We start from the raw sequence: 115343 nt of genomic DNA, 5'->3' as shown, positions 1-115343 counted from the left end.
TGCTTTATAACCTACGCATATTGATTGCGCTCACCGGCACGGCGGCCGTGCCATGGTGGCTGGGCATGGAAAAACTCACCATTCCACTGACGCTCGGCGTGGTGGCCGCCGCCTTGACCGACCTGGACGATCGGCTGGCCGGCAGGCTGCGCAACTTGCTGATTACCTTGGTGTGTTTTTTCGTCGCCTCGGCGTCAATTGAACTGTTGTTTCCCCACCCCTGGCTGTTCGCCCTTGGGCTGACCAGCTCAACCTGCGCATTCATTCTGCTGGGCGCTCTGGGGCAACGCTACGCCACCATCGCCTTTGGCGCATTGCTGATTGCGGTATACACCATGCTCGGCGCCTCGATGTATGAAGCCTGGTATCAACAACCCATGCTGCTGATTTTCGGCGCGCTATGGTACAACCTGCTGACGCTGATCGGTCATCTGGTGTTCCCGATCCGCCCGTTACAGGAAAACCTGGCGCGTTGCTATCAACAGTTGGCGAATTATCTCGATGCCAAGGCCAATCTGTTCGACCCCGACGCCGAACAGGACGCCGATCTGCCGTGGATGGATGTGGCGATGGCCAACAGCGCACTGGTCAGCACCCTGAATCAAACCAAGGTTTCTCTACTTACCCGTCTGAAAGGCGACCGCGGCCAGCGTGGTACCCGCCGTACTCTGCACTATTACTTCGTCGCGCAAGATATTCACGAGCGCGCCAGCTCGTCCCATGTGCAATATCAGGCGCTGAGCAAGCAGTTTCGCCACAGCGATATTCTGTTCCGCTTCCAACGTTTGCTCAGCATGCAGGCGCGTGCCTGCCAGCAACTGGCGCAGTCGATCCTGCTACGGCAGAAATATCAGCACAATAATCGCTTCGAACCGGCGTTTCACCGCATTGAAGAGGCCCTCTCGCACCTGACGCTCGTCACGGAGAACCGCGAACTGACTAAAGCACTGTCGCATCTGTTGACCAATTTGCGCGCCATTGATGCCCAATTGGCCAATATCGAATCGGAACAGGCACTCGCCAATGGCCAGGCGGAAGAAAACAGCCTGTCAGACGATCGTCTTACCGGTTGGAGTGACATCCGCCTGCGCATCAGTCGCCACTTGACCCCGCAGTCGGCGCTGTTCCGCCATGCAATCCGCATGTCTGTAGTGCTGTGCGTCGGCTATGCGTTTATCCAGTTGACCGGCATGCAGCACGGCTACTGGATCCTGCTCACCAGCCTGTTTGTCTGCCAGCCCAACTATAATGCTACCCGCCGCCGCCTGGCATTACGCATCGTTGGTACGCTGGCCGGGATTCTGGTCGGCCTGCCGATTCTGTATTTTGTACCGTCGGTTGAAGGGCAACTGATTCTGATCGTGATCAGCGGCGTGCTGTTTTTTGCCTTCCGTACCGTGCAGTACGCCCACGCAACGATGTTTATCACCCTGCTGGTATTGCTGTGCTTTAATCTGCTCGGCGAAGGGTTTGAAGTGGCCGCGCCACGCGTCTACGACACGCTACTGGGCTGTGCCATTGCCTGGGCGGCGGTAACCTTTATCTGGCCAGACTGGCAGTTCCGCCAACTGCCGGCCATCGTCAGCAAAACGCTGAATGCCGATTGCCGTTATCTGGACGCCATTATGGTGCAATACCACCAGGGCAAAGATAACGGCCTGCAGTACCGGATCGCACGGCGAGATGCCCATAACAGCGATGCAGAGCTGGCATCGGTCATCTCCAATATGTCGGCCGATCCCAAAGCAGATAAAACCACCCAGGAAGCCGCCTTCCGGCTGCTGTGCCTCAATCATACCTTATTAAGCTATATCTCCGCGCTGGGCGCTCACCGGGAACGACTCGCCAGTGCCGAAGTACTGCAACTGCTTAATGATGCGGTGTGTTACGTCGACGGTGCGCTACAGCAGGAAGCACAGGATGGCAAACGCATCACGCAGGCGCTGGAGTCGCTGTCCGTGCGTATCACTCAGTTAACACCCGAGCCGGAAAGCAAAGAACAACTGGTATTGCAACAGATTGGCTTGGTGCTTGCCCTGCTGCCGGAACTGACCGCGCTCAATGCGCAGATCGGCGGCAGCCACTGATGGATACGCTTATGTGTAACGCTACGGGCAAAGACTGTCCTGACGCGGCGGTATGATGACAGCGTTAAACCATGTCAGCAGTTCGCTGCGCAGCTCTGTCGGCAAGGCGGCGTGATGGTAGCCGGCCAGCGCGCCGGCCAGTGATAACAGCACCTTCAGCCCCAGGCGGCGTTGTTCTCGCTGCAATCTGAGGAACGTTTCTTTCGCCCCTTGCAGGCGCAGCTCGTAGACGCCGCAGATCCCGCTACGCCAGAGCAGACGCTCCAGCGCGGCGTCGATATTCGGCAAATCCTTCAACCGTTCATGGCTCTGCTTTTTTACCTGAACCTCTTTGCGCGCCTCACGCATCGCCTGCCACGCCAGGGCAAACAGTTCTTGTCGCTGTTGCCATAACGCCTCGTCGACGTAGTAATAACGCATGACGATCGGTGTACCGCGCTTCGAATACACCATATTTGCCATGCCGCGCGCACGGAACACGCTTTCGAGGCTGCTGGTCGCACGCAGATACATTTCGCCTTCGGCGACCACGGCAAACATGATGCCGTCGACCAGCAACCCGTAGCCGCCAAACTGTGAGCGGGTGGTTATTCTCCCCAGGGCGGAAAAACAGGCTTTAGCCTGGACTACTCTGGCGTTCGTTGTTCCTTGCATAAGGTTATCCCTCGGTCATTTGCGGCAAACCATTGCCTGTGTCAATAGAATAAAAGTAACGGGAACAAGTAATTAGAAAAAATACGCATTAAACCCGACGGTGCCAATGAGAAAAGCCTCCAGCTCAAAAAATAATCGCAAATCTGCGAGGTGTTACTAAAAATTGGGTTGATCTTCTGACTGACCGCATGTACTGTATATGCATACAGTAACACTACGGCGGGATACTTTATGCGTACTCAATCACTCTACCAACCCCATTTCAGCCACAGCGCGCGTGCAATGAATCACTCGGCCCCGGTTTCCGGCGCGAACAACGAAAATGGTCTTATCAGTGAACTTGTTTACAACGAGCATCAACCCGCAGTAGCGCAACTGTTACTGCCTTTATTGCAGCAACTGGGCATGCAATCGCGTTGGCTATTATGGCTGACGCCACAGCAGAAATTGAGCAAACGCTGGCTACAGCAGTCGGGCTTGCCGATCGATAAAGTGGTGCAGCTGAGCCAAATCAGCCCGCTAAATACGGTCGAAGCCATGGAAAAAGCGTTGTTGACGGGAAATTACAGCGTGGTTTTAGGTTGGTTACCCGACCTGACGGATGAAGATAGGCTAAAATTACGTCGTGCGGCCGAGTTGGGAAATGCCTACGGCTTTATCATGCGTCCTCAACCCGTCACAAACTCGAACCAAGGACAGTGTTCGACCTTAAAAATTCACTCTTCTTTGTATCATTGAGTGAATTTAGGAGTTTTCTCATTATTTTTCTTCTTCAGCAGCGGAACCTTCTAGAGATCAGTCACAAAACGAGAGCGGCTGCGGTTCCGCACTGCATTTTGCAGCAAGGCATGGCTAAAAAATGACCAGAAAATGTTAGCAAATATGTACAATTCTGCGTTTTTTTTTAGAGCTTTATCACATCACACTTGTAACTTTCGCGCCACGTTGTAGACTTTACATCGCCAAGGTTGCTCTATAACGCCAGAAAAACTGGCAGAGTAACAAACGAGGGCATAAACCTTGGCGAAGGAATTTAACCAAGGGCTTAAAAATTAGCTTTAAAGCTCATTGCCTATTTGGATGATAACGAGGCGCAAAATGAAAAAGACAGCTATCGCATTAGCAGTGGCACTGGCTGGTTTCGCTACCGTAGCGCAAGCCGCCCCAAAAGATAACACCTGGTACACCGGTGCCAAACTGGGCTGGTCCCAGTATCACGACGTAGGTTTCTACGGCAACGGTTATGAGAAAGGCATCGGCAACGGTCCTACTCATGAAAGCCAACTGGGTGCTGGTGCGTTCTTGGGTTACCAAGCGAACCAATACCTGGGCTTCGAGCTGGGCTATGACTGGCTTGGCCGTATGCCTTACAAAGGCAGCGTGAACAACGGTGCTTTCAAAGCGCAGGGCGTTCAATTGGCAGCTAAACTGAGCTACCCAATTGCTGACGACCTGGACATCTACACCCGTCTGGGTGGCATGATCTGGCGTGCAGACTCTAAAGCTAACTACGGCCGTACTGGCGAGCGTCTGAGCAACCACGACACCGGCGTTTCTCCGCTGGCTGCTGTTGGTGTTGAATACGCACTGACCAAAAACTGGGCTACTCGCCTGGATTACCAGTTCGTTAGCAACATCGGCGACGCAGGTACCGTTGGCGCGCGTCCAGACAACACCATGCTGAGCCTGGGCGTTTCTTACCGCTTCGGCCAGGACGATGTTGTTGCTCCAGCACCAGCACCAGCTCCGGCTCCAGTGGTTGAAACCAAGCGTTTCACTCTGAAGTCTGACGTTCTGTTCAACTTCGGTAAATCCTCTCTGAAACCAGAAGGCCAGCAGGCTCTGGATCAGCTGTACACCCAACTGAGCTCTATGGATCCTAAAGACGGTTCCGTAGTTGTTCTGGGCTACACTGACCCAGTTGGTAAAGATGCAGCGAACCAGAAACTGTCTGAAGCTCGTGCTCGCAGCGTAGTAGATTACCTGGTATCTAAAGGTATCCCTGCTGACAAAATCTCTGCACGTGGCATGGGCGAAGCTGACCAGGTTACCGACAGCTGTGGCTACAAAAACGGTCGTGCTACCAAAGCACAGATCGAATGCCTGGCGCCTAACCGTCGCGTAGAAATCGAAGTTAAAGGTATCAAAGACGTTGTAACTCAGCCACAGGCTTAAGTTACCGCTTCTTAATAAAAAACCCCGCTCTGCGGGGTTTTTTTTCGCTTTGACGCGTCTGACCGGCAGTAAAAAACCCGGCCATTCGCCGGGTTGATTTATCAAACACAATCTTGTGATTATTCTTCGTCCTTGCCCAGGATCGCTTTCAAATCCTGCTTCAACAATGACATTTGGCTGGCGTATTTTTCTTTGCGTTCAGCATCTTCAATCAGCTGCACCACGGTTTCGGACAGCGTTACGCCACGCCGACGAGCCAATGCCGCCAGTCGCTGCCAAACTAAAAATTCCAAATCGATAGATTTTTTACGCGTATGCTGATGTTCTGCGTTAAAATGACGTTTACGCCGGGCGCGGATGGTTTGCTTCATCCGATTGTCCAGCGCCGGATTCATATGAGCATTGATCCAGGCCAGCACCTTGACCGGTTCATTTTCCAGCTTCAGCAGCTCGTCAACGGCTTCCTGCGCAGCGCTGTTTTCAAGGTAGCGGGTAATTGCTTCCCCTTCCCGGTGCTTTTTCACCAGGTACTTCCATTTCCAGCCGCTCTCTAGATTTTCCAGTTGCTGATATTTCATCGTGAGCTCTTCAGTGACCGCGTAACGTTAATAAGCATAACAGCTTTGCGCCAAATTTCCCCGCCAATTACGTCTCCGTTTAGTGTGTTTTTTGCACAGTCGTCGCGCGATGTCAAACTCCCTGACCGCAACTGACACTCTGCTTGTATCAAGCTGGCGTTATTCTTGTATAATCGCCCTTTCCCTTTTTGACGATTGCATCTAACACTTTGACCAATAACCGACTTGAATGGCAATCCTTGTTGCCTGCCGTTACGCCTTATCAGGCGATATTCGATTCCGCCGCTCAGTTGGCACCCGTCGCCTTTGCCGCTATTCAACCCCGGTTGGAAAACGCGCTGACGGTATTTTGCCACCCGCGTTCTCAACCACGCTTCATGCTGTTGAAAGCCCAGGAAACACGCGAATATCTGGCGTTGATTGCCGATGCGGTAAAACAGCTGCAGCCGCAACCTGGTAGCCCTGGTAGCAACTATATCGTACAAAGCGGCCAGGTTCGCGTGGAGCCGGCAACCAGCGGCGATGAGCCCTTTGCCGCCAGCGGTGCCTGCCTGTTTGCCGAATGGGTGGAACCAGAGCAACTGTTCGGTTGCGTACGCCTTTATCAGAACGATGTCTCCCTCGAACCCGGCCTGGTGCACCAGGCTAACGGCGGTGTACTGATCCTGTCTGCCCGCACGTTATTGGCACAACCGCTGTTGTGGCTGCGCTTAAAGCAGATGGTCACCCAGCGCCAATTCCATTGGGTTTCGCCGGATGAAACACGACCGTTGCCAGTCAGTATCCCGCCGATGCCGCTGGATCTGCGGCTGATTGTCGTTGGCGATCGTCACGGGCTGGCGGATTTCCACGATATGGAGCCGGAAGTCTGCGAACAGGCGGTGTATGGCGAATACGAAGACGACCTGCAGCTGACCGATACCGATGACATGGCGCAATGGTGTGGCTACGTCAATACGCTGGTTAGCGAGCAGCAATTGCCGCAACTGGCGGCTGACGCCTGGCCGCCGTTAATGATGCAGGCGGTGCGTTACAGCGGCGATCAGGGCTGCCTGCCGTTATCGCCTACCTGGCTGAGCCAACAGCTGTCGGAAGCGGCACTGTATGCCGAACAGGGCCAGATCACCGCCAAAGCGCTGGAAGCGGCGTTGACCGCCCGTGAATGGCGCGAAAGCTATCTGGCAGAACGCATGCAGGACGAAATTGAACTCGGCCAGATCCTGATTCAAACCGAAGGGGAGGTCATTGGTCAGATTAATGGGTTGTCAGTTTTAGACTATCCAGGCCACCCACGCGGTTTCGGCGAACCGTCGCGTATCAGCTGTGTCGTCCACCTTGGCGACGGTGAATTTACCGACGTTGAACGAAAAGCTGAACTTGGCGGCAATCTGCATGCCAAAGGCATGATGATTATGCAGGCGTTCCTGATTTCCGAATTGGAACTGGATCAACAACTGCCCTTCTCCGCCTCGATTGTGTTTGAACAATCCTACGGCGAAGTCGATGGCGACAGCGCCTCGCTGGCCGAGCTGTGTGCCTTGATCAGCGCACTGTCGATGCAACCGATTAGCCAGCAGATTGCCGTTACCGGCTCGGTCGACCAATTCGGCAACGTGCAGCCCATCGGCGGCGTTAACGAAAAGATCGAAGGTTTCTTTGAGGTCTGTCTGCGCCGTGGCCTGACAGGCAAGCAGGGCGTGATTCTGCCAACCACCAACGTGCGGCACCTGTGTCTGCGTCAGGATGTGGTAGATGCGGTTCGCGACGGACAGTTCCATCTGTGGGCGGTGGACAGCGCGGCGGAAGCCCTGCCATTATTGACAGGTTACCCCTACTCCGATGAACAGCAGCCGAATTTGCTGGCTGCAATTCAGGAACGGATTGCGCAGGTGAACGCACCTGAACGCCGCCGCCCCTGGCTTTTCCGCTGGCTCAACTGGTTCAACCAGGGCTGATCGGACTTGTTCAGCGTACACGTGTTAGCTAATCTGCGTCCTTCATTAAAATAAGGCTTACTGAGAACATGGTAGATAAACGCGACTCCTATACGAAAGAAGACCTCGAAGCATCCGGCCGTGGCGAGCTGTTTGGCGCCGGCGGCCCGCCGTTGCCAGCAGGTAACATGTTGATGATGGACCGCGTGGTCAAAATGTCAGAAGACGGTGGTACCCACGGCAAAGGCTACGTGGAAGCAGAACTGGATATCAATCCCGACCTGTGGTTCTTCGCCTGCCATTTCATCGGCGATCCGGTGATGCCTGGCTGTCTGGGCCTGGATGCCATGTGGCAGCTGGTCGGGTTCTACCTGGGCTGGCTGGGCGGCGAAGGCAAAGGCCGTGCGCTGGGCGTGGGCGAAGTCAAGTTCACCGGGCAGGTGCTGCCAACCGCCAAAAAAGTCACCTATCGTATTAACTTCAAGCGCGTTATTACCCGTAAACTGATTATGGGTGTGGCCGACGGTGAAGTACTGGTCGATGGCGAAGTGATCTACACCGCCAGCGATCTGAAAGTGGGCCTGTTCAAGGACACTACTGCCTTCTAACGGCAGTCACGACGGTCGGTCACGGCCGTCGTGAGTTTTCTCCCTGATTACCGTTACCGGCGTACTGCATGCGCTGATGTGTGCTACCTAGTGACTACAATTATTGTAGTAATTGAGGATGGTAATGAAAAAGACGCGTTTCGATACTCAACAGTGCCCAATCGCCCGATCGCTGGATCGCATTGGCGAATGGTGGAGCATGTTAATTATTCGTGATGCCTTTCATGGGCTGTCGAAGTTTGACGAATTCCAGCAGAGCCTCGGGTTGTCGCCGACCATCCTCACCCGCCGGCTCAAATTTCTGGTTGAGAGCGGCATTCTTTGCAAACAGGCTTATCAGCAGCGGCCGTTGCGCTATCAGTACCTGTTGACCGAACGCGGCGCTGAGCTGTTCCCGGTCTTGGCAACGCTGCTGCAATGGGGTAACAGCCATCTGGCGCCAGAAGGCATCGCCGCCCAGTTGGTCGATCGGCGCAGCGGTTTGCCTGTCACTATGCAGTTAATCGACAGCGTTAGCCAACAACCGATAACCCATCAGAATATCACGCTGGCTGCAGGCCCCGCTGCCGGTGCCGCCATGCGCCAGCGCGCCGCGCGAATGCAGCAATCATCATCAGCTACACTTATTGAATCACCCCAGGAGAATATATGAACAGTCGTCGTATCGTTATTACCGGCATGGGCGCAGTCTCCCCTCTGGGCAGTGGCGTCGAAGCCATATGGCAACGTTTGCTAGCCGGGCAGAGCGGCATCCGCCCACTGCCCGAAGCGATTGTGGCCGAGCTGCCGGTGAAGGTCGGCGGTCAGGTGCCAACCCTGCAACAGGATAGCGAGGCCGGATTTGATGCCGATGCCTCGGTCGCGCCCAAGGATCAAAAGAAAATGGATCGCTTTATCCTGTTTGCCATGGCCGCGGCCGACGAAGCCATTCGCCAGGCCGGTTGGGTCGCCGACACTGATGAAAAACAGGAGCGTACCGCCACCGTCGTAGCCTCCGGCATCGGTGGCTTCCCGGCCATTGCCAATGCGGTGCGCACCACCGACAGTCGCGGTGCAAAACGGCTGTCGCCGTTCACCATCCCGTCGTTCCTGGTGAATCTGGCCGCTGGCCATATCTCGATCAAGCACCACTTCAAAGGACCTATCGGCGCCCCGGTCACCGCCTGCGCCGCCGGGGTACAAGCCATTGGCGATGCGGTGCGCATGATTCGCAACGACGAGGCCGATATCGCCCTGTGTGGCGGTACTGAAGCGGCCATCGATACCGTCAGTCTGGGTGGATTTGCCGCAGCACGCGCCATGTCCAGCGCGCCAGCCGAAGATGCCGCCATCGCTTCTCGGCCATTCGACAGCGCACGTAGCGGTTTCGTGATGGGTGAAGGCGCGGGCATGCTGGTGATTGAAACGCTGGAACACGCACTGGCGCGCGGTGCCACGCCGCTGGCAGAGATCGTCGGTTATGGTACCAGCGCCGACGCCTATCATATGACCTCCGGCGCGGAAGACGGCGACGGCGCCTACCGTGCGATGAAAATCGCGCTCCGCCAGGCTGGCGTACAACCGGAACAGATCCAGCACCTGAATGCGCATGCCACCTCTACGCCGGTCGGCGACCTGGGTGAAATCAACGCCATCCGTCACCTGTTTGGCGATCATCCGGTGGCGGTAACCTCGACCAAATCAGCCACCGGGCACCTGCTGGGGGCCGCTGGCGGTCTGGAAACCATCTTTACCGCGCTGGCGTTACGCGATCAGATAGCGCCGGCCACCCTGAACCTGGATCAGCCGGATCCGGCCGCGGCAGGTTTGCACCTGGTTGCCAAACAGGCAGAGCCAATGCCGATGACCTATGCATTGTCTAATGGTTTTGGCTTTGGCGGGGTGAATGCCAGCATTCTGCTCAAGCGCTGGCAAGCGTAATCGACGGGATAAAAACGAAAACCTCCGCGCATTGGCGGAGGTCATTCCTCTTGATGACAGAGAGCCGCTTAAGCGGTCACAGCCCTGTCTTCCATGGCTTGTCGCCAACCTCCCAGCCAATTGGCCCGGGCATCCAATGATTGATAGGGACAAAGTTCCCTGGAACGCCCTGAAAGACCTGCTTGGTAACCACGGGATTGTGCCCGTTCCAGACGATCTCGCTTCTGTCTCTTCATGCCTCGTTTCCCTCATTTCTTGGTCTGCTGGAAAGAAAACAATGGCCGCTTTTTTGTGCAGCCACGCATAAGCAATAGCGCTAATCGCAGGGAAGATCAATGCGCAAAATTCACGCCAATGTCATATTTGTGAGCTACGCACGCAGAAAATGCTAAGTGGCTGATAACGCGAAGAACAGATTAAATAGTTGAAAAATAGCGATAAAAAAGCCGGTGAGACGACGTCAATCTTTCTCACCGGCATGCCGTTAGACTGTTTTAGAACAGGTTATACGCCCCGTACGGCACCAGGCGGGAATGCCCGGCCTCGGGGATACCCACTACAGGCGTCCGGCCTGAGCGGCTATCGCCTGCGCTTCTTGCTGCCAGCCGGTAGCCAAGGCGCGCACCAACGCATCGTAGCCGTCTTCCTGCTGCGTCAGCTCCAGATTGAACGGCCGCTTGACCACCCGATCCTGATGTTTCAGCACCCATTCGCCACGGATAATGGCCTTGCCGTCATAACGCCCGTGGAAACCGGTGATGGTGACGTTCAGCACATCCTGATCGCTGTTCATCGGTTGTGAAGACACCAGCCAACCCGGCAATGCGTTGCTGAGATTGGTGACCAGCGACTGCTGCAATTGCTGATCCAGCGGGCTGGCCCACAGGTTGTTCTGGCCAATGACGTACTGTACGTCATTGGTCTGATACACCACGCCATTCTGCGCCAGATAATCCGCCACGCTAACGTGCTCCAGCCACAGCTGGCGCGATGCGGTAGTGGCGCTGACCTGCGCCGGCGCCGCCAGAGCCGGCAGTTGATAGTAGGTTTTCTGTGGCGTACTGCTACAGGCGCCGAGTAACAGCGCCAGGGCTACGGGAATCCATTTCATCATTTTTTGGCCTTCTTCGGCTGAGGATCGTCGCTCGTCGCGGCTTCAAATACCAACGCGTTGCTCTTTTCATTCAAGGTACGCAGCACCGGCTGCAGCTCACGCAATACCTGATCCAGACGTTGCATGTCGCCAACCATCTTATTGTAGGCTGGCGAGCCCGGTTGGAAACCTTTCATGCTGCGATTCAGTTCCTGCAATGTTTTTTGCATATCCTGCGGCAGCTCTTTCATCGCCTTACTGGCAATGATGTCATTGAGCGACTTCATGGTCTGCTGCGTCTCGCGCATGGTGCGTTGACTTTCCGACAGCGTTTTGGTCGCTTCATTAATCATTGGGTTCAACGGCATCGCATTGATCTTGTCCAGCGTCTGCATCAGTTTTTGCTGTATCTGCGCCAGTCCACCGCTGGTAGTTGGCAGCAGCGGATAACCGAACAGTTCACGCGGCCCTTTCCAGGCACTTTGCTGTGGATAGAAGTCCAGATCGATATACAGCGAGCCGGTCAGCAGGTTGGCGGATTTCAACGCGGCACGCAAACCACGCGCTTCGGCGTCTTTCAGGTGTTTTTCCATGTCGAAGTTGTTACCGAGCTGCTTCTGGAAGCGATCCGGTTCGATACGGATCAGCACCGGTATGCGGTAATCGCTGTCAAGACGCTGCTCCATCCCCGGTTTATAGAACGGTACCTGCGCCACGGTGCCCAGACGGATGCCGCGGAATTCGACCGGCGCGCCCGGTTGCAGGCCACGAACCGAATCAGAGAAGAACAACAGGTAATCTTTGTGCACGGTGTACAGCGAATCCTGGATGCTGCGCTGGCTGTCGTACAGCTGATATTCCGCCTTTTCCTGTGCCTTGGCGCCACGTTCCCAGCCATCCGGTACGTCAAAGCTGACGCCACCGCTGAACAGCGTCGCCAGCGAGCCCATTTCAACCCGCATGCCCTGCGCCGACATGTCGAACGCCACGCCGCTGTCCTTCCAGAAGCGCACGTTGCTGGTCACCAGCTGATCGTAAGGCGCGGTAATAAACAGCTGATAGCGCATGGCGCGCAGTTTGGGATCGAAATAGCTGGTTTCTACCGAGCCGACGCGATAACCGCGGAACAGTACCGGATCGCCAGCGTTCAACTGACCGGACTTGTCGCTGTCCAGTACGATACGCAGCCCTTTAGCGTCAGGCGACGCCAACGGCGGTGCGTCCAGCAGTTGGTATTCCTCTTTACCTTCTTTGCCTTTGCTACCCGGTTGCAACTCGATATAGGCGCCGGATAACAAAGTGCCAAGGCCGGAAACCCCTTCCCGGCCTATTTGCGGCTTCACCACCCAGAAGGCGGAATCCTGTCGCAACAGTTTTTCCATGCCGGAGTTCAAGCGAGCCTGAATCAGCACCTTGCTCAAATCCTCGCTCAACGTCACGCTTTCTACCGTACCGACGTCGACGCTGCGGCTTTTGATTCGGGTTTTACCGGCTTCCAGCCCCTCTGCGGTAGTGGTGTATAACGTTACCACCGGTCCCTGGTGGCTAAAGTGGTAAAACAGGATCCATGCACCGATCAGCGCCGTGACGATGGGAATAATCCACACCGGCGACCAGCGTTTGATCTTTTCAATATCCGCGACGCTATGATTATTTTCCGTCACCTTGCGGCTCCTTCTTTATTGTTTCATTTACGCGATCCCAGGTCAGACGGGGATCAAACGTCATGGCAGCAAACATAGTGAGGATCACCACCATGGCGAACAGCAGCGCGCCAGTAGCAGGATAAATACTCATCAATTGTCCCATACGTACCAATGCCGACAACACGGCAATGACAAACACGTCGATCATTGACCAGCGGCCAACAAACTCAACCACTTCATAAATCAGATGCATCCGTTCGCTGTCAGCCCGCGGTTTACCCTGGCGATTGGCATCCCAGCACAGCCAGCCGATAGCAACCATTTTCAGCGTCGGTACCATGATACTGGCGATGAAGATCACCATCGCCACCGGGTAGGAACCTTCGCCCCACAGCAGGATCACCCCAGCCATCACCGTCGACGGCATTTTGTTGCCCAGCGCCTCGGTCACCATGATCGGTAACAGCATCGCCGGTACGTAGAGGATAAGCGAGGTAAATAGCAGCGCCAACGTCCATTGCAGACTGTGTTGCCGACGGACGTGACCATGGGTATGGCAACGTGGGCATTGCAGCTGTTCAGCCGGCAAAATCGCGGTGCAGCAGGAACAGGAGCGTAATCCCTGGCCAATGCCTGCCTGACCGACGGTCACCGGTCGCGTTATCTGCGGTGCCGGCTCGATATCCTGCCACAGCCAGCGGCGATCGACGCACTGGAAGGCGCGCACCTGCAACAGACAGAATAGGCAATAAGGCACAAAACTGGTGCCAACGCCGATATCGCCGTACGCCATCAGTTTGACGAAACTCACCAGCACGCCGGCGAGGAAAATTTCCACCATGCACCAGGTTTTGAACTGGAATAGCACCTTGGCCATCCAGATTTTGAGGCGCGACGGCATCCGCACTCTGGCGCACAGCAAGATAATCGCCAGCATGCAAAACGCCGGGATCAGTTGGACAAACACCATAAACAGCGTGGCCATGCTGGCGTAATCTTCGGCCACCATCACCTGCGGGATCTGGATCAGTTTGATTTCGTTGCCGATACCGGCAACGCGCATATTCACGAAAGGAAATATATTGGCTAACAGCAGCATAAACAGGGCGCTGAGGGCGTAGCCGATAGGTCGTTTGCGCGGCTCTTCCCAACGGGCACTGAGCGTCGTTTTGCAACGCGGGCACACCGCCTTGCTGCCATAGGTCAACGGCGGCAAGGCCACCAGCATGTCGCACTGCGGGCATAACATCAGGCCCTCTTGCGGCGGCTCGCCGTTGCTCGCATGGCTATGCTGCATATGATTCTGCTGGGAACACACCCTATTCCTCCCCCGACCTCAGGCCGATAGCACAAAAATAGCCCGCAGCAGCGTGCGGGCGCATTTATTTGTCAGGCGTTTTTCATCGCTTCCAGCTCTTCCCAGCGCGCGAAGGCCTCTTCCAGGCGCCCTTCCGCCGCCGCCAAATCGGTCAATACCTGCTGCGTCTCGGCGTGTGGTCGCGAGAAGAAGTTCGCATCGCCAACCTGCGCCTGCAATGCTTCAATCTCGGCTTCCAACTGTTCCAGGCGCTGTGGCAATTGTTCCAGCTCACGTAACAGGTTATAGCTCAGTTTGGCAGCCGGCTTCTTCGGTTGCTCGGTTTTTTTCTCTACCGGTTTGTTCTGACTCACCGGGGCGGCCTGACGAATCGGCTTGGCGGTCGCTCGCTGATGATGCGCATCGTAATAACCGCCGACGAAGGTGCTGATCGTGCCGTTACCTTCGAAGATCCAGCACTCGGTAACCGAGTTATCGACGAACTGACGATCGTGGCTGACCAGCAGCACCGTCCCCTGATAGCCGTCAATCAGCTCTTCCAACAGTTCCAGCGTTTCGACGTCCAAATCGTTGGTTGGTTCATCGAGGATCAGCAGATTGCTTGGTTTGAGGAACAGGCGGGCCAGCAGCAGGCGATTGCGCTCGCCGCCGGACAGCGCCTTCACCGGCGTCATTGCGCGTTTCGGGTGGAACAGGAAGTCTTGCAGATAGCCCAGCACGTGACGCGAGCGACCATTGACCATTACCTCCTGCTTGCCTTCGGCCAGGTTGTCCATCACCGTACGCTCCGGATCCAGTTCGGCGCGGTGTTGATCGAAGTAGGCCACTTCCAGTTTGGTGCCGCAGTGCACGCGGCCGCTGTCGGCTTTCAGCTGACCGAGCATCAGTTTCAGCAAGGTAGTTTTACCGCAGCCGTTCGGGCCAACCAGGGCAATTTTGTCGCCGCGCTGCACCTGCGCAGAAAAATTGCGCACCAGCACTTTGCCGCCAACCTGATAATTGACGTCTTCCATTTCAAACACAATCTTGCCGGAACGCACCGCTTCTTCCACCTGCATTTTGGCGGTACCCATCACTTCACGGCGTGCAGAGCGTTCGTTGCGCAGCGCCTTCAGTGCGCGCACGCGCCCTTCGTTGCGGGTACGACGCGCCTTGATCCCCTGACGGATCCACACTTCTTCCTGCGCCAGCTTGCGGTCGAATTCGGCGTTTTGCAGCTCTTCTACCCGCAGCGCTTCTTCTTTACTGGTCAGATAGAGGTCATAGTCGCCCGGCCAGGAAACCAGTTTGCCGCGATCCAGATCGACAATCCGCGTTGCCATGTTGCGAATAAAAGAGCGGTCGTGCGAAATGAACACGATGCTGCCCTGGAATTCCTTCAGGAAGCCTTCCAGCCAGTCGATGGTTTCAATGTCCAGGTGGTTGGTCGGCTCATCCAGCAACAGCACGCGTGGGGAACTCACCAGCGCCCGGCCCAGCGCCGCCTTGCGCAGCCAGCCGCCGGACAGCGAGGAAAGCTGCGCGTCGCCATTCAGGCCCAGTTGGGCCAGCACTTCGCTGATGCGGCTATCGAGCTGCCACAGCCCCTGATGATCGAGAATTTCCATAATCTGCGCCATACGCGTCAGGTTTTTCTCGCTCGGATCGGTTTCCACCAGGTGTGAAATGGCATGATAGGCTTTCAGATGTTCAGCCTGCTCCGCCACCCCTTCGGCGACGAAATCAAACACCGTACCACCAATGTTGCGCGGCGGATCCTGTTGCAGACGCGCCACGATCAGATCCTGCTCGTAAATCACCCGGCCGTCATCCAGCGGGATTTCCTTGCCAAGGATCTTCAGCAAGGTTGATTTGCCGGCGCCGTTGCGCCCGACCAGACAAACGCGTTCGTTGTCTTCAATGTGAATTTCGGTGTTATCCAAAAGCGGCGCATCGCTGAAAGACAGCCAGGCGCCGGACATGCTAATTAACGACATAGTAATTATTTTCCTTCGCCGGCATGGGTTACCAGCCAGCAGTTGTGAATCTGACGGTTGCGGGCAAAGTCCTGCGACAGCGTCTGGGCGGTAATTTCTTTCGCTACCAGTCCCAACGCCTGCAAGCCGGCCTGATCCATCTGGAAACCGCGCTTGTTGTTCGAGAACATGATGGTCCCGTTGCGACGCAGTAACCGTTTCAAATCTTTCATCAGCGCCAGGTGATCGCGCTGAACGTCAAAAGTGTTCTCCATCCGCTTGGAGTTGGAGAACGTCGGCGGATCGATAAAGATCACGTCGAACTGTTCGTCGGCATTATGTAACCAGGACAGGCAATCGGCCTGTATCAAACGGTGCTGTCGCCCGGTCAGACCGTTGGCGCGCAGGTTTTTCTCTGCCCACTCCAGATAGGTGCGCGACATATCCACCGTGGTGGTGCTGCGCGCGCCGCCCAGGCCGGCGTGCACGCTGGCGGTGCCGGTATAGGCGAACAGGTTGAGGAAGTCTTTGCCCTGGCTCATCTCGCCAAGCATGCGGCGGGCAATACGGTGATCGAGGAACAGACCGGTATCAAGATAGTCGGTCAGGTTGACCCATAGCTTGGCGTTGTACTCTTCCACCAGCAGGAACTCACCTTTCTGCGCCAGTTTTTCATACTGGCTTTTGCCCTTCTGCCGCTCGCGGGTTTTCAGCACCAGTTGGTTGGACGGCAAATCGAGCACCGCCAGCGTGGCGTTAATCACATCGAACAGACGCTGACGCGCCTTCTGCGCATCGACGGTTTTTGGCGGCGCGTACTCCTGCACCACCACTTTGCTGCCGTAGCGATCTACCGCCACGTTGTATTCCGGCAAATCGGCGTCATACAGGCGATAGCATTCAATGCCCTGCTGTCGCGCCCATTTGTCCAGTTTCTTGAGATTTTTGCGCAAGCGGTTGGCGAAGTCTTCCGCCACCTGTACGCCGCCGCTGCCCTGCGGATTGGCCGCCAGCTGGTAGTTCTTCTGCACGCAGTCCAACGGGCCGTTTTTGGCCTTGAACTGGCGTTCGGCACGCAATTGCAGGCAGCTCAACAGCTCTGGCGACGCGCTAAACAGCGACAGTTGCCAACCGCCAAAGGCGCTTTTCATAATGCGACCCAGCATGTTGTGCAAGGCAATCAGCGCCGGTTCGCTTTCCAGACGCTCACCGTAAGGCGGGTTGCTGACCACGGTGCCACACGGGCCTTCCGGCAGCGGATTGGTTACTTTGCTGACGTCGTTAACGTTAAAGGCGATCAATTCAGCGACACCGGCGCGTCGCGCGTTGGCGCGCGCCATCTCGATCACCCGGCGGTCAATATCCGAGCCGAAGAAGCGTGAGGTGGTTTCTTGCAGACCACGGCGCGCACGTACCTGGGCTTCGCTTACCGCTTCGCGCCACAGATCCGGGTTGTGGCCATGCCAGGCGCTGAATCCCCAATGTTGGCGGTGCAGACCCGGAGCGCGATCCGCCGCGATCATCGCCGCTTCGATCAGCAAGGTACCGGAGCCACACATCGGATCGAGCATCGGCGTTCCCGGCTGCCAACCGGAGCGCTGCACAATGGCAGCGGCGAGATTTTCCTTCAGCGGCGCCTGACCGGTGAGATCGCGGTAACCGCGCTGATGCAGGCCTTCGCCACTTAGATCGAGCGCCACGCTGGCCATATCGCGCTGCAGGAACACGTTAATGCGGATATCCGGCTGTTGTTTCGCCACCGTCGGACGACGATCGATTTTGCGCGTGAAGCTGTCAACAATGGCATCTTTCACTTTTAATGCGCCGTACTGGCTATTGCGGATCTCTTCGTTGACGCCGCTAAAATGCACGGCGAAGGTGCTTTCAACGTCAAAGATTTCCGTCCAGTCGATCGCCTGAACGCCAAGGTAAAGATCCAGATCGCTGTGCACGCGGAATTCATTTAGCGGCAACAGAATGCGCGAAGCCAGGCGGCTCCACAGTAAGCTTTGGTACAGAAGACGATCGTCACCCTGAAAATGTACCCCACCCTGCACCACTTTGCAGCCGTGAGCGCCAAGCCGTTCGAGTTCGCTTTTTAACAGTTCTTCCAGTCCACGCGCCGTGCTGGCAAACAGAGAGTTCATATCGTACTTATCACCAAAAAGAAAATTGTCGCGCATTATACCCTAAATAATCCGCGTTGCATTGAGGCGGCAGGGATGGGGGCGCCTATTACGCCAGCGTTTAGCCGCTCCCAGGGAGGAATGCGCCGGGAGGCGCCGGCGCTTCAGCGCTCGCCAAGGTGCCGCTTGTTGCACAATGGCTATGGCTAAACCCCATCGCTTGTCATAAAGTTGCCTTTTTCCCTAATTAACAATAGGCAGATTAGGATGATCACGCTATCCAGGCTTTATGTACATCCGGTTAAATCCATGCGCGGCTTGCAGCTGTCGCATGCGCAGGTTGCCAGTCATGGCCTGGCGTTTGACCGCAGTTTTATGATCACCACTCCCGATGGCACCTTTATTACCGCTCGCCAATATCCGCAGATGGTGTTGTTCACGCCGGCCTTGTTAGCCGACGGTCTTTACCTGGCTGCGCCGGACGGCGCAAGCGCCACCGTTCGTTTCAGCGATTTCAGTGACGATGGGCAACCGACCGAAGTCTGGGGCAACCACTTTACCGCGTCCATCGCACCGCCTGCGATCAACCAGTGGCTCAGCGGCTATTTTCAACGCGACGTGCAGCTGCGCTGGCTGGGGCCGCAACTTAGCCGTCGGGTTAAAAAGCACCCGGAAATCCCGCTGTCATTCGCCGACGGCTATCCGTTTCTGCTGGTTAATGAAGCCTCATTCCACGATCTGCAGCAACGCTGCCCCGGCAGCATCAAACTGGAGCAGTTCCGCCCCAACCTGGTGGTCAGCGGCGCCAGCCCGTGGGCCGAAGACGGCTGGCAGGTGATCCGCGTTGGCGAGGTGATGTTTGATCTGGTCAAACCGTGCAGTCGCTGCGTATTGACCACCATCAGCATCGAGCGTGGTCGCAAGCACCCCAGCGGCGAACCCTTGAATACGCTGCAACAATTCCGCACGGCGGATAACGGTGATGTCGATTTCGGTCAAAATATGATTGCGCGCAACAGCGGCGTAATTCGCGTCGGCGATGCGGTAGAGGTGTTATCAAGCAAGCCGCCACGCCCGTATGGCGCAGGCGCCGTTGTCGAAAGCGTGCAGGCGCCGCAGGACAACGCGCAGCAGGTGACCATTGACTACCAGGGCACGGTGTTCACCGGGAATAATCAGCAAATTCTGTTAGAACAGCTGGAACAGCAAGGGTTGCACATACCCTATTCTTGCCGAGCAGGTATCTGCGGCAGCTGCCGGTTGACGCTGATCGGTGGCGAAGTGGCACCGCTGAAGAAAAGCGCGGTGGCGAATAACGGCACCATACTGTCGTGCAGTTGTATTCCTAAAACCGATATCCAGCTGGCGTAATCATACCGCCCGATCGTAGGCCGGCGCCGCTGCATTATCCTGCGAGCAGGGTTTGAGACGATCGTGCATCACCTTGATGGCATCGCCAAGCACCATGGTGCGGCCGGCCACTGACAGCTGATATTGCGCCAGCAGACACAGGCTGGCGTTGTCACCGGCCTCCACCACCAACAGGCGAGCGTCTTCGCCGCTTTCCATCACCTTGACCGCCGCCAGTTCGCCATTCTTCGGCTGTAACGGGAAATGCTGCTGGGCGAAATGCCAGCTCTTTGGCATCAGGGGTTTTAGAAAACGGTAAGCCACCAACGCATTTAATACCAGTTCAGCCCGTTGCTCATGGCTGAGCTTGATTTGCTTGCACTGTTCTTCATAGGTGAAATAAAGCGCGGCGTCGTCAACGCAAAAAGCGCATTCGGCGAATGCGTCCGGGGTAAGCATTTTGGCCGGGAAACGTGAACGGAAGATCATCCCATTGGCCAAATCGAGCATCAGCCGATCGTGTTCGGCGTCAAAATACCAACGCCAATTATCGTCAGGTTTTATCTTCATTGTTTATCCCTTCTCGCCACAAGCCAACGCCGTATTTACCCCAATAAGGTGATTTTATCACCATAAAAGCCGCTTAAACATCGGATAAATCTGCGAACGATATTTATGCTAACGAACAAAATATAGACGAGCCGGGGGAAGAAATAAACCCCCGGCAACAAATGAAAGGAAAAATATTAGATATGCGTAACGATATCTTTAATCAAACGTGGGCCATGAAAGATAAATCCGGAATAAATTTGCACCAGCGTTGCCCCGGCCGCTATTTTTTCTCGTGCCGCGGTCAGAGAATCAATCCCACCGACGCCGATAATAGGCAGCCTGCCTTGCAACTCCTGTGACAGTCGGCGGATCACTTCGGTACTGCGCGACTGTAAAGGACGGCCACTCAAGCCCCCCATTTGCTCACAGTAATTCAAGCCCTGCACCAGTTTGCGATCCAGCGTAGTATTGGTGGCAATAACGCCGTCTATATTATGGCGCAGCAAACTGTCCGCTATTTGGATCAATTCTTCTTCAGAAAGATCCGGCGCGATCTTTACCGCCACCGGCACATATTTGTGATGGCGCGCATGTAATTCTGCCTGTTTATTTTTAACTGCGGCTAAAAGATCGTCCAGCGCTTCACCATACTGCAAGGATCGTAGTCCTGGCGTATTTGGCGAAGAAATGTTGATCGCAATATAACCGGCATACGGATAAACTTTATCCATGCAGATCAGATAATCGTCTTTGCCCTGTTCAACCGGCGTATCTTTATTCTTGCCGATATTAATCCCCAGGATGCCGCCAAAGTGCGAACGTTTGACGTTTTCAACCAGGTTATCCACGCCGCGGTTGTTAAACCCCATGCGGTTGATCAACCCTTCGGCCTCAACGATGCGGAACAGGCGTGGCTTGTCATTGCCTGACTGTGGGCGCGGCGTTACGGTGCCGACTTCGATAAAGCCAAATCCCATCGCGCCCAAGGCGTCTATACATTCGCCGTCTTTATCCAGACCGGCAGCCAAACCTAACGGATTTTTAAACGACAACCCCATACAGCTCACCGGCTTGGTCGGCACCGACTGGCGGACCAGAAACGCCAATGGACTGCCGGTTACACGACGCAGCTGGCGAAAGGTCAATTCATGCGCTCGCTCTGGATCGAGCTGGAACAACGCTTTCCTGATGAGGGGGTAGTACATGTACGCTCCTGATTTCCCGGTGATGACCAGCATGCTTCACGCTGTGTATTTGTTGCTCGCCCACCCTACCCACGTCGCCTGCCTGCGGTTGGGGAACGTTGCAAACCGGGGGCGTATTATCCGGGATCCCCTGGGTAATTGGAATTGATTAAACGCAAAAAAGGTCTTTTTTACGCAACCGTTTTCCTTGCCGCCGTAGGTTGTGCCGTCAATTCACATTTGCGCATAACAAAATCAAAAAATGAGATTTAAACAACGCGCGTCTTTGCTGTTAGTTTTAGAACTCTTACCAAGCATTTATTAATTAAACCTAACTTTTAGTTATAAGGAGTGATCATGCGCGTTATATCACTGGCCGGCAGCCCACGCATTCCATCACGTTCAGCGGCGTTGCTGGCGCTCAGCCAGCATTGGTTACAACAACAGGGCGTGGACGTCGTCGCGTATAACCTGCATGACTTTAACGCCGACGATCTGCTGTACGCCAACTTCGCCAGCCCGGCAGTAAAAGCTTTTGCCGAACAGCTGGCGCAGGCTGACGGCCTGTTGATCGCCACGCCGGTGTACAAAGCCTCATTCTCCGGCGCGTTGAAAACCCTGCTGGATCTGCTGCCTGAACGTGCGCTTGAGCACAAGGTGGTGTTGCCACTGGCTACCGGCGGCTCGGTTGGTCACATGCTGGCGGTGGACTATGCGCTCAAGCCGGTACTGGCGGCGCTGAAAGCACAGGAAGTGCTGCACGGAGTGTTCGCCGATGACAGCCAGATCGCACTGAACGGCAGTGAAGCAACGCTGGCGGAAAGCGTTTCCCTGCGGCTGGAAGAAGCGCTGGAGAGTTTTTATCTGGCGCTAGGCCGCCGCAAGCCGCCAACGGTCAAGGCCAAGTCGACGTTGCTGACCGGGCAAACCGCATAACGCCGATACAATAATCAGGAGTAATAATGAAGCGATTTTCTTCCTTACGCCGCTGGTTTGGCGGCACCCTGGCCGGACTGCTGGCGCTGGCGACAACCGGCGTCGCGGCCGCACCGCATCATGAACCACAGCAGTTGCGTATCGGCTACCAAAAGGGTTCGGTGAGTCTGGTATTGGCCAAGACCCACCGGATGCTTGAGCAGCGTTTCCCCAAGGTCAACATCAGTTGGGTAGAATTCCCCGCTGGCCCACAAATGCTTGAAGCGCTGAACGTCGGCAGCATCGATTTGGGCAGCACCGGCGATATACCGCCGATCTTTGCCCAGGCCGCCGGCGCCGATCTGCTGTACGTCGGCGTCGAGCCGGCAAAACCGAAGGCAGAAGTGATCCTGGTGCCGGAAAACAGTCCAATCAAAGACGTCGCCGAACTGAAGGGTCGCAAGGTTGCCTTTCAAAAAGGCTCCAGCTCGCACAATCTCCTGCTGCGGGCGTTACAGCGCGCCGGCCTGAAGTTCACTGATATTCAGCCGGTGTATCTGACGCCGGCCGATGCCCGCGCAGCCTTCCAGCAAGGCAACGTGGACGCCTGGGCGATTTGGGATCCTTATTATTCTGCCGCGTTGTTGCAAGGCGGCGTGAAGGTACTGACCGACGGCAGTAATCTCAACCAGACCGGTTCGTTCTATCTGGCAGCGCGCCCCTATGCCGAAGCCCATGGCGCCTTCATTCAACAGATATTGAACGTGCTGACGCAGGCCGATGCTCTCACCCGTAGCGATCGGGCGCAAAGCGTCACATTGCTGTCCAAGGCGATGGGACTGCCGGAACCGGTGATCGCCACCTACCTGGATCATCGCCCGCCAACGTCGATCGCCCCGCTCAGCCCGCAAATCATCAAAGCACAACAGCAAACCGCCGATCTGTTCTATGCCAACCATCTGGTTCCGGTCAAGGTCGATATTTCACAACGCGTCTGGCAGCCCAGCGCCCAGTGATACAGGAGAATAAATCATGAGTCTGAATGTTTTCTGGTTCTTGCCCACCCACGGAGACGGCCATTATCTGGGGACGTCCGAAGGTGCCCGCAGCGTCGATTACGGTTACCTGCAGCAGATCGCCCAAGCGGCGGACCGACTGGGCTTTGGCGGGGTGCTGATCCCCACCGGGCGTTCCTGCGAGGATTCGTGGCTGGTGGCCGCTTCGCTGATCCCGGTCACCCAGCGCCTGAAGTTTCTGGTGGCGCTGCGCCCCGGTATTATTTCGCCGACCCTGGCGGCACGGCAGGCCGCCACGCTGGACAGGCTTTCCCATGGTCGCGCGCTGTTCAATCTGGTGACCGGCGGCGATCCCGATGAGCTGGCAGCAGAAGGACTGCACCTCGACCACGAGCAGCGTTACGAAGCCTCGGCGGAATTCACCCATATCTGGCGCAAGGTGCTGGAAGGTGAAACCGTTGATTACCAGGGCAAGCATATTCAGGTCAAAGGCGCCAAACTGCTGTTCCCACCGGTGCAGCAACCGCGACCACCGCTGTATTTCGGCGGATCCTCTGAGGCGGCGCAGGATCTGGCAGCCGATCAGGTCGAACTGTATCTGACCTGGGGCGAACCGCCGGCACAGGTCAGGGAAAAGCTGGAGCAGGTGCGCGCCAAAGCGGCGGCGAAAGGACGCAAGGTGCGTTTCGGCATTCGGCTGCACGTCATCGTGCGTGAAACCACCGATGAGGCCTGGCGCGCTGCCGATCGACTGATCGCCAATTTGGACGATCAGACCATTGCCGATGCGCAACAAGCCTTTGCCCGCTTTGACTCGGTTGGCCAACGCCGCATGGCAGAACTGCACGGCGGCAAAAAAGACAATCTGGAAATCAGCCCCAATCTGTGGGCCGGTGTCGGTCTGGTGCGCGGAGGGGCTGGCACTGCACTGGTTGGCGACGGCCCGACGGTCGCAGCGCGCATACAGGAGTATGCCGATCTGGGTATCGATACTTTTATTCTGTCCGGCTATCCGCACCTGGAAGAGGCCTACCGCGTCGGTGAACTGCTGTTCCCGCATCTGGATTTGGCCAACAACGCAGCCCCAGCGCCATTGCGCGCGGTCAAGGCGCAGGGTGAAGTGGTCGCTAATATTTACGTGCCGCAGAAGACGGCCCAGAGCTGAGGAGCGTCCCATGGCAAACAACGTACAACGTCTGCTATACCGCCTGGCCCCGTGGGCGCTGCCGGTAGCGTTAGTGGCATTGTGGCAATTTTCGGTCGACGTCGGCTGGCTGTCGAACCGCATTCTGCCGGCGCCCAGCGCCGTGATCGGCGCCTTCTGGTCGCTGACCAAAAGTGGCGAACTGTGGCAACACCTGACCATCAGCAGCTGGCGCGCGTTTATCGGTTTTAGCATCGGTGGCAGTCTCGGTCTGCTGCTGGGCTTTATTACCGGTCTGTCGCGCTGGGGAGAGCGGCTATTGGACAGTTCGGTGCAAATGATCCGTAACGTGCCGCATCTGGCCTTGATCCCGCTGGTGATCCTGTGGTTCGGCATTGACGAGTCCGCCAAGATTTTTCTGGTCGCGTTGGGCACCCTGTTCCCGATCTACCTGAATACCTATCACGGCATTAAAAATATCGATCGCGGCCTGCTGGAAATGGCGCGCAGCTACGGCCTCAGCGGTTTTCGGCTGTTCACCCAGGTGGTACTGCCCGGTGCCTTGCCGTCAATCATGGTTGGCGTGCGTTTTGCGCTCGGCTTTATGTGGTTGACGCTGATCGTCGCCGAAACCATCTCCGCCAATTCAGGTATTGGCTATCTGGCGATGAACGCCCGCGAGTTTCTGCAAACCGACATCGTGGTGGTGGCGATCGTGCTGTACGCCGTGCTCGGCAAACTGGCGGACCTCAGCGCCCAGTTGCTTGAACGCGTCTGGTTGCGCTGGCACCCGGCCTATCAACTGAAACACGGAGAAGCATTATGACGATGACGCCCACCCGCATTCCACAAGGTACGCCGGTCACTCTGCAATCCATCGAGAAGCGTTACGGCAAGCGCACCGTATTGGAAAATGTGCAACTGCGCATCACCGCCGGGCAGTTCGTCGCGGTGGTAGGACGCAGCGGCTGCGGTAAAAGCACGCTGCTACGCTTGCTGGCCGGGCTGGAAAAAGCCAGCAGCGGCGAGCTGCTGACCGGCAACAACGCCCCACTCAGCAGCGCCAAGGATGATACCCGCTTGATGTTCCAGGACGCCCGGCTACTGCCGTGGAAAAAGGTCATCGATAACGTCGGGCTCGGTTTGCACGGTAACTGGCGCGCAGATGCGCAGCAGGCGTTGGCAACGGTAGGCCTGGCCGATCGCGCTCATGAATGGCCGGCCGCGCTGTCCGGCGGACAGAAACAACGCGTCGCGCTGGCACGCGCGCTGATCCACCGCCCGCGTCTGCTGCTGCTGGATGAACCGCTGGGCGCACTTGATGCATTAACGCGTATTGAAATGCAGGGATTGATCGAAAGTCTGTGGCAACAGCATGGCTTTACCGTGCTGCTGGTGACCCACGACGTCAGCGAGGCGATCGCCCTGGCCGACCGGGTACTGTTGATTGAGGAAGGCCGCATTGGGCTGGATCTGACCATCGATCTGCCACGTCCACGCCGCAAAGGATCGGCAAAGTTGGCGGAGCTTGAAGCGCAGCTACTGGAGCGGGTACTGTCGCCGCCAGCGGCGCAGCAGCTCCCGCGGCACGCAGCGAATTGAAATATTGGCCATAGCCATCAATAAAAAATGCCGTTCAGGGTTAACCGAACGGCATTTTTACGCTCAATCAGGCCGTTTGATGGCGTCGATTAGGCGTCCAGCGCCTTGCTGATCTTCTCAAACAGATCGCCAGACAGATTTGGCAGCGCCTTCAACTGCTCCAACGCCTGGCGCATCAGCGCCTCGCGCCCGGCATCGTAACGCTTGAGACGAATCAGTGGTTCGATCAAACGCGCTGCCACCTGCGGATTGCGGGTGTTCAGATCGCTGAGGATTTCTACCAGGAACTGATAACCGCTACCGTCTGCGGCGTGGAACGCTGATGGATTGGCTGCGGCAAAGGCGCCCACCAGCGAACGGGTACGGTTCGGGTTGCTCAGGCTGAATGAACGGTGTTGCAGCAGGCTGCGCACCGTGGCGAGTACGTCGGCGGCCGGGCTGGTAGCCTGCAGCGCAAACCATTTGTCCATCACCAGACCATCCTGATGCCAACGCTGGTCGAACGCGGCCATCAGCGCATCACGACACGGTAACTGCGCCGCCACCGCCGCTGCCAGCGCCGCCAGCGAGTCGGTCATGTTATCGGCATGCTTGAACTGTTCGGCCACCAGACGGTCAGCCTGTTGCTCATCGGCAAAGGCCAGATAGTGCAGACAGGTATTGCGCAACGCGCGTTTGGCAATGTCGCCATGTTCAACGCGATAGCCGTCGGTCTTGTTGTGGTGATAGACCGCTAGCCATTCGTCGGTCATTTCTTGCGCCAGACAACGGGTAATCGCCTCATGCACCGCCGCGATCGCACTCGGATCGATGACCGTAAACAGCTCGGCAATTTCACTTTCTGACGGCAGGGTCAGGATCTGCGCCGCCAGCGCCGGATCCAGTTTTTCATCCAGCAATACCGCGCGGAACGCGTCGGCCACATGCAACGGCAAGGTGAGCGGCTGCTTCTGCTGATATTTGGCGACGTTCAGTTTGATGTAGGTGGCCAGCAGGCTCTGCGCGGCATCCCAACGGGCAAAATCGTTACGCGCATGCTGCATCAGGAAGGTCAGCTGCTTGTCGCTGTAGGTATAATCCAGCTTCACCGGCGCCGAAAACTCACGCAGCAGCGACGGCACTGGCGGATGCTCGACGCCATCAAAGACAAAAGTCTGTTCCGCTTCGGTCACGTTCAACACATTGTTAACCGGCAGGCCATCTTTTTGCAGCGCAATCACCTGCCCTTGGGCGTCATACAGTTCGATGTTCAACGGAATATGCAGCGGCAGCTTCTCAGGTTGATCGGCGGTCGGTGCCGTGTGCTGGCTGACGTGCAAACGATACTGCTGATGCTCGGCGTTATATTCGTCGCGCACCGTCAGCGTTGGCGTGCCTGATTGGCTGTACCAACGACGGAACAGCGACAGATCGACGTTGGAGGCGTCTTCCATCGCCTGCACAAAATCATCGCAGGTGGCCGCGCTGCCATCGTGACGTTCAAAATACAGCTGCATGCCCTTTTGGAAATTCTGCTCCCCCAACAGGGTATGCATCATGCGGATCACTTCCGATCCTTTCTCATACACCGTCAGGGTGTAGAAGTTGTTCATTTCGATCACTTTGTCCGGGCGAATGGCATGTGCCATCGGGCTGGCGTCTTCGGCAAACTGCGCGCCGCGCATCACCCGCACGTTGTCGATACGGTTTACCGCGCGTGACCCCAGATCCGAACTGAACTCCTGATCGCGGAACACCGTCAGCCCCTCTTTCAGACTGAGCTGGAACCAGTCGCGACAGGTTACCCGGTTGCCGGTCCAGTTATGGAAATACTCGTGGCCAATCACCGCTTCAATGTTCAAATAGTCTTTATCGGTGGCCGTTTCGGCCTTGGCCAGCACATATTTAGAGTTAAAAATATTTAACCCTTTGTTTTCCATCGCACCCATATTAAAGAAATCCACCGCGACGATCATATAGATGTCGAGGTCGTATTCCAGCCCGAAACGGGTTTCGTCCCATTTCATGGCGTTTTTCAGCGAGGTCATCGCCCAGTCGGCGCGATCCAGATTACCGCGATCGACAAACAGTTCCAGCGCCACCTGACGGCCGGAACGGGTAATGAAATTGTCCTGCAGCACGTCGAAATCACCGGCCACCAGCGCAAACAGGTAGCACGGTTTGGGGAACGGATCCTGCCATTTTACCCAGTGGCGGCCGTCAGCCAGTTCGCCCTGATCGATACGGTTGCCGTTGGACAACAGGAAAGGATAACGCTGTTTGTCCGCCACGATACGGGTGGTAAAACGCGCCAACACGTCGGGGCGATCGAGATAATAGGTAATGTGTCGGAAGCCTTCGGCTTCACACTGGGTACACAAGGCCTCACCAGACAGGTACAACCCTTCCAGCGCGCTGTTTTTTGCCGGATGAATATCGTTGACGATAGCCATGGTGAATTGCTCTGGAAGCTCGTCAATATGCAGTTGGTTATCCTGAATACGGTAGGCGCTCCACGGCTGCCCATCGATCTGCAGGCTCACCAGCGTCAGATCTTCCCCGTCCAGTACCAGTGACGCACCGACCGCCCCCTGGCGCTTGAGCTGACTAACGGCGGTCACGCGCGTGGTTTCCGCATGCAGTTCAAAGTCCAGATCAATGTCGGTAATGGTGTAATCCGGCGCGCGATAATCGTGGCGATACTTCGCCTGTGGCTGTTGTGTCATACAAACCCTTTGACGTCTCAGTGAGTTACAGGTGGCGGGCCGACGCCTGGTCGCTCGGCGTGACGGCAGCGACGTACGGGAACCCCGCAGGCCCGATTGTGAATAAACTGTATCACAGCCACAAAAAAAACCCAGAGACGACCCGCGATGGCAAGCAGAAATTAGAAGCGGATCATCATTCATCATCCCCCTGCTAGCGGTGTCATCGGCACTTTGCGCAATATGCAGCATTTAATGTCGCAGCGATGGCGCTACCAGAGCCCCCTGCAACAGCATTACAGCGATGTTGCGTCTTGGCACAAAAAATGCCGCGCCAGTACGGCGGATAAAATCAGTTGTTTAAAATAATTAACCTTATAATTTCTATCGCTAATTCGACTAAGTTACTCACTTTATTGGTTTATCTGGCTTTTACTTTTGCTGCCGCGTCGTGGTGCCCGGCAAGCGCACGTTTAATCCTCGACCCTGTGCGGTAATTTATGGTGTGATGGCGCTTCAATAACAGGATAATCCGGGTATACTCCTCGCTCTTTTGTGAGCATACCCCATGGCGTCAAGCAGCATCGCAATAGCGAGCGGGCGGATCCTCAAGGGCACGGCACGGGCTGTGACCAGGGTAAACGCAACGATCGCCGCTCTCCTCTATATAGAGAGAAAACGCTTGAGACATGATGGGTATATCCAGATTTGGACACGCGCCTGACGAGGATGCTGTAACGCGCTATGACTCAATACGCCTCCCCGATTTTGACATCACTGCTTGATACTGATGCCTACAAGCTTCATATGCAGCAAGCAGTGTTCCATCGCTATCCCGCGATCACCGTCGCGGCGGAGTTCCGCTGCCGCGGAGACGAGCTGCTGGGTGAATATGCCGACGAGATCCGTGCGCAAGTCGCGCTGATGAGTCAGTTGGCGCTAACGGATGCCGAATACCAGTATCTGTCCGGTTTGCCGTTTTTCCGCCAGGATTACCTTAACTGGCTGCGCAACTTCCGCTATGACCCGCAGCAGGTCAGCATTGATGACCACGATGGGCACCTGCAGATCCGCATTGCCGGACCATGGCGTGAAGTGATCATGTGGGAAGTCCCCTTGCTGGCGGTGATCAGCGAAGTGGTGCACCGTCACCGCTCCCCGCAGGTGACGCCGGACGATGCGGTCGCACAATTGCGCGCCAAGTTGATACAGTTCAAGCAGTTGGCAGGCGATCTGGATATTTCCCGCTTCCGACTGATGGACTTTGGTAGCCGCCGGCGCTTCTCGCAAGGGGTACAGCAGGCAATCGTCAGCACGCTAAAACAGGAATTTCCTTATCTCGTCGGCACCAGCAACTACGACTTGGCGCACCGGCTCGGCCTGACGCCGGTCGGTACCCAGGCACACGAATGGTTCCAGGCGCATCAGCAGATCAGTCCGGTGCTGGCCAATAGTCAACGCGCCGCGCTGCAAGCCTGGCTGGATGAATATCCGGATCAGTTGGGCGTTGCGCTCACCGACTGCATCACCATGGATGCCTTCCTGCGCGATTTCGGCCCGCAGTTTGCCGAACGCTATCAGGGGCTGCGTCACGACTCGGGCGATCCGTTCGAATGGGGCGAAAAAGCCATCGCCCATTACCAGAAACTCGGCATCGATCCGATGAGTAAAACGCTGGTGTTTTCCGATAATCTGGATTTGAACAAAGCGCTGGCGTTGTATCGCCACTTTTATCAGCGCATCAATCTGGTGTTCGGCATCGGCACCCGCCTCACCTGCGATATTCCTGACGTCAAACCGCTGAATATCGTTATCAAACTGGTGGAGTGCAAAGGCAAACCGGTCGCCAAGCTGTCCGACAGCCCGGGCAAGACCATTTGCCAGGACCAGGCGTTTGTCAAGGCGCTGCGCAAGGCCTTTGACTTGCCGCTGGTGAAAAAGGCCAGTTGAACTACAGCCGGCAGCCCCTCAGGCCGGCTTTTTCCTGCTTCTTTATTCCCTGCAACGACACCCATGCCGCGATGCAAGAAATGTTGCACCAATCCGGTGATTTCTGCTTGTGCTCTGCACCGCGGCAAGTAACATAGTCTCATCCCCATTTTCTTGGGTGGTAAGCTATTTCTTCATCAAATCAATTAAAGAGAGAAATCTATGAGCGTAGTGCCTGTATGCGACGTGCTGCAAGGTCGTGCTGCGGTTGACAGTGAAGTCACCGTGCGCGGCTGGGTACGTACCCGGAGAGATTCTAAAGCTGGTATCTCCTTCCTCGCCGTTTATGACGGCTCCTGCTTTGATCCGTTACAGGCCGTCGTTAATAATTCTCTGCCGAATTATCAGGATGAAGTGCTGCACCTGACGACAGGCTGTTCGGTTGAAGTGACCGGCAAGGTGGTGGCCTCCCCTGGCGAAGGCCAGAGCTTTGAGCTGCAAGCGACCGCCATCAAGGTGGTTGGTTGGGTGGACGATCCGGATACCTATCCAATGGCTGCCAAACGTCACAGCATTGAGTATCTGCGCGAAGTGGCCCACCTGCGCCCACGCACCAACCTGATCGGCGCAGTCGCACGCGTCCGTCATACGCTGGCACAGGCGATCCATCGTTTCTTACATGAAAACGGCTATTTCTGGGTATCCACGCCGCTGATCACCGCGTCCGATACCGAAGGTGCCGGCGAAATGTTCCGCGTCTCCACGCTGGATCTGGAAAACCTGCCGCGCGACGATAAGGGCGCTGTCGACTTCAGCCAGGACTTCTTCGGTAAAGAGGCCTTCCTGACCGTTTCCGGCCAGTTGAACGGCGAAACCTACGCCTGCGCGTTATCAAAAGTTTACACCTTCGGCCCGACTTTCCGTGCGGAAAATTCCAACACCAGCCGTCACCTGGCCGAGTTCTGGATGGTCGAGCCGGAAGTGGCCTTCGCCTCGCTGGATGACGTTGCCGGCTTGGCGGAAAGCATGCTGAAGTATGTCTTCCAGGCCGTGCTTGATGAACGTGCCGATGACATGCAGTTCTTTGCCGAGCGGGTAGATAAAGAGGCGGTTGAACGTCTGAAACGCTTTGTTACCTCTGATTTTGCCCAGGTTGACTATACCGACGCCGTCGAGATCCTGCTGGCGTCCGGTCAAACCTTTGAAAACCCGGTATCCTGGGGCATTGACCTGTCGTCTGAACACGAGCGTTATCTGGCCGAGAAACACTTTAAGGCCCCGGTAGTGGTCAAGAATTATCCGAAGGACATCAAAGCCTTCTATATGCGTATGAACGAAGATGGCAAAACCGTCGCGGCGATGGATGTTCTGGCGCCGGGAATTGGCGAAATCATCGGCGGATCGCAGCGTGAAGAGCGACTTGATGTGCTCGATCAGCGTCTGGAAGAGATGGGTCTGAACAAGGAAGACTACTGGTGGTATCGCGATCTGCGCCGTTACGGCACCGTTCCGCACTCCGGTTTCGGCCTCGGATTTGAACGTTTAATCGCCTATGTGACCGGCGTGCAGAACGTTCGTGATGTGATTCCATTCCCACGCACGCCACGAAACGCCAGCTTCTAATTAACGACGCTAAACAGTTTCGACACCATTTTGTTACAAAACAAAGGCCAGCCTCGCTGGCCTTTCGCATTTTTTATTATTGACCTGCGTCACAAAGTTCCCTTTCATTAATATCTTGTTACACATTGTTTCCTATTGAAACCTGATTGCGATATTAGTAGCATTTTCGCTCTAGATTAACCCGACGGTGAATGGAACACTGCGTGCAGACACAGGACGACACCAATCTATCAACAATAGTTCCAAAAGAATTATTGGCGGCAGTGGCAAGGTGTCCGAATAACACCAATGAGGGTAATAATGATGAAGCGCAACATTCTTGCAGTGGTAATTCCAGCTCTGTTGGCTGCTGGTGCAGCAAACGCAGCTGAGATCTATAACAAAGACGGCAACAAGCTGGATCTGTACGGTAAAGTTGACGGCCTGCACTACTTCTCTGACAGCAAAGGCGACGACGGCGACCAATCTTACGTTCGTTTCGGCTTCAAAGGTGAAACTCAGATTACTGACCAACTGACCGGTTACGGCCAGTGGGAATACAACGTTCAGGCTAACCACGCTGAATCTCAAGGCACCGAAGGCACCAAGACTCGTCTGGGCTTCGCGGGTCTGAAATTTGCTGACTACGGTTCATTCGATTACGGCCGTAACTACGGCGTTCTGTACGACGTGGAAGGCTGGACCGATATGCTGCCAGAGTTCGGCGGCGACACCTACACCATTACCGACAACTACATGACCGGCCGTACCAACGGCGTTGCGACTTATCGTAACAACAACTTCTTCGGTCTGGTTGACGGCTGGAACTTTGCCGTTCAGTACCAGGGCAAAAACGAAAACGACGGTCGCGAGCTGAAAAAACAAAACGGCGACGGTTGGGGCCTGTCTACTACTTATGACATCCTGGATTCCGGCGTGAGCGTGGGTGCGGCATACGCATCTTCCGACCGTACCGATGCCCAGACCCGTGAGTCTACCGCACGTGGTGACAAGGCTGATGCATGGACCGTGGGCGCGAAATACGACGCTAACAACGTGTACCTGGCAGCCATGTACTCAGAAACCCGTAACATGACTCCTTACGGCGAAGCGTACAACACCATCGCTGACAAAACCCAGAACTTCGAAGTCACCGCACAGTACCAGTTCGACTTCGGTCTGCGTCCAGAAGTGTCTTACCTGCAGTCCAAAGGCAAGCAACTGGCTGGCCGTTCTGCTAACAACGCAACCTTCAATGGCGGCGATGCAGATCTGGTTAAATACGTTTCTGTAGGTACCACTTACTACTTCAACAAAAACATGTCTACCTACGTTGATTACAAAATCAACCTGCTGGACGAAAACGAATTCACCAAAGCCAACGCCATCTCTACCGACGACGTTGTTGCTGTTGGTCTGGTTTACCAGTTCTAATTCGTTACTCGCTTAACGGCGGTTCGCTGCCGGACAAGTTAATCAAACAGGGCTTCGGCCCTGTTTTTGTTTGTTGCCACCGTTTAAATTTTTATCCTGCCTGAAGGCCTTTTTCCGTCATTTTTTGTGCTGAATATGCGCCCATCACAAGATCGAGGTGTTTTTCTCGCAAACGGTTGGCAAAGCGCATAACTGGCGCTACCCTGATGCCTCTGACTGCTTAACTCTAAGCCATGGAAGCATCTGACATGTTTGAAAAGATCACCGCTGCACCAGCCGATCCCATTCTGGGTTTGACCGATATTTTCCGCGCGGACGCCCGTCCGAACAAAATCAACCTGGGTATCGGCGTCTATAAAGACGAAACTGGCAAAACGCCAGTGCTGACCAGCGTGAAAAAAGCCGAGCAGTACCTGCTGGAAAACGAAACCACCAAAAATTATCTCGGTATTGAAGGCATCCCGGCGTTCGCCACCTGCACGCAGGAACTGCTGTTCGGCAAAGACAGCGCCATCATCAGCGACAAGCGAGCCCGCACCGCGCAAACGCCAGGCGGCACCGGTGGTCTGCGCGTTGCCGGTGACTTCATCGCCAACCAGACCAGCGCCAAGCGCGTCTGGATCAGCAACCCAAGCTGGCCAAACCACAAAAACGTGTTTAGTGCTGCCGGCCTGGAAGTGCTGGAATATGATTATTATGATGCCGACAACCATGCGCTGAACTTTGACGGTCTGATTAACAGCCTGAAACAGGCGCAAGCTGGCGACGTAGTGGTATTCCACGGCTGCTGCCACAACCCGACCGGCATCGATCCAACGCCGGAACAATGGAGCCAGTTGGCCGAGCTTTCCGCCAAAAGTGGCTGGTTGCCGCTGTTCGACTTCGCCTATCAGGGCTTTGCCAACGGCTTGGAAGAAGACGCTCAGGGCCTGCGTATTTTCGCGGCCAAGCATCAGGAACTGATCGTCGCCAGCTCGTACTCGAAGAACTTTGGCCTGTATAACGAACGCGTAGGCGCCTGCACCGTCGTCGCTGCGGATGCCGACACCGCCGATCGTGCCTTTAGCCAGGTAAAAGCGGCGATTCGCGCCAACTACTCCAACCCGCCTTCACACGGCGCCGCGGTGGTAGCGACCATCCTGAGCAATGAGGCATTGCGCGCCATCTGGGAGCAGGAACTGACCGACATGCGTCAACGCATCCATCGCATGCGCCAGCTGTTCGTCAATACCCTGCAGGAAAAGGGAGCGGAGCAGGATTTCAGCTTTATCATCAACCAGAACGGCATGTTCTCGTTCAGCGGCCTGACCAAAGAACAGGTGCTGCGTCTGCGCGATGAGTTTGGCGTGTATGCGGTAAACTCCGGTCGCGTCAACGTGGCAGGCATGACGCCAGACAATATGGCGCCACTGTGTGAAGCCATCGTCGCCGTGCTGTAATCACCGGCCGGTAACGAACGAAAAAGGGGCGCCAATGCGCCCCTTTGGTTTTCTGCCGCTGGCAGATTACCAGACTGCCGGTTCTTCGCGCAGGAACGGGTTATGCAGGCGCTCCTGACCGAAGGTCGACATAGGGCCATGGCCGGGAATAAACGCCATATCGTCGCCCTGCGGCAGTAATTTGCTATGGATAGCGTTGATCAGTGCCTGATGATCGCCGCGAGGGAAGTCCGTGCGCCCCACTCCGCCGTTGAACAGCACATCGCCCACCAGTGCCAGACGAGCTTCATCGTTGATGAAAACGATATGCCCCGGCGTATGCCCCGGGCAATGCAGTACCTTCAGCGTCATGGCACCAACCTGTACCGTATCGCCTTCCGCCAGCCAGCGGGTTGGCGTTAGCGGCACACACTCTTCCAGCCCAAACATGCGGCTTTGCGCCGGCAAGCCATCGAGCCAGAAGGCGTCTTCCTTGTCAGGGCCGTAGATCGGCACCTGATAGTGTTCAGCCAGCTCCGCCGCAGCGCCGACGTGGTCAAGATGACCATGCGTCAGCAGGATTTGCGTCAGCGTCACGCCGGCCTCCGCCACCGCCGCCTGCAGTTTTTCCGCTTCGCCGCCGGGATCGACCAACGCCGCCTGACGTGTCTCATCACACCAGATCAACGTACAGTTCTGGCTAAACGCGGTAACGGGAATAATTTTATAGTTCATAAAGCTCCAACAGCCACGGCGCCGAACCTGCCGGCCGGCGCGTCAATCAGCGTACTGCATGATTACCAGGTCCGAGCCGGGCCGGTATCAATGTGTACAAAGTTGCTACGTGGGTAATATCCTACACCACCCGCACGCATTTTTAACGCGGCCTTGCGGATATTACTCAGTTGGATACCTTCGATATGGAAATCCATCGCCTGCCCTTTGGTATGGTAGCTGTGCTTGGCCACACCGCGGCTGTGCGATCGCAATTCATTATTGGTCCCCAGAGAACGATAACCAGAGACTAACTGAACCGGTTTGCTGGTTCCGAGCAGGCCCTGCAAACGATATAAATGATCGAACAGACGCGGGTCTATCGATTTCACTTTATTTGCACGGTAATCGCGGAAAAGATGATTTAGACGAGCCAGCTCTTCTTTATTATAACCTTTGCCATCAAAGAATTCGGCTTTAAGCGATTCTCCGGTATGCAGGTTATTTACTACCAGAATACGTGGGCGAGAAGTTGAAAGGCTGGCAAATGCTTGCCCTGGGAGCAGCGCTATACCCATGGCAGCCGTACCTAACGTTAACCACTTACGGCGGTGATGATCTATTTTGTCCATGTTTCTGTCAAACCCGGCAAGAATATCAAAAAAATATGCACAAAAAAGCGCACTGCCCGAACCATAACCGCCTACGCAGGCTGAGTCAACCCGTGATGTCCCGCGGTTTACCGGCCCCCAGAGTCTGGGCGCCGGCCATATGGTCCGATATTCTGACCGTTATTTATTTATAATTACTGCATTTATTGCATTAATTTTTCGGCCTGAGCCAAAATTTGTGCGCCGGATCTCACCGTATTATCGTAATTGTAAATATCTGTACGGAATTGTGGCTTTCCGTCATCAGATACCCAGGCGGTTAAATAATACAATTTAACCGGGATATGCTGACGTACATTGACATAGGTGGTATTTCCCTGTTTCAGGGTTGAAGAAACGCGGCTATTGTTCCAACCGGCATCCTGCAACAGCATATTGGCCAAATCGGACGCCTTATTTACCCGAACGCAACCGGAACTGAGCGCACGGATATCCTTTTGGAACAGATTATGATTCGGCGTATCGTGCAGATAGATGGCATCCGAACTGGGCATATTGAATTTGAAACGACCCAGCGAGTTGGTGGCGCCCGGTGCCTGACGAATGCGATACGGGAAGTTGCGCGCTGATACCATATTCCAGTCAATCATTGACGGATCAATCACTTCGGCATCGTTGCTCCAGCCGGAAAGCACGGTATAGCCGTGTTTACGGAAATAGTTGGCATCACGCATCGCTTTCGGCACGATGTCTTCACGCACCAGCGTGGTCGGTACGTTCCACGGCGGGTTAACCACCACATTATTCAATGCGCTGCTCATCATCGGCGTCTTGCGGCTGGGGCGACCAACGATCACCCGCGACGACAGCACTTCATTGCCATTCTGGTAATAGACCAGTGAATAGTTGGGAATATTGACCATGATGCCGTTGCTGACGCGTCCTGGCAGGATACGCAGCCGCTGAATGTTCAATGCCAGCAGCGACGCTCGCATTTGCGGCGACACGTTCAGCCATTCGCGCGTCCGCACGCCGATGATCCCGTCGGTACTCAGCCCCTGCCATTTCTGAAAGCGCTTCACACCCTCGACCAGTTCGCTGGAATACAGATTGTCAGCCATCGATGCCGCTGCTGGCGGCTGCTGCAATAGCGCGCCGTCGGTGGGCGCAGTGATATTATCCACCGGCGCCGCCGACGGGCTGACCACCGTGCCGCGGTTCTCGCGCAGCGCTTCTTCATCAACGGATAAATCGTCATCCGCCACCGGTGCGGCAGCGCGATTAACCACCGTCGGCTGTTGCGCAGGCAGACTGGCGGCGGGAATATCGCTCATCATGCCGGTACGCTGCAGTATCTCACGCAGCGCGGGGATATCGTTGCTGATCTCGCCCGGTCGCAGGCTCGGCCCATTAGCCAGTCGCGGCCAGGGGCGGCTATCGGCCAACATGTCACGCAGCGCTTGATGCATTTTGGCATATTGCGGGTGCTGTGGCGCCAGCGACTCAACGTACGCCTGCGCCTTGCCCTGCCGCACCGCCAACTGCCACTGGTTGATGACGGTACCCGGCGGCGTGGCCAGTTTGTACGGAATATTACTGTATAACCAGTTGTTGCCGTTGGCGCCGATTGACGACACAAACTGCAGATAACCGAGCATGGCGTCGGACAGGACGATATCCCGGCCCATATCGCTGATGGCCGGATCGGTCAGTTGCCTGACCCATTGGGTAAACTGCGGCTGTATGCCAGAAATGGCCAGTTCCGCCAATTGTTGCTGGAACTGCTGCACCGCCTCGCGATCCTGCCACATCGGCTGCATCTGATTGGCCGCATACAACGGCGCCAAGGTTGAAAGGTAGTGCGGTGTCACGCCGCCAGGCAACGCCGCAACCAGTTCGGAACGGCTTTGCGCGACCGACATGCTGGAGGACGCGGCGGGAAACGCCGGCACGGTGGCCCATGCGGGTAACGACGCGGCAAAACTACCTGCAATTGCGCAACTCAGCGCCAGACGTCGTACAGTGCTTCCTTTTATAAGCAACATCCCTTGCCCCCTGTATGCTCACAAAAATACATCAAAGTTTACTGCTTAATCCAAGTATACAAACAGAAAGGCTGCTTTGCTCTCAGACAGCACAGAATTACTGTTTATTTCATTAAGCTAGCCGATGGTTGTCGGCGGCCAAAAACGCACTATCATCCTCGTACCGAAAAAAAATAGCCACCCCAAGGCGGCTATTTTCAGATTTTTAAGGACGCTTTTGGCTTATGCCTGCGGCGCCTCCGCCGGGTTGGTCCCCACCGCCAGCGGTTCTGCGGCAAAGCCGCGCAGGCCGACCACGTGGACGTGTTCCTGATTCTGGAACACCTTACGCACCAGTTTATAGGTGGTGCCTTTTTCCGGACTGATATTTTCCGGCGCCGCGATGATCAGCTGCATTTCCAGTCGGTCGCACAGTTCGAACAGCGTAGCGATGGATTTGGCATCCAGACGCGCGGCTTCATCCAGGAACAACAGACGGCACGGCGAAATATCCTTGCCGCGCAGGCGGCGCGACTCTTCTTCCCAGCTCTGAACCACCATCACCAGGATCGACATGCCGGTCCCGATCGCTTCACCGGTAGACAAGGCGCCGCTTTCGGCCCGCAGCCAACCGTCGGAACCACGGAATACTTCGACTTCCAGTTCCAGATAGTTACGGTAATCCAGCAGCTCTTCGCCGATGGTTTGCGGCGTGCGCTGACCCATATCAATTTGCGGGTTCAGGCGCTGATACAGCTTGGCCAGCGCTTCGGAGAAGGTCAGCCGGTTGCTGTTGAACAGATCCTGGTGCTGTTCCTGCTGCTCTGACAGCACATCCAGCAGCGTGGCGTGGGCTTCGCGCACGTTGACATTCAAACGTACGCTCTTCACCTGACCAAAGGATACTGCCTGCAAGCCCTGGTTGAGCATGCGGATACGGTTCTGTTCGCGCTGAATGGTTTTGCGAATGATGTTCGCCACACTCTTGGAACTGATCGCCAGTTTTTGTTCACGTGCCGTCAGCTCTTCGGTCAATCGGCCCAGTTCGATTTCCATCTGTTCGATGGCCTCGACCGGATCGTCGGTACGAATGATATCCTGACGAATACGCTCACGTAGGTGCTGATACACCGCGATGTAGAACTGGATTTTACGTTCAGGCCGCTTCGGATCTTCCGACAGGCGCAGCACGTCGCGCAGATGCTCGTTGTCCGCAACCGCCAGACGCAATGCACCCAGCGCCTTATCCGACATCGAGCGCAGTTCGTCGCCGTCCATATAAGCCAGTTCACGACGGTGCAGACGGCGTTCGACGCCGTTGTCTTTCACCATGCGCATCACTGCGCACCAGCCGGCCTTGGCGGTCACCACCTGCTCACGCAACTGATGATAATCGCGTTCCAGCTTGCGCAGTTTCTTCTGCAGGCTGTCCATTTCCGCTTCGCAGAAGGTCAGCTGTTTTTCCAGCTGGTTACGACGGGCGCGGTTATTGCTCAGCGCAGCATGCAGTTCGTCACGGCGCTGACGCGCACGCGCTTCGGCGTTGGCATCGGCCTGTACGCCGATGTCGACCAGTTCCTGGCTCAGCTCTTTCAGCATGTCGCGTTTGGCGTCGTAGGAACTTTTCAGCGACGCCAGCACCTGACTGTACTGGGTAAACTGGGTCTGATACTGGCGCAGCCGATCGCGGGCACGGCTGCGCTCCGCTTCTGCCTGCTCCAGCCGCTGACGCAACTTGTCGTTAAGATCGTTGTTGGCATTTTGCATACCGGCGGAATCGGTGTAGCTGAAGTGTGCACGACGCTGCACCACTTCAGTCAGGGAAAACGCCTGTTGCTTGGCCTGACGCTGTACGCTCTGCGCCTGCTGGTAATCCTGCTGCAGCTGCTCGTGCTGTTCGGGATCGCTTTGCAACACCGATACCAGCGGTTCCAGCCTGGTCAGCGATACGCCATGCTGTTGCAGATAACGCGCAGCATCCTGCGCTTCCTCGAGCTCTTCGTGCAGCTCTTCCACCCGATCCTGCAAGGTGTCGTCATTCAGCAAGGAAACCAGCGGCGTCAGACGGTTCAACGCCGAAATGCCTTCTTTTGCCTGCTCGTATTGCTGACGCTGCTGCTGGTTCTGCGCTTCATGATTATTCAGCGCACGTTCGATTTCGTTGCGACGGCCGTTGAGCGTGCGAATTTCCGCTTCCGGATCGGCGTCAAACGCCACCGCCAGGTGTGTGCCGATAAACCGGCTGAATGCCTGGTGAGAGCGCTGGGTTTTCTGCACGTCGAACGACAGGTTGGCATAACGTTCAGCCAACGATTCGCGCTCTGCGTGCAACACTTCCAGACGCTGCTCACGCGCCGCGCGGCCAAACAGTGGCACTTCCGGGAAGCGGGAATAACGCCATTGGCGGTCGGCGATTTTCACCACCACCGCTTTTTCCTGTTCTTCAACGGCAAACACGCTGTCATCGAACGACTGTGGATCCCCTTCGATCAGATAGAGATCTTCCGGGCAATCTTCCAGACCTTCCAGCATCTCGCGAACCAGCGACAGATCCGGTACCACGATCGCATGACGTGACGGGCCGTACAGCGCCGAGAAGTACGGCGCATCGTCGATGGTTACATCGTCATAAATTTCAGACAGCAATACGCCACCGAAGCGTTCAGCCAGGGTCACCAGACGCTGGTCTTCCGCGCCGCTCGGCTGGCTGAGACGTTCGATTTGTGCGTCGATCTCGCGTTTGCGGGCAGCCACTTCATCACGCTCAACCGTGGTTTCACGTTCGCGTTCCAGCAACTGCTGCATGTACTCGGTAACCTGCTGGCTGTTTTCCAGCGGCTCGCCGCTCTGTTCGCTCAACTGGCCCAGTGAATCCTGCGCCGCCAGCCATACCGGCGCGCGCACGGTCAACTCTTTGATACGCTGTTGGATCTGCTCCAGTTCCTGGCGCATTTCCATCCGCCGTTCGCCGGCTTCGCTGACGTTCAGCGACAGCGACTCCAGTCGTTCCTCCAACTCTTGCTGCAAGGCGTCAAGCTCGTCCGGCTGGTAATCTCGCCCCTGGCGTTTGCAGAACTCCTGCAACAAACGCTCGGCGTCCTGCTGCGAACGCAGGCGCTGTTCCAGTTCGCTCAGGCGCAGGCGCAACGGCTGTACGCGTTCCGCCTGATGCTGCTGTGAAGGCCAATCGCGCAACAGCTCGCGCGCGGTTTGCCAGGCTTCGCTGCGGCTGACTTCGCCGGCGATCTTGCACACCAGCTGATAGGCCTGCTCGAACTGGCTGTGAGCAGCATCGGCCACGCTCAGCTTCTGCTCCAGCTTCAGCAAGGCGTCGGTTGCCTCCTGCTCGCGAGCCTGGAAGGTTTCCAGCCACTGCTCGGCGTTTTCGGCGCTCAGCTCCGGCAATTGGCACAGCGCGCGCGCGCGCTCCAACGCCTGTAACGCCTGCTGATACTGGATGGCACGCGTTTGCTGCACGTCCAGTGCCTGCTGGTAATCGGCCAACTGACTTTTCAGCTCGTCCACTTCCAGCTCGGCCGCTTCGGCGCGTGCTTCGTTTTCCGCCTGCTGTTCGCTGGCCTCCGCCACCACTTCGTTCTGTTCTTCCAGCCGGTAGGTCAGCTCTTCCAGGTCGGCTTCGTAACGTGCGATCTTTTCCTGCTGGCGCATTGCGGTCTGCACCAGGTTCAGGTGATCGCTGGCCGCCTGGTAGTCGGTTTCCAAATCCGATTCGGCACCGCTTTGCTCACCCAGCTCACGTGCCATTTCCACGTGGCGATACTGCTCGGCGGCCAGCTGCTTGCGGCTACCGAACAAATCGTTGCGCAGCACCAACGCGCCATCCAGATGGATGCGCCGTTCATTGGCGTGACGCATATAGTCCGCCGCCACGTAGGATGTGGCTTCGGAAATCAGGTGCTTAAACAGGTCACGGTCGGATTGGGTGACGCGAATCGCTTCCAGCGTCATGCGGTTTTCGCGCAATGCGGCTTCCATATCCTGAAACGCCTTGCGCACGCCGCTGTTTTCCGGCAACAGGTAATCACGCAGCGAGCGGGTAATGGCGCTGGAAATCCCACCGTACAGCGAGGCTTCGATCAGACGATAGAATTTGCTGCGATCCGCCGAGGAACGCAGACGTTTCGGGATCACGCCCAGGTCAAACATCAGCGAGTGATAGTCGGTGATCGAGTTGAACTGTTTGAACTGCACCCCTTCCATCTCTTCGACGCGTTCTTTTAATTCTTGTAGCGACAGTACGCGAGCCTGACGCTCGCCCACCGTCTGGGTCAGAATTTCGGTCGGCTGGACCGACGTCGGCAGCCCCTGGATGGTGAACGGCTTGATGTCGACCTTGCGATCGCGGCCGGCAACCTGTTGCAAACGAACCCCCACCACCACCCGCTGGTGACGCGAGTTAACCACGTCGAGGGTGGAATAACACACCCCGGCACGCAATTTGCCATGCAGGCCTTTGTCGCGCGAACCGCTGGTGGCACCAGCTTCGGTGGTATTGCGAAAGTGCAGCAGCGTCAGGTCCGGGATTAATGCCGTAACAAACGCCGCCATGGTGGTGGATTTACCGGCGCCGTTGCCACCGGAAAGCGTGGTGACCAATTCATCCAGATCAAAAGTGCGGGCGAAGAAACCGTTCCAGTTAATCAGCGTCAGTGAGCGAAATTTACCGCGTTCAATCATTCCTGTTCATCCTCTGCACTGTCCGGGGTGTGGTCCGTCGATGGATCTTCGCTGTCCGACTCGTCATTCAGCAGCAGGCTATTTTCCACCGGCATCGCTTCACCGTCACGGATCATGCGCAACTGCGCCTCACGTGGATCGTCTCCGCTGCGCACGTCCGCGCCAAAGCGGAACACCGCTTCGGTGATACGGAATTTGCTGCTGTCGCCGCCCATGAAATAGACCATGCCCAAACGACGCAGGCGGTTCAGCGAGGTGCGCACTTTTTCGTGCAGTTTCTGGCGATCCAGGTCAGAGCCGGTTGAGCGCTGATTGACGAACTTCAACAGTTTGTTTTCATCCGCCAGGCTCAGTAGTTCGTCATACAGTTCCTGGTGGCTGAAGATACCTTCATGCGCCAGGCGCTCCGGGCTCAGGTAGAGATAGCAGAGTATCTTGCCCACCATCATGTCCAGCTCGGACAGTACCGAACGCGGGATCAGCGTGGTGGAGCGCGGTCGCAGATAGAAGAACCCTTCCGGCGCGCGGATCAGCTCCACGCTGTAGCGGCCGTAAAATATTTCCAGCTCGTCCTGAAAATCCATTAAGAAGGCGTGGTTGTCCAGCTCATCGATGCCGATATGACGACCCGCACGCAGTTGGCTGTCAAGCGCCGGGAACAGCGCGTTAGACAATGCCTTGGCCAGTTTCACTGGCATAATGTGTTCAATATTTGTCGATGACATGGGCCTGTACCTTGGCTCCGTAATCATTGATTGCCTGCCATTGCGCCGGCAACCCTGAAAAATCAGCTTCAGCCACACCAAGGCGCACTGCCTGGTCGACCACTAAGCGTGCTACGTCAAAATGACGCGCACGCGGATATTGCGCCAGATAATCGCGCATTACCGCCCCTAAATTGAGCGGCAACTGTTGTTCCTGATAAACCTTCAGCGCCTGTTCGATCATCGCAGCCAGCTGTTCACGGATCTCGCTGAACTCTTCGAACTCCAGATCCGGCGGCAGTTCGCCGGTCACTTCATCGCTGCGCAGTGCCAGCTCTTCATCGCGCATGTCCAGCAGACGGTCGGCATTGGCATGCGTCAGCGTCCACGGATTGTCGAAATAGTTTTGCACCGATTGACGCAGACGCTGGGCGAATACGCGGTTTTTATCCATGTCGATCGCGGTACGGATAAACTTGTGCACATGGCGGTCGTAGCCGATCCACAGATCGATCGCCTGCTGACCCCAACTGATAATACGATCCAGCTTGCTTTGCAGGTCAAACACCAGCTTGTCGACGAAGCCCAGCTCCATCTCCCCCAGCGTGGCATCCTGAATGCGCAACAGATTGGCCTGCAGCTTGTCCCCTGCCGCTTCCAGCGTATCCTGCAGTTCGCGCAGCGTGCCGGAGGTTTCCGACAGCAGCATTTCGCAACTGGAGATCGCGGCGCGCCAATCCTGGTTGAGCAGCGCGGCGATGTCTTCCTTTACCCCCTGCTGCTGTTCATCCATCACTCGCTGGGTCATGTCGATGCTGTCAAAGATTTCAGCCACCGAATATTTCAGCGGTGCAAACACGTTGCGGTGCCAATGGAAATCATCTCCGCCTTCTTCGGCGGCGTCGGCGGCGCGCTTCAGCTCCTGCGCCACGATCGACAGCTGCATCGACAGACGCAGGGTAGAGAACTCGCGCTGACGGATATAGTAATCGGTAATACCGATACCGAGCGGCGTTAGACGGTAGATGGCGTTGCCGTCCGCCAGTTCGCTGGTAAACCGGTTCAACAGGCGCTGGCGCACCATGTCGTTTATCGCATTGTTGGCGCGGATCGCTACCGTTTCATGCGTCTGTTCAAACCCTTTGCTGACATGGCGAAATGCATCAACCAGCTCACCTTCGCTCATCTCGCCGTCCAGTCGCTCGCCGTTCAAGGTGGCGATGGCGAGCAGAAACGCGAGACGCTCCGTAGGGAGCGAAATAGAGAAATCATTTTTCCGTGCCCAGGCGACCAGTTCGGGTACAGTCTGGGAAAATTCACTCATAGTTCGTCCTTCAGGTTTGGTTTATGCGCCATGACGTGAATATAGCGCCCCAAACTCACATACGGCTCCTGCCGGCAATAGTGTTGTTCAAGCGCCAGTAATTCTTCAAATTTTTGTGTCTGCAATTGCCTGCTCTGCAGATAATCGTGGAACACCCGCACCCCGGTCTTACCGCCGATGCGCATTCCCAGACTCTCCAGCCAGCCGTAAACCTGCGGCGGGCTGTGCGGGTATTGTGGCGACAACGAGCGCTTGCGGCGGCGTCTGACTTCCGGGTTGACCAACTGAAAGTTACCCAATACCACATTGCGCATCAATAGGCCGTTGGCATTGAAAAACATCAGCGACAGCGCGCCGCCGGGCAGCAGGCAGTCGTACAGCGCTTTTAATGCCACCTGCGGCTCGGCAATCCATTCAAGCACAGCATGGAACAATACCAGATCGACCGGCTGTTCCAAATGTTGGCCGATCTCCTGAGCCGAACTTTGTATGAATTGCATGTTCTGGCTCACACCTTTTTGCTCGGCCAACTGCGCCGCGCGCTGGATCATCTCACCAGAAAGATCGCACAACAACACCTGATGTCCTAATTCTGCCAGTTGGCAGGCCATATGGCCCTCGCCGCCGCCGGCGTCAAGGATGCGCAACGGCCGCGGCGGCAACTGCGCCAGCAACGTGGTCAGATCCTGCCACACCACCGCCTGGCGAATCTTCCCTTTGGTGGTGCCGTAAATGTTACGCGCAAACTTTTCAGCAATATCGTCAAAATTGCGATCGTGCATTGGACAACGGCTCCGCTGATGTTCTTTTGGCGTGGGGCAACGCACCCGCCCATTCAAACCTGCTATTTTGGCACAGACTGGCATAGAATAAATCTTCTTGCGGCCTGATTGCGCCCGGATGTCGTTTTTTCGCCCAAAAGGACCTGATTTCTGATGCTGTTTACCCTGAAAAAGTTTATCGGCGCCATTTTGATGCCGTTGCCCGCGCTCTTGCTGCTGATGGCTCTGGCCTTATTGCTGCTGTGGTTTACCCGTTGGCAAAAAAGCGCCAAAGTGATTCTCAGTCTGAGCTGGCTATTTTTACTGCTTTTCAGTCTGCAACCGGTGGCCGATCGACTGCTGCGACCTATTGAGTCAGAATATGTTACGTATAACGGTAATGACCCGGTGAATTATATCGTGGTTTTGGGGGGAGGTTATACTTTCAATCCGCAATGGGCGCCGAGCTCCAATCTGATTGGCAACAGTTTACCGCGCGTTACCGAAGGGGTGCGGCTTTACCTGAGCCACCCGGGGGCAAAAATGGTGTTTACCGGCGCGCGCGGCGCCAATACCCTCAGCAATGCGGAAACCGCGGCGCGGGTTGCGGCCAGCCTTGGCGTGCCACGCAGCGATATAGTGGTGCTGGATCGGCCGCTCGACACCGAACAGGAAGCAATGCAGGTGGCGCAATTGGTTGGCAAGCAGCGGTTTATTCTGGTGACTTCGGCCAATCATCTGCCGCGTGCGATGCGTTTCTTTGAAGCACAGGGATTGCAACCGATCCCGGCGCCGGCCAATCAGTTGGCGATCGCCTCACCGCTCAATATCTGGGATCGGGTGATGCCTTCGGCCATGTTCCTCGGACACAGCGAGCGCGCCTGGTATGAAACGCTCGGCAGCCTGTGGCAGCGATTAAAGGGACAGGATGCAGCGCCGGCGGTGGATCAAGGCTCGTCAGCCGGCCAGCCACGGCATTAACTGCTGCGACGCAACGTCAAACTGCGGCCGATCCAGTTTACCGGTGTGAATCATGCGCCCCATCGCTTCCCAGATGACATACAGCCAGCGCCGCGCCAGAAAGGATTCCGCCACCGGCGCTCGCCGTAGGTAATGGAACAGCAGCTGGCTGGGCATCCCCGCCTCGCACAGTCTGAACAGGTCATATTCTCGCGGCGCCCACAGCATCATGCCGGGATTAATCATCGCCAACAGTTGATCGGTTTTGGCATCCTTGAGCATGCTGCGCAGCGACAGATTGCCGTGTACCAGCACGCAAGGGTCGTCAAATCCGACGAAAAAATGGGTCAATGACTCACGCGTGCGGTACAGCAATCGGCGGTCGGCCATGGTAAGCAGGCGAGAATCCTGGTTGTTAAGGGTGGACCACAGCACTTCTATCCGTTGCTGATACCAACAGAACCAATCGTTTTCCTGTGTGCTGTCGACGGTGCCGACGCAGCCGTGGCTGTCGATGCGATGCCAGGCCAGCATGCCGTCGACGATCTGCTCCATCAGCATATGCCAACGATCCGGCGTGCGGCTAGGCGCTTCAACGGCAACGCCGCGCAAGCGCTCAATCAGCAACACCTCAGAGTATGGCGCCTGTTGGGTGTAAATCACGCCGAATACCGCCGGCAGGCGCACGTCACCTTCCCGTGCCAGCATCGACAGCTTGTAGGCCTCCTGCTGGGCAATACCCGCGCAGACAAAGCTCTTCGCCACCAATGGGATGGCATGCCCCTGCCGATCGTACAGCGAATACAGGTGTGCATACGGCTGTTCACTGACACGCTCCAGCCGGCTGACTGGCTCACCCAGTACTCTGCTCAGTTCGGCACGTAACTGTTCCACTTAGGCTAAACCTCACGAAATCGTAGAGAACGCCTTACATCATCGAACGATGAACGGGAAAATTCCTCAACGCAGATCAATAAAACGGGGATAACGCAGGGGGATCTGCCGCCGGCACGGGCGTACCGACGGCGCTGGGCATAGCGACTTAACGCCGTAGGCTGTCGCGCACGCGTTGTAAATCGTCCGGCGTATCGACGCCGACGCTTGGAATGGCCTTGGCCACCGCGACGTGGATCTTTTCGCCGTACCACAGCACTCGCAGCTGCTCCAACAGTTCGATCTGTTCTAACGGGCTCGGCGCCCAACTGACATAACGGCGTACAAACCCGGCGCGGTAGGCATAAATACCAATATGTCGCAGCAGGCTGTCGCCGATCTGTTCCCTGCTCTGGGCAAAACGCTCACGATCCCACGGGATGGTGGCCCGTGAAAAGTACAGCGCGTAGCCTTTCTCGTCCATTACCACCTTGACCGCATTGGGATTAAAGGCCTCTTCCGCCGTTTCGATCGGTACCGCCAGGGTTGCCATGCCGGCGCTGCTGCTGGCCAGGTTTTCGGCCACCTGCCGAACAATCACCGACGGGATCAGCGGCTCGTCACCCTGCACGTTGACGATGATTTGATCGTCGGCAAAACCGTAATGCTCGATCACCTCTGCAAGACGCTCGGTGCCGGAATGGTGATCCGGGCTGGTCATGCAGACTTCACCGCCGGCAGCTTCTACCGCGCGGGCAACGTCGGGATGATCGGTGGCAACAATCACGCGAGCGGCGCCGGACTCGCGCGCGCGCTCCATCACGTGTACCACCATCGGTTTACCGTGGATGTCTGCCAACGGTTTGCCCGGCAAACGGCTGGATGCATAACGAGCAGGAATGATAGCGATAAAACTCATGCGTGTTTCTCGTCCAGTGGCAGCGTACGCGCCTCATTTTCCAGCAGCACCGGGATACCGTCGCGTAACGGATAGGCCAGACCGTCCAGCTTACACACCAGCTCCTGATTTTCTTTATTGAAGTACAACTTTCCGTTGCAGACCGGGCAGGCAACGATTTCGAGTAAACGGTGATCCATGCTTCCTCCATGCGGGGAATGTGACATCAGGAAAGTGCAACAGAATAGCATATCGTCCAGCGGCAGGTTAATCATCGGTGATGCAACTGCTGCTCTTTTCCCCAAGCGGGTTTTACGGTTGTATTACGCACCGCATCGGTGTAAATTATGTGACACGCATCACATAATTAATGTTATACCTGCAAATGATGAAACGTATTCACAAAATCATCGCCCTGTTTGCCAATTTCAGCAACTGAGGCTCAGCTTGTAACGAACGGCGCTGTCACTCGTTTTACCCCCCCATAACAACGTCGTTCGTTATCCCACGTCCCAACCGCTGCCCCATTCGCTACGGACCGAAGCCGGTATCTCCCCCAGCGTGACCCGCGTGGCGCCATGCCATTTGGCCATTCGCTCGATCGCCTGAAAAACATCCTGACAACGCTGCCGCCCCATACGTACCTGTGGCTCGGTATAAAAACTGATGACTTCAAACTCCGCTTTGCGACGGTGCATTTTTGCATCAATACGCCCAATCAATTCACCACGCTGCAGCACCGGCAACGTGAAATAGCCATATTGCCGTTTTTCTTTCGGCGTATAGCATTCGAGCCGGTACTCAAAATTGAACAGCTGCTGGGCGCGGCGGCGATCCCACACCACCGGATCGAAGGGCGACAGTAACGTGGTGACGCTAGATTTCAATTTGCCCTGTTGCGCCAGCGCCAATTGCTGCGCCAGCGAATGGTGCACATAGCATGTGCCGTCGAGCCCGCTGACCTGTACCGGCATGATTTCGTCAGCTCGCGTCAGGCGATCCAGTAGTTTTTGCGGCGATACGCGTTTCAGGCGATAGTAATCCGCCAGCCACTCCGGCTTGAAAATGCCCAGATAACGGCAGCTACGAGTCAACATCTCCTCACGTGCCGCCGCCGCGGGCAGTGCCTGGGTAGCATCGTGCCAATCCGGTAACAGACGTTCGGTAAGATCGTAAACGCGGTGGAAATTACGGCGTTCGGCCACCATCAGCCGGCCGGCGGTAAATAAAATCTCCAGATGGCGTTTTTCTGGTTTCCAGTCCCACCAGCCGTTGCTGCCCTTTTTTTCGGCGTTGAAATCGGCTGAACGCACCGGGCCTTGCTCAGCCACGTATGCCAGCAAATCGTCAATCGCGGCCTGATGTTTGTCGACCCAGGCTTGAGAATATTTCCAGCCCATACCCTGCGGATCCAGCATGCGGTGGCGCAATAACGCAAAATCTTCAATCGGCAGGAAACAGGCTTCGTGCGCCCAATATTCAAACAGCTGGCGCCCCGCTAACGCCTGCTCCAGCCACTCGGGAGAATAGGCGCCCAATCGACTGAACAGCACCAGATACGGGCTGCGTGCGACCACGCTGATGGTATCGATCTGCAATAATCCCATGCGCCGAATGGCGGCAATCACATCGTCAGGTCTGGCTTTGCGTTTGCTGGGAACCAGCAGGCCCTGAGCGGCAAGATGCAGCGAGCGGGCAGCGGCGAGCGAAATTTGTGGTATTGGCATGCGGACATCCAGGTGATTTGGCAATCGCCTGATGATAGTGGAATTTGGGGGATTTTTCTTCGCCAGTGCTTGGGGGTGGCGGCACCGGCACTGGCGAGGAAGGAGTGCCTTAGAACGCGATGACGTCTGCGGCGGACAGCCCGTGAGAGCTGCGGTAGATCGAGAACTCGACGTTCTGACCTTCGTTTAACGATTTATTTTTGGTATTGGCGATAGCACGGCGGCTAACATAAATTTCGTCACTACCATCAACCGGAGAAATAACGCCATAGCCTTCGGCTTGGTCATACCATTTCACTCGGCCCATTTTTAACACGGTATTTTTAAACATAGATTCTATCCTTTTACTTGAGCATCCATGACAACGTCATTTTTATTATTGTCGGGACGCTACCAGCCCATCCTAAAGTTTTTCGTAACAAACCTCTCGTGAGCAAAAAATTAAAAAACCCGCACTACGGCGGGCTTGGTGTACTTAATATCTTCCGCAGGGAGTGGCAATAGTGCCCGTGTCCCGGTTGTATTAAGAACGTTTACGCTATTGACTGTGATTACAGAGCAACAACGTTGGCGGCAGCCGGCCCGCGCGGGCTGTCCTGGATGGTATACTCGACACGCTGGCCTTCAGCCAGAGTCTTGAAACCGTCGGTCATGATTGCGGAGAAGTGTACGAATACGTCTTTACCGCCGTCGTGTTGCTCAATGAAACCAAAACCTTTGCTCTCGTTGAACCACTTAACTTGACCAGTCTTCTTAGACATTACTTTTACCTTTAAATATATTTACAAAATCTGCCATAAGGCAATGGTGGCCGTTTTCAGAAACATTACTTATGGGAGATACTTAGAAGGTTCGTCTTTGAAGCGGAATCGAAAGATAACGACTTTGAAGGAACTGCATAACTCAACATCTAAATCTAAACTCGAACATAAATAGGTCTGTATCACAGGCCGACTTGCATTTACTCATAAAACAACGACAAGCACAAGTGGTTTATCAAACCATTTTTAATTTAACCCACAGTTTAATTTTATCACAATGATTACATTGGTTTTATTTTTATAAAAAACTGCCCGTCGGCAAGCCTTCTCCGCTTCCAGATACCCATACGCAGCGCGCAAACGTCAGCAAATGAGAGCTAACGCATAAAAATCTAATATGTTTGAGCCGGTTATAACAAAACCATGGTCAGATAGCTAAACTTGAGTTGAAAACAAGGCAGATGGCCGCCTGGCCAGTACGATCGCCGAAAATAATAATTTCAGATTATGCTGAATTAAGGAGCTATGCGCATGACCGCCCAGCAGTTCATCTCACCGAATGAAATCCGTGCCAAATTCTCGCATGCCATGTCTGATATGTATCAAAAGGAAGTGCCGTTATACGGCGCTCTGCTTGATTTGGTGGCCGAAACCAACCGGGAACTGTTGAGTAATGACGCCGAGTTGGCGCATCAACTGCAAATTACCGGTGAGATTGAGCGGCTGGCAATGGAACGCCATGGCGCCATTCGGGTTGGTACCGCCCACGAATTGGCTACCCTGAGGCGACTGTTTAACGTTATGGGCATGGCGCCGGTCGGTTATTACGATCTGGCGGTCGCTGGTGTCCCCGTGCATTCCACCGCATTTCGTGCGGTACATGAAAAAGATCTGCAAACCAGTCCGTTTCGCGTATTTACCTCACTGCTGCGTCTGGAATTGATTGAACAGCCCGAACTGCGCGCACTGGCTGAACGACTGCTGGGCCGCCGGCAGATCTTCACCGAGCGAGCGCTGGAGCTCATCACCCTGCACGAGGCGCAAGGCGGTCTCGACCGCACACAGGCAAGCGAGTTTATCGAACAGGCGCTGGAAACCTTTCGTTGGCACTCCCAGGCGACTGTCAGCGCAGCCGAGTATCGGCAACTGCACGACCAACACCGTTTAATCGCCGACGTGGTGGCCTTTAAAGGCCCGCATATCAACCACCTGACGCCGCGTACGCTGGATATCGACCTGGTGCAAGACGGCATGCCGCAGCGTGGCATTACGCCGAAGGCGGTGATTGAAGGCCCGCCTCGCCGTAAATGCCCGATCCTGTTACGGCAAACCAGCTTCAAGGCGCTTGAAGAGCCGGTGGCATTTGTCGAACACAACGGCACTACGGTTGCCGGCCACCACACCGCACGCTTTGGCGAAATTGAACAACGCGGCGTCGCACTGACGCCGAAAGGCCGGGCGCTGTACGACCGTTTGCTGCAAGCCACCAACCATGCCTTGCAGGCGGCGCCGAGCGAAAAAAATGCCGATCGGTATAACCAGTTATTACAGGATAACTTCCAATCGTTTCCCGACGATTATACCACCCTGCGCGAACAGCAGCTGGCATGGTTCCGCTACTTCCCCACCGAGTGCGGGTTGGCGGCCAAAGACAGCCTTGATAAACACAGCTCGCTGGAACAGCTGATCGCGCAAGATTATGTGCGTTTCCAACCGCTGGTATACGAGGATTTTCTGCCGGTCAGCGCGGCGGGCATCTTCCAATCAAATCTGGGAGACAATCAGCACGCACAATATAATGCAGCGTCGAGCCGCTCGGCCTTTGAGATGGCGCTGGGTGCGCAAGTGATCGATGAATTGACGTTATATCAGCAAACGCAGCAGCGTTCTGTACAGGCCTGCGCGCAAGCGTTGGGACTTGACGCGCTGGCGCTGTAAGTTAGTTTTTCAGCAAGGTTTCAATACGCTGCAACAGGGTATTTGCCTGCTCGTTCGGCAACACCGCATCGACGGGCAAGTACCACCAATCCGCTTGCGCAAAACTGCGACATTTAACCGCGTCTTTCTCGGTCATCAACAGGGTTTGCCCCTGAGGAGTCAGCTCGGACAGTTGTGCCAGGTCATATTGCTGATGGTCGGCAAACGACACCTCCCGCTCGACGTTGACCCGCAGGTTTTCAAGCGTGGCAAAGAAGCGCGGTGGATGACCGATGCCGGCCATCGCCACCACCCGTGGTAATTGTTCTGCCGCCAGGCGCTGACCGCTGACCATATTTACCGCTTCACGCGCCTGTAGTCGCATGGCGATTTCACCCGGCTGCGCCACGCCGCCGTTGGCGATACGGGCATCTACCGTGTCCAACCGCCCGGCCCGCTCACGCATTGGCCCAGCCGGCAACCACCAACCGTTGCCAAACCGACGCACACCGTCAATCACCACCAGCTCAAAATCACGCTGCAACGCATAGTGCTGCAAGCCGTCATCGGTGATCACCAGATCGAGATGGTGTCGTTGTAGCAAAGCCTGTACCGCAGCGGCGCGTTTCGGCGCAATCGCCACCGGGGCGCCGGTACGCTGGTAAATCAGCACCGGCTCGTCACCGGCCTGTTGCGTTGTGGTTTGTGCATCCAGCAACAGCGGGTAGACCGGTGATTTCCCGCCATAACCCCGAGACACCACCCCTACCCGATAGCCACGCGACTGCAATTGTTCAACCAGCCAGATCACCATCGGCGTCTTGCCATTACCGCCGGCGGTCAGATTACCGACCACCACCACCGGCACTGGCGCACGCCAGCTTTTACGCAAACCAACACGATAACTGAGCCGTATCAGTACGCTCACCAGGCCATACAGCCAGGAGAGCGGCAACAGTAAAAGATAGAGCAGCGAACTGCCTGACCAGATGCGATCGATCATTATTCACCAAACTGCATACGATGCAGCTGCGCATAGGCGCCTTGTTTGGCGATCAACTCATGATGTTCGCCACGCTCTACGATACGCCCGTCTTCCACCACCAGAATTTCATCGGCTTTTTCGATGGTAGACAGACGGTGTGCGATCACCAGCGAAGTACGGTCTTTTTGCAACTCGTCCAGCGCAGCCTGGATTGCACGCTCGGATTCGGTGTCCAATGCCGAGGTCGCTTCATCAAGGATCAGGATCGGGCAATCGCGCAGCAGTGCGCGGGCAATGGCAATTCGCTGGCGCTGACCACCGGAGAGCATCACGCCGTTTTCGCCGATCACCGTATCCAGACCATTGTCCATTTTTTCAATGAAATCCATCGCATAGGCCATACGCGCGGCCTTTTCGATTTCTTCACGGCTGTAACGATCTTCGCGCGCATACGCAATATTGTTGGCGATGGTGTCATTGAACAAATGCACATTTTGCGACACCAGGGCCACCTGATCGCGCAGCGAGGCCAGGGTATATTCTCGCAGATCGTGGCCATCCATCAGGATTTCGCCCTGCTGAATATCATAGAAACGCGTCAGGAGATTGGCGATGGTCGATTTGCCCGAACCGGAACGTCCCACCAGCGCCACCGTTTTGCCTTCTGAAATGCTCAGGTTGATATCACGCAGCGCTGGCGTTTCCTTGCCGGGATAGCAGAAGGTTACGTTGCGGAATTCGATATCGCCTTTGGCACGTTGTACTTCGCGCGTGCCGGTATCTTTCTCCTGCTCCATATCCAGAATGGAGAACAGCGTCTGACAGGCAGCCATACCGCGCTGGAACTGCGCGTTGACGTTGGTTAACGATTTCAGCGGACGCATCAGGGCAATCATCGACGAGAACACCACGGTGATGGTACCGGCGGTCAGCGTTTCCATTACGCTTGGGAAACTGGCGGCAAACAGCACAAACGCCAGCGCCAGCGACGCAATCAGCTGAATGATCGGATCGGAAATCGACGAGGCGGAAACCAGTTTCATGCCCTGTTGACGCATGCGGTTGCTGACGGAGTTGAAGCGCTCGGTCTCCACCTGCTGGCCACCGAAGATAAGCACTTCTTTGTGCCCTTTCAGCATTTGTTCAGCGCTGGTGGTAACCTGCCCCATGGTATTTTGCATATTCTTGCTGATATTGCGAAAACGCTTCGATACCATTCGGATGGCAAACGACACAATCGGCGCCAGGATAATCAGAATTACCGACAGCTGCCAGCTGTAGTAGAACATCATGATGAACAGGCCGATAATCGAGGCCCCTTCACGCACCACGGTCACCAGCGCGCTGGATGATGACGAGGCGACCTGCTCGGAGTCATAGGTAATGCGCGACAACAAGGTACCGGTCGATTGCTGATCGAAAAATGCCACCGGCATGCGCATCATGTGGCCGAACAGACGGCGGCGCATTTGCATCACCACCATGCCGGATACCCAGGAGATGCAGTAACTGGAAACGAAGCTGGTTATGCCGCGCATCAGCATCAGGCCAATCACCACCAGCGGCATCCAGAGTAAAACGCTGCTGTCGGTTTTACCAAAACCATCATCCAAAAGAGGTTTAAGCAGGGACAACATCAATGTGTCCCCGGCGGCGTTCAGAATCAACGCGATGGCGGCCACAATCAGCCCTGACTTGAAAGGTGTGATCATCGGCCACAATCGACGGAAGGTCTGCGTGGTCGAGAGATCTTTATCATTCATCATGCAAATACCAGCATTGGAAGAAATAGCGGCCTATTTTACTCATTATCCCTCTCTACGCCAAACCGCTGATGGTACCAACGGGGCATTAATTGCTCTCGAAAGCCATTAATTTGCCAATCATTGTCGAAAAAAAGTACGCTGAGCTGTCCGGCACGCGACGTATCATGCCAACTGATATTATTTTTCCGGTAACGACTGATGATTTTTTCTGCGGGTAAGCGCCAAACATTATAGCGGGAAGCCGAAGCCAACGCCGCTTTCGGTGCCACCGCCCGTAAAAAAGACGGCGTTGACGACGTTTTGCTGCCGTGATGCGGCACCTGCAGTAAGGTGGCGGGCAAATTGGCCCGCTGACGCAGCAACGCCGCTTCCCCTTTGGCTTCCAGATCGCCGGTGAGTAAAACGCTGTGTTGCCCATCATCCAGGCGAATAACGCAGGAGTCATCATTGGTGGCATAATTCACCCGCCGTGGTGGCCACAGCGCCTTAATGCGCAACCCCTGCCAATGCCACTGCTGCCCCTGTATACATGGCAAGTGCCCCGCCTCGCTCAGGGGCGAGTGGACACTGGCCTGCGGGAACGCCTGCAGCAACTCCGGCAGCCCGCCAATATGATCCAGATGGCTATGGCTGATAAAGATATGTTCCAGTTGCAAGCCTCGCCAGCGCAAATACGGCAATATGATGCGCTGCGCCGCGCTGCCGGTATTCCACCGATTGCCGCTATCATACATGATTGCCTTGCCATTACGCTCGACTACCACCGCCAGACCATGGCCCACATCCAACATATCAAGCCGCCAACGGTGTTCCGGTGGACGTTCGCGCCACACCAGGAATATGAGAAATAGTGCAGCGCACCCCGTCGGGTAGCTGCGCCACCAGCCGAAACGCCAGGCCGCCACGCTCAGCCACCCCAGTACGCTGAACTGCATCAGCCCCGAACTGATGCGTACCCACCCCTGCTCCAACCAGGGCAGCGGCCAAAGCGCCCAAACCAGCGTTTGATTGGCTGCCAACCATAAATACTCGCCCAGCATCGGCACATTGTTCAACACCACGGCGGTAAGAATCAGCGGTACCGACAGTAACGAAACGATCGGTACCGCCCATAGGTTGGCCGGCAACGAGGTCCAGGACACCCCGTGAAACAGACCAAACTGCATTGGCAGCAATAATAGCGTCATCCCCAGTTGGATGTGCAGCCAGCGTAACGGCGCCCAATACCAGGCTGCGCTAAAACGCCGAGGTAGCGGTGCCCATTCAAACCAGAAAATCAACGCGGCAACCGCCAGTGCCGATAGCCAAAAACTGTCGGATAGTATCGCCAGCGGATCGCTCAGCAGTATCAGACAAATGCACCACAGCCACACCTGCCAGGAGGAGCAGCATATGCCGCGCAAGCGTAATATGACCCATAGCGTCAAGGCGATCGCAGCACGCAACGCCGGCGGGTGGCCACCGGCCAGCCAGGCGTATCCCAACGCCACCCCGGTGCCAATCAGCAATGGCAAACGGTAGCCGATCCAGCGCGCGGGCAGTAAAGCCTGCCCTAAACGCGCCAGCCCCCAGATCATCATGGCGGCCAGAGAAATATGCAGGCCTGAAATTGCCATCAGGTGAGCAATGCCGGTTTTTTGCAACCGTTCACGCAGCCGTTGAGCTACCTGCACCCGTTCGCCAAAGGCCAGTGCCAGCATGGTGCCGCGATGCTCCAGGGCACCGATGCGTCGTTCTACCGCCGTGATGATACGTTGCCGCAAGCCACACTGCGTATCAAGCGGCCTGGCAGCGTGAATGTAACCGGTCAGCGGCTGACGGCGGGCAATGGCCCAACGCTGGCTATCAAATCCCCCCTGATTGAGGTTAGCGTGTACCGGTCTGAAACCAACCCTCAGCATCCACCGCTGACCGGCGCACCAGTCGGGCGTTTTCAAACGGGCATTGAATGACAGCGCAGGGAAAAGCCAGCGTCGATCGTGCTGTTCAATCCTGAACTGAATTTTGGCCAGTTCGCTGCCTGTCAGTCTCACGCTGCTGACGGTAGCGACTACCTCGACGGTTTTTTCGCTGAGGGTGGCGATCTGCTGCATGACGACGTTTGCGCTCAAGCACGCCAATACCAGCCCACAAAGCGCCCACGCCATGGTCTGGCATAACGCGCTACTGGTTTGACGCCACAAGCCAACCATCAGCGTCGCCAACCCCAACAGCATTTGCCAGGTGGGCAATTGCGACATAAACAAGATCGGCAACATGCCGACCACTACGGCGGCGGCGGCAATATCCATTGACAGTCTGATAGGTTTCTCCCTGACAAAAGGTCGCTATAACCGGATGTTACGTCGGGACGAGCTGATGTGCAGGGGGATAAAACCAATCACGGAATGCGCTGCGCAAACCGTTAGCTGCTAGCGTGGCTTGCAGCAGGGAAATGCTTGCCGTGTCGCATAAACAACGGTGCGTGCGCGATTGGCGACCAATAAGGCAGGGATAAATTTCAGCGAAAAAAAACGGCGCCCAAGGGCACCGTTTTATATTTTTTACAAGCAACAACTCTATGGTCAATCAGACATTAGCCATAGATATTGGCGCGGTCACGTAACTCTTTACCTGGTTTAAAGTGCGGGACGTACTTGCCATCCAGATCAACCTTATCACCGGTTTTTGGGTTACGACCTACGCGCGGAGCACGGTAGTGAAGAGAAAAACTGCCGAATCCGCGGATCTCGATGCGCTCGCCATCGGCCAATGTCGCAGCCATATGCTCAAGCATCTCTTTCACTGCATCCTCAACGGCTTTCGCCGGGATATGAGATTGCTGGCCAGCAAGTCTTTCAATAAGTTCAGACTTGGTCATTGTTCCTCCAAGCTTTGCAGCTAAACTACCGTATCAGGGCGGTCAGAGACCGCCCCACCGTCATTACTCGCCTTTAGCCGCTTTGAAGGCTTCAGCCATAGCGTTGGAGAAGTTGCTTTCTTCCTGCTTGTTGTTAACAGTAGCGATAGCATCTTTCTCGTCAGCTTCGTCCTTAGCACGTACGGACAGGCTTACAACGCGGTTCTTACGGTCAACACCGGTGAATTTGGCTTCAACGTCGTCGCCTACGTTCAGAACCAGAGTTGCATCTTCAACACGGTCGCGAGAGGCTTCAGATGCACGCAGGTAACCTTCTACGCCGCCTGCTAATTCAACTGTAGCACCTTTAGCGTCAACTGCTGTGACTTTACCAGTAACAATAGTACCTTTCTTGTTCATAGACAGGTAGTTATTGAACGGATCTTCAGCCAGTTGCTTCACGCCCAGGGAGATACGCTCGCGCTCTGCGTCAACTTGCAGAACCACAGCTGCGATTTCGTCGCCTTTCTTGTATTCACGAACTGCTTCTTCGCCTGCAACGTTCCAGGAGATGTCAGACAGGTGAACCAGGCCGTCGATGCCGCCGTCCAGGCCGATGAAGATACCGAAGTCAGTGATAGACTTGATTTTACCTTCAACGCGGTCGCCCTTGTTGTGGGTTTCTGCGAACTGCTGCCATGGGTTGGATTTGCACTGCTTCAGGCCCAGGGAGATACGACGACGTTCTTCATCGATGTCCAGAACCATAACTTCCACTACGTCGCCCACGTTAACAACTTTGGACGGATGGATGTTTTTGTTGGTCCAATCCATTTCAGAAACGTGTACCAGACCTTCAACGCCTTCTTCGATTTCTACGAAGCAGCCGTAATCAGTCAGGTTGGTAACACGACCAGTCAGCTTGGTGCCTTCTGGGTAACGTTTCGCGATAGCAACCCATGGATCTTCGCCCAGCTGTTTCAGGCCCAGGGAAACACGAGTACGCTCGCGGTCGAACTTCAGCACTTTAACAGTGATTTCATCGCCCACATTGACGATTTCGCTTGGGTGCTTAACACGTTTCCAAGCCATGTCGGTGATGTGCAGCAGGCCGTCAACGCCGCCCAGATCAACGAATGCACCGTAGTCAGTGAGGTTCTTGACGATACCTTTGACTTCCATGCCTTCCTGCAGGTTTTCCAGCAGTTGATCGCGCTCTGCGCTGTTCTCGGATTCGATGACTGCACGACGAGAAACAACAACGTTGTTGCGTTTCTGGTCCAGCTTGATGACTTTGAACTCAAGCTCTTTGCCTTCAAGGTGCAGCGTGTCGCGTACCGGACGCACATCTACCAGAGAACCTGGCAGGAACGCGCGGATGCCGTTCAGCTCAACAGTGAAGCCACCTTTGACTTTGCCGTTGATAACACCGGTAACAGTTTCAGCGTCTTCGTAAGCTTTTTCCAGCGTGATCCAAGCTTCGTGACGTTTAGCTTTCTCACGGGACAGCAGGGTTTCACCGAAGCCGTCTTCTACTGCATCCAGAGCAACGTCAACTTCGTCGCCAACCTGGATTTCCAGTTCGCCCTGGGCGTTTTTGAATTGCTCAGCCGGGATGGCAGACTCAGACTTCAGACCGGCGTCAACCAGTACGATGTCTTTGTCGATAGCAACTACAACGCCACGAACGATGGAACCCGGGCGGGTTTCGATTGTTTTCAGGGATTCTTCAAAGAGTTGAGCGAAAGATTCAGTCATGTTGTTAATCTTCAGGGTTCTTTAGTTTAACGTCCATTTAGCGTCCCGCCGAATGGGGTTGTTTAACATACCCGGCCATTGGCTCCATGCCGACTGGGTTTAGGTTACAGGGGTAAAATTTTACCCGATATATCATGATACTGCTATGTCAATTCGATGACAAATTTGACAAAAAGCCAAAAACGCCGCCGCGCTTATTGCTGCGGCAACGCCAGAACTTTATGCGCATATGCCAGCGCACGCTGGATGACTTCGTCAATCGACATGCTGGTCGAATCCAGCACAAGGGCATCGGAAGCCGGCACCAGAGGCGCAATCGGCCGATTACGGTCACGGTCGTCCCGTTCCTTTATCTCGGCTAAAAGACGTTCAAAGTTAACATTAAAGCCCTTTTCCTGCAACTGAAGCATGCGGCGGTGTGCGCGTTCTTCCGAACTGGCGTCAAGGAAAATCTTGACCGGCGCGTCGGGAAACACCACCGTGCCCATATCGCGGCCGTCGGCAATCAGGCCTGGCGCCTCGCGGAATGCCCGCTGGCGACGCAGCAGCGCCTCGCGCACCCGCGGAAAAGCGGCGGCCTGAGACGCGGTATTGCCTACGGTTTCGGTGCGGATTTCATTGCTGACATCCTCACCTTCCAAAATCACTTGCAGCTTGCCGTTTTCAGCAACAAAACGGACGTCGAGATGGGCGGCCAGCGGGACCAGCGCTTCCTCTGACGTGATATCAACCTGATGATGCAGCGCAGCCAGGGCCAGCACGCGATAGATTGCGCCGGAATCCAGTAAACGCCAGCCAAGGGATTCGGCCAATGCCTGGCACAAGGTGCCTTTGCCTGCGCCACTTGGTCCATCAACGGTTATCACCGGGGCTGTAGCCGTCATTTCTCTCTCCTTCGGGTAAAAAACCTCACAGGGACTCAACTGCCGCCAACATCGCGGCGACAGCAAAATATACGCGTCCCTGCCGTCCAGCCCAGTCGGGGCGGATTCGGTGGCGTATTATACGCGGGTACCGGGTCAACTGTTACCCTGCATCTCTCCGGTTGGCGAAAATAAGGCCACTGATGGGAAAAAAGTATAGAAGAAACAGGGAACTTGACGGATAAAAATAATAAAGGCCCGTTCAAGAGCCTATATCAACAAGGGATCCGTTACGCCAACTGGCTGATACGCGCCAACTGGTCGAAATAGTCCGGGAAGGTCTTGGCAGTACATTTAGGATCAAGAATGGTCACTGGCGTGTCGGACAACGCCACCAGCGAGAAGCACATCGCCATGCGGTGATCGTTGTAGGTGCCGATTTCCGCAAACTGCAATTTGGCCGGCGGCACTACGTGGATGTAGTCTTCGCCTTCGTCGACCGTCGCGCCAACCTTGCGCAACTCGGTGGCCATCGCCGCCAGACGGTCGGTTTCCTTCACCCGCCAGTTGTAAATATTGCGCAGCGTGGTTGGGCCGTTGGCAAACAACGCGGCGGTGGCGATGGTCATCGCGGCATCCGGGATATGGTTCATGTCCATATCGATACCATTCAGTTCACCGCGGTGACATTCGATGAAATCATCACCCCAGGTAATATGCGCGCCCATCTTCGCCAGCACATCGGCAAATTTGGTGTCGCCCTGCACGCTGTGGGTACCGATACCGGTTACGCGCACCGTTCCGCCCTTGATCGCCGCCGCTGCCAGAAAATACGAGGCCGAAGACGCATCGCCTTCCACCAGGTAATCACCTGGCGACACATAGGTTTGCTGCCCGCGAATGTGGAACACGCGGTAATCCTCGTGGCTGACTTCAACCCCGAAGGTACGCATCAGGTGCAGCGTGATGTCGATGTACGGTTTGGATACCAGCTCGCCCTTGATATGGATATGCGTATCCTGCTCAGCCAGCGGTGCAGTCATCAGCAGCGCGGTGAGGAACTGACTGGAAACGCTGCCGTCGACGCTAACGTTGCCGCCGCTAAACCCGCCACGCAGTCGCACCGGCGGATAGTCACTCTGCTCCAGATAGTCGATTTGCGCGCCGCCCTGACGCAAGGCGTCGACCAGGTGACCGATAGGCCGCTCTTTCATGCGCGGTTCACCGGTCAGCACCACCTCGCCGTTACCCAGGCACAATGCCGCAGCCAACGGACGCATGGCGGTACCCGCATTGCCAAGGAACAGCTCCAGCGGCTGTTTGGCCACCAGCGGCCCGGCGACGCCGTCAACCGTACAAACGGTGCGATCGGCAGACAGTTGATAACTTACCCCCAACGCCTGTAACGCGTTCAGCATGTGCCGCACGTCATCGCTGTCCAGCAGGTTGGTCAGCCGGGTGGTGCCCGCCGCCAGCGCCGCCAGCAGCAGAGCCCGGTTGGAAACGCTCTTGGAGCCGGGTAAGTTGACGGTGCCATTGACCAAAGCAACCGGTTGTAACGTCAGGGAATCCACCATGTGAACAAAACTCTCCAAATCTGATAAACGAAACGGCCCCGGGAATCATGCCGGAGCCGCTTTATTGCAACAACAGCCAACCTCGCCCACTATCGGGGGCGACGGCACTCAACCATGGCGACGTTCAAAGTCCACCATAAAATCAGTCAATGTTTGCACGCCAGCCAGTGGCATCGCATTGTAAATAGAGGCGCGCATGCCGCCGACCACGCGGTGGCCTTTCAGCGCCTGCAGGCCAATGGCTTCGGCTTCGCTGAGGAACAGCGAATCCAACGCCGCATCGGCCAGTTGGAACGGTACGTTCATCCACGAGCGGTTGGTGCTCGCCACCTGGCTGCGATAAAAGTCGGAACTGTCAATGGTGGTGTACAGCAGATCGGCTTTGGCCCGATTGCGTTTTTCCATCTCGACCAGCCCACCCTGTTCCTTCAACCACTTGAACACCAGACCGGAAAGATACCAGGCGAACGTCGGCGGCGTATTGAACATCGAGTCGTTTTCGGCCAACACGGTATAATCAAGAATGGACGGGACTTCGCGACGCGCCTTGCCCAGCAGATCGTCACGCACGATCACCAGCGTCAGGCCGGCCGGACCAATGTTCTTCTGCGCGCCGGCATAAATTACCCCGAAGCGGCTAACGTCCAGCGGACGGGAAAGAATGGTCGAAGAGTAATCGCCGATCACCACTTTGTCGCCGAAGTCTGGCGTTTCATCGATGGCAACGCCGTCGATGGTTTCATTCGGGCAATAGTGAACGTAAGCCGCGTCATCGCTGAGCTGCCACTGGCTCATCGGCACAATGGCACGCAAACCGTCAACGGTGGTTTTAACGTCAATCACGTTTGGCGAACAGTACTTTTTTGCTTCGTTGATCGCGCTGTGCGCCCAATAACCGCCGTCAATGTAATCGGCGGTTGTCTGCTCACCGAGCAGGTTCAACGGCAGCGCGGCAAATTGTGCACGCGCGCCGCCGTGGCAAAACAGGACTTTATAGTTGGAGGGGACTTTCAACAGGTCGCGCAGATCCTGTTCGGATTGCTCGGCCACCGCGATGAACTCTTTACTGCGGTGACTGATTTCCATCACCGATGTACCGAGGCCGTGCCAGTTGCACAGTTCCTGTTCCGCGCGACGCAAAACTTCTACCGGCAGCATAGCCGGGCCAGAACTAAAATTATAAACCTGAGTCATTTCCCCTCACCACATTCACTATTTCGCCAATCAGCTTGGCTAACCGAAATACGCCCCTGGCCGGATAATGTGATATCCAGCACATCGGTTTTATCACTCGCGCCCCCCCGCTGCAACGCTTATTCGCCCGACGGCGGGAAACTGCCTACAACGGCGGTAACAGCCTCTGCCATACGTTGGCCATTTTTTGCGATAAAACGCTATGACACCGGCCAATTCAGCGGCTTATCACGGTTTTTTATGCTGTATTCAGCCAACTCGCCGATGAGAAAGTGCGGCGATCCAGCGGTCATTCTTGCAGCGTGGACACTGATGCTGCTGCGTACTGAGCAGCGGTGCAATCATGCCACAAATACTACAGGCAAAATCGCCGTCCTGTTCAACCCGATCGACGGCGGTCACGCACTGCGATGGCAACACCGGCAAACCGGGTCGAACCCGATCGGGCGGGTAAAAATAGACCGAAATGCCGCCATTGACTTCCAGAATCGCCAGCCGCACCTGCCCCAGGTGCTCGACGCCGGCCTGCCGCAGCTCCATAAAGAATTCGTCATGGGTAATGTTCTCCTGACGCATGGTATCCCAGGCAAATACCCCGTCGTCGACCAGTACCAACGCCCGTCCCTCCATCCAGTCCTGCACCTTGCGGTGACGGTCCATCAGAAAAGTGGAAACCCGGTACAGCACCATGATACTGACAAATACCGTCAACACCGGCAGCAGCGGTACATCATGATAGAAGGTCACGTCTCCGGCGGCGGAGCCCAACGTCAGGATAATCAGCACTTCAAACAGTGACATCTGCCGGACGCCACGGCGCCCCGACATTTTCAGAAACAGGAACACCAGCAGGAAGGTAAACAGACTTCGCGCTGCCACCTCCGCCAGAAACGCCACGGATGTTTCATCAAACGCCATACGCTTAATATCGAACGCACGCATGCAGACTACTCCTCCAGCAAGAAAGATGCCTTATAGCTTAGCCGTTGCGTTGACATTGGGAGGTGCGCGCCCTGACAGGACGCGCTCCAGTTCTCAATATTGGTTAAACAGTTGCTGTATCTGGCGGGCGTCTTTGGTTTGCGTCAGCGCCAACTGCAGCAATACGCGGGCTTTTTGCGGATTGAGCGCACCGGCGGCAACAAAACCGTATTTTGCATCATCGACTTCTGCATCTTCGGTGGTGGCTCCCCCCGGAACCCGAGAGGCACGCACGACCGCCACACCGTGGTGCGCGGCGCTCGCCAGCGTGTCGAAGACGGTTTTATACAGGTTGCCGTTGCCCACGCCGGCACTGATAATCCCCTGGTAACCCTCGGCGATCAACGCCTTGGCCGGAGCATCGGACGCGTTGGCATAGTTGTAGATAATGCCAACCTTCGGCAGGGTATCCAGCTTGCTGACATCAAACGGCGTCGCGGTGGTGTGTTTACGTTGCGGCGTGCGCTGATAATCAATTTTGCCGTTGTGGATGTAACCCAGCGGGCCAAAGTTCGGCGACTGGAAGGCCTGGACCGCAGTGGTGCTGGTTTTGGTCGCGTCGCGGGCATCCAGCACCGTTTCGTTCATTGCCACCAGCACTCCCCGGTTGGCAGATTGCGGATCGGCGGCCGTCAGCACCGCGTTATACAGATTGAACGGGCCATCGGCGCTCATCGCCGTTGCCGGGCGCATCGCACCGACCATCACCACCGGTTTGTCGCACTTCACCGTTAAATCGAGAAAATAGGCAGTTTCCTCCAGCGTATCGGTACCATGAGTGATGACAAAGCCATCGGTTTTGGCGCAATCGGCGTTGATTTTCTTTGCCAGCGTTAGCCACACCTGGTCATTCATATCCTGTGAACCGATGCTTACCAGCTGTTCCCCCTGCACATTCGCCAACTGTTTCAACTGCGGTACCGCGCTCAGCAGGGCATCAACACCCAACTTCCCGGCGGTATAACTGGACTGGGTTGCTGATTCGCCACCGCCGGCAATGGTGCCGCCGGTGGCCAGAATGGTGATCGATGGCAATGCCAGCGCCGTCCCGCTAAATCCGGCCAATAACCCCGCCAGTACGCTGATTTTCATTGATTTCATTCGCTTTCTCCATGGTGAATAATGCGCTGGATTATCCCCCTTGCCACGATGAAAACTGTGACACCCGCTGCGCTTTAGGAATACATGGAGCTTGCTGGCAAAAACCCGTATCATTGCGCGTTTTTAGTACGCTCAAAAAGTGAAGACAATGACGCAGACTTTTATCCCCGGTAAAGACGCCGCGCTGGAAGATTCCATCAGCCGTTTCCAACAGAAATTAAGCGACCTGGGTTTCAATATCGAAGAAGCTTCCTGGCTTAATCCGGTTCCACACGTTTGGTCGGTGCATATTCGCGATCGCGATTGCCCGCTGTGCTTCACCAACGGCAAAGGCGCCAGCAAAAAAGCCGCGCTGGCTTCCGCTTTGGGCGAATATTTCGAACGCTTGTCGACCAACTATTTCTTTGCCGACTTCTACCTGGGCAAGCAGATCGCCGAGGGCGATTTCGTACATTATCCCAACGAGAAGTGGTTCCCGATCCCGGAGGATGATTCCCTGCCGGCCGGTATCCTCGATCAGCGCCTGCATGCGTTCTACAATCCTGAGCAGGAAGTACGCGCCAGCGAACTGATCGACCTGCAATCCGGTAATGGCGATCGCGGTATCTGTGCATTGCCGTTCACCCGCCAGTCCGATCAGGAAACGGTATATATCCCGATGAACATCATCGGCAATCTGTACGTTTCCAATGGCATGTCGGCCGGCAACACCGCCAGCGAGGCGCGTGTGCAAGGCCTGTCGGAAGTGTTCGAGCGCTATGTCAAAAACCGCATCATCGCCGAGTCAATCAGCCTGCCGGAGATCCCGGCCGAGGTGCTGAACCGCTATCCCGGGGTGGTTGAAGCCATCGCCAAACTGGAAGAAGAAGGCTTCCCGATCCTGTCCTATGATGCTTCGCTGGGCGGCGACTACCCGGTGATCTGCGTGGTATTGTTCAACCCGGCCAACGGGACCTGTTTTGCCTCGTTCGGTGCCCATCCCGATTTCGGCGTAGCGCTGGAGCGCACCGTGACCGAGCTGTTGCAGGGCCGCAGTCTGAAGGATCTCGACGTGTTCACCGCGCCGACCTTCGATGACGAAGAAGTGGCCGAACACGCCAACCTCGAAACGCACTTTATTGATTCCAGCGGCCTGATTTCCTGGGATATGTTCAAGCGGGATGCGGATTATCCCTTCGTCGACTGGAGCTTCAGCGGCAGTACCCAGCAAGAGTTCGCAACCCTGATGGAGATCTTCAAGAAAGAAGACGCGGAAGTGTACATCGCCGACTATGAACATCTGGGCGTCTACGCCTGCCGCATCATCGTACCGGGGATGTCCGACATTTATCCGGCCGAAGATCTGCTGCTGGCCAACAACAGCATGGGCGCACATCTGCGCGATCTGCTGCTGGCGCTGCCGGACAGCGACTGGGCGCCGGAGGAATATCTGGCGCTGATCGAACGTCTGGATGATGAAGGGCTGGATGATTTCACCCGCGTACGCGAACTGTTGGGCATTGCCTCCGGTAAGGACAACGCCTGGCACACGCTGCGCGTCGGTGAGCTGAAGTCGATGCTGGCGCTGGCCGGCGGCGATATGGATCAGGCGCTAATCTGGACCGAATGGACGCAGGACTTCAACGCCTCGGTGCTTAGCGCGCAACGCAGCAACTATTACCGCTGTCTGCAAACGCTGTTGCTGCTCGCGCAGGAACCGGACCGCGATCCGGCCCAGTACTACGGCGCCTTTGTGAAGATGTACGGCCAGGAAGCCGTTGATGCCGCCTCCGCGGCCATGAGCGGCGAAGCGCGTTTTAACGGTCTGTTCGCCGTCGACAGCGATCTGCAAGCACTGCCGGCGCACCAGGCGCTGTTGGCTGCCTACGAAAAACTGCAGCAGGCGAAACGCCGCCACTGGGCAAAAGCCTAACCCGCGATCGGGCACCGCACGGCTTGCCGCCGGTGCCTGTCAATCGCCCGATGATCAGCACCCTAATGTTGCCGGGAAACCGGCGCATTTTCATCTGGTGGCGATCTGCGGCCCACAGGGCAAATCTCCCCCGACCTGCAATGGTTACAAGAAAGTTAAATTCAGGTTAATTGCACGATAATATTTTGCCCTTTGACGGCAAAATAAATACAAAAAATTAACCGTTAGACTAGCATCCCCGCCCATCCATTCAAAAAAGAATGCAAAGTTTAAAAAATATTTTTTAGATAAAAAACAAATAGTTGAGTTAATTTTTGCCAAAATTTTCGCGTTTCTGACCCTTCTACTTTGGCCCATCATGATCCAAATCAACTTTTACCGCATACCGCTTTGCTAGTATCTCATTGCGTTGTTATAACCCTTTTGAGCGAGAGCTAGCGTGAAAGCAGACAATCCTTTCGATCTGTTATTACCTGCCGCAACGGCGAAAGTCGCCGAAGATGCGGGCGTATATAAAGCGACCAAGCAGCCGCTTAAAACGTTTTATCTGGCCATAACCGCAGGCGTATTCATTTCAATCGCCTTTGTCTTCTATATCACCGCTACCACCGGCACCGCAGCGGTGCCCTTCGGCCTGGCCAAACTGGTCGGCGGTATCTGCTTCTCTCTGGGACTGATGCTGGTGGTGGTCTGCGGTGCAGACCTGTTCACCTCCACCGTCCTCACCGTGATTGCCAAGGCCAGCGGCCGTATTACCTGGCGCCAACTGGCAACTAACTGGCTTAATGTCTATATTGGTAACCTGATCGGCGCACTGTTCTTCGTCGCCCTGATGTGGTGTTCCGGCGAATATATGACGGCCAACGGCCTGTGGGGGTTGAACGTGTTGCAGACTGCCGATCACAAACTGCATCACACCTTTGTTGAAGCCGTGTCACTCGGCATTCTGGCTAACCTGATGGTCTGCCTGGCAGTGTGGATGAGCTACTCCGGCCGCAGCCTGATGGACAAAATGTTCGCCATGGTTCTGCCGGTCGCCATGTTCGTTGCCAGCGGTTTTGAGCACAGTATCGCCAACATGTTCATGATCCCGATGGGCATCGTAATCAAGCATCTCGCCACGCCGGAGTTCTGGCAGGCCGTAGGAGCAACGCCCGAGCAATTCGCTCACCTGACCGTAAGCAATTTTATCATCGACAACCTGATTCCTGTCACCCTCGGTAATATCATCGGTGGCGGTCTGCTGGTTGGGTTGACTTACTGGGTAATATATCTGCGTGGTGATCGGCAGCACTGAGCCGCTATCGCAACGCCGGGTTCGAAATCCACAATTAGAAGGTAGGTGTACAATGACCGAACTTAACCAAAAGTTAGCCCAGGCCTGGGAAGGTTTCAGCAAAGGTGACTGGCAGAACGAAGTCAACGTCCGTGACTTCATTCAGAAAAACTACACGCCTTATGAAGGTGACGAATCGTTCCTGGCCGGCGCCACTCAAGCCACTACCACCCTGTGGGACCAGGTCATGGAAGGGATCAAACTGGAAAACCGCACTCATGCGCCGGTTGATTTCGACACCAACGTCGCCTCTACCATCATTTCTCACGACGCGGGCTACATTAACAAGAATCTGGAAACCATCGTTGGTTTGCAGACCGAAGCTCCGCTGAAACGCGCGCTGATCCCGTTCGGCGGCATCAAAATGGTTGAAGGTTCCTGCAAGGTCTATGGCCGCGAACTGGATCCACAGTTGAAAAAGGTGTTCACCGAATATCGCAAAACCCATAACCAGGGCGTGTTCGATGTTTATACCAAAGACATTCTGAACTGCCGCAAATCCGGCGTACTGACCGGTTTGCCAGATGCCTATGGCCGTGGCCGTATCATCGGCGACTATCGCCGCGTAGCGCTGTACGGTATCGACTATCTGATGGCTGACAAGCTGAACCAGTTCAAGTCGCTGCAAGACAAACTGGAAAACGGCGAAGACCTGGAAATGACTATCCAGCTGCGCGAGGAAATTGCCGAGCAGCACCGTGCGCTGGGCCAGATTAAAGAAATGGCCGCCAAATACGGCTGCGACATTTCCCGCCCGGCCATCACCGCACAGGAAGCCGTGCAGTGGACCTACTTCGGTTATCTGGCCGCGGTAAAATCCCAGAACGGCGCAGCAATGTCCTTTGGTCGCGTATCCACCTTCCTCGATGTCTACATCGAACGCGATCTCAAAGCCGGCAAACTGACCGAAGAGCAGGCGCAAGAGCTGATTGACCACCTGGTGATGAAGCTGCGCATGGTGCGCTTCCTGCGTACACCGGAATATGACGAACTGTTCTCCGGCGACCCAATCTGGGCCACCGAGTCGCTGGCCGGTATGGGCGTTGACGGCCGTACGCTGGTCACCAAAAACAGCTTCCGCTTCCTGAATACCCTGTACACCATGGGGCCGTCGCCAGAGCCAAACATGACCATTCTGTGGTCAGAAAAACTGCCGTTGAACTTCAAGAAATACGCGGCGAAGGTGTCTATCGATACCTCTTCCGTACAATATGAAAACGATGACCTGATGCGTCCGGACTTCAACAACGACGACTATGCCATCGCCTGTTGCGTCAGCCCAATGGTGGTCGGCAAGCAAATGCAGTTCTTCGGTGCGCGCGCCAACCTGGCGAAAACCATGCTGTATGCCATCAACGGCGGCGTTGATGAAAAACTGAAAATGCAGGTTGGTCCGAAAGAAGCGCCAATGATGGATGACGTGCTGGACTATGACAAAGTCATGGATCGCATGGACCACTTTATGGACTGGTTGGCAAAACAGTACGTAACCGCGTTGAACATCATTCACTATATGCACGACAAGTACAGCTACGAAGCTGCCCTGATGGCGCTGCATGACCGTGACGTTTACCGCACCATGGCCTGCGGCATCGCCGGCCTGTCAGTGGCTGCCGATTCGCTGTCTGCCATCAAGTACGCCAAAGTCTCTACCATCCGTGACGAAGACGGCCTGGCGGTAGACTTTAAAATCGAAGGCGAGTACCCGCAATTCGGTAACAACGACGCCCGCGTCGATGACATTGCCTGCGACCTGGTAGAACGTTTCATGAAGAAAATTCAGAAACTGCGTACCTACCGCAATGCGGTGCCGACCCAGTCCGTGCTGACCATTACCTCCAACGTGGTATATGGTAAGAAAACCGGTAACACGCCAGACGGTCGCCGCGCCGGTGCACCATTCGGTCCTGGTGCCAACCCAATGCACGGCCGCGATCAGAAAGGCGCAGTGGCCTCGCTGACCTCCGTTGCCAAACTGCCGTTTGCCTACGCCAAAGACGGTATCTCATATACTTTCTCCATCGTACCTAACGCGCTGGGCAAGGATGACAACGTACGTAAAGCCAACCTGGCGGGCCTGATGGACGGTTACTTCCACCATGAAGCGTCAATCGAAGGTGGCCAGCATCTGAACGTTAACGTCATGAACCGTGAAATGCTGTTGGAAGCCATGGAAGATCCTGAGAAATATCCTCAGTTGACCATCCGCGTCTCCGGCTATGCCGTTCGCTTCAACTCGCTGACCAAAGAACAGCAGCAAGACGTGATTACCCGTACTTTCACTCAGTCGATGTAATCCTCTGCCTGGCCGGGTGGTTAACCCCTCTCGGCCAGCCGATTGCTCACCGGGGCCGGATTTTCCGGCCTTTTTAACACATCATGCTCGCCCCCTGACTCTGCAGAGTCTGTTTTGCCAGAGGTCTATAATCGATGGATATCCGGCAAAACAGTTATCCGGTAAATAGCCGGCGACAGGCATCGTTCCACCCTGGCACTCGGGCACTGCCCTGCTGCCGCATCGCTGATCCCTGCCGACCGCTATACGCCTACTTTTTAGACTGCGTTTGACAGTCAATTTTGGAGAAACCCCTGCAATGTCTGTGAAAGGTCGTATCCACTCATTCGAATCCTGTGGCACCGTTGATGGCCCGGGGATCCGCTTTATCGTCTTCTTTCAGGGCTGCCTGATGCGCTGCCTTTACTGCCATAACCGTGACACCTGGGATACGCATGGCGGCAAGGAAGTCACCGTCGAAGAATTGATGAAGGACACCGTGTCCTATCGCCATTTCATGAACGCCTCCGGCGGCGGCGTGACCGCATCGGGTGGTGAAGCCATTTTGCAGGCCGAATTCGTGCGCGACTGGTTCCGCGCCTGTCATCAGGAAGGTATCAATACCTGCCTGGACACTAACGGGTTTGTGCGTCGTTACGATCCGGTGATTGACGAATTGCTGGACACCACCGATCTGGTGATGCTCGATCTCAAGCAAATGAATGACGATATTCATCAGAATCTGGTTGGGGTGTCCAATCACCGCACGCTGGAATTTGCGCGCTATCTGGCGAAACGCAATCAACGCACCTGGATCCGCTACGTAGTGGTGCCGGGTTGGTCAGACGACGATCGGTCTGCCCATTTGCTGGGTGAGTTCACCAAGGACATGGCTAACATCGAAAAAATCGAGTTGCTGCCCTACCATGAGCTGGGTAAACACAAATGGGTGGCGATGGGGGAAGAGTACAAACTGGACGGCGTGCATCCGCCAAAAGCGGATACCATGGATCGCGTCAAGGGGATCCTGGAGAGTTACGGTCACACCGTGATGTATTGATTTCCCTGCCAGGATCAAAAAACCCGGTGCCATTGCGCCGGGTTTTTTAGTTTCAGGCGGCAGCCAGCGGCGTGTGATGGCGATCCGGCCGCTTCAGCAGCATCATCAGATATACCAGCGCCACGGCCGCAATCATCACAAACAGCAGGCGGTCGGAATAGCTCTGCATCAGCATCGCCGTCATGGATGGCCCTACCAGACTGCCGATGGTGTAACTCATCAGCAGCGCCTGGTTCATCGCCACCAGCTCATGCGGCATCGCCTTCTCACAGGCCCAGGACATCGCCACTGGATACAGGGTGAAACCGGCACAGCCGAGGATAAACAGCGACGGCGCCATCGCATAGTTGCCCAGCATCACCACGCTGGCCACAATCACCACAAAGACCTGAATGCGCAATACCAGCAACCGACCGTAGCGGTCGGCCATGCGCCCGACCGGCCACTGCCCGACGATGCCGGAACTGACCAGCAATGCCATCCAGTAACCGACGTTAGCGTCACTAAAACCCTGATGCGACAAATACAATGGCATTAACCCATACAAAGAACCGAGTACAACGCCGGAAATAATGCAGCCGTTGATACCAAGACGTGCGCTGCGGCGCTTCAGCATCGGCCAGACCGCTGCTTGCTGCGGTTCATCTTCCGCACGGTTAACCCGCGCAAACAACATCGGCAGCATGGCAGTGATCACCAGAGCAGTGACCCACGGCAATACGCTGAGCAACTGGGTAGGCAGCATGCTCAGCAGCAGTTGGCCCAGCACCGTACCGAGGTAATACACCATCATGTAAGCAGCCAACAGTTGACCACGATTACTCAGGTTGCCGCTGCGCAGCAAGGCACTTTCAACGATCACCCAAATCCAGGAACACCCTACGCCGGCAAAGAAGCGCCAGCCCATCCAGCTCCAGAAATCCAGGGAAAGCGCCATACCGGCCGTTGCAGCGGCAAAAACCAGGCAGGCAAGATGATAACTACGGGTGAAACCAATACGTTTGATGAGTTTACCGGCCACCAGGGTGCCCACAAGATTGCCAGTAAAATATGCAGATCCAATCATCCCCACTTGCCAGGTTGACAACTGAGCGTGGTTTAACCAAAGGGGGACTAAAGTATTCAATACAGCAATTGAAACCGTAAGCAACAATAAGCCACAGAGCAGGAGTAGCACTGGGCGAGAATATGCGGACATAGTGAAATGGGAACCGAACACGCAATGAGAGTGCGCGCATCATGCCACTGGCGATAAAAAAGTCAATCGGCTAATCCATGATGATCGCACAATATGTTTATTAAATTTCTGGAGTCTCGTTCACAGGCGGGGCGGCAGAGGTTTTTCGCCGGTGGGTACCAGCACAATATGGCCATGGCAGCAGGATAATTTGCACAGTCCGCAACCATTGCATTGCCGATCGTCACACTGCCACTGAGCTTCAGCGTTGGCCGTCTGGTTGAACGACAGCGCCCGTTGCGGGCAGCTGATGACGCACATCCGGCAGCCGTCCCGCAGCCCCAGACAGCTCGCGCTGATTTGCGGCCGCAGAGTGGTGTCGCTCGGCATGCCGGCGCGTAACGCGCCGGTCTGGCAAGCGGATGTGCATTTCAGGCAATGATCGCACTCGGTAAACTCGACGTTGAGCACAGCCTTGCCCTGCTGCACCGTCAATAATCCATAAGGACAGGCGTCGCTACAGTCACCACAGCCGTTGCAAGCCGCGCAGAACAGTGCTTCGGGCAACGCCTGCGGTGGACGTGCGCTGGGCGGCGTGGGAGCCATCTCCGCTTGCCTGGCGCGCGTAACCCAACCGGTGAACAGCCGTCGACGCTGGCTGCCTTCAGCACTCAGCGACGGTTCACTTTTCATCAGAAATGCAGCTCCAGCTCGACTACCGGTTCGCTGCATTGTTCTGCCCACGCGCTCAGCGTACTTTGTGCCAACTGCGCCAGCCCCAGATAGAACGGATGGACGGCATGCTGTTCCAGCAAACTCAGAAAACGTGGCGCCCAAGGCAACAGATGCTGGCTCAATAGCGCCTGCAACAACCGGCCCTGTTGCTCTTCCGCCAGCCAGGCGGCCATCATCAGCAAAGTGCCAAGATGATCTTCCGGTTCGTTCTGTTCGCGCTGAGTATCAATACCATTATTCCTCAGCCATTTGCGTAGTCGCAACGTAGAATCGCCGAACAAAACGTTCTCTTTATCCAGATAGACCGAGCCCCACGGCGGCGCCGGCAAGGCATACGGGCCGACAAACAGCCGTTGATAAGCCTCGCAAAGCGTCTCCGACTGTTGATCCTTAATGCCTTCGGCTATCAGTTGCGCCGCAGCCTGGTTCTCGCCATAAGGCCACTCCGCCAGCCAGACCGGGTCTGTCATCGTCGCCAGCAAGGCACGGCATTCATCACTCTCAGGCGGCGCATACAGCAACACCCCCAGCACACGGCCGGTTAACGCAATATTATCAAGCTTCATAAGCATCAGATTTCCAACAGGGCACCGTCAATCGCCACCGTTCACACCGTTTTTTGCCAGACCGCCGGCGGTCACGTCGCTGCCGCCGTAAAACGATGAGAAATCCAGTGGCGCCAACGGCACCCGTAGTCAATATTAACCCGCCACCGCCATACCGACGGTCATGTGCAGGCCGTAAAATACCCCGCGGCCAATCAGTTCCCCGGCCACTATCAGTATCAGGCCGAGCGCCAACGCCGCCACGCTCGCGTTACCACGGCGCAACTGCGGGCAGATCCAACAGCCAAACCCCAACACCAGCAGCAGCAAACGCCAGACCATTAACTGACCATACTGTGGAATCAATGCCGACGCCTGCTGGACCGAACTGCTGATGGTCGCCAGTTCACTGCCCTGCATCATCGCAGCTCCCAGACTGATCAGCAGCGCAACCACGCCAATCATCATCAGCACATTACGCCAGGCCAACCTCAACCCGGCAGCCTGCAACAGCAGCATGCCCAGCATCGGCCCTGCGATAAACACCGTCAGGAAGAAGCCGAGCGTAGTGTAACCGTTATACCAGGTCGGCACCGTATCTATCTGATAGACCCGCGTCATGGCATAGACAAACAATAGCCCCAGCAATATGGTCAGCCCCAGCCACAGCTTGCCCAACGCCGGTGGCATCTTGTGCAATACCGCCAGCAGCCAGTAAATGCCGCCCACGGCAAAGAACAGCGAACCGCTGGCAATTTCATTGCTCAACGCCGAAGCGCCCACGCGATTGAGCGAATTAAACGCCCGCAGCGGCGAACCGAGGTGCAAAACGGAAGCAACAAAGGCAATCCCCATCAATAGCCACAGAAAGAACATTGATCGATGCAGTGCCTGCGTTTCACGCGCGGTCAGTTGCCCTTTAATCAGCACCCATCCCGTCACCATCACGCCGCCCACCACGCATTGGCCCAATACCGTAAACAGCATCAGCGGCCATTCATGCCATCCCATACCCATATCAAACCTCCTTCGGATTGGCCAGATGGCCAGTGGTATCACCGGTTGGCCGACTGTTGGCGTTCGGTTTGAGCACAATGCTCGGTTTGGTGAAATGCGCCGCCGGCAACGGAGCAACCTGAGCCAATTGACCATGCTGTTGGCGCAATTCGTCAATCGGGCCAAAGTCCAGCGCACGCAGGGGACAAGACTCCACGCAGATCGGTTTGCGACCCTCGGCCACCCGCTGATAGCAGCCATCACACTTGGTCATATGTCCTTTGGCGGCGTTGTACTGCGGCGCGCCATAAGGACAGGCCATATGGCAATAACGACAACCAATGCAGACCTCTTCATTGACGACCACGAAGCCGTCATCACGCTTGTGCATCGCCCCTGTCGGGCACACTTGGGTACAGGCCGGCTGTTCACAATGGTTGCAGGCGATCGACAGATAATAGGCAAAGACATTTTGCTGCCAGCCGTCCCCATCCTGCTGCCAATCACCACCGGCATATTCATAGATACGGCGGAAGCTGACGTCAGGCGTCAGGTTTTTATAATCTTTGCATGCCAGCTCGCAGGTTTTACAGCCGGTGCAACGACTTGAATCAATAAAAAATCCGTATTGCGTAGTCATCAGCTACTCCTTAAACCTTGGCAACCTGTACCAGGTTGGTATGAGACGGGTTACCCTTCGCCAGTGGCGATGGCCGCTGACTGGTCAGTACGTTAATGCTGCCGGCGTGATCGATACGGCTGCCATCCGGGGAATACCAGGCACCCTCGCCCAGCGCCACCACGCCCGGCCGCATACGCGGCGTGACTTTGGCATTAATCCGCACTTCGCCACGCTGGTTGAACACCCGAATCAGATCGCCGTGGTTGATGCCACGTTGTTTGGCATCCAGCGGGTTGATCCACATTTCCTGGCGGCAGGCCGCTTGCAGTACGTCGACATTGCCATAGGTGGAATGGGTGCGCGCCTTGTAGTGAAAACCGGTCAATTGCAGCGGATATTGGCCGGCCAACGGATCGTCGTAATTCTCGAATCCGGCGGCGTAGACCGGTAAGGGATGAATCACGTCGTCCTTGGCCAACTCCCAGTTTGCTGCCAGGTCGGCCAGTGCCGCAGAGTAGATTTCGATCTTGCCCGACGGCGTGGTCAGCGGATTGGCCTGCGGATCGGCACGGAAAGCGCGGTAGGCGACATGATGACCGTCCGGATCGCGTTGCTTGTAAATGCCCTGGGCCAGGAACTGTTCAAAGCTCGGCAGCCCCGGGATCCTGTCGCGCGATTGTTGATACAGATGACGCAGCCACTGTTCCTGGCTGCGGCCTTCGGTAAATTGTTGCTCAACCCCCATGCGTCGGGCGATTTCGCTGGTCATGTCATAAATGGTCTTGCATTCGAAACGCGGTTTGATCGCCTGATTGGCAAAAATCACATACCCCATATTGCCGCTGGAGGCATCCAGGCAGAAGTCCATCTGTTCTGACGCGGTACAATCCGGCAGGATCAGATCGGCATATTTCGCCGAGGAGGTCATATGGTTATCAATCACTACGATCATTTCGCACTGCTGTTCATCCTGCAAAATGTCATGGGTACGGTTAATATCCGAGTGCTGATTGATCAGGCAGTTACCGGCGTAGTTCCAGATAAACTTGATCGGCACATCCAGCTTGTCCTTGCCGCGTACGCCATCGCGTTTGGCGGTCATTTCCGGGCCACGCCAGATAGCATCGGTCCACAAGAACATCGAAATGCTGGTTTTTACCGGGTTTTCCAGCGTCGGCATACGGACAAACGGCAGGCTGTACGACCCTTCCCGCGCACCGCTATTGCCGCCGTTAATGCCCACGTTGCCGGTCAGGATCGCCAGCATGGCGATGGCGCGTGTGGTGATTTCTCCGTTGGCATGGCGCTGCGGTCCCCAGCCCTGACAGATATAGGCCGGTTTGCTGCTGCCGATCTCGCGCGCCAGCTTGATGATGCGCGCAGCCGGAATACCGGTGATCTTTTCTGCCCAGGCAGGGGTTTTCTCGATGCCGTCGTCACCCTGACCCAGAATGTAAGCCTTGTAATGACCATTGGCCGGCGCGCCGGCGGGCAAGGTTCTTTCATCATAGCCAACGCAGTATTTGTCCAGAAACGGCTGGTCGACCAGGTTTTCGGCGATCAACACGTGGGCCATACCGGCGACCAGTGCCGCATCAGTTCCCGGCCGGATCGGGATCCACTCATCCTCTCGACCCGCGGCGGTATCGGTATAACGGGGATCAATGACAATCATCCGCGCATTAGAGCGTTCACGCGCCTGCTCCAGCAGATAAGTCACCCCACCGCCGCTCATTCGGGTTTCGCCGGGATTATTGCCGAACATCACTACCAGTTTGCTGTTTTCTATGTCGGTCGGGCTATTACCGTCGGCCCAACCGCCGTAGGTGTAGTTGAGACCTGCGGCAATCTGCGCCGAACTGTAATCGCCATAGTGATTTAAATAACCTCCGCAGCAATTCATCAGGCGGGCGATCAGCGTCGCGCCAGGCGGCCATGAACGGGTCATGGTGCCACCCAGGGTGCCGGTGCCATAATTAAGGTAAATCGCTTCGTTGCCGTAATCGCGGATAATTCGCTGCAGGTTGTCGCTAACGCGTGCGAAGGCCTCCTCCCAACTGATGCGCTTGAATTTACCCTCTCCGCGCTTGCCGACCCGCAGCATCGGATACTTCAGTCGGTCCGGGTTATACACCCGACGCCGCATCGACCGACCGCGCAGACAGGCGCGCACCTGATGCAGACCTTCATCGTCATCGCTGCCGGTATTATCGGTTTCGACGTAACAAATTTCACCGTCCGCCACATGCATGCGCAGCGGGCAACGGCTGCCACAGTTAACCGTGCAGGCGCTCCAGACAATCTTCTTCTCGGGTTGAGACGTTGTCGGCGCGTTCGTAGCATCCTGCGCCACCGCCCGTCGGGTAAACGGCAATGAAATGCCGCCAGCCATCAGCGCCAGACTGCCAATGGCGGTATTCTTAACCAATTTGCGCCTGGTACACGCAAAACCGGACCGGACTGGCGTTTCTTTTTCACTCATAATGATATCGCTCTGGGTTGCTTCAATTCGCCGCACTGCCAAGCTGCGGCAACAAAAATGGTAAAAACGGGCGTCAGCCCGCGGTTACAGCTTCTCGATTTGAATCAGATTGGTATGCTGCGGATTGCCTTTTGCCAATGGTGAAGGCCGGTGAGTGGTCAGGGTGTTCATACAGGCGCCATGATCGATACGATCGCCTTTCATGTTGGCCTGATGCCAGGCCCCCTGTCCCATGGCAACCACCCCAGGCATGATGCGCGGCGTTACTTTGGCGGCCACGCGTATCTCGCCGCGCGGGTTGAATACCCGCACCCTGTCGCCTTGCGCGATATTACGCGCTTGCGCATCCAGGGGATTGATCCACACCTCCTGCCGGCAGGCGGCCTGTAGTACATCGATGTTGGCATAGGTCGAATGGGTACGCGCCTTATAGTGAAAACCAAACATTTGCAGCGGATACTCTTGGCGCAGCGGATCGTCCCAGCCTTCAAAGGTTGAAGCGTAAACCGGCAACGGGCTGATGGTTTCGTCGGGTTGCAGTTGCCAGCTGCCGGCAATTTCGGCCAGCCGGGCGGAATAGATTTCAATCTTGCCGGAAGGTGTATTGAGTGGATGAGCCTGCGGATCCTGGCGGAACTGCTGATAGGCAACAAAATGGCCAGCCGGATCTTTGCGCTTATAAATCCCCATCTCGCGCAGCGCTTCATAGGACGGCAGTTGCGGATCGCGCGCCTGCATTTTGGCGTACAGGTAGCGTAGCCATTGCTCCTGCGTGCGTCCTTCGGTGAATTTCTGATGCACCTCCGGCCCCAGACGACGCGCTATTTCACTCATCACGGTATAAATTGGCTGGCGTTCAAACTTGGCGGAGGTGGCGGGCTGAATGAATATCAGATATCCCATATTGCCGGCATAGTCGTTGGGAATGATGTCTTCCTGTTCGACGGTCATCAGATCAGGCAGCAGAATATCGGCATATTTCGCCGAATCGGTCATAAAGTTTTCCAGCACCACAATCATTTCGCACCGGCTGTCATCCTGCAAAATGTCATGGGTTTTATTGATGTCCGAATGCTGGTTGGTGAGAGTGTTGCCGGCATAGTTCCAGATGAACTTGATCGGTACCCCCAGTTTATCCTCACCGCGCACACCGTCAGCTGTGGCGGTCATCTCCGGCCCACGCATGATGGCATCGGTCCAGCTAAAGCAGGATATTTGCGTCTTAACCGGATTTTCCAATACCGGCATACGTTCGATAGTGATGGTATAGGTGGACTCGCGCGCGCCGCTATTGCCGCCGTTAATGCCGACGTTACCGGTCAAAATAGGCAGCATGGCGATGGCCCGCGCGGTCAACTCGCCGTTGGCCTGGCGCTGTGGCCCCCAGCCCTGAGAGATATAAGCCGGTTTGGCGCTGCCGATCTCACGCGCCAGCTTGATGATGCGTTCAGCAGGAATACCGGTGATGCCTGCTGCCCAGGCCGGGGTTTTTTCGATACCGTCATCCCCCTGACCAAGGATGTATGCCTTGTAATGACCGTTGGCCGGCGCACCGGCGGGCAAGGTCTTTTCATCATAGCCAACGCAGTATTTATCCAGAAACGGCTGATCGACCAGGTTTTCGGCGATCAACACGTGTGCCATGCCGGCGACCAATGCGGCGTCGGTACCCGGACGGATCGGGATCCACTCATCTTCGCGGCCCGCGGCGGTATCGGTATAGCGGGGATCTATAACGATCATCCGCGCATTAGAGCGTTCACGCGCCTGTTCCAGATAATAGGTAATGCCACCGCCGCTCATTCGGGTTTCGGCCGGATTATTGCCGAACAGCACCACCAACTTGCTGTTTTCAATGTCCGAGGTGCTGTTGCCCTGGTTGCTGCCGTAGGTATACGGCATGGCACAGGCAATCTGTGCGGTGCTGTAGGTGCCGTAATGACCGAGAAAACCGCCGTAACAGTTCATCAGGCGTGCCACCAGCGAGGCGTAGGGAGACGAGCGGGTGATATTGCCGCCGACGATGCCGGAGGTGTAATTGATGTAAACCGCTTTGTTGCCATAGTTGGCAACGATGCGTTGCAGGTTGCTGACAATCTCGCTGTAAGCCTGCTCCCAACTGATGCGTTTGAATTTGCCTTCGCCGCGTTTGCCGACGCGCTTCATCGGATAGTTGAGTCGTTCAGGGTGGTTAATGCGACGCCGAATGGAACGTCCACGCAAACAGGCTCTAACCTGATGATCACCATAACTGTCGGTGCCGGTATTATCCGTTTCCACCCAGTAGACTTCGTCGTCACGCACATGCAGGCGTAGCGCGCAGCGGCTGCCGCAGTTAACCGAACACGCCCCCCACACCACTTTATCCTCGGCGGTTTTAGCCGCAGCATGACTGACCGCTTCCGCCAGCACCCGACGACTAAATGGCAATGATATGCCACTGGCAGCCAGTGCCAGTCCTGCCATCGAGCCGGTTTTCACCAAGCTCCGACGACTGATTTCCCTGGTCAGCACGCTCGTTGTAGTTTCCGACATACGCTCACTCCAAATTTATCCCAATCCTGGGAATACCATGTCTGGTGATGCACAGATGGCTGGAGGAGTGCAGAGGATGCGTTTGTGATTTTATGGCAACGAAATAACCCCTCCATAGTGAGGGATATTACCCAGAAATGAGTAGCAAACTTTGTCTGCTATCAATAAAGCGGGAAAGTTTTTCCGGCAGTAGGACTTTTACCCAAGCCGCCAGCGCCGAGTGAAAAAAAAAGCGCCCTAAGGCGCTTTCAGTGAGATCGATGGTTTGTTAACCGATGTATTCCAGACCGCCCATGTACTGACGCAATACGTCAGGCACCTGGATACGGCCATCGGCTTGCTGATAGTTTTCCAGCACTGCCACCAGGGTGCGGCCAACCGCCAAACCGGAACCGTTCAGGGTATGCACCAGTCGCGGCTTTTTCTCGGTTTTATTACGGCAGCGAGCCTGCATGCGACGCGCCTGGAAATCCCACATATTGGAACATGAGGAGATCTCACGGTAGGTATTTTGCGCCGGCAGCCATACTTCCAAATCGTAGGTTTTGCTGGAACCAAAGCCCATGTCACCGGTGCACAGCAGCACCTTGCGGTATGGCAGGTTCAACAGCTGCAACACTTTCTCGGCATGACCGGTCAGTTCTTCCAGCGCATCCATCGAATCTTCCGGACGTACAATCTGCACCATCTCGACTTTGTCGAACTGGTGCATGCGGATCAGCCCTCGGGTATCACGCCCATAGGAGCCAGCTTCGGAACGGAAGCAAGGCGTATGCGCGGTCATTTTCAACGGCAGGGATTCTTCTTCCAGAATTTCGTCGCGCACTAGGTTGGTCAACGGCACTTCTGCGGTCGGGATCAGCGCATAGTTGCTGCTGTCGGATTCTTCTTCCAGCGGCTTGGTGTGGAACAGATCTTCACCAAACTTCGGCAGTTGCCCGGTACCGTACAGCGTCGCGTGGTTGACCAGATACGGTACGTAGGTTTCCAGGTAACCATGCTGTTCGGTGTGCAGATCCAGCATAAACTGCGCCAGCGCACGGTGCATGCGGGCTATCTGCCCTTTCATCACCACAAAGCGTGCACCGGTCAGCTTGACCGCCGAGGCAAAATCCAGACCGCCGGCCATTTCGCCAAGCTCGACGTGATCGCGCACGCTGAAATCATACTGACGCGGTTCGCCCCAGCGGCTGACTTCCTGGTTTTCGCTCTCGTCTTTGCCGTTCGGCACAGAATCATCCGGCAGATTTGGCAACGCCAGCGCGTAGTCGCGGATTTCGCTTTGCAGCTTGTCCAGCTCCGCCTTGGCGGCATCCAGCTTTTCACCCAGATCGTTAACTTCGCGACGCAGCGGCTCAATGTCTTCCCCGCGCGCTTTTGCCGCGCCGATGGATTTCGATCGGGAGTTACGTTCTGCTTGCAGCGTTTCGGTTGCTACCTGCAACACTTTACGGCGTTCTTCTTGTGAACGCAGCAGATCCAGATCGAGTTTAAAGCCTCGGCGAGCCAGTTTTTCGGCGACTGCGTCTAGCTCGTTACGCAGCAGATTGGGATCGAGCATGCTAATCCTGTGCTTGTTGTTATTGAAAGAAAATTTGTCGTTCTATGCCGCTAATGAAAAGCCGCATAAAGGAAGAGTGATACCTGCTAACCTTACCGCAACGGCAACGCTAGCGGTAGCGTTTTGTCTGGCTATTTTGATCCTGCTCAGCGAGCCATGCCAACTTTTCACCGATTTTACCTTCCAGACCGCGCGCGGTCGGTTGATAGTAGCGCGTATTGGCCATTTCAGGCGGGAAATAGTTCTCGCCGGCAGCGTACGCGTTGGGTTCATCGTGCGCATAGCGGTATTCCGCACCCAGGCCCATTTCTTTCATCAGCTTGGTTGGCGCGTTGCGCAGGTGTTCCGGCACATCGTAGTCGGCCATCTCTTTGGCATCGCGCATTGCCGCCTTGAAGGCGGTATATACCGCGTTGCTTTTCGGTGCGCAGGCCAGATAGACGATGGCCTGCGCTATCGCCCGCTCGCCTTCGGCCGGGCCGACGCGGGTAAAGCAATCCCAGGCGGCAATCGCCACCTGCATGCCGCGAGGATCGGCGTTGCCGACGTCTTCCGAGGCAATCGCCAGCAGGCGGCGCGCCACATAGAGCGGATCGCCGCCGGCGGTAATGATGCGCGCATACCAGTACAGAGCAGCGTCCGGCGCCGAGCCGCGCACCGATTTGTGCAGGGCGGAAATCAGATCGTAATAGCGGTCGCCTTTATTATCAAAGCGCGCGCTGCGTTCACCGGAAACCTCTTTCAACAGTGCCGCCGTCAGCACCCGCTGGCCGCGATCGTCGACCTCCGCCATGTCTGCCATCATTTCCAGACTGTTGAGCGCACGGCGTGCATCGCCACCGACCAGTTCCGACAGCATGCGCCGCGTCTCTTCAGGCAATACGATATTCTGGCCGCCAAAGCCGCGGCTACTGTCGTTCATCGCCTGGTCCAGCACCTGGCTGATGTCATCAGCGGTCAGCGCTTTCAGCAAGTAGACGCGCGCACGCGACAATAATGCCGAATTCAATTCGAAGGACGGGTTCTCCGTGGTGGCGCCGATAAAGGTGATGGTGCCGTCTTCAATGTGCGGCAGGAAGGCATCCTGTTGACTCTTGTTGAAACGGTGTACTTCGTCGACGAACAAAATGGTGCGGCGCCCCGCATCGCGGTTCTGCCGTGCACGCTCGATTGCCTCGCGGATCTCCTTGATGCCGGAGGTAACGGCAGAAATACGCTCTACGTCGGCCTGACCATAACGGCCTATCAGTTCTGCCAACGTGGTTTTCCCGGTGCCCGGCGGCCCCCATAGAATCATCGAATGCAACTGCCCGGCCTCAATGGCCCGCGGCAACGGTTTGCCCGGCGCCAGCAGATGTTGCTGACCGATGTACTGCGCCAACGTTGTTGGCCGCATACGCGCAGCCAACGGTTGGAATTCATTGTGGGAAAAATCGAGCGACAGATTATTACTCACGCAAACCTCACTGGCGCTGGTCGTCCAGCGTCACCCCCTTTGGCGGGGTAAATTTGAATTTGCCGGCGTCAACTGTGGTGTTCTGCTGGCTTTTCAAGGCATAAGCGCTACGCTGGCCGTCTTGTTCTACCGCCGCAAAGCTCTTGATGGTCCCGCTATTGGTCACAGAAATCGCAAACTGCTTCAGGTTGCCGCTGCTGGACTTTGGCGTCAGTTCAAAATCATCGCCTTTCTGTTTGATGTTGTACTGCTTCCAGTCACTCGGGCTGTTGCGGGTGATCAGCATGAACGGCGTATTACCGGTGGCGCTTTTCAGCCAGGTTGCCGTAACCTGCTCGACAAAGGGATTATAGAACCACAGCGTTTCACCGTCGGAAACCAGCACGCTTTCGTCCGGCGAGGTCATGTGCCAGTTAAACAGATTGGGACGCTTGACCCAGAGTTCGCCCTCACCCTGCTGCACCGCCGAACCATCGCCGCCGGTCACGGTCTGGGTAAAGCTGGCGTGGAAACTGTTCACTTTCGCCAGGCGAGTCTGCAGATCCTGTGCGGCATCGGCCAGCACAGAAGTAGAAGCGAACCCGGACAGCAGACAACAGGCAACTAACAGTTTTTTCATTATTCCAGATACCTTATTCAATGCGTTTACCGCAGGGCAAGCCCATGCGGATCAAATGACCCGTAACGCCCCCACTTTACCGAATGCCTGCGGGCGGCAAAACGGCCAATATTCCGAGAAGGCGCGGTTTTACGCTTCTTTGCACAAGGGCCGCAGAGCGGCCCTTTATGAGTTTCAACGATCGGTCAGCAATCATTCATGCCGCGGCGGTGCCAGCACCTCACGGTTGCCGTTGTGGCCCTGCTCGCTGACAATGCCCTGCGCTTCCATCTGTTCGATGATACGCGCCGCGCGGTTATAACCAATACGGAACTGGCGCTGTACGCCGGAGATAGAGGCGCGACGTTTGTCGACCACAAACTCCACCGCCTGATCAAACAGCGGATCCAGCTCCTCATCACCGTCGATCCCGCCCCCGGCACCGCCTTCGCCATCGTCACCGGCGCTGAGGATACCTTCTTTATATTGGGGCCGCTCACGCGCTTTCCAATCCTTGACCACCGCATGCACTTCCTGATCGCGCACAAAGGCGCCGTGCACACGTACCGGAATGGAAGAGTTGGGCGCCAGGTACAGCATGTCACCCATCCCCAGCAAGGATTCGGCACCGCCCTGATCGAGAATGGTGCGTGAGTCAATCTTGCTCGACACGGTAAAGGCGATACGCGTTGGAATGTTGGCTTTGATCAACCCGGTAATAACGTCCACCGAAGGACGCTGGGTCGCCAGTACCAGGTGAATACCGGCCGCACGCGCTTTCTGCGCCAGGCGGGCAATCAGCTCTTCGACCTTCTTGCCGACCGTCATGATCAGATCGGCGAATTCGTCGACCATCACCACGATGTACGGTTCTTTTTCCAATACCGGCGGCGTGATGTCCATGCTGTCGCTCGGCTTCCAGAATGGATCCGGGATTGGCCGCCCCATGGCTTCGGCCTGATCGACGCGCTCGTTGTAGCCGGCGATATTTCGCACGCCCAGTGCGGACATCAGCTTGTAACGACGCTCCATTTCGGCGACACACCAGCGCAAGGCATTGGCGGCGTCCTTCATGTCGGTAACCACGTCGGTCAACAGATGCGGAATACCTTCATAGACCGACAGTTCAAGCATTTTCGGGTCGATCATGATAAAGCGCACTTCCTTCGGCGTGGCTTTATACAGGATACTGAGGATCATGGCGTTAACGCCCACCGACTTACCGGAGCCGGTCGTACCGGCCACCAGCAGGTGAGGCATTTTGCCCAGATCCGCCACCACCGGCTCGCCGGAAATATCCTTGCCCAGTACGATTGACAGCGGCGACGGATTATCACGGAACGCCGGACAATCGAGCACTTCACGCAGATATACCGTTTGGCGTTTGGCGTTCGGCAGTTCCAGACCAACATAAGGCTTGCCGGGGATGACTTCCACCACGCGGACTGCCGGCGTCGACAGGGAGCGTGCCAGGTCGCGCGACAGGTTGGAGATGCGTGCAGCCTTCACCCCTGGCGCCAAATCCAGTTCAAAACGGGTAATTACCGGCCCCGGTAGAATATCGACCACGTCAGCCTTCACACGGTAATCCGCCAGGCTGGCTTCAACCAGGCGCGCCTTTTGCTCGAGTGCGAACGAATCCACCGGCTCGACTTCTTTTGGCGCCTCGGTCAGCAGATCCAGCGTTGGCAACGGCGTGGTAGGCTTTTGCAACGGTTGGTCGTTGCGCATCAGGAACGGGTGGATCAGGCTATCCATCGCTGGCGGCCGCGGCGCGGCAGGTTGCGACGGCGGCTGATAGGCCTGCTGCTGAACCTGCTGTTGCTGTTGCTGATAAGCTGGCTGCACCGGTTGCTGCGGCTGAGCCTGATAAGCTGGCGATTGCGGTTGTTGCTGCCCGTAATGTGGCGGCTGTTCCGGCGGCTGGTAGGCCTGCTGTTGCGGCTGTTGATAAGCTGGCTGCGCCGGTTGTTGCGGCGAAGCCTGATGAGGTTGCTGCTCGGGCTGCGCCGCTTCCGCCTGCGGTGAAAGGGTAAACAGCGGCTCGCTTGGACCATCATCAACCAGATCGTCGATCGGCGAGAAGCTGAACGCATTGCTGGTATCAACCGAGCGTGATGTTGGCTCGGCTTGCGGCTGCGACGTTTCGGCGTAACGTGCCTGCTGCTGTTCGGCAAATGCCTGACGCAGCGCGGCCTCTTGCAACGCCTCTTCATCATCCTGCGGAAGTTGCTCGCCATAGCGCTGGCTTTGTTGCTCGGCGAATGCCTGACGCAGTGCGGCCTCTTGCAGCGCCTCATCGTCTTGCGGGTTGGTGCTGGCGGCAGGCTGTGGCGCTTCGTCGCGGCTGCGCTGTTCCTGTTCGGCCATACGCTGCGAAGGCAGCTTGATGCCGTAGGAAGCCAGTTCGCGACGCGTCGGGATGCGTACCGGGTTTGGCCGAGGCAGTTCAGGGCCGATCCCCTGTTTTACCTGTGCACCGGCGTCGCTGGTGGCGCTGAATGCCGGCATAAAGGTATTGGCGGCTGCAGCGGCAACGCTGGCTGCAGCCGCGGCGTCAACCTGTGGTTTGCCGTCAACCGGCGAGGCGGCGTCTGCGGCGGCAAAGCCGTTGCCTACCTCAACCTCGCTGCTGGCGCGCTGCGCCGCAGAGAAATCAAACGGCGATGATTCATGCGGCGTGGCCGGCGCAGTTTGCCAGTCGCCCAGGGGCGGCTCATCGGCATCCTGATAGGGATCAACCTGATGCGGCGTTTTCGGCGTTGGCGTTTCTTCCGGGATTTCAAAAGAATACAACGGCGGCAGCGCGTTATCCGGCTGAGCGCTCATTGGCTGCTGGCTGACCGACGTCGGCGCCTGTGGCGCAGCGGTCACCGCAGCCGTTGGCACCGCTGCAGCAGCCGGCACCGCTGGCGAGGCCGCTGCCGTGGTCGCAGCCTCAGGCACCACCTGGTCAACGCCGGTGTGCTCATCGTCGGTGGCACGCAGAGTATCGAGCGGGTCGGCCGCCTGCTGTGCGCTTTCGGTTACGGAAGGCGCAGAGAACAGCACGTCGTCGTTATCGCTGGCGGCAGTCGCGGCAAGCGTGGGCGCAGTTGTATGGCCTGCAGATTCCGGCTCATCGATATAACGAGAGTCATCGTCATGATAACTCTCGTCACGGCGCGAACGGTTGGTCATAAAGGTCGCCACGCCCAGCACCGCACCGCCGATCTTTTCGGCGATCACCAGCCAGGACCAGCCGGTGAACAACGTCAGACCGGCCGCCCATATGCACAGCAGAGCCAGAGTAGCGCCAATGCCATTGAACCACGGGAGCATGGCGTTGCTCAGCAGACTGCCGATCACGCCGCCGGAAGCGAAGTAATAGAGGTCATCGACGTTAAGCGCCGCCAGCCCACACGAGGTGAGTACCAGCGCCAATGTGCCGATCAGGCGCAGTGACAGCGCAAAATAGTCGATATAGTCACCGCTGTCGCGCTGGCGATAAGCGACCCAGCACAGGATGACCATGATCGGTGGTATCGCGTAGGCGAGCACCCCGAAGGTGAAGAACAGTGTATCGGCCAACCAGGCCCCTACGCCACCGCCCAGATTATGAATCGGCTCATGCCATGCGGTCTGTGACCAGCTCGGATCAGATGGATTGAAACTGACCAGCGCAGCCATGAGGTAAACGGCAAAAATCGCTACCACAATCAACACAGCTTCCAGCAACCGGCGGCCACTGCTGAGTTTCTTTAGGGTAACTTCTTTATCTTCTGTGTATTCCTGGCTCAAGAAAGGCTCTCCAGGTTCCTGTTAGCGGATAACGTAACAGCGCCGAGAAGCTTCCCCGGCGCCGAAACTGTATGAATAAACAGGAGTGTAACGAATTTTATCAGGTTTTGCACCTGCACCTTACCGTGTTTTGATAACCAGACGGTTACTCTGTTTCACTTCTTCCATAACCACGTAGGTACGGGTGTCATTTACCCCCGGCAGACGCAGCAGCGTTTCGCCGAGCAGTTTACGGTAAGCCGACATATCCGGTACGCGGGTTTTCAACAGATAGTCGAAATCGCCGGACACCAGATGACACTCCTGAATCTCTTCAAGCTTCTGTACTGCCGAATTGAATTGCTCAAATACGTCTGGCGCGCCACGGTTCAAGGTGATTTCTACAAAAACCAGCAGCGATGCATCCAGATAATGCGGATTAAGCAATGCGGTATAACCATGAATGAAACCCTGACGCTCGAGGCGACGCACACGTTCCAAACACGGCGTTGGGGATAACCCCACGCGCTTTGAAAGCTCAACGTTCGAAATGCGGCCATCCTTTTGCAGTTCATTCAGGATGTTGCGATCGATACGGTCGAGATCTTTACCCGGGCGTTTCTTATTGTCTGCCATTCTTATTGTCTCTCTTATTTTCTTCCCTGCACTTGCCACACCCTAGCCAACGTCAATGTGTTAAGGGCTCGTTCCAAGCGAAGACCCGATGCCTGTTGTTTGCCGCCGATTTCGACTGGAAACCGACTGCGTTAGTGCTTCTTCACTACCCTCTTTTCCCGTTGCACAGCCTGTCTGTCAAACCCTGTGCGCGGGGATAATTTCTTCTTCCTATGATGTTTTCGCAAATGCGCAGCGGATTGTCAAAGTAAAAGAAGCAAAATCAGAAGAACGTACCGTTAAGAAAAGTCAGCGCCCCATTTTTGGTTATGAATCGCTGGTGGAAAAAGCGTGGCAGATAGCGGCATAAACCCGGCAAAAATGTGAATTTTCATTCATTGCCGTTTATTCTTTCCGCAGTGGCTCATATAAATTAAATTGCTGTATTTTGCTCTGCCCTCGCTGGCAACTTATTAATTAATAGGCAATAGCTATCAAACAAATCGTTAACAACATCCGCTGGTGCTTTTTTTACTGTCGCATTTTCCCTACAATCGGTTTCATTGTCCGCCATTGTGGGAAAAGAGGTTATTCATGGGCACGGCTAAACATAGCAAGTTATTGATTTTGGGCTCTGGCCCAGCGGGCTACACCGCGGCAGTGTATGCGGCACGCGCAAACCTGAATCCGGTGTTGATTACCGGCATGGAACAGGGCGGTCAACTGACCACCACCACCGAAGTGGAGAACTGGCCGGGCGACGCGGAAGGCCTGACAGGCCCCGTGCTGATGGAACGCATGCGCGAGCACGCAGAAAAATTCCAGACCGAAATCATTTTTGATCATATCAACAGCGTGGAGTTGCAGAACCGTCCATTCCGCCTGGTTGGCGACAGCGGTGAATACACCTGCGACGCGCTGATCATCGCTACCGGCGCTTCCGCCCGCTACCTCGGTCTGCCAACCGAAGAGGCATTCAAGGGTAAAGGGGTTTCCGCCTGCGCCACCTGTGACGGTTTCTTCTATCGTAACCAGAAAGTGGCGGTGGTCGGCGGCGGCAATACCGCCGTGGAAGAAGCGCTGTATTTGTCCAACATCGCCGCAGAAGTGCATCTGATTCACCGTCGCGACAGTTTCCGTTCCGAGAAGATCCTGATTGACCGGTTAATGGACAAGGTCAACAACGGCAACATCGTGCTGCACACCGACCATACTCTGGACGAAGTACTGGGCGATGAAATGGGCGTAACCGGCGTGCGCATTCGCAGCACCCGGCATGAAGAACGCACCAGCGACCTGGCGGTTGCCGGGGTGTTTATCGCCATCGGCCACAGCCCTAACACCGGTATCTTCGGCGGCCAGCTGGAATTGGAAAACGGCTACATCAAGGTACAGTCCGGTATCCACGGCAATGCCACCCAAACCAGTATCCCTGGCGTGTTTGCCGCTGGCGACGTGATGGATCATATCTACCGCCAGGCGATCACCTCTGCCGGCACCGGCTGTATGGCGGCACTGGATGCGGAACGTTACCTCGACGGCATCGCTCAGGCTGAAGTGCTGTAACCCCTCCAGTCAGTCCTTACCGATATTGACAAATAAGGCGGCCAATTGGTCGCCTTATTGCTTTTCAGTCTGCGCAGTGACGAGGTAACATTGACCTTCACTTGTGCGCTTCCGGTTGAAGCAAACACTTTTTTTAACAGTATGTTAACCAAGCCTGTGATCACAGGCGTCGGCGACGCAGACACTCCTGATGAAAAAAACCAGACAGCACCAGCTCACCCAATGGCTTAAGACACAGAGCGCTTTGGCAAAGCGTTGGTTACGCCTTTCCATGTTACTCGGATTGTTCAGCGGCATATTGATTGTCGCACAGGCCTGGCTCCTGGCCGCCCTGCTTCATGCGCTGATCGTCGAACACACGCCACGCGATCAACTGACCCCGTGGTTTATCTGGCTGGTCGCCACTTTTGCGCTGCGGGCGCTGTTGAGCTGGCTGCGCGAACGCGTGGGCTTCCTTTGCGGCCAGGCGATCCGCCAACGGCTACGCCAGCAGGTGCTGGACAAACTCCAACGGCTAGGGCCCGCATGGGTTCAGGGCAAGCCGGCCGGCAGCTGGGCGTCGATCATCATCGAGCAAATCGAGGATATGCAGGATTATTATTCGCGTTATCTGCCGCAAATGTACCTGGCGGTATTCATTCCGTTGCTGATTTTAGTCACCGTACTGCCAATCAACTGGGCCGCCGGGCTGATTCTGCTGGTCACCGCACCGTTGATTCCGCTGTTTATGGCGTTGGTCGGCATGGGCGCCGCCGACGCCAACCGCCGCAACTTCGTGGCATTGGCGCGCCTGAGCGGCAATTTCCTCGATCGGCTGCGCGGTCTGGACACCCTACGCCTGTTCCACCGCGGGCAGGCAGAAACCGACCATATCGCCAGCGCCTCCGAAGACTTCCGTCGTCGCACCATGGAGGTTTTGCGCATGGCCTTTCTTTCTTCGGCAGTGCTGGAGTTTTTCGCTTCGCTGTCGATCGCCGTGGTCGCGGTCTATTTTGGTTTCTCGTACCTGGGCGAGTTGAACTTTGGCAGTTACGGCACTGGCGTCACGCTGTTTGCCGGTTTTCTGGTGCTGATTCTGGCGCCGGAATTCTTCCAGCCGTTGCGCGATTTGGGCGCGTTCTATCACGCCAAGGCTCAGGCGGTAGGGGCCGCTGAAATGCTGGAAACCTTCCTCAGTGCCGAAGCTGACGGGATCGGCAACGGCACGCTGACGCTGAATGAGCACGATGCGCTCACGCTGACCGCCGAGCAGTTGGAAATCCTGTCGCCGCAAGGCGTGCTGCTGGCCGGGCCATTGAGTTTCACCCTGCCGGCCAACCAGCGTATTGCGCTGGTGGGGTTGAGCGGTGCGGGTAAAAGTTCGCTGCTGAATCTGCTGCTCGGCTTCCTGCCCTATCGCGGCTCGCTGCGCATCAATGGCATCGAATTGCGCGATCTGAACGCGGAAGGCTGGCGACAGCGGCTCGGCTGGGTTGGGCAAAATCCTCATCTGCCGGCACAGACGCTGCGTGACAACATCCTGCTGGGCAATGCGCAGGCCGATGAACAACAGTTGCAACAGGCGGTAGAACAGGCCTATGTCAATGAGTTCCTGCCGCAGTTGCCTGATGGTCTGGAGACCGTTCTGGGTGATAGCGCAGCGCGGCTGTCGGTCGGCCAGGCGCAGCGGGTTGCGGTAGCGCGGGCGTTGATCAGCCCACGCCAGCTATTATTGCTCGACGAGCCTGCCGCCAGTCTGGACGCCCACAGCGAACGGCTGGTGATGCAGGCGCTCAACGCCGCTTCCCGTCGGCAAACCACTCTGCTGGTCACCCATCAGTTGGAAGATACCGAAGACTTCGACCAAATTTGGGTAATGGATAACGGACAAATCGTCCAGCAAGGCGATTACGCCACGCTGGGCGCCCAATCCGGGCTATTTGCCACCTTGATCGCACACCGCAGCGGGGAGCTATAATCATGCGCGTTTTGCTGCCGTTTCTGGCGTTGTATCGCCGCCATGCCTTGCTGATGACGCTGGGTATTCTGCTGGCCATCATCACTCTGCTGGCCAGCATCGGCCTGCTGGCGCTGTCCGGCTGGTTCCTTGCCGCCTCGGCGCTGGCCGGACTGGCCGGGCTGTATACGTTCAACTACATGCTGCCGGCCGCCGGCGTGCGCGGCGCGGCGATTTTCCGCACCGCCGGGCGCTATGCCGAACGGCTGGTCAGCCATGACGCCACTTTCCGCGTGCTGTCGCATCTGCGGGTGTTCACCTTTAAAAAGATCCTGCCGCTGTCGCCGGGCGGCATGGCCCGTTTCCGCCAGGCGGAGCTGCTGAACCGACTGGTCGCGGACGTTGATACGCTCGATCATCTGTATCTGCGGGTGATTTCGCCGTTGGTAAGCGCCGCGGTGGTGATCGCCGTAGTGACCTTCGGCCTGAGTTTTATCGACCCCGCGCTGGCATTGACGCTGGGTAGCATTCTGCTGTTGCTGCTGTTACTGGTACCGCCGCTGTTTTATCGCCTCGGTAAACCGATTGGCGGTGAACTGACCGCCTTGCGCAGCCAGTACCGCACCGATCTCACCGCCTGGCTGCAAGGCCAGGCTGAACTGGTGGTATTCGGCGCGGTGCAGCGTTTCCGCGCGGCGTTGACCACCACCGAGCGCCATTGGCAACGTCGTCAATGGCAGCAGGCCTCGCTGGGCGGCAAGGCGCAGGCGCTGATGATCCTGGCCAGCGGCGTGACCGTTACCCTGCTGCTGTGGCTGGCCGCCAACGGCGTGGGCGGCAATAACCAACCCGGCGCGCTGATCGCATTGTTCGTCTTCACTGCGCTGGCCTGTTTTGAAGCGTTGATGCCGGTGGCCGGTGCCTTTCAGCACCTGGGCCAGGTCATCGCTTCCGCCACCCGCGTCAAGCAGTTGATCGATCAGCAGCCAGAGGTGATTTTCCCAAATCACGGGCCGCAGGCAAAAGACAGCGCCGCGCTAAGCCTGCAACAGCTCTGCTTCAGCTACCCGCAGCAACCGCAGCCGGTGCTGCGTAACGTGGCATTGCAGGTGGCAGCCGGCGAGCATATCGCCCTGCTGGGGCGAACCGGCTGTGGTAAATCAACGCTGCTGCAACTGCTGACCCGCGCCTGGAACGCCGACAGCGGTGAAATATTGCTGAACGGCCAGCCGTTGGCCAGCTACGCTGAAGACACGCTGCGCGCCATGACCAGCGTCGTCAGCCAGCGTGTACACGTATTCAGCAGCACCCTGCGTGAAAACCTGCTGCTGGCGGCACCAGACGCAGACGATGCCGCGCTGAAAACGGTGCTGGAACAGGTAGGTCTGGGAAAACTGTTGGAAAATGACGGGTTGAACGCCTGGCTGGGCGAAGGCGGTCGTCAGCTTTCCGGCGGCGAGCAACGCCGTCTGGGCGTCGCCCGTGCGCTACTGCATCCGGCGCCGTTACTGTTGCTTGATGAGCCGACCGAGGGCCTGGATGCGGAAACCGAGCAGCAGATCCTGGCGCTGCTGCGCCTGCATTGTCAGGGCAGGACGCTGATTCTGGTCACCCATCGCCTGTACGGTCTGGAGCATATGGACCGCATCTGCGTGATGGACGGCGGGCAGATTGTTGAACAGGGAAACCATGCTACCCTGCTGCGGCTGCAAGGTCGTTACGCCCAATTCCGGCAACGTATCTGATTCGCGCTGTACAGGCCGCTAAGGAGATTTATGCGTATCGTCAAGCTCTCGTCGCATTCACTGGCGTTCCCTTCGCCAGAGGCCGCGCTGCGCGATCCCAACGGGCTGTTGGCCATCGGCGGCGACCTGAGCGCGCCACGGCTATTGGCGGCCTATCAGCGCGGCATCTTCCCCTGGTATTCGCCGGGGGAGGCAATTCTGTGGTGGTCACCGGATCCGCGCGCGGTGCTGTTCCCTGACGAACGCCACCTCAGCCGCAGTTTCAAGCGCTTCCTGCGCGGCAACCCTTTTCGCATTACCCTGAACCATAATTTTTCCGCCGTGATCGCCGCCTGCGCCGAACGGCCGCTCGAAGGCACCTGGATCGGCCCGGAAGTGCAACGCGCCTATCTTCAGTTGCACCAGCTCGGCCATGCGCATTCGGTTGAGGTATGGCAAGGCGAACAACTGGTCGGCGGCATGTACGGCGTGGCGCAGGGCGCGCTGTTTTGCGGTGAATCGATGTTCAGCCGCACTGACAACGCCTCGAAATGCGCATTGATGGCCTTTTGCCAGCATTTTTCAGCTTTCGGCGGTGAATTGATTGACTGTCAGGTGCTTAACGCGCACACTTCCCGGCTTGGCGCACGCGAAATCCCTCGCCGCCAATTTTTGCAGCAGCTCAGTTACCTTCAGCGCCGGACGTTAGCCTCGGAGTGCTGGATGCCGCAAGCGTTACCCCCACAGCAGGTTGAACCACCCTCCCCAACAAACTAATTTTGCGGAAACGGTGCAATGTTCACCGACACTTCTTTACATAATGTGGGTTTTTCGGCATTATCTTGCCGGTTAAAAACTAAGGTAGTTACACCTAGAGGATTCGATGGCCAAAGAAGACAATATTGAAATGCAGGGCACCGTTCTTGATACGCTGCCGAACACCATGTTCCGCGTTGAATTGGAAAACGGGCACGTGGTAACCGCTCATATCTCCGGTAAAATGCGTAAAAACTATATCCGCATCCTGACGGGCGACAAAGTCACTGTAGAGCTGACCCCGTACGACCTGAGCAAAGGCCGCATTGTCTTCCGTAGCCGTTAATCGGCTAACTGGTCGCCAGTCGCTGGCGACACCGAGGATGTAAATCCCTCCGGAGCCCTTTCCGTTTATCCCCGCCGCAACGTTCATTACCCCGTTGGTCGTGCGTAGGTAAACTGAGAGGGCTCGCCTATTTGTGCCGTACGCGAATTGCACGCGTAAAAAAAGCGATGCCAAAGCATCGCTTTTTGTTATTTAACCCAGCGGCAATCAATGCACGCCTTCGTCCGCCTTGCGTTTTTGCGCACTGAGGAAATGGTAGGTCAGCTTCTGGGTTTCCTTGTCCAGCTCGACCTTCACCGATCCTCCCTCCACCAGCGAACCAAACAGCAATTCGTTGGCCAACGGTTTCTTCAGGTTTTCCTGCATCACACGCGCCATCGGACGAGCACCCATCGCACGATCGTAGCCCTTCACCGACAGCCAGTCGCGTGCGTCGTCGCTGACTTCCAGCGATACCCCCTTCGCATCCAGCTGCGCCTGCAGTTCGACGATAAACTTGTCGACAACCTGCTGGATAACCGCAGTGGACAGATGGTTGAACCAGATAATGTTGTCCAGACGGTTACGGAATTCCGGCGTGAACACTTTCTTGATTTCTTCCATCGCGTCGGTACTGTTGTCCTGCTCGATCAGGCCGATCGACTTGCGTTCGGTCTCACGCACGCCGGCGTTGGTGGTCATCACCAGGATCACGTTGCGGAAATCCGCCTTGCGGCCGTTATTATCGGTCAGCGTTCCGTTGTCCATCACCTGCAGCAGCAGGTTGAACACGTCCGGATGCGCCTTTTCGATTTCGTCCAGCAGCACCACCGAATGCGGATGCTTGATGACCGCATCGGTCAGCAAACCGCCCTGATCGTAACCGACATAGCCCGGAGGTGCGCCAATCAGACGGCTGACGGTATGCCGTTCCATATATTCGGACATATCAAAGCGCAGCAGCTCAATGTCCAGCGCCTTCGCCAATTGTACCGTGACTTCGGTTTTACCGACGCCGGTCGGACCGGCAAACAGGAAGGAACCGACCGGTTTGCGCTCGTGCCCCAGGCCTGCGCGGCTCATCTTGATCGCTTCGGTCAATGCCTCGATCGCCGGATCCTGGCCAAACACCAGCATCTTCAGACGATCGCCCAGGTTTTTCAGCACGTCGCGATCGCTCGCAGAGACGGTTTTCTCCGGGATACGCGCAATACGCGCCACCACAGATTCAATGTCCGCCACGTTAACGGTTTTCTTGCGCTTGCTGACCGGCATCAGACGGCTACGCGCGCCGGCTTCATCGATCACGTCAATCGCCTTGTCCGGCAAATGACGATCGTTGATGTACTTCACCGACAGCTCAACGGCCGCCCGCACCGCTTTGGCGGTGTAACGCACGTCGTGGTGCGCTTCATATTTGGTCTTCAGGCCATTGATGATCTGGACGGTTTCTTCCGCCGTCGGCTCGGTAATGTCGATTTTCTGGAAGCGACGAGCCAGCGCCCGGTCCTTTTCGAAAATATTGCTGAATTCCTGATAGGTGGTCGAACCAATCACCCGGATCTTGCCGCTCGACAACAGCGGTTTGATCAGGTTGGCGGCGTCAACCTGCCCACCGGAAGCGGCACCGGCGCCGATAATGGTATGGATTTCGTCAATAAACAGAATGCTGTTCTGATCCTGCTCCAACTGCTTGAGCAGGGCCTTGAAACGTTTTTCGAAGTCGCCGCGGTATTTGGTACCCGCCAACAGCGAACCGATATCCAGCGAATACAGCGTACAGTCTGCCATCACTTCCGGCACGTCGCCCTGCACGATACGCCACGCCAGCCCCTCGGCGATGGCCGTTTTACCGACGCCCGACTCCCCCACCAGCAGCGGGTTGTTTTTACGACGGCGGCACAGCACCTGAATCGCGCGTTCCAGTTCGCGGTCGCGGCCAATCAGCGGGTCGATCCCGCCCACGCGGGCCAGCTGATTGAGGTTGGTGGTGAAGTTTTCCATACGGTCTTCCCCTCCGGACTGCTCTTCGTTTACCGGGTTCTCCGCGTTCGGTGCCTGGCCCGGCTCGTCTTTACGTGTGCCATGAGAAATGAAGTTCACCACGTCAAGACGGCTGACGTCGTGTTTACGCAGCAGGTAAGCCGCCTGTGATTCCTGCTCGCTGAAAATCGCCACCAGCACGTTGGCACCGGAAACTTCACTACGGCCGGAAGATTGTACATGGAAGACCGCACGCTGGAGTACGCGCTGGAAGCTGAGCGTCGGCTGTGTGTCGCGCTCTTCTTCGCTGGCGGGCAGCGTTGGCGTGGTCTGTTCGATAAAGGCTTCCAGTTCCTGACGCAATGCCGCCAGATCCACCGTACATGCCTCGAGCGCTTCACGCGCGGCAGGGTTGCTGAGTAACGCCAGCAACAGGTGCTCCACGGTCATAAACTCGTGTCTGTGCTCACGCGCCCTGGCGAAAGCCATGTTGAGACTGAGTTCCAGTTCTTGATTGAGCATAAGCACCTCCCCAATAAATCGCCTGTTCAGGCTTTTTCCAGCGTACAAAGCAACGGATGCTCGTTCTCCCTTGCGTACCGGTTCACATGGACGACTTTGGTCTCCGCCACCTCGGCGGTGAATACCCCGCAAATCGCCTTGCCTTGATAGTGGACCGTGAGCATCAGTTGCGTTGCGCGTTCAATATCATAAGAAAAGAACTTTTGCAGAACGTCAATCACAAATTCCATCGGTGTGTAATCGTCGTTGTTAAGTATAACTTTATACATTGACGGCGGTTTTACCGCATCGATTTGTTTTTCTTCGGCCAAGTGTTCAAAATTTAGCCAGTCGTTGTTATTGCCCATCGCTGCTCGTCTTCTCTTGTGTACCCTCAGATATGGGGTCGCGTTCAGGTTATTCAAACGGGGATCGTTACTATTTTATCATCTTCGGTCGTATTGTGCCGCTGCGAGACCGTCGCTGAAATCACTGATATTTTGTTACCAAAGCATGTCAATAGCGTTACCTGCTTCAAACTTTGGTGAACTGCTGCCGCCCGACAAAAGCCGATCGCTTGACGTGATGATCATTTGCTCTAGAGTGTAAATTCGTGAGCTGTTGGTCTTTTAACCACTGCGCGCTCACCAGAAATCAGTTATTCATCTCACTTAAAATAGCGTTGCGAGGGATGTAGAAGCATGGAGACGGGTACTGTTAAATGGTTCAACAACGCCAAGGGTTTCGGTTTTATCTGCCCTGAAGGCGGCGGCGAAGATATTTTCGCACATTATTCGACAATCAAGATGGATGGCTACAGAACGTTGAAGGCGGGCCAACAGGTCAGGTTTGACGTACACCAAGGCCCCAAAGGAAACCATGCGAGTCTTATTGTGCCCCTGGAAAGCGAGGCGCTGGCCTGAACGTTTCCCGCAGAAGCAGTCGATCTGCAATGCCATGTCAAAAATGCCAGCCGCCGTATGACTGGCATTTTTATTTACTCTATTACTCGCGCGCCAATGCGTCAATCGGGTTCAGACGCGCAGCATTACGCGCCGGCAGATAGCCAAACACCACGCCGATGCCGGTCGAGCAGGCAAACGCGCTCACCAACGCCGCCGGCGGGAAACTGATCTGCCAGCCAGGCAGCACCAATTGCACCAGCAGCCCAATGGCTAATGACAGCATGATCCCCAACGCCCCGCCTACCAGACACACCAATACCGCTTCTATCAGAAACTGTTGCAATACGTCGCCGGATCGGGCGCCAACCGCCATGCGGATACCGATTTCACGCGTGCGTTCAGTGACCGACACCAGCATGATATTCATCACCCCAATGCCGCCGACCACCAGCGAAATCACCGCCACCAGCGTCAGGAACAGTTGCAGCGTACGGGTGGTCTTCTCTGCGGTTTGCACCAGGCTGTCCATGTTGTAGGTGAAGAAGTCTTTTTTACCGTGCCGCAGCGTCAGCAGGCGCGTCAACTGCTGCTCGGCTTCCTGGCTGTTGTAGCCCTCACGTATGCGCACGGTGATCGAATCAAAATAGGCGTTGCCCATCAGGCGATTGGCCATGGTGCTATACGGTATCCAGATGCTGAGGGTTTTGCTGCTGCCAAACATCGACTGTTTTTGCTGCGCCACGCCAATCACCGTCGCCGGCATATTACCAACCAGAATCACTTCGCCGATGACGTTACGGCTATGCGGAAATAGCCTTCGCCGGGTATTTTCGTCGATCACCGCGATCTGCGCCTGCGATTGCAGCTGCAGCGCGTCGATCCCCGTCCCCTGGCTGAAGCCCATGCCGTATACGCGGAAATATTGCTCGCTGACGCCGTTGACGTTGGCCGCCACGTCGACGTTGCCAAAGCGCAACCGCATGCTGCTGCCAATGGATGGCGACAGCGCGCTGACATACGGCTGTTCGCGTAGCGCATCGAGATCGTCATACTTCAGCGATTGGCGGTAAGTGGGATCGTCGTCGCCGAAATCCTTACCAGGATAGATATCAACGGTGTTGGTGCCGATGGATTTGATATCCGCCAGCACCATTTGTTTGGCGGCATCGCCAATCACCAGGATCGACACCACCGACGCAATGCCGATGATGATGCCGAGCATGGTCAGCGCGGTACGCATCTTGTTGGCCGCCATCGCGCGCCAGGCCATTACCAGCGCCTCGCGAAACCGCCCGCCAATCTGCTGCCAGGACGGCGCCGGCGTGGCGAGTTCCAGCGCCTTGGCCTGCGGCCGCTCTGCCGACACCGGTCGAGAATCGGCGATGATTTCGCCGTCGCGGATTTCGATGATCCGTTCCGCCTGCTGCGCCACCGCCGGATCGTGGGTTACGATGATCACCGTATGCCCCTGTTCACGCAGCTGCTTGAGGATCGCCATCACCTCTTCGCCGGAGTGGCTGTCGAGCGCGCCGGTCGGCTCATCCGCCAGTATCACCTGTCCGCCGTTCATCAATGCACGGGCAATACTGACACGCTGTTGTTGGCCGCCGGAAAGCTGGCTTGGCCGATAATTGACGCGCTCCGCCAGCCCCAGCCGCCGTAACAGCGCCTCCGCCCGTTCGCGGCGCGCCGCCTTGCCCAGTCCGGCATACACCGCCGGCACCTCGACATTGTGCGAGGCGCTGAGGTGCGGCAGCAAATGATAGCGCTGGAAGATAAAACCGAAGTGCTCGCGCCGCAACGCCGCCAGCGCATCGCCGTCAAGCGTGGCCACATCCTGCCCGGCCACCCGATAGGTACCGGCGCTCGGCTGGTCCAGACAACCAAGGATATTCATCAGCGTCGACTTGCCGGAGCCGGAAGCGCCCATAATCGCCACCATTTCACCGGCGTCGATGCTCAGCGACACGTCCTTCAGCACGTCCACCGTCTGCTCGCCGGATTGATAGCTGCGCCGAATGCCGTGAAGTTCCAACAAGCTCGCCATCAGTTGGCCTCCGCGCCGCCACGGCTGACGATCACCTCATCCCCCACGCCCAATCCCTTCAGGATCTGCACATCGACGTTATTACGCATACCGATGGTCACTTCACGCTTTTCTTCTTTACCCTGTCGCAGTAGCGCAACGTAATAGCGGTTATCGGCGATCTGTTCGCCCAGCGCTGCCAGCGGGATTACCGTGGCCTGACTGACGCCGCCAAGCTGGATATGTACCTGTGCAGTCATCTGCAGACGCAACAGCCCCTGCGGATTCGGCACTTCAAAACGCGCATAGTAGAAGATGGCGTTGTTGACCTTCTCCGGCGTGGGTTGAATATCCTTTAGCACGCCGTCAAAGCGTTTGCTCGGATCGCCAAGCACGGTAAACCAGGCTTTCTGCCCTGGTCGCAGATGGATGACGTCCGCCTCTGACACCTGCGCCTTCACCAGCATGGTACTCAGGTCCGCCAGCGTCAGAATGTTCGGTGCCTGCTGTGCCGCAATCACCGTCTGGCCCTGCAGCGTGGTGATTTGCACCACGTCGCCGTCCATCGGTGCTTCAATACGGGTATACGCCAGGTTGATTTTCGCGGTATCCAGGCTGGCCTGATTCTTGGCAATCTGCGCCCGGGTGGTTTCTACCTGCGCCTTTTTCACCGCCAGTTCGGTGGCGAATTTGTCGAGATCCTGACGTGACACCGCCTGAAGCCGGGCCAATTCGCGGTTACGCTGCAAGGTCACCGCCGCCAGTTGCTGTTCGGCCTGCGCCTGGTTCAGTTGCGCGTGCAGTTCACGCAGCGTCGCTTCGCTTTCGCGAATGCTGTTTTGTGCCTGTTGCGGATCGATGACCCCCAGCAACTGCCCTTTCTTCACCTTGTCGCCGATTTCAACGGTCAGGCTTTCCAACTGGCCACTGACCTGTGCGCCAACGTCAACCTTGCGCACCGCATCCAGTTGCCCTGTTGCCAGTACATTCTGTTGCAGGTCACGTTTGGCAACCTTGACCGTTTTGAAATTCACCGCCGCCGGATGGCTGACGCGCCAATAAACCAGCGCCGCCACCATCGCCAGCAGGGCAACGACCAACACCCAGCGTCGCTTGCGTCCTTTAAACCACATCAATATATATTCCTGTCTATGACCAAATGTCACTGCTCACGCCGGCAGCGGGGCTAAATTATCATGACCGCAGCCTAATAACTAAACCTAAGCTCAACATTACGCACGGCCGCCCCTGTTCAGACCCCGGTATTGAACTCTCGTTTAGTGACTGCTTGATGAAATACGCGCATTCAATACCGCCAAGGATCACATCATGTCACAGCTCAGCTATCCCCTCGTATCCACTCGGCCGCTTAACGGTCTGCAACTGATGCTCTCGCTGATCAACGGCTCGCTGGCGCCCAGCCAGGCCTGGCACAAAACCGCATTCCGTCTCAAGTTTGTCAGCCGTTCGCTGTTACATTGGCGCACCACCTGCGGTCTGATGAATACGCTGGCCAGCAACCCGCTGCGGGAAGAAATCTTGCGCGCGCAGCCCAACCTGCCGTGCAAACTGCACCGGCCGTATCTGGCGGCGAACATGACTCAGCTAGAAAGCCTGTTCGCACTGCGCGATCACTATGATCTGATCGCCCAGCGCATGCCGATGAAACTGCGTATCGGTCACCTCGCTCCACAGCCGATGACCATCGCCAGCGCCAGCGATAAAAATGGCGAACGCATTACGCTGGAACTGGCGGCGATTGATAAATTGAATAAAGAAGGAGAGGCGACGCTATTGCTGCGTAACGCCGGCGGCGTGATGCTGGCGGAAATCACCTTTACCCTGATGCATTTTCAGCAGCAGCCGACGCTGTTTATCGGCGGTCTGCAAGGCGCGAACCATGAGGTGCCGCACGCGGAAATCCAGCAAACCACCAAGGCCTGTCACGGTCTGTTCCCAAAACGCCTGGTACTGGAAGGCGTGGGACATCTGGCACGCCATTTGGGGATCCAGCAGTTGGTCGCCGTCGGCAACGGCACCCATATCTACCAGAACTGGCGATATAAAAGTAAAAAGCGCGACAAGCTGCATGCCGATTACGATCAGTTTTGGCTGTCGATGGGCGGCAAGCCGCTGGCCAATGGCTATTTTCTGCTGCCGGATCGTATTGCACGCAAGCCGCTGGTGGAAATTGCCAGCAAAAAGCGCGCCGAATACCGCCGTCGCTACCAGTTACTCGATGAGTTGGCGTTTACGCTGGCAACGCACTTTGCTCGCTAACCCCGGAGCGCAAGGTTAGTCGGCCCGGCCGCGCGCCAGCCAAATCACCCGCGAGAACATTTTTTTCAACAGTGGCGGCACCGAATCGGTGCCCCACTCGCCGGCCTGCAACGCAACCTCGATCGCCAAATCCGGTTTCGAGGAATGATGCACCGCCTTCAAAATCACCTTGCGCATCGGCACCTGCGCGTTAATCGGCACCGACGCCACGCGGTGATAGACCGGGCTGAATCCTTCCTTGTACATGAAATGTTCCATGTCCATTGCCGGCAAGGCAGTCAGACGATCGCGTTCAATATCGCCATGATGTTCCAGCACGCTGCGCACGGTATTGGCGTATTTTTTACCGGCTTCATCGCCATCCACCAGCGCATGCCACTGGATACCCATGCGGCGAGCAAACTTCAGCAACGGCTTCAGACCGCACTGGGCAAACTCAATCACCCGTACGCCTTCGGTTTCAAAATGATAGCCACATTGACGCGCCAGTTCGTTCAGCAGCCAGACTTCGGTTTCCCCTTCTACCAGCAGCCAGCAACGGGCAAACAGCGATGACGGCCGATTGAAACGGATATGGAAGGCAATGCGCCGGGCATCTTCGGCACCAAGCCCCTGCGGGCCAAGGCGATAGGTGGCGACCCGGCCGGATTCGCGCACCAGTCGGCAAACCTGATCGACCGGCACCAGCGACACCAGCTCGCTGGAATTGGTGGTGGTAATGCGCTGCAATGGCAGCTGGTTGAGCAATCCCCAGGCGACCGACAGCATGATTGGGTGCAAACGGGTTTCCGGATCTTCCACCAGCAGCAAAGGCCGCGCGTGCGGCTCCAGCGCCACATTGCCCTTGGCCTGCAATAAGGTGGAAAACATCCCCAACAGTATCAGTCGCATGCTGCGGCTGTTCGGCTCGGCAACCATCCGATTGATGCTGTCAAGCGAGCGCCATGCCTGTTGTTCCTGCTGCTGTCGGCGTCGGCGCGGCCCGCTGACCTGTGCCCCCTGCTCGGCAAAATAGTGCTCCAGCAGTTGCTGCATCGCCGCCAGCCCCTGGCGCAACTCGCCGTTAGTCAGCTTTTGCGGGTTACGCACCAGCTCTCGCGTTAGCTGATTCAATTGTTCGGTCATCGCCTGATGGTCGACCGGTAACCGCTGGTTGTGCGTGTCGTTAGGCAGACGGCGAATAAAGCGCGCATCGCGCAGCCGCAGCACCGGGTGAATACGAATAAGCGCATGCACCAATTGATCGATATGGTGCAATTGCAATGGATAGCCTTCGGCATCCAGGAAACCGCGCCAGGTACATACCGTGTCATCATCGGCCAGTTCGCCCTCACAACGGTAATGAATACGGTTCAACCCATCGGTTCCCTTGATCCACAACGGCGACAGATGGCGATAGCGCGGTAGGTGGGCATGGCCGACATCCTTTTCACAGAAAGTGAAAATGATTTGCAGATGCCGCTCCTTCGCCGCCTCATCCCCCGGTGGAAAATGGAAGTCATGAGGCTCGAAGCGATAGAGAGCCTGTTCCGGTGCCAGCAATAATGTCAACGCGTCCAGCAGACTGGATTTACCCCAGGCGTTTTCCCCTAGCAACAGCGTGTTGTCATCCAGCGTTAGCGACAGCCGATTTATGCCACGGAAACCTACAATCTCAACCCGTTCTAAGTACATCCGTCGCCTCCCGTGCGAACCATCACCGTCCCGAATGGGGTGACCTCCAGAGCATGGTCAAAAAACCCCTTGCAGGTCAAGCAGACCAGCATAAATCTGCCGCTTTACTCCATGACGGCTTTTGGTTAGCGTGTTGGCCTCGCCTTATCCCAATCCAAGGAAGATTGTTTCATCATGTATTCCGGTCTGCTGATTATTCTGTTGCCGCTGATTATCGGTTATCTGATCCCGTTGCGCAGCAAAACGCTCATCCAACGTATTAACCGACTATTAAGTTGGATGGTATACGTCATTCTGTTTTTTATGGGGATCAGCCTGGCGTTTCTGGAGAACCTCAGCAGTAATCTGCTACTGATCCTGCAGTACACCGCGGTATTCTTCCTGTGTATCTTTTGCGCCAATTTGCTGGCGCTGTACCTACTGGAACGCAATCACCCCTGGCGCAACGGCCATAAACAGGAAAAGCTACCGTCGCGCCTGCATATGGCGTTGGAATCTCTCAAGCTCTGCGGCGTGGTGCTGGGTGGTTTCGCCCTTGGGTTGACGCAGTGGTCGTGGTTTGAACACGCCGCCACCGGCAGTGAATACGCGTTGATTTTCCTGCTGCTGCTGGTGGGCATCCAACTGCGCAACAGCGGCATGACGCTGCGCCAGATTGTGATCAATCGCCGCGGCATGTTGGTCGGCATGGCGGTGGCTATCAGCGCGTTGGCCGGCGGCACGCTGGCGGCGCTGCTGCTGGGGCTGCCGCTCAAAACCGGACTGGCTATGGCATCGGGGTTCGGCTGGTATTCGCTGTCCGGTATCCTGATCACCGACGCCTACGGCCCGGTGCTTGGCAGCACGGCGTTCTTCAACGATCTGGCGCGCGAACTGGTGGCGATCATGCTGATCCCCACCTTGGTCCGTCGCAGCCGGTCAAGCGCCCTCGGCCTGTGTGGCGCCACCTCGATGGATTTCACTCTGCCGGTTCTGCAACGCAGTGGCGGTCTGGAAATGGTGCCGCCGGCCATCGTGCACGGCTTCCTGCTGAGCCTGCTGGCACCGGTGCTAATCGCTCTGTTTTCATAATGGCTATCGGGGGTGCGCCCCCGAAATAATTCCCATCCTCAGCCAATTTTGCGCTAAATCAAATTTGCCCCACATTGCTCGATAAAAGACTTCTTCAGCACCGATTGTCGATCTATGCTTTTAAACAAGCATTTAAAATGCAACTTTAAAAAGGAAGCGACTATGTTCTGCGTGCAATGTGAACAAACCATCCGTACCCCTGCCGGCAACGGCTGCTCTTATGCTCAGGGGATGTGCGGCAAAACGGCGGAAACCTCCGATCTGCAGGATCTGCTGGTGGCTGCGCTACAAGGGCTTTCCGCCTGGGCGCTACAGGCTCGCGCCCTGGGGATTGTCGATCATGACCTCGACAGCTTCGCCCCACGCGCCTTTTTCGCTACCCTGACCAACGTCAATTTCGATTCTGAACGCATCATTGGCTATGCGCGTGAAACCCTTGCCCTGCGTGATACATTAGCAGCTCGTTGTCGCCTGCTGGACGCCTCGGCGCAGGTCGATCACCCTTTGGCATCGCTGCAACTGGCCGGCAACGATATTGACACGCTACGGCAACAGGCCGCGCAGTTCGCCCTGAACGCCGACAAGGCCGAGGTCGGCGATGATATTCACGGTCTGCGCATGCTGTGTCTGTATGGCCTGAAAGGCGCTGCCGCCTATATGGAGCACGCACACGTACTGGGGCAGTTCGACCCGCAGATTTATGCCGAATACCACGCCTTTATGGCCTGGCTCGGCACCCAGCCGCGCGATCTCGATACCTTGCTGAATAACGCGATGGGCATCGGCAAGATGAACTTCAACGTGATGGCGATCCTCGATCGTGGCGAAACGCAGGCTTACGGCGATCCGCAGCCCAGCGCCGTTAACGTGCGTCCGGTCGCCGGCAAGGCGATCCTGATTTCCGGCCACGATCTGAAAGACCTGCGCATGCTGCTTGAACAAACTGAAGGACAAGGCATCAACGTCTATACCCACGGTGAAATGCTGCCGGCACACGGCTATCCGCAACTGAAAAAATTCAAACACCTGGTGGGCAACTACGGCAGCGGCTGGCAAAACCAACAGGTGGAGTTCGCCAAATTCCCAGGTCCAATCGTGATGACCTCCAACTGCATTATCGATCCTGAGGTCGGCAATTATGGCGATCGCATCTGGACCCGCAGCATCGTCGGCTGGCCAGGCGTCAATCATCTGGAAGGCGATGACTTCTCGGCCATTATTCAACAGGCGCAGAGCATGTCTGGCTTCCCGTACAGTGAAATCGAACATCTGATCACCGTCGGTTTCGGCCGCCAGACCTTACTCAATGCGGCCGATACGGTGATCGATCTGGTCAGCCGCAAAAAACTGCGTCACGTATTTCTGGTGGGGGGATGCGACGGCAGCCGCGGCGAGCGCAGCTACTATACCGACTTCGCCCGCGCCATACCCTCAGACTGCCTGATCATGACGCTGGCCTGCGGTAAATATCGTTTTAACAAGCTGGATTTCGGCACGCTGGAAGGCCTGCCGCGTCTGCTGGACGTCGGTCAGTGCAACGATGCTTACGCCGCCATCATGCTGGCGGTGAAACTGGCCGACACGTTGGGCTGCTCGGTGAACGATCTGCCCTTGAGTCTGGTGCTGTCCTGGTTTGAGCAAAAAGCCATTGTGATTCTGCTGACGCTGCTATCGCTGGGAGTGAAAAACATCTTTACCGGCCCGACCGCGCCAGGTTTCCTGACCGACAACCTATTGGCGATCCTCAACGAAAAATTCGGCATGCGTCCGATCACCAGCGTTGAGCAGGATCTGCACACCATTCTCGGCTGATGCCATTATTTCCCAGGGCTGTCTAAGGCAGCCCCGTATGTTTTGAGGTGCCTTATGACCCAACCCAGCCCACTTTGCCCAAACCGCATGCAGGTGCATTCGATCCAGCAGGAAACCGCCGATGTCTGGACGCTTAACCTGATAAACCACGATTTTTACCCGTATCAGCCTGGCCAGTTCGCACTGGTCAGTATTGATAACAGCAATGAAACACTGCGTGCCTATACTCTTTCGTCCTCACCCGGCCTGAGTCGCTTTATCAGCATCAGCGTGCGCCGCCTACCAGGAGGCGTCGGCTCAGGCTGGCTGACTCAGGCGGTCAGACCCGGTAATACGCTGTGGCTGTCTGATGCACAAGGCGAATTCAGTTGTCTGCAGCACCCGAGCGAACGCTATCTGATGCTGGCCGCCGGCTGTGGCGTAACGCCGATCATCGCAATGTGCCGCTGGCTGGCGGTCAATCGCCCACGCTGCGATGTGCAGGTAATCTACAGCGTACGCCACCCGGACGAGGTGATTTTCGCCGAGCAATGGTCGCAGCTGTGCGCCGCGCACCCGCAGTTGCAACTGACGCTGATGGCCGAACATGACGCCCGTCGCGGCTTTCTCAGCGGGCGTATCAACGCCCAACTGCTGCAACAGTCCGTGCCGGACATCGCACAGCGCACCGTCATGACCTGCGGCCCCGCGCCCTACATGGCGCAGGTCGAGCAACTGTGCCAGCAGCTTGGCGTCCCCGCCGCGCGGTTCCACCAGGAGCAATTCCACACGCCGACCCCCGGCGACGTGGGCAGCGAAACCTCGCTGGCGCTGCGCATTGGCCAACCGTTGCGTGAGTTCCGCGTACCGATCGGCAGCACGCTGCTGGCGGCGCTGGAGATGCATAAATTGCCAGTAACCGCCGCCTGCCGCGCCGGGGTGTGCGGTTCATGTAAAACCCGCGTGCTATCCGGTGATTACACCACTTCCAGCAGTATGACACTGACGCCGAACGAGATTGCCCAAGGCTACGTGCTGGCCTGCAGCTGTCAGCTGCAAGGCGACGTCACCCTCGCTTAAACGCTCGATGCCTTATCTCCGCGATAAGGCATTTATTGGTAAGACCATTTCCCCATCGCTGACTAGGGTTATTTCTGGTCGGGTGCGCTTTACCGTTCCTGACGCCAACGACGCACGGCTGTGAGCTATGCTTGCAGTTGTTCTGCACGCATCTCATCGGAATGAGCCGCGTGTTTTCACCTGATGGGGGAATCATGAAGCAAACAGTAGCCACTTTGATCGCCAAAACCCTGGACCGGGCTGGCGTAAAACGGATCTGGGGTGTCACCGGCGACTCGTTGAACGGCCTCAGCGACAGCCTGCATCGCATGGGTACCATTGAATGGCTCGGCACGCGACACGAAGAGGTCGCCGCCTTTGCCGCCGGCGCCGAGGCGCAATTGACTGGCGAACTGGCGGTCTGCGCCGGCTCCTGTGGCCCGGGCAATCTGCATCTGATCAACGGTTTGTTCGACTGTCATCGCAATCACGTACCGGTACTGGCGATTGCCGCCCACATCCCTTCCAGCGAAATCGGCAGCGGCTATTTTCAGGAAACCCACCCGCAAGAACTGTTCCGCGAATGCAGTCACTACTGCGAGCTGGTGTCTAATCCGGAACAGCTGCCGCGGGTGCTGGAAATCGCCATGCGCAAGGCGATTCTCAACCGCGGCGTGTCGGTGATCGTGCTACCGGGAGACGTGGCGCTGCGCATGGCGCCGGAAGATGCCGATATCGTCTGGCAAACCCCACGCCTGCCGCTGGTACAACCGCCGATGAGCGAACTGAACGCGCTGGCGGAAACGCTCAACGGCGCTAAAAACATTACCCTGATGTGCGGCAGCGGCTGTGCCGGCGCGCATGACGAAGTGGTCAAGCTGGCGGAACTGCTGCAGGCGCCGATCGTGCATGCACTGCGTGGCAAGGAGCACATTGAATGGGACAACCCCTACAGCGTCGGCATGACCGGACTGATTGGCTTCTCTTCCGGCTATCATGCGATGATGAACGCCGATACGCTGCTGCTGCTCGGCACCCAGTTTCCCTACCGGGCATTTTATCCGACCGGCGCCAATATCATTCAGATTGATATCAATCCGGGCAGCATCGGCGCCCACTGTCCGGTCAATACCGCGTTGGTCGGCGATATCAAGACCACGCTGACCGCGCTGTTGCCACAGTTGGATCCAAAGAGCGACCGCAAATTCCTCGACAAGGCGCTGGCGCACTATCGCGAAGCACGCAAGGATCTTGATGGCCTGGCAACCTGTAATGACGATCAACCGATCCACCCGCAATATCTGGCGCAGCAAATCAGCCGTTATGCCAGCGATGACGCGATCTTTAGCTGCGACGTCGGTACGCCGACGGTGTGGGCTGCCCGTTACCTGAAGATGAACGGCAAACGACGGCTGCTGGGCTCGTTCAACCACGGCTCGATGGCCAATGCCATGCCGCAGGCCATCGGTGCGCAGGCCACCGCGCCGGATAAGCAGGTGATTGCCCTGTGCGGCGATGGTGGGTTCACCATGCTGATGGGCGATTTTCTGTCGCTGGCGCAGCTGGCGCTGCCGGTCAAAGTGGTGGTGTTCAATAACAGCGTGCTGGGCTTTGTGGCGATGGAAATGAAAGCCGGCGGCTACCTGACCGACGGCACCGATCTGCATAACCCGGACTTTGCGGCGATCGCCAACGCCGCCGGCATTAAGGGCATCCGTGTGGAAAAGGCCTCCGAGCTGGACGCTGCGCTACAGGAGATGCTGGCACACCCCGGCCCGGCGCTGCTGGACGTGGTGACCGCCAAGCAGGAACTGGCGATGCCGCCGCAGATCAAGTTCGAGCAGGCCAAGGGCTTCAGCCTGTATATGCTGCGCGCGATCATCAACGGCCGCGGCGATGAAGTGGTCGAATTGGCCAAAACCAACTGGCTGCGTTAACGGCCATGGGTGTGACATTCGTCGCACCCAGTTTTCACTTTCCCCGTTCGCCATTGCGGTTATGATGGAACGCTAACCTTCATATCCAGAATAAGGGACGTCCATGTTTGTCGATTTACGCAGTGATACCGTAACCCGCCCCAGCGCCGCAATGCGCGCCGCCATGGCCAATGCCGAGGTCGGCGATGACGTCTATGGCGATGACCCGACGGTTAATGCCTTACAGGCTGAAGCGGTGCGCCTGTCGGGCAAGCAGGCAGCGCTGTTTCTGCCCAGCGGCACCCAGGCCAATCTGGTGGCGTTGCTGAGCCACTGTCAGCGCGGCGAGGAATATATCGTCGGTCAGCAGGCGCACAACTACAAATACGAAGCCGGCGGCGCTGCGGTGTTGGGCAGCATCCAGCCGCAGCCGATAGAAGCCGACGCCGACGGCACTTTGCCGCTTGCTGCCGTCGCCGCCGCGATCAAACCCGATGATATTCACTTTGCCCGCACTCGGCTGCTGAGTCTGGAAAACACCATCAGCGGCAAAGTGCTGCCGCTGGCATATCTGAAGCAGGCGTGGGAGTTCAGCCGCCAGCGCCAGTTGGCGCTGCACATCGACGGCGCACGCATTTTCAACGCGGCGGTGGCGCTCAACGTGCCGCTGCAAGAGATCGTGCAATACTGCGATACCTTTACCCTTTGCCTGTCGAAAGGCCTGGGCGCGCCGGTAGGATCGCTGCTGTGCGGCAGCAGCGAATTTATCCAGCGTGCCATTCGCTGGCGTAAAATGACCGGCGGCGGTCTGCGTCAGGCGGGTATTCTGGCAGCGGCGGGCTTATATGCGCTGGAAAACAACGTCGAGCGTCTGCGGGAAGACCACAACAATGCCACCTGGCTGGAACAGCAGTTGCGCGATATCGGCCTGGAGATCGTCGAACCCGGCGCCCAGACCAATGTGCTGTACCTGCGTCAACCGGCAGAACAGGCGGCCAAGCTGGGCCCGTGGATGCGCGAGCGCGGCGTGTTACTGAGCAGCGGCCCGTTAACCCGCCTTATCACCCACATCGACGTCAGCCGGCAGGACTTGCAGCAGGTGGTCAATCTGTGGCGTGAGTTCCTGCAACAGCAACGATAGAAGCAAATACCGCCCTGCTCCGTTCAGGGCGGTCGCTTCAGCCACCGATCGCCTGCACAAACCGCTGGGTTATCTGTTGCGGTCGGGTAATCGCCCCGCCAACCACGACCGCGTGCGCGCCCAGAGCCAGGCAGCGTGCCGCCATGGCCGGCGTTGCCACATTGCCTTCGGCAATCACCGGTCGTCCTACCGCCGCCAGCACCTCACGCAAAAAGCAAAAATCATCCTGCGCCAACTGGCGCCCCTGCGTTTCCGCGGTATAGCCGTGCAAAGTGGTGCCGATGCAGTCAAAGCCGAGCGTATCGGCATTGATCGCCTCAGCCAGCGTAGCGATATCCGCCATCAGCAACAGCCGTGGGTATTTGCTGCGAATCGCCTGCACCAGCTCAGCCAACGACAATCCCCCCGGCCGAGGATGCGCCGTCGCATCCATGGCGATCATCTGCGGCGACAGGCACATCAGCTCATCGATTTCCCGCAGGGTCGGCGTGATATACACCGCGCTGTCGGCATAATCACGTTTAATGATACCGATTACCGGCAGCGAGACGGCACGCACGATCGCCTTCACGTCCTCAACGCCGTTGGCGCGAATTGCCGCCGCGCCGCCGGCTTCGGCCGCAACCGCCATGCGCGACATAATATAATCGCTGTGCAGTGGTTCGCCTTCCAGCGCCTGACACGACACCACCAATTTCCCTTTGATCTGCTGCAACATGGAAACCGTCATAAATCCAATAACTCCTCTACTTCGTTTTTAATAATGGTAACGTGCGGGCCATAAATCACCTGAACGCCGTTGCCGCGCACGATCACCGCCCGAGCGCCGCTGGCTTTCAACTCGGCCTGGTTGACGCGTTGACCATGCTTGAGCGTGACGCGCAGCCGAGTGGCGCAACAGTCGAGATCGACCACGTTGTCCTTGCCACCCAGCGCAGCCAGAATCTGCTGCGCGCGGGCCGACGCGGACTGCACCGTTTCGCTGACCGTGTCGTCAGCACGCCCCGGTGTTTTGAAATTGAAGCGAACAATCAGAAAGCGGAACGTACAGTAATACAACAGGAACCACGGCACGCCGACCAGCGGCACCCACATCCAGTTGGTTTTCGCTTCGCCCTGCAACACGCCGAACAGAATGAAATCGATAAAGCCGCCGGAGAAGGTCTGGCCGATGGTAATCTGCAGCATATGCGCCAGCATAAAAGCCAGGCCGTCAAATACCGCGTGCACCACGTACAGCGCGGGTGCAATAAACAGGAAGGAAAACTCGATCGGCTCGGTAATACCGGTCAGAAAAGAGGTCAGCGCTGCCGACAGCAACAGGCCCCCGACCCGCTGGCGGTTTTCCGGTTTGGCGGTTTGATACATCGCCAGACAGGCTCCCAGCAGACCAAACATCATGGTGATAAATCGGCCAGACATAAAACGCGCGGTGCCAAGGTAAAACTGCTGGGTGGTCGGGTCGGCAAGCTGGGCAAAGAAAATACGCTGGGTGCCTTCAACCAGTTGCCCCTGAATCACCTCGCTGCCGCCGAGCGCGGTGGTCCAGAACGGCAGATAAAAGATGTGATGCAGCCCAAACGGGCCAAGCATGCGCAACACGAAGCCGTAGATAAAGGTGCCCAAATAACCGGTGGCCTCCACCAATCCACCCAGGCCAAAGATAAGCTGCTGAACGTACGGCCAGATCGCGGTCATCAGCGCCCCGATAGCCATTGCCGCCAGCGAACTGATAATCGGAATAAAGCGTGAACCACCAAAAAATCCGAGGAACTGCGGCAGCGCAATCTTGTTGTAGCGGTTATGCAGATACCAGGTCACCAGACCGATCGTCACACCGCCAAACACGCCGGTTTCCAGCGTCTGAACGCCAAGGATCATACCCTGGCCGACTGCGCCAGGGTTTTCAGCCGCCAGCGTGCCGTTGATTTTTAGCAACGCATTGATGGTGGCGTTCATCACCAGATAGGCAATCAGCGAAGCCAGGCCGGCGGTGCCCTTATCTCCTTTGGCCAATCCCACCGCCACGCCGACGGCGAACAGCACCGCCAGATTGGCGAAGACGATCGATCCGGCGCTGGCCATCACGCTGAACACTCCTTGCAGCCAGCCGATATTCAAAAACGGATACGCTTCAACGGTATTGGGATTGGAGAGCGCCCCGCCGATGCCCAACAGCAGCCCGGCGGCTGGCAGCACAGCGATCGGCAACATAAACGATTTACCGAAAAGCTGGGCTTTTTCGAACCAGCTTTTCGACGATGTTTCCCCGATTGATGACATAAATTTTCCTCGTTTATATTTTTTATTGATGAAAATTTTTACCACAAATAAAATCAATAACTGAAAATTTTAATCACAAAGATGATCGTCATCACAAAGCGTGGAATTCACTGGCGGGCGACAACGCCTTTCCGTCACAATAGAAAAAGACCAAATCAAAAGGGTAACGTGATGAATAGCGGAAATTTGTTGTTGCGGCTGCGACAAGATTTGGCGGGTTACAGCCCGACGCTGCACAAATTGGGGAATTATGTCATCGAGCAACCGTCCAGGGTGCTCTACTTCACGATTACCGAACTGGCACGCGAGAGTGGCACCAGCGAAGCCAGCGTTACGCGACTTTGCCGCCACCTGGGCTGCAAGGGGTATACCGAATTCAAGATGGCACTGGCACTGTGTGTGCAGCAAGGCACACAGGAAACGGCCAACGATCGGAGCGTCAGCGAATCACTGGTGGAAGAGAGCGTGCAGGCGCTGCGCGATACCGGAGCGCTGCTCGATCGGCTGGCTTTGCAGCAGGCGGCACTGGCGCTGCATCAGGCCCGCTCGATACAGATTTATGGCGTCGCCGCCAGCGCGATTATCGGCGATTTTCTGCAGTATAAACTGTTACGTCTCGGCAAGCCGGCGCTGCTGTTCAGCGATATGCACCGGGCGGCAATGAATGCCGCATCGCTGGCGGAAAACGACGTGGCGATAGCCATTTCCAGTTCCGGCTCCACCAAAGACGTTCTGCATGCGGTGACCCTGGCGAAGCAACGTCATGCGCAGGTGATCGTCAT

General features: G+C 56.5%; 90 protein-coding genes (2 of these 90 only partly in view). 37 read left to right on the top strand and 53 right to left on the bottom strand.

Annotated features, from left to right (window positions below):
- On the top strand, nt 1–2087 hold the 3' portion of the coding sequence (gene yccS / locus ACCC84_RS02075; RefSeq protein ID WP_004964678.1) for a YccS family putative transporter. 49 nt of this gene lie to the left of the window's left edge; only the last 2087 of its 2136 coding nucleotides appear in the window; its start codon lies beyond the left edge, outside the window; its stop codon occupies nt 2085–2087.
- 21 nt (nt 2088–2108) lie between these two features.
- On the opposite strand, the gene ACCC84_RS02070 is transcribed toward yccS, so the two are convergent.
- Complete coding sequence (locus tag ACCC84_RS02070; RefSeq protein ID WP_371901499.1) at nt 2109–2741, bottom strand: TfoX/Sxy family DNA transformation protein; 633 nt, start codon at nt 2739–2741, stop codon at nt 2109–2111.
- A gap of 231 nt (nt 2742–2972) precedes the next feature.
- On the opposite strand from ACCC84_RS02070, the gene sulA reads away from it, so the two are divergent.
- The gene (gene sulA, locus ACCC84_RS02065) at nt 2973–3479 is read left to right on the top strand and encodes an SOS-induced cell division inhibitor SulA (RefSeq protein ID WP_039992241.1); all 507 of its coding nucleotides are present in this window, start codon (nt 2973–2975) and stop codon (nt 3477–3479) included.
- Nucleotides 3480–3839: 360 nt separating this feature from the next.
- Complete coding sequence (ompA, locus tag ACCC84_RS02060; protein WP_039992242.1) at nt 3840–4916, top strand: porin OmpA; 1077 nt, start codon at nt 3840–3842, stop codon at nt 4914–4916.
- Between the two features lie 119 nt (nt 4917–5035).
- Here ompA and matP read toward each other — a convergent pair whose 3' ends face one another.
- Nucleotides 5036–5494: a macrodomain Ter protein MatP gene (gene matP / locus ACCC84_RS02055; RefSeq protein ID WP_198772736.1), complete on the bottom strand. Its 459-nt coding sequence runs from the start codon at nt 5492–5494 to the stop codon at nt 5036–5038.
- A 209-nt stretch (nt 5495–5703) separates the two neighbouring features.
- Here matP and ACCC84_RS02050 point away from each other — a divergent pair, with 209 nt between their 5' ends.
- From ACCC84_RS02050 to fabF, 4 genes are all read left to right on the top strand, one after another.
- Nucleotides 5704–7449, top strand: a complete 1746-nt coding sequence (locus ACCC84_RS02050) for an AAA family ATPase (protein WP_371901498.1) — start codon at nt 5704–5706, stop codon at nt 7447–7449.
- A 68-nt stretch (nt 7450–7517) separates the two neighbouring features.
- Nucleotides 7518–8036 (top strand): bifunctional 3-hydroxydecanoyl-ACP dehydratase/trans-2-decenoyl-ACP isomerase, encoded by a 519-nt coding sequence (gene fabA / locus ACCC84_RS02045; RefSeq protein WP_004964696.1) that lies wholly within the window; start codon nt 7518–7520, stop codon nt 8034–8036.
- 124 nt (nt 8037–8160) lie between these two features.
- Nucleotides 8161–8688, top strand: a complete 528-nt coding sequence (locus tag ACCC84_RS02040; RefSeq protein WP_039992245.1) for a winged helix-turn-helix transcriptional regulator — start codon at nt 8161–8163, stop codon at nt 8686–8688.
- Nucleotides 8685–9956: a beta-ketoacyl-ACP synthase II gene (gene fabF, locus ACCC84_RS02035; protein WP_004964701.1), complete on the top strand. Its 1272-nt coding sequence runs from the start codon at nt 8685–8687 to the stop codon at nt 9954–9956. Before ACCC84_RS02040 ends, fabF begins: the two co-directional genes overlap by 4 nt.
- A gap of 68 nt (nt 9957–10024) precedes the next feature.
- On the opposite strand, the gene rmf is transcribed toward fabF, so the two are convergent.
- The 6 genes from rmf to rlmKL form a co-directional block, all read right to left on the bottom strand.
- A complete protein-coding gene (rmf, locus tag ACCC84_RS02030; protein WP_004964703.1) occupies nt 10025–10192 on the bottom strand; it encodes a ribosome modulation factor in 168 nt (55 codons plus the stop codon).
- Between the two features lie 320 nt (nt 10193–10512).
- The gene (gene pqiC, locus ACCC84_RS02025) at nt 10513–11070 is read right to left on the bottom strand and encodes a membrane integrity-associated transporter subunit PqiC (RefSeq protein ID WP_004964706.1); all 558 of its coding nucleotides are present in this window, start codon (nt 11068–11070) and stop codon (nt 10513–10515) included.
- A complete protein-coding gene (gene pqiB, locus ACCC84_RS02020; RefSeq protein WP_004964709.1) occupies nt 11067–12713 on the bottom strand; it encodes an intermembrane transport protein PqiB in 1647 nt (548 codons plus the stop codon). The genes pqiC and pqiB overlap by 4 nt, the downstream gene beginning before the upstream one ends.
- Complete coding sequence (pqiA, locus tag ACCC84_RS02015; RefSeq protein WP_004964711.1) at nt 12700–13992, bottom strand: membrane integrity-associated transporter subunit PqiA; 1293 nt, start codon at nt 13990–13992, stop codon at nt 12700–12702. Before pqiA ends, pqiB begins: the two co-directional genes overlap by 14 nt.
- A gap of 92 nt (nt 13993–14084) precedes the next feature.
- Nucleotides 14085–15989 (bottom strand): ABC transporter ATP-binding protein, encoded by a 1905-nt coding sequence (locus tag ACCC84_RS02010; RefSeq protein ID WP_004964714.1) that lies wholly within the window; start codon nt 15987–15989, stop codon nt 14085–14087.
- Between the two features lie 5 nt (nt 15990–15994).
- Nucleotides 15995–18115, bottom strand: coding sequence for a bifunctional 23S rRNA (guanine(2069)-N(7))-methyltransferase RlmK/23S rRNA (guanine(2445)-N(2))-methyltransferase RlmL (gene rlmKL, locus ACCC84_RS02005; protein WP_088499919.1), 2121 nt, complete (start codon nt 18113–18115; stop codon nt 15995–15997).
- A gap of 246 nt (nt 18116–18361) precedes the next feature.
- On the opposite strand from rlmKL, the gene ACCC84_RS02000 reads away from it, so the two are divergent.
- Nucleotides 18362–19465 carry a YcbX family protein gene (locus tag ACCC84_RS02000; RefSeq protein WP_371901497.1) on the top strand — a complete coding sequence of 368 codons (1104 nt, stop codon included), beginning with the start codon at nt 18362–18364 and terminating at the stop codon, nt 19463–19465.
- On the opposite strand, the gene ACCC84_RS01995 is transcribed toward ACCC84_RS02000, so the two are convergent.
- On the bottom strand, nt 19466–20014 hold the full coding sequence (locus ACCC84_RS01995; protein ID WP_004964723.1) for a cell division protein ZapC: 549 nt from the start codon (nt 20012–20014) through the stop codon (nt 19466–19468).
- Nucleotides 20015–20190: 176 nt separating this feature from the next.
- On the bottom strand, nt 20191–21201 hold the full coding sequence (pyrD, locus tag ACCC84_RS01990; RefSeq protein ID WP_039992249.1) for a quinone-dependent dihydroorotate dehydrogenase: 1011 nt from the start codon (nt 21199–21201) through the stop codon (nt 20191–20193).
- 336 nt (nt 21202–21537) lie between these two features.
- Between pyrD and ssuE the strand changes: the two genes are divergently transcribed.
- From ssuE to ssuB, 5 genes are read left to right on the top strand one after another with little or no spacing between them, the layout of a single operon-like run.
- Entirely contained in the window at nt 21538–22116 is a 579-nt protein-coding gene (ssuE, locus tag ACCC84_RS01985; protein WP_039992250.1) for an NADPH-dependent FMN reductase, read from the top strand.
- Nucleotides 22117–22142: 26 nt separating this feature from the next.
- Nucleotides 22143–23111 carry a sulfonate ABC transporter substrate-binding protein gene (locus ACCC84_RS01980; RefSeq protein WP_004964730.1) on the top strand — a complete coding sequence of 323 codons (969 nt, stop codon included), beginning with the start codon at nt 22143–22145 and terminating at the stop codon, nt 23109–23111.
- Between the two features lie 16 nt (nt 23112–23127).
- Complete coding sequence (gene ssuD, locus ACCC84_RS01975) at nt 23128–24276, top strand: FMNH2-dependent alkanesulfonate monooxygenase (RefSeq protein WP_371901496.1); 1149 nt, start codon at nt 23128–23130, stop codon at nt 24274–24276.
- Between the two features lie 10 nt (nt 24277–24286).
- Entirely contained in the window at nt 24287–25081 is a 795-nt protein-coding gene (gene ssuC, locus ACCC84_RS01970; RefSeq protein WP_273867413.1) for an aliphatic sulfonate ABC transporter permease SsuC, read from the top strand.
- Complete coding sequence (ssuB, locus tag ACCC84_RS01965) at nt 25078–25857, top strand: aliphatic sulfonates ABC transporter ATP-binding protein (protein ID WP_198772741.1); 780 nt, start codon at nt 25078–25080, stop codon at nt 25855–25857. The genes ssuC and ssuB overlap by 4 nt, the downstream gene beginning before the upstream one ends.
- Before the next feature lie 89 nt (nt 25858–25946).
- Here ssuB and pepN read toward each other — a convergent pair whose 3' ends face one another.
- Nucleotides 25947–28562 carry an aminopeptidase N gene (gene pepN, locus ACCC84_RS01960; RefSeq protein WP_371901495.1) on the bottom strand — a complete coding sequence of 872 codons (2616 nt, stop codon included), beginning with the start codon at nt 28560–28562 and terminating at the stop codon, nt 25947–25949.
- Between the two features lie 723 nt (nt 28563–29285).
- On the opposite strand from pepN, the gene pncB reads away from it, so the two are divergent.
- The 4 genes from pncB (at nt 29286) to ACCC84_RS01940 (ending at nt 34945) form a co-directional block, all read left to right on the top strand.
- The gene (pncB, locus tag ACCC84_RS01955) at nt 29286–30491 is read left to right on the top strand and encodes a nicotinate phosphoribosyltransferase (protein WP_004964747.1); all 1206 of its coding nucleotides are present in this window, start codon (nt 29286–29288) and stop codon (nt 30489–30491) included.
- A 201-nt stretch (nt 30492–30692) separates the two neighbouring features.
- A complete protein-coding gene (asnS, locus tag ACCC84_RS01950; RefSeq protein ID WP_371901494.1) occupies nt 30693–32093 on the top strand; it encodes an asparagine--tRNA ligase in 1401 nt (466 codons plus the stop codon).
- A 300-nt stretch (nt 32094–32393) separates the two neighbouring features.
- Nucleotides 32394–33506 (top strand): porin OmpC, encoded by a 1113-nt coding sequence (gene ompC, locus ACCC84_RS01945; RefSeq protein ID WP_039992251.1) that lies wholly within the window; start codon nt 32394–32396, stop codon nt 33504–33506.
- Nucleotides 33507–33754: 248 nt separating this feature from the next.
- Nucleotides 33755–34945 carry an amino acid aminotransferase gene (locus ACCC84_RS01940; RefSeq protein WP_273867406.1) on the top strand — a complete coding sequence of 397 codons (1191 nt, stop codon included), beginning with the start codon at nt 33755–33757 and terminating at the stop codon, nt 34943–34945.
- Nucleotides 34946–35011: 66 nt separating this feature from the next.
- Here the strand turns inward: ACCC84_RS01940 and ACCC84_RS01935 are convergent, their stop codons facing one another.
- The 7 genes from ACCC84_RS01935 to cmoM all read right to left on the bottom strand — a co-directional run bounded on the left by ACCC84_RS01935 (nt 35012) and on the right by cmoM (nt 45781).
- Nucleotides 35012–35659: an MBL fold metallo-hydrolase gene (locus ACCC84_RS01935; protein ID WP_371901493.1), complete on the bottom strand. Its 648-nt coding sequence runs from the start codon at nt 35657–35659 to the stop codon at nt 35012–35014.
- A gap of 62 nt (nt 35660–35721) precedes the next feature.
- Nucleotides 35722–36270 carry a peptidoglycan L,D-endopeptidase MepK gene (gene mepK, locus ACCC84_RS01930; protein ID WP_004964757.1) on the bottom strand — a complete coding sequence of 183 codons (549 nt, stop codon included), beginning with the start codon at nt 36268–36270 and terminating at the stop codon, nt 35722–35724.
- A 182-nt stretch (nt 36271–36452) separates the two neighbouring features.
- A complete protein-coding gene (ldtD, locus tag ACCC84_RS01925) occupies nt 36453–38294 on the bottom strand; it encodes a L,D-transpeptidase (RefSeq protein ID WP_039992253.1) in 1842 nt (613 codons plus the stop codon).
- Nucleotides 38295–38516: 222 nt separating this feature from the next.
- On the bottom strand, nt 38517–42971 hold the full coding sequence (gene mukB / locus ACCC84_RS01920) for a chromosome partition protein MukB (RefSeq protein ID WP_004964763.1): 4455 nt from the start codon (nt 42969–42971) through the stop codon (nt 38517–38519).
- Nucleotides 42968–43696: a chromosome partition protein MukE gene (mukE, locus tag ACCC84_RS01915; protein WP_039992254.1), complete on the bottom strand. Its 729-nt coding sequence runs from the start codon at nt 43694–43696 to the stop codon at nt 42968–42970. Before mukE ends, mukB begins: the two co-directional genes overlap by 4 nt.
- Nucleotides 43677–44999: a chromosome partition protein MukF gene (gene mukF, locus ACCC84_RS01910; RefSeq protein ID WP_004964768.1), complete on the bottom strand. Its 1323-nt coding sequence runs from the start codon at nt 44997–44999 to the stop codon at nt 43677–43679. The genes mukE and mukF overlap by 20 nt, the downstream gene beginning before the upstream one ends.
- Entirely contained in the window at nt 44996–45781 is a 786-nt protein-coding gene (cmoM, locus tag ACCC84_RS01905) for a tRNA uridine 5-oxyacetic acid(34) methyltransferase CmoM (protein WP_371901492.1), read from the bottom strand. Before cmoM ends, mukF begins: the two co-directional genes overlap by 4 nt.
- A 153-nt stretch (nt 45782–45934) precedes the next feature.
- Between cmoM and elyC the strand changes: the two genes are divergently transcribed.
- The gene (elyC, locus tag ACCC84_RS01900) at nt 45935–46741 is read left to right on the top strand and encodes an envelope biogenesis factor ElyC (RefSeq protein WP_004964774.1); all 807 of its coding nucleotides are present in this window, start codon (nt 45935–45937) and stop codon (nt 46739–46741) included.
- On the opposite strand, the gene ACCC84_RS01895 is transcribed toward elyC, so the two are convergent.
- The 6 genes from ACCC84_RS01895 to cspE all read right to left on the bottom strand — a co-directional run bounded on the left by ACCC84_RS01895 (nt 46718) and on the right by cspE (nt 50979).
- Nucleotides 46718–47614: a YcbJ family phosphotransferase gene (locus ACCC84_RS01895; RefSeq protein ID WP_004964779.1), complete on the bottom strand. Its 897-nt coding sequence runs from the start codon at nt 47612–47614 to the stop codon at nt 46718–46720. The genes elyC and ACCC84_RS01895 overlap by 24 nt on opposite strands.
- Before the next feature lie 148 nt (nt 47615–47762).
- On the bottom strand, nt 47763–48512 hold the full coding sequence (gene kdsB / locus ACCC84_RS01890) for a 3-deoxy-manno-octulosonate cytidylyltransferase (RefSeq protein ID WP_004964780.1): 750 nt from the start codon (nt 48510–48512) through the stop codon (nt 47763–47765).
- Nucleotides 48509–48691, bottom strand: coding sequence for a Trm112 family protein (locus tag ACCC84_RS01885; RefSeq protein ID WP_039992255.1), 183 nt, complete (start codon nt 48689–48691; stop codon nt 48509–48511). The genes kdsB and ACCC84_RS01885 overlap by 4 nt, the downstream gene beginning before the upstream one ends.
- Before the next feature lie 300 nt (nt 48692–48991).
- Nucleotides 48992–50218: a winged helix-turn-helix domain-containing protein gene (locus ACCC84_RS01880; protein ID WP_371901491.1), complete on the bottom strand. Its 1227-nt coding sequence runs from the start codon at nt 50216–50218 to the stop codon at nt 48992–48994.
- A 109-nt stretch (nt 50219–50327) separates the two neighbouring features.
- Nucleotides 50328–50549 carry a cold-shock protein gene (locus ACCC84_RS01875; RefSeq protein ID WP_004964790.1) on the bottom strand — a complete coding sequence of 74 codons (222 nt, stop codon included), beginning with the start codon at nt 50547–50549 and terminating at the stop codon, nt 50328–50330.
- 220 nt (nt 50550–50769) lie between these two features.
- Nucleotides 50770–50979, bottom strand: coding sequence for a transcription antiterminator/RNA stability regulator CspE (cspE, locus tag ACCC84_RS01870; RefSeq protein ID WP_004928244.1), 210 nt, complete (start codon nt 50977–50979; stop codon nt 50770–50772).
- Nucleotides 50980–51510: 531 nt separating this feature from the next.
- Here cspE and hglS point away from each other — a divergent pair.
- Entirely contained in the window at nt 51511–52917 is a 1407-nt protein-coding gene (gene hglS / locus ACCC84_RS01865; protein WP_039992258.1) for a 2-oxoadipate dioxygenase/decarboxylase HglS, read from the top strand.
- A 1-nt stretch (nt 52918) separates the two neighbouring features.
- On the opposite strand, the gene lpxK is transcribed toward hglS, so the two are convergent.
- The 10 genes from lpxK to ansB form a co-directional block, all read right to left on the bottom strand.
- The gene (gene lpxK, locus ACCC84_RS01860) at nt 52919–53899 is read right to left on the bottom strand and encodes a tetraacyldisaccharide 4'-kinase (protein WP_004964796.1); all 981 of its coding nucleotides are present in this window, start codon (nt 53897–53899) and stop codon (nt 52919–52921) included.
- Entirely contained in the window at nt 53899–55647 is a 1749-nt protein-coding gene (msbA, locus tag ACCC84_RS01855) for a lipid A ABC transporter ATP-binding protein/permease MsbA (protein ID WP_004964799.1), read from the bottom strand. The genes lpxK and msbA overlap by 1 nt, the downstream gene beginning before the upstream one ends.
- A 35-nt stretch (nt 55648–55682) precedes the next feature.
- The gene (locus tag ACCC84_RS01850) at nt 55683–57938 is read right to left on the bottom strand and encodes a ComEC family protein (RefSeq protein ID WP_371901490.1); all 2256 of its coding nucleotides are present in this window, start codon (nt 57936–57938) and stop codon (nt 55683–55685) included.
- A gap of 284 nt (nt 57939–58222) precedes the next feature.
- Entirely contained in the window at nt 58223–58507 is a 285-nt protein-coding gene (gene ihfB / locus ACCC84_RS01845; RefSeq protein ID WP_004964804.1) for an integration host factor subunit beta, read from the bottom strand.
- A 63-nt stretch (nt 58508–58570) separates the two neighbouring features.
- Nucleotides 58571–60244, bottom strand: coding sequence for a 30S ribosomal protein S1 (gene rpsA / locus ACCC84_RS01840; protein WP_004964807.1), 1674 nt, complete (start codon nt 60242–60244; stop codon nt 58571–58573).
- A gap of 194 nt (nt 60245–60438) precedes the next feature.
- The gene (gene cmk / locus ACCC84_RS01835) at nt 60439–61128 is read right to left on the bottom strand and encodes a (d)CMP kinase (protein ID WP_004964810.1); all 690 of its coding nucleotides are present in this window, start codon (nt 61126–61128) and stop codon (nt 60439–60441) included.
- A 269-nt stretch (nt 61129–61397) separates the two neighbouring features.
- Nucleotides 61398–62684, bottom strand: coding sequence for a 3-phosphoshikimate 1-carboxyvinyltransferase (gene aroA / locus ACCC84_RS01830; RefSeq protein ID WP_004964814.1), 1287 nt, complete (start codon nt 62682–62684; stop codon nt 61398–61400).
- A 108-nt stretch (nt 62685–62792) separates the two neighbouring features.
- Entirely contained in the window at nt 62793–63878 is a 1086-nt protein-coding gene (serC, locus tag ACCC84_RS01825; protein WP_198772746.1) for a 3-phosphoserine/phosphohydroxythreonine transaminase, read from the bottom strand.
- A 249-nt stretch (nt 63879–64127) separates the two neighbouring features.
- The gene (locus tag ACCC84_RS01820) at nt 64128–64820 is read right to left on the bottom strand and encodes a DUF421 domain-containing protein (RefSeq protein ID WP_004964821.1); all 693 of its coding nucleotides are present in this window, start codon (nt 64818–64820) and stop codon (nt 64128–64130) included.
- Between the two features lie 93 nt (nt 64821–64913).
- Complete coding sequence (gene ansB / locus ACCC84_RS01815; protein WP_371901489.1) at nt 64914–65960, bottom strand: L-asparaginase 2; 1047 nt, start codon at nt 65958–65960, stop codon at nt 64914–64916.
- 148 nt (nt 65961–66108) lie between these two features.
- On the opposite strand from ansB, the gene ycaO reads away from it, so the two are divergent.
- The 4 genes from ycaO to pflA all read left to right on the top strand — a co-directional run bounded on the left by ycaO (nt 66109) and on the right by pflA (nt 72543).
- A complete protein-coding gene (gene ycaO / locus ACCC84_RS01810) occupies nt 66109–67872 on the top strand; it encodes a 30S ribosomal protein S12 methylthiotransferase accessory factor YcaO (protein ID WP_004964948.1) in 1764 nt (587 codons plus the stop codon).
- A gap of 439 nt (nt 67873–68311) precedes the next feature.
- The gene (gene focA / locus ACCC84_RS01805; RefSeq protein WP_004964949.1) at nt 68312–69169 is read left to right on the top strand and encodes a formate transporter FocA; all 858 of its coding nucleotides are present in this window, start codon (nt 68312–68314) and stop codon (nt 69167–69169) included.
- Between the two features lie 52 nt (nt 69170–69221).
- Nucleotides 69222–71504 carry a formate C-acetyltransferase gene (gene pflB, locus ACCC84_RS01800; protein WP_004964952.1) on the top strand — a complete coding sequence of 761 codons (2283 nt, stop codon included), beginning with the start codon at nt 69222–69224 and terminating at the stop codon, nt 71502–71504.
- Between the two features lie 298 nt (nt 71505–71802).
- Entirely contained in the window at nt 71803–72543 is a 741-nt protein-coding gene (gene pflA / locus ACCC84_RS01795; protein ID WP_004964954.1) for a pyruvate formate lyase 1-activating protein, read from the top strand.
- A 52-nt stretch (nt 72544–72595) separates the two neighbouring features.
- Here pflA and ACCC84_RS01790 read toward each other — a convergent pair whose 3' ends face one another.
- The 12 genes from ACCC84_RS01790 to lrp all read right to left on the bottom strand — a co-directional run bounded on the left by ACCC84_RS01790 (nt 72596) and on the right by lrp (nt 89645).
- A complete protein-coding gene (locus ACCC84_RS01790) occupies nt 72596–73741 on the bottom strand; it encodes an MFS transporter (RefSeq protein ID WP_371901488.1) in 1146 nt (381 codons plus the stop codon).
- Nucleotides 73742–73861: 120 nt separating this feature from the next.
- On the bottom strand, nt 73862–74413 hold the full coding sequence (locus ACCC84_RS01785; protein WP_004964958.1) for a 4Fe-4S dicluster domain-containing protein: 552 nt from the start codon (nt 74411–74413) through the stop codon (nt 73862–73864).
- Nucleotides 74413–75021 carry a Tat proofreading chaperone DmsD gene (dmsD, locus tag ACCC84_RS01780; protein WP_371901487.1) on the bottom strand — a complete coding sequence of 203 codons (609 nt, stop codon included), beginning with the start codon at nt 75019–75021 and terminating at the stop codon, nt 74413–74415. The genes ACCC84_RS01785 and dmsD overlap by 1 nt, the downstream gene beginning before the upstream one ends.
- Nucleotides 75022–75156: 135 nt before the next feature.
- The gene (locus tag ACCC84_RS01775) at nt 75157–76017 is read right to left on the bottom strand and encodes a DmsC/YnfH family molybdoenzyme membrane anchor subunit (RefSeq protein ID WP_004964966.1); all 861 of its coding nucleotides are present in this window, start codon (nt 76015–76017) and stop codon (nt 75157–75159) included.
- Nucleotide 76018: 1 nt separating this feature from the next.
- Entirely contained in the window at nt 76019–76636 is a 618-nt protein-coding gene (locus ACCC84_RS01770; RefSeq protein WP_004964969.1) for a DMSO/selenate family reductase complex B subunit, read from the bottom strand.
- A 10-nt stretch (nt 76637–76646) separates the two neighbouring features.
- Nucleotides 76647–79100: a dimethylsulfoxide reductase subunit A gene (gene dmsA, locus ACCC84_RS01765; protein WP_371901486.1), complete on the bottom strand. Its 2454-nt coding sequence runs from the start codon at nt 79098–79100 to the stop codon at nt 76647–76649.
- 84 nt (nt 79101–79184) lie between these two features.
- Nucleotides 79185–81635 carry a selenate/tellurate reductase subunit YnfE gene (ynfE, locus tag ACCC84_RS01760; RefSeq protein WP_371901485.1) on the bottom strand — a complete coding sequence of 817 codons (2451 nt, stop codon included), beginning with the start codon at nt 81633–81635 and terminating at the stop codon, nt 79185–79187.
- 268 nt (nt 81636–81903) lie between these two features.
- Entirely contained in the window at nt 81904–83196 is a 1293-nt protein-coding gene (gene serS, locus ACCC84_RS01755; RefSeq protein ID WP_198772755.1) for a serine--tRNA ligase, read from the bottom strand.
- Nucleotides 83197–83305: 109 nt separating this feature from the next.
- On the bottom strand, nt 83306–84592 hold the full coding sequence (locus tag ACCC84_RS01750; RefSeq protein ID WP_004964980.1) for a replication-associated recombination protein A: 1287 nt from the start codon (nt 84590–84592) through the stop codon (nt 83306–83308).
- 67 nt (nt 84593–84659) lie between these two features.
- On the bottom strand, nt 84660–85271 hold the full coding sequence (lolA, locus tag ACCC84_RS01745) for an outer membrane lipoprotein periplasmic chaperone LolA (protein ID WP_004964982.1): 612 nt from the start codon (nt 85269–85271) through the stop codon (nt 84660–84662).
- Between the two features lie 192 nt (nt 85272–85463).
- On the bottom strand, nt 85464–89030 hold the full coding sequence (locus tag ACCC84_RS01740; protein ID WP_371901484.1) for a DNA translocase FtsK 4TM domain-containing protein: 3567 nt from the start codon (nt 89028–89030) through the stop codon (nt 85464–85466).
- Between the two features lie 120 nt (nt 89031–89150).
- Nucleotides 89151–89645 carry a leucine-responsive transcriptional regulator Lrp gene (gene lrp, locus ACCC84_RS01735; RefSeq protein WP_004928318.1) on the bottom strand — a complete coding sequence of 165 codons (495 nt, stop codon included), beginning with the start codon at nt 89643–89645 and terminating at the stop codon, nt 89151–89153.
- Between the two features lie 88 nt (nt 89646–89733).
- On the opposite strand from lrp, the gene ACCC84_RS01730 reads away from it, so the two are divergent.
- The 6 genes from ACCC84_RS01730 (at nt 89734) to infA (ending at nt 95952) form a co-directional block, all read left to right on the top strand.
- Entirely contained in the window at nt 89734–89994 is a 261-nt protein-coding gene (locus ACCC84_RS01730) for a hypothetical protein (protein WP_127913612.1), read from the top strand.
- A 224-nt stretch (nt 89995–90218) separates the two neighbouring features.
- Entirely contained in the window at nt 90219–91190 is a 972-nt protein-coding gene (gene trxB / locus ACCC84_RS01725) for a thioredoxin-disulfide reductase (RefSeq protein ID WP_371901483.1), read from the top strand.
- 190 nt (nt 91191–91380) lie between these two features.
- The gene (gene cydD / locus ACCC84_RS01720) at nt 91381–93147 is read left to right on the top strand and encodes a heme ABC transporter permease/ATP-binding protein CydD (RefSeq protein WP_004964990.1); all 1767 of its coding nucleotides are present in this window, start codon (nt 91381–91383) and stop codon (nt 93145–93147) included.
- A gap of 2 nt (nt 93148–93149) precedes the next feature.
- On the top strand, nt 93150–94871 hold the full coding sequence (gene cydC / locus ACCC84_RS01715) for a heme ABC transporter ATP-binding protein/permease CydC (protein ID WP_004964994.1): 1722 nt from the start codon (nt 93150–93152) through the stop codon (nt 94869–94871).
- 30 nt (nt 94872–94901) lie between these two features.
- Complete coding sequence (gene aat, locus ACCC84_RS01710; RefSeq protein ID WP_004964997.1) at nt 94902–95627, top strand: leucyl/phenylalanyl-tRNA--protein transferase; 726 nt, start codon at nt 94902–94904, stop codon at nt 95625–95627.
- Between the two features lie 106 nt (nt 95628–95733).
- On the top strand, nt 95734–95952 hold the full coding sequence (gene infA, locus ACCC84_RS01705; protein WP_002211347.1) for a translation initiation factor IF-1: 219 nt from the start codon (nt 95734–95736) through the stop codon (nt 95950–95952).
- Between the two features lie 207 nt (nt 95953–96159).
- Here infA and clpA read toward each other — a convergent pair whose 3' ends face one another.
- Entirely contained in the window at nt 96160–98436 is a 2277-nt protein-coding gene (clpA, locus tag ACCC84_RS01700) for an ATP-dependent Clp protease ATP-binding subunit ClpA (RefSeq protein ID WP_004965004.1), read from the bottom strand.
- A gap of 26 nt (nt 98437–98462) precedes the next feature.
- Nucleotides 98463–98783 (bottom strand): ATP-dependent Clp protease adapter ClpS, encoded by a 321-nt coding sequence (gene clpS, locus ACCC84_RS01695; RefSeq protein WP_004928347.1) that lies wholly within the window; start codon nt 98781–98783, stop codon nt 98463–98465.
- A gap of 333 nt (nt 98784–99116) precedes the next feature.
- Here clpS and cspD point away from each other — a divergent pair, with 333 nt between their 5' ends.
- On the top strand, nt 99117–99338 hold the full coding sequence (gene cspD / locus ACCC84_RS01690) for a cold shock-like protein CspD (RefSeq protein ID WP_004965007.1): 222 nt from the start codon (nt 99117–99119) through the stop codon (nt 99336–99338).
- Between the two features lie 82 nt (nt 99339–99420).
- Here the strand turns inward: cspD and macB are convergent, their stop codons facing one another.
- Both macB and macA read right to left on the bottom strand, forming a co-directional pair.
- Entirely contained in the window at nt 99421–101367 is a 1947-nt protein-coding gene (macB, locus tag ACCC84_RS01685; protein WP_004965009.1) for a macrolide ABC transporter ATP-binding protein/permease MacB, read from the bottom strand.
- Nucleotides 101367–102479: a macrolide transporter subunit MacA gene (gene macA / locus ACCC84_RS01680; RefSeq protein ID WP_004965010.1), complete on the bottom strand. Its 1113-nt coding sequence runs from the start codon at nt 102477–102479 to the stop codon at nt 101367–101369. The genes macB and macA overlap by 1 nt, the downstream gene beginning before the upstream one ends.
- 196 nt (nt 102480–102675) lie before the next feature.
- On the opposite strand from macA, the gene ACCC84_RS01675 reads away from it, so the two are divergent.
- Nucleotides 102676–103626: a VirK/YbjX family protein gene (locus ACCC84_RS01675; RefSeq protein ID WP_004965011.1), complete on the top strand. Its 951-nt coding sequence runs from the start codon at nt 102676–102678 to the stop codon at nt 103624–103626.
- A 15-nt stretch (nt 103627–103641) separates the two neighbouring features.
- Here the strand turns inward: ACCC84_RS01675 and ACCC84_RS01670 are convergent, their stop codons facing one another.
- Nucleotides 103642–105300: a DUF2813 domain-containing protein gene (locus ACCC84_RS01670; protein WP_371901482.1), complete on the bottom strand. Its 1659-nt coding sequence runs from the start codon at nt 105298–105300 to the stop codon at nt 103642–103644.
- Between the two features lie 174 nt (nt 105301–105474).
- On the opposite strand from ACCC84_RS01670, the gene ACCC84_RS01665 reads away from it, so the two are divergent.
- The 5 genes from ACCC84_RS01665 (at nt 105475) to ltaE (ending at nt 112278) form a co-directional block, all read left to right on the top strand.
- Nucleotides 105475–106371: a LysO family transporter gene (locus ACCC84_RS01665; RefSeq protein ID WP_004965015.1), complete on the top strand. Its 897-nt coding sequence runs from the start codon at nt 105475–105477 to the stop codon at nt 106369–106371.
- Between the two features lie 162 nt (nt 106372–106533).
- Nucleotides 106534–108183: a hydroxylamine reductase gene (hcp, locus tag ACCC84_RS01660; RefSeq protein ID WP_371901481.1), complete on the top strand. Its 1650-nt coding sequence runs from the start codon at nt 106534–106536 to the stop codon at nt 108181–108183.
- A 54-nt stretch (nt 108184–108237) separates the two neighbouring features.
- Nucleotides 108238–109242 (top strand): NADH oxidoreductase, encoded by a 1005-nt coding sequence (gene hcr, locus ACCC84_RS01655; RefSeq protein ID WP_039992276.1) that lies wholly within the window; start codon nt 108238–108240, stop codon nt 109240–109242.
- Nucleotides 109243–109436: 194 nt separating this feature from the next.
- Complete coding sequence (gene poxB / locus ACCC84_RS01650) at nt 109437–111158, top strand: ubiquinone-dependent pyruvate dehydrogenase (RefSeq protein ID WP_004965021.1); 1722 nt, start codon at nt 109437–109439, stop codon at nt 111156–111158.
- A gap of 103 nt (nt 111159–111261) precedes the next feature.
- Complete coding sequence (ltaE, locus tag ACCC84_RS01645) at nt 111262–112278, top strand: low-specificity L-threonine aldolase (protein WP_004965022.1); 1017 nt, start codon at nt 111262–111264, stop codon at nt 112276–112278.
- 37 nt (nt 112279–112315) lie between these two features.
- On the opposite strand, the gene ACCC84_RS01640 is transcribed toward ltaE, so the two are convergent.
- Together ACCC84_RS01640 and ACCC84_RS01635 are read right to left on the bottom strand one after the other, a co-directional pair.
- Nucleotides 112316–113008, bottom strand: coding sequence for an N-acetylmannosamine-6-phosphate 2-epimerase (locus ACCC84_RS01640; protein ID WP_004965024.1), 693 nt, complete (start codon nt 113006–113008; stop codon nt 112316–112318).
- On the bottom strand, nt 113005–114561 hold the full coding sequence (locus tag ACCC84_RS01635; protein ID WP_371901480.1) for a PTS transporter subunit EIIC: 1557 nt from the start codon (nt 114559–114561) through the stop codon (nt 113005–113007). Before ACCC84_RS01635 ends, ACCC84_RS01640 begins: the two co-directional genes overlap by 4 nt.
- A gap of 168 nt (nt 114562–114729) precedes the next feature.
- Here ACCC84_RS01635 and ACCC84_RS01630 point away from each other — a divergent pair, with 168 nt between their 5' ends.
- A protein-coding gene (locus tag ACCC84_RS01630; RefSeq protein WP_198772761.1) for a MurR/RpiR family transcriptional regulator crosses the window boundary here: on the top strand, nt 114730–115343 show its 5' portion. Its footprint extends 214 nt past the window's final position; the window shows 614 of its 828 coding nt (coding positions 1–614); its start codon is at nt 114730–114732; its stop codon lies beyond the right edge, outside the window.

Origin of the sequence: Serratia odorifera, from assembly GCF_041448735.1 — a bacterium.
Lineage (GTDB): Bacteria > Pseudomonadota > Gammaproteobacteria > Enterobacterales > Enterobacteriaceae > Serratia_F > Serratia_F odorifera.
This window is presented reverse-complemented; position numbering and strand designations above follow the sequence as displayed.

Bases quoted from the DNA above. Each gene is read 5' to 3' on its own strand.
- ACCC84_RS02070 (WP_371901499.1), bottom strand. From the start codon at position 2,741: ATGCAAGGAACAACGAACGCCAGAGTAGTCCAGGCTAAAGCCTGTTTT.
- sulA (WP_039992241.1), top strand. From the start codon at position 2,973: ATGCGTACTCAATCACTCTACCAACCCCATTTCAGCCACAGCGCGCGT.
- ompA (WP_039992242.1), top strand. From the start codon at position 3,840: ATGAAAAAGACAGCTATCGCATTAGCAGTGGCACTGGCTGGTTTCGCT.
- matP (WP_198772736.1), bottom strand. From the start codon at position 5,494: ATGAAATATCAGCAACTGGAAAATCTAGAGAGCGGCTGGAAATGGAAG.
- fabA (WP_004964696.1), top strand. From the start codon at position 7,518: ATGGTAGATAAACGCGACTCCTATACGAAAGAAGACCTCGAAGCATCC.
- ACCC84_RS02040 (WP_039992245.1), top strand. From the start codon at position 8,161: ATGAAAAAGACGCGTTTCGATACTCAACAGTGCCCAATCGCCCGATCG.
- fabF (WP_004964701.1), top strand. From the start codon at position 8,685: ATGAACAGTCGTCGTATCGTTATTACCGGCATGGGCGCAGTCTCCCCT.
- rmf (WP_004964703.1), bottom strand. From the start codon at position 10,192: ATGAAGAGACAGAAGCGAGATCGTCTGGAACGGGCACAATCCCGTGGT.
- pqiC (WP_004964706.1), bottom strand. From the start codon at position 11,070: ATGATGAAATGGATTCCCGTAGCCCTGGCGCTGTTACTCGGCGCCTGT.
- pqiA (WP_004964711.1), bottom strand. From the start codon at position 13,992: ATGCAGCATAGCCATGCGAGCAACGGCGAGCCGCCGCAAGAGGGCCTG.
- ACCC84_RS02010 (WP_004964714.1), bottom strand. From the start codon at position 15,989: ATGTCGTTAATTAGCATGTCCGGCGCCTGGCTGTCTTTCAGCGATGCG.
- rlmKL (WP_088499919.1), bottom strand. From the start codon at position 18,115: ATGAACTCTCTGTTTGCCAGCACGGCGCGTGGACTGGAAGAACTGTTA.
- ACCC84_RS02000 (WP_371901497.1), top strand. From the start codon at position 18,362: ATGATCACGCTATCCAGGCTTTATGTACATCCGGTTAAATCCATGCGC.
- ACCC84_RS01995 (WP_004964723.1), bottom strand. From the start codon at position 20,014: ATGAAGATAAAACCTGACGATAATTGGCGTTGGTATTTTGACGCCGAA.
- pyrD (WP_039992249.1), bottom strand. From the start codon at position 21,201: ATGTACTACCCCCTCATCAGGAAAGCGTTGTTCCAGCTCGATCCAGAG.
- ssuE (WP_039992250.1), top strand. From the start codon at position 21,538: ATGCGCGTTATATCACTGGCCGGCAGCCCACGCATTCCATCACGTTCA.
- ACCC84_RS01980 (WP_004964730.1), top strand. From the start codon at position 22,143: ATGAAGCGATTTTCTTCCTTACGCCGCTGGTTTGGCGGCACCCTGGCC.
- ssuD (WP_371901496.1), top strand. From the start codon at position 23,128: ATGAGTCTGAATGTTTTCTGGTTCTTGCCCACCCACGGAGACGGCCAT.
- ssuC (WP_273867413.1), top strand. From the start codon at position 24,287: ATGGCAAACAACGTACAACGTCTGCTATACCGCCTGGCCCCGTGGGCG.
- ssuB (WP_198772741.1), top strand. From the start codon at position 25,078: ATGACGATGACGCCCACCCGCATTCCACAAGGTACGCCGGTCACTCTG.
- pepN (WP_371901495.1), bottom strand. From the start codon at position 28,562: ATGACACAACAGCCACAGGCGAAGTATCGCCACGATTATCGCGCGCCG.
- pncB (WP_004964747.1), top strand. From the start codon at position 29,286: ATGACTCAATACGCCTCCCCGATTTTGACATCACTGCTTGATACTGAT.
- asnS (WP_371901494.1), top strand. From the start codon at position 30,693: ATGAGCGTAGTGCCTGTATGCGACGTGCTGCAAGGTCGTGCTGCGGTT.
- ompC (WP_039992251.1), top strand. From the start codon at position 32,394: ATGATGAAGCGCAACATTCTTGCAGTGGTAATTCCAGCTCTGTTGGCT.
- ACCC84_RS01940 (WP_273867406.1), top strand. From the start codon at position 33,755: ATGTTTGAAAAGATCACCGCTGCACCAGCCGATCCCATTCTGGGTTTG.
- ACCC84_RS01935 (WP_371901493.1), bottom strand. From the start codon at position 35,659: ATGAACTATAAAATTATTCCCGTTACCGCGTTTAGCCAGAACTGTACG.
- mepK (WP_004964757.1), bottom strand. From the start codon at position 36,270: ATGGACAAAATAGATCATCACCGCCGTAAGTGGTTAACGTTAGGTACG.
- ldtD (WP_039992253.1), bottom strand. From the start codon at position 38,294: ATGTTGCTTATAAAAGGAAGCACTGTACGACGTCTGGCGCTGAGTTGC.
- mukB (WP_004964763.1), bottom strand. From the start codon at position 42,971: ATGATTGAACGCGGTAAATTTCGCTCACTGACGCTGATTAACTGGAAC.
- mukE (WP_039992254.1), bottom strand. From the start codon at position 43,696: ATGTCATCGACAAATATTGAACACATTATGCCAGTGAAACTGGCCAAG.
- mukF (WP_004964768.1), bottom strand. From the start codon at position 44,999: ATGAGTGAATTTTCCCAGACTGTACCCGAACTGGTCGCCTGGGCACGG.
- cmoM (WP_371901492.1), bottom strand. From the start codon at position 45,781: ATGCACGATCGCAATTTTGACGATATTGCTGAAAAGTTTGCGCGTAAC.
- elyC (WP_004964774.1), top strand. From the start codon at position 45,935: ATGCTGTTTACCCTGAAAAAGTTTATCGGCGCCATTTTGATGCCGTTG.
- kdsB (WP_004964780.1), bottom strand. From the start codon at position 48,512: ATGAGTTTTATCGCTATCATTCCTGCTCGTTATGCATCCAGCCGTTTG.
- ACCC84_RS01885 (WP_039992255.1), bottom strand. From the start codon at position 48,691: ATGGATCACCGTTTACTCGAAATCGTTGCCTGCCCGGTCTGCAACGGA.
- ACCC84_RS01880 (WP_371901491.1), bottom strand. From the start codon at position 50,218: ATGCCAATACCACAAATTTCGCTCGCCGCTGCCCGCTCGCTGCATCTT.
- ACCC84_RS01875 (WP_004964790.1), bottom strand. From the start codon at position 50,549: ATGTTTAAAAATACCGTGTTAAAAATGGGCCGAGTGAAATGGTATGAC.
- cspE (WP_004928244.1), bottom strand. From the start codon at position 50,979: ATGTCTAAGAAGACTGGTCAAGTTAAGTGGTTCAACGAGAGCAAAGGT.
- hglS (WP_039992258.1), top strand. From the start codon at position 51,511: ATGACCGCCCAGCAGTTCATCTCACCGAATGAAATCCGTGCCAAATTC.
- lpxK (WP_004964796.1), bottom strand. From the start codon at position 53,899: ATGATCGATCGCATCTGGTCAGGCAGTTCGCTGCTCTATCTTTTACTG.
- msbA (WP_004964799.1), bottom strand. From the start codon at position 55,647: ATGATGAATGATAAAGATCTCTCGACCACGCAGACCTTCCGTCGATTG.
- ACCC84_RS01850 (WP_371901490.1), bottom strand. From the start codon at position 57,938: ATGGATATTGCCGCCGCCGCCGTAGTGGTCGGCATGTTGCCGATCTTG.
- ihfB (WP_004964804.1), bottom strand. From the start codon at position 58,507: ATGACCAAGTCTGAACTTATTGAAAGACTTGCTGGCCAGCAATCTCAT.
- rpsA (WP_004964807.1), bottom strand. From the start codon at position 60,244: ATGACTGAATCTTTCGCTCAACTCTTTGAAGAATCCCTGAAAACAATC.
- cmk (WP_004964810.1), bottom strand. From the start codon at position 61,128: ATGACGGCTACAGCCCCGGTGATAACCGTTGATGGACCAAGTGGCGCA.
- aroA (WP_004964814.1), bottom strand. From the start codon at position 62,684: ATGGTGGATTCCCTGACGTTACAACCGGTTGCTTTGGTCAATGGCACC.
- serC (WP_198772746.1), bottom strand. From the start codon at position 63,878: ATGACTCAGGTTTATAATTTTAGTTCTGGCCCGGCTATGCTGCCGGTA.
- ACCC84_RS01820 (WP_004964821.1), bottom strand. From the start codon at position 64,820: ATGCGTGCGTTCGATATTAAGCGTATGGCGTTTGATGAAACATCCGTG.
- ansB (WP_371901489.1), bottom strand. From the start codon at position 65,960: ATGAAATCAATGAAAATCAGCGTACTGGCGGGGTTATTGGCCGGATTT.
- ycaO (WP_004964948.1), top strand. From the start codon at position 66,109: ATGACGCAGACTTTTATCCCCGGTAAAGACGCCGCGCTGGAAGATTCC.
- pflB (WP_004964952.1), top strand. From the start codon at position 69,222: ATGACCGAACTTAACCAAAAGTTAGCCCAGGCCTGGGAAGGTTTCAGC.
- pflA (WP_004964954.1), top strand. From the start codon at position 71,803: ATGTCTGTGAAAGGTCGTATCCACTCATTCGAATCCTGTGGCACCGTT.
- ACCC84_RS01790 (WP_371901488.1), bottom strand. From the start codon at position 73,741: ATGTCCGCATATTCTCGCCCAGTGCTACTCCTGCTCTGTGGCTTATTG.
- ACCC84_RS01785 (WP_004964958.1), bottom strand. From the start codon at position 74,413: ATGAAAAGTGAACCGTCGCTGAGTGCTGAAGGCAGCCAGCGTCGACGG.
- dmsD (WP_371901487.1), bottom strand. From the start codon at position 75,021: ATGAAGCTTGATAATATTGCGTTAACCGGCCGTGTGCTGGGGGTGTTG.
- ACCC84_RS01775 (WP_004964966.1), bottom strand. From the start codon at position 76,017: ATGGGTATGGGATGGCATGAATGGCCGCTGATGCTGTTTACGGTATTG.
- ACCC84_RS01770 (WP_004964969.1), bottom strand. From the start codon at position 76,636: ATGACTACGCAATACGGATTTTTTATTGATTCAAGTCGTTGCACCGGC.
- dmsA (WP_371901486.1), bottom strand. From the start codon at position 79,100: ATGAGTGAAAAAGAAACGCCAGTCCGGTCCGGTTTTGCGTGTACCAGG.
- ynfE (WP_371901485.1), bottom strand. From the start codon at position 81,635: ATGTCGGAAACTACAACGAGCGTGCTGACCAGGGAAATCAGTCGTCGG.
- serS (WP_198772755.1), bottom strand. From the start codon at position 83,196: ATGCTCGATCCCAATCTGCTGCGTAACGAGCTAGACGCAGTCGCCGAA.
- ACCC84_RS01750 (WP_004964980.1), bottom strand. From the start codon at position 84,592: ATGCGGCCAACAACGTTGGCGCAGTACATCGGTCAGCAACATCTGCTG.
- lolA (WP_004964982.1), bottom strand. From the start codon at position 85,271: ATGAAAAAACTGTTAGTTGCCTGTTGTCTGCTGTCCGGGTTCGCTTCT.
- lrp (WP_004928318.1), bottom strand. From the start codon at position 89,645: ATGGCAGACAATAAGAAACGCCCGGGTAAAGATCTCGACCGTATCGAT.
- ACCC84_RS01730 (WP_127913612.1), top strand. From the start codon at position 89,734: ATGCCTGTTGTTTGCCGCCGATTTCGACTGGAAACCGACTGCGTTAGT.
- trxB (WP_371901483.1), top strand. From the start codon at position 90,219: ATGGGCACGGCTAAACATAGCAAGTTATTGATTTTGGGCTCTGGCCCA.
- cydD (WP_004964990.1), top strand. From the start codon at position 91,381: ATGAAAAAAACCAGACAGCACCAGCTCACCCAATGGCTTAAGACACAG.
- cydC (WP_004964994.1), top strand. From the start codon at position 93,150: ATGCGCGTTTTGCTGCCGTTTCTGGCGTTGTATCGCCGCCATGCCTTG.
- aat (WP_004964997.1), top strand. From the start codon at position 94,902: ATGCGTATCGTCAAGCTCTCGTCGCATTCACTGGCGTTCCCTTCGCCA.
- infA (WP_002211347.1), top strand. From the start codon at position 95,734: ATGGCCAAAGAAGACAATATTGAAATGCAGGGCACCGTTCTTGATACG.
- clpA (WP_004965004.1), bottom strand. From the start codon at position 98,436: ATGCTCAATCAAGAACTGGAACTCAGTCTCAACATGGCTTTCGCCAGG.
- clpS (WP_004928347.1), bottom strand. From the start codon at position 98,783: ATGGGCAATAACAACGACTGGCTAAATTTTGAACACTTGGCCGAAGAA.
- cspD (WP_004965007.1), top strand. From the start codon at position 99,117: ATGGAGACGGGTACTGTTAAATGGTTCAACAACGCCAAGGGTTTCGGT.
- macB (WP_004965009.1), bottom strand. From the start codon at position 101,367: ATGGCGAGCTTGTTGGAACTTCACGGCATTCGGCGCAGCTATCAATCC.
- macA (WP_004965010.1), bottom strand. From the start codon at position 102,479: ATGTGGTTTAAAGGACGCAAGCGACGCTGGGTGTTGGTCGTTGCCCTG.
- ACCC84_RS01675 (WP_004965011.1), top strand. From the start codon at position 102,676: ATGTCACAGCTCAGCTATCCCCTCGTATCCACTCGGCCGCTTAACGGT.
- ACCC84_RS01670 (WP_371901482.1), bottom strand. From the start codon at position 105,300: ATGTACTTAGAACGGGTTGAGATTGTAGGTTTCCGTGGCATAAATCGG.
- ACCC84_RS01665 (WP_004965015.1), top strand. From the start codon at position 105,475: ATGTATTCCGGTCTGCTGATTATTCTGTTGCCGCTGATTATCGGTTAT.
- hcp (WP_371901481.1), top strand. From the start codon at position 106,534: ATGTTCTGCGTGCAATGTGAACAAACCATCCGTACCCCTGCCGGCAAC.
- hcr (WP_039992276.1), top strand. From the start codon at position 108,238: ATGACCCAACCCAGCCCACTTTGCCCAAACCGCATGCAGGTGCATTCG.
- poxB (WP_004965021.1), top strand. From the start codon at position 109,437: ATGAAGCAAACAGTAGCCACTTTGATCGCCAAAACCCTGGACCGGGCT.
- ltaE (WP_004965022.1), top strand. From the start codon at position 111,262: ATGTTTGTCGATTTACGCAGTGATACCGTAACCCGCCCCAGCGCCGCA.
- ACCC84_RS01640 (WP_004965024.1), bottom strand. From the start codon at position 113,008: ATGACGGTTTCCATGTTGCAGCAGATCAAAGGGAAATTGGTGGTGTCG.
- ACCC84_RS01635 (WP_371901480.1), bottom strand. From the start codon at position 114,561: ATGTCATCAATCGGGGAAACATCGTCGAAAAGCTGGTTCGAAAAAGCC.